This window comes from Chitinophaga sp. 01L420, assembly GCF_056399985.1.
Window position 1 is genome coordinate 1 of record NZ_JBFTSK010000035.1, and the last position, 93920, is coordinate 93920.

At 47.0% G+C, this 93920-nt stretch carries 54 protein-coding genes; 38 read left to right on the forward strand and 16 right to left on the reverse strand.

What is annotated here, in order from left to right; genetic code table 11:
• The 5 genes from AC1DP6_RS26060 to AC1DP6_RS26080 form a co-directional block, all read left to right on the forward strand.
• On the forward strand, positions 1 to 6869 hold a 6869-nt coding region (locus AC1DP6_RS26060), incomplete at its 5' end, for an amino acid adenylation domain-containing protein (RefSeq protein WP_477057468.1).
• A gap of 37 nt (positions 6870 to 6906) precedes the next feature.
• On the forward strand, positions 6907 to 25092 hold the full coding sequence (locus tag AC1DP6_RS26065; RefSeq protein ID WP_477057469.1) for a non-ribosomal peptide synthase/polyketide synthase: 18186 nt from the start codon (positions 6907 to 6909) through the stop codon (positions 25090 to 25092).
• A 124-nt stretch (positions 25093 to 25216) separates the two neighbouring features.
• Positions 25217 to 26185 (forward strand): pyridoxal-phosphate dependent enzyme, encoded by a 969-nt coding sequence (locus AC1DP6_RS26070; RefSeq protein ID WP_477057470.1) that lies wholly within the window; start codon positions 25217 to 25219, stop codon positions 26183 to 26185.
• A 25-nt stretch (positions 26186 to 26210) separates the two neighbouring features.
• A complete protein-coding gene (locus AC1DP6_RS26075; RefSeq protein WP_441578488.1) occupies positions 26211 to 27179 on the forward strand; it encodes a 2,3-diaminopropionate biosynthesis protein SbnB in 969 nt (322 codons plus the stop codon).
• Positions 27180 to 27316: 137 nt separating this feature from the next.
• Positions 27317 to 28855, forward strand: coding sequence for a S8 family peptidase (locus tag AC1DP6_RS26080; protein ID WP_477057471.1), 1539 nt, complete (start codon positions 27317 to 27319; stop codon positions 28853 to 28855).
• Between the two features lie 147 nt (positions 28856 to 29002).
• Here the strand turns inward: AC1DP6_RS26080 and AC1DP6_RS26085 are convergent, their stop codons facing one another.
• The gene (locus tag AC1DP6_RS26085) at positions 29003 to 30757 is read right to left on the reverse strand and encodes a hypothetical protein (protein ID WP_477057472.1); all 1755 of its coding nucleotides are present in this window, start codon (positions 30755 to 30757) and stop codon (positions 29003 to 29005) included.
• Positions 30758 to 31308: 551 nt separating this feature from the next.
• On the opposite strand from AC1DP6_RS26085, the gene AC1DP6_RS26090 reads away from it, so the two are divergent.
• The 15 genes from AC1DP6_RS26090 (at position 31309) to hisD (ending at position 51767) form a co-directional block, all read left to right on the forward strand.
• On the forward strand, positions 31309 to 31908 hold the full coding sequence (locus AC1DP6_RS26090) for an RNA polymerase sigma factor (protein ID WP_477057473.1): 600 nt from the start codon (positions 31309 to 31311) through the stop codon (positions 31906 to 31908).
• A gap of 95 nt (positions 31909 to 32003) precedes the next feature.
• Positions 32004 to 32444: a MauE/DoxX family redox-associated membrane protein gene (locus tag AC1DP6_RS26095; protein WP_477057474.1), complete on the forward strand. Its 441-nt coding sequence runs from the start codon at positions 32004 to 32006 to the stop codon at positions 32442 to 32444.
• Complete coding sequence (locus AC1DP6_RS26100) at positions 32441 to 32740, forward strand: hypothetical protein (protein ID WP_477057475.1); 300 nt, start codon at positions 32441 to 32443, stop codon at positions 32738 to 32740. Before AC1DP6_RS26095 ends, AC1DP6_RS26100 begins: the two co-directional genes overlap by 4 nt.
• Positions 32741 to 32820: 80 nt before the next feature.
• Positions 32821 to 34011, forward strand: a complete 1191-nt coding sequence (locus AC1DP6_RS26105) for a FecR family protein (protein WP_477057476.1) — start codon at positions 32821 to 32823, stop codon at positions 34009 to 34011.
• Positions 34012 to 34215: 204 nt separating this feature from the next.
• Positions 34216 to 37533 (forward strand): TonB-dependent receptor, encoded by a 3318-nt coding sequence (locus tag AC1DP6_RS26110; RefSeq protein ID WP_477057477.1) that lies wholly within the window; start codon positions 34216 to 34218, stop codon positions 37531 to 37533.
• Positions 37534 to 37552: 19 nt separating this feature from the next.
• A complete protein-coding gene (locus tag AC1DP6_RS26115; protein WP_477057478.1) occupies positions 37553 to 39358 on the forward strand; it encodes a RagB/SusD family nutrient uptake outer membrane protein in 1806 nt (601 codons plus the stop codon).
• Between the two features lie 13 nt (positions 39359 to 39371).
• Positions 39372 to 40556, forward strand: a complete 1185-nt coding sequence (locus AC1DP6_RS26120) for a glycoside hydrolase family 172 protein (protein ID WP_477057479.1) — start codon at positions 39372 to 39374, stop codon at positions 40554 to 40556.
• A 28-nt stretch (positions 40557 to 40584) separates the two neighbouring features.
• Positions 40585 to 42447, forward strand: a complete 1863-nt coding sequence (locus AC1DP6_RS26125) for a sodium:solute symporter family transporter (protein WP_477057480.1) — start codon at positions 40585 to 40587, stop codon at positions 42445 to 42447.
• Positions 42448 to 42449: 2 nt separating this feature from the next.
• Positions 42450 to 43262 (forward strand): glutamine amidotransferase, encoded by an 813-nt coding sequence (locus AC1DP6_RS26130; RefSeq protein WP_477057481.1) that lies wholly within the window; start codon positions 42450 to 42452, stop codon positions 43260 to 43262.
• Positions 43263 to 43337: 75 nt separating this feature from the next.
• Positions 43338 to 44645: a neutral/alkaline non-lysosomal ceramidase N-terminal domain-containing protein gene (locus AC1DP6_RS26135; RefSeq protein ID WP_477057482.1), complete on the forward strand. Its 1308-nt coding sequence runs from the start codon at positions 43338 to 43340 to the stop codon at positions 44643 to 44645.
• A complete protein-coding gene (locus tag AC1DP6_RS26140; protein ID WP_477057483.1) occupies positions 44642 to 46780 on the forward strand; it encodes a hypothetical protein in 2139 nt (712 codons plus the stop codon). The genes AC1DP6_RS26135 and AC1DP6_RS26140 overlap by 4 nt, the downstream gene beginning before the upstream one ends.
• Positions 46781 to 46793: 13 nt before the next feature.
• On the forward strand, positions 46794 to 48239 hold the full coding sequence (locus tag AC1DP6_RS26145) for a sialate O-acetylesterase (RefSeq protein WP_477057484.1): 1446 nt from the start codon (positions 46794 to 46796) through the stop codon (positions 48237 to 48239).
• 5 nt (positions 48240 to 48244) lie between these two features.
• Complete coding sequence (locus AC1DP6_RS26150) at positions 48245 to 49399, forward strand: glycoside hydrolase family 172 protein (protein WP_477057485.1); 1155 nt, start codon at positions 48245 to 48247, stop codon at positions 49397 to 49399.
• 24 nt (positions 49400 to 49423) lie between these two features.
• A complete protein-coding gene (locus AC1DP6_RS26155; protein WP_477057486.1) occupies positions 49424 to 50479 on the forward strand; it encodes a glycoside hydrolase family 43 protein in 1056 nt (351 codons plus the stop codon).
• Between the two features lie 4 nt (positions 50480 to 50483).
• Positions 50484 to 51767: a histidinol dehydrogenase gene (hisD, locus tag AC1DP6_RS26160; RefSeq protein ID WP_477057487.1), complete on the forward strand. Its 1284-nt coding sequence runs from the start codon at positions 50484 to 50486 to the stop codon at positions 51765 to 51767.
• A 97-nt stretch (positions 51768 to 51864) separates the two neighbouring features.
• Here the strand turns inward: hisD and AC1DP6_RS26165 are convergent, their stop codons facing one another.
• Positions 51865 to 52743, reverse strand: a complete 879-nt coding sequence (locus AC1DP6_RS26165) for an AraC family transcriptional regulator (RefSeq protein ID WP_477057488.1) — start codon at positions 52741 to 52743, stop codon at positions 51865 to 51867.
• 186 nt (positions 52744 to 52929) lie between these two features.
• Here AC1DP6_RS26165 and AC1DP6_RS26170 point away from each other — a divergent pair, with 186 nt between their 5' ends.
• The 3 genes from AC1DP6_RS26170 to AC1DP6_RS26180 all read left to right on the forward strand — a co-directional run bounded on the left by AC1DP6_RS26170 (position 52930) and on the right by AC1DP6_RS26180 (position 56259).
• On the forward strand, positions 52930 to 55152 hold the full coding sequence (locus AC1DP6_RS26170; protein WP_477057489.1) for a DUF2961 domain-containing protein: 2223 nt from the start codon (positions 52930 to 52932) through the stop codon (positions 55150 to 55152).
• 206 nt (positions 55153 to 55358) lie between these two features.
• Entirely contained in the window at positions 55359 to 55766 is a 408-nt protein-coding gene (locus AC1DP6_RS26175) for an EthD family reductase (RefSeq protein WP_477057490.1), read from the forward strand.
• A gap of 139 nt (positions 55767 to 55905) precedes the next feature.
• The gene (locus AC1DP6_RS26180) at positions 55906 to 56259 is read left to right on the forward strand and encodes a hypothetical protein (protein WP_477057491.1); all 354 of its coding nucleotides are present in this window, start codon (positions 55906 to 55908) and stop codon (positions 56257 to 56259) included.
• A gap of 228 nt (positions 56260 to 56487) precedes the next feature.
• Here the strand turns inward: AC1DP6_RS26180 and AC1DP6_RS26185 are convergent, their stop codons facing one another.
• A complete protein-coding gene (locus tag AC1DP6_RS26185; protein ID WP_477057492.1) occupies positions 56488 to 56946 on the reverse strand; it encodes a hypothetical protein in 459 nt (152 codons plus the stop codon).
• A gap of 366 nt (positions 56947 to 57312) precedes the next feature.
• Between AC1DP6_RS26185 and AC1DP6_RS26190 the strand changes: the two genes are divergently transcribed.
• The 10 genes from AC1DP6_RS26190 to AC1DP6_RS26235 all read left to right on the forward strand — a co-directional run bounded on the left by AC1DP6_RS26190 (position 57313) and on the right by AC1DP6_RS26235 (position 70098).
• A complete protein-coding gene (locus tag AC1DP6_RS26190) occupies positions 57313 to 58221 on the forward strand; it encodes a helix-turn-helix transcriptional regulator (RefSeq protein ID WP_477057493.1) in 909 nt (302 codons plus the stop codon).
• Between the two features lie 59 nt (positions 58222 to 58280).
• A complete protein-coding gene (locus AC1DP6_RS26195) occupies positions 58281 to 59663 on the forward strand; it encodes an MBL fold metallo-hydrolase (protein ID WP_477057494.1) in 1383 nt (460 codons plus the stop codon).
• Between the two features lie 242 nt (positions 59664 to 59905).
• Positions 59906 to 60589 carry a glucosaminidase domain-containing protein gene (locus AC1DP6_RS26200; protein WP_477057495.1) on the forward strand — a complete coding sequence of 228 codons (684 nt, stop codon included), beginning with the start codon at positions 59906 to 59908 and terminating at the stop codon, positions 60587 to 60589.
• A gap of 2 nt (positions 60590 to 60591) precedes the next feature.
• The gene (locus tag AC1DP6_RS26205; RefSeq protein ID WP_477057496.1) at positions 60592 to 61305 is read left to right on the forward strand and encodes a hypothetical protein; all 714 of its coding nucleotides are present in this window, start codon (positions 60592 to 60594) and stop codon (positions 61303 to 61305) included.
• Between the two features lie 103 nt (positions 61306 to 61408).
• Positions 61409 to 61981, forward strand: coding sequence for an RNA polymerase sigma factor (locus AC1DP6_RS26210; RefSeq protein WP_477057497.1), 573 nt, complete (start codon positions 61409 to 61411; stop codon positions 61979 to 61981).
• 65 nt (positions 61982 to 62046) lie between these two features.
• Complete coding sequence (locus AC1DP6_RS26215) at positions 62047 to 63009, forward strand: FecR family protein (RefSeq protein ID WP_477057498.1); 963 nt, start codon at positions 62047 to 62049, stop codon at positions 63007 to 63009.
• Positions 63010 to 63131: 122 nt separating this feature from the next.
• On the forward strand, positions 63132 to 66401 hold the full coding sequence (locus AC1DP6_RS26220) for a TonB-dependent receptor (protein WP_477057499.1): 3270 nt from the start codon (positions 63132 to 63134) through the stop codon (positions 66399 to 66401).
• A gap of 24 nt (positions 66402 to 66425) precedes the next feature.
• The gene (locus tag AC1DP6_RS26225) at positions 66426 to 68147 is read left to right on the forward strand and encodes an NHL repeat-containing protein (protein ID WP_477057500.1); all 1722 of its coding nucleotides are present in this window, start codon (positions 66426 to 66428) and stop codon (positions 68145 to 68147) included.
• A 33-nt stretch (positions 68148 to 68180) separates the two neighbouring features.
• Positions 68181 to 68915 (forward strand): DUF4397 domain-containing protein, encoded by a 735-nt coding sequence (locus AC1DP6_RS26230; RefSeq protein WP_477057501.1) that lies wholly within the window; start codon positions 68181 to 68183, stop codon positions 68913 to 68915.
• 10 nt (positions 68916 to 68925) lie between these two features.
• Positions 68926 to 70098: an IPT/TIG domain-containing protein gene (locus AC1DP6_RS26235; protein WP_477057502.1), complete on the forward strand. Its 1173-nt coding sequence runs from the start codon at positions 68926 to 68928 to the stop codon at positions 70096 to 70098.
• An 83-nt stretch (positions 70099 to 70181) separates the two neighbouring features.
• Here the strand turns inward: AC1DP6_RS26235 and AC1DP6_RS26240 are convergent, their stop codons facing one another.
• The 7 genes from AC1DP6_RS26240 to AC1DP6_RS26270 form a co-directional block, all read right to left on the reverse strand.
• A complete protein-coding gene (locus AC1DP6_RS26240) occupies positions 70182 to 70640 on the reverse strand; it encodes a hypothetical protein (RefSeq protein WP_477057503.1) in 459 nt (152 codons plus the stop codon).
• A 38-nt stretch (positions 70641 to 70678) separates the two neighbouring features.
• Positions 70679 to 71428, reverse strand: a complete 750-nt coding sequence (locus tag AC1DP6_RS26245; RefSeq protein WP_477057504.1) for an SDR family NAD(P)-dependent oxidoreductase — start codon at positions 71426 to 71428, stop codon at positions 70679 to 70681.
• 29 nt (positions 71429 to 71457) lie between these two features.
• Complete coding sequence (locus AC1DP6_RS26250) at positions 71458 to 72162, reverse strand: hypothetical protein (RefSeq protein ID WP_477057505.1); 705 nt, start codon at positions 72160 to 72162, stop codon at positions 71458 to 71460.
• A gap of 207 nt (positions 72163 to 72369) precedes the next feature.
• Entirely contained in the window at positions 72370 to 72654 is a 285-nt protein-coding gene (locus tag AC1DP6_RS26255; protein ID WP_441578528.1) for a winged helix-turn-helix domain-containing protein, read from the reverse strand.
• A gap of 13 nt (positions 72655 to 72667) precedes the next feature.
• The gene (locus AC1DP6_RS26260; protein WP_441578529.1) at positions 72668 to 73240 is read right to left on the reverse strand and encodes a hypothetical protein; all 573 of its coding nucleotides are present in this window, start codon (positions 73238 to 73240) and stop codon (positions 72668 to 72670) included.
• 200 nt (positions 73241 to 73440) lie between these two features.
• Complete coding sequence (locus AC1DP6_RS26265; protein WP_477057506.1) at positions 73441 to 73596, reverse strand: hypothetical protein; 156 nt, start codon at positions 73594 to 73596, stop codon at positions 73441 to 73443.
• A 160-nt stretch (positions 73597 to 73756) separates the two neighbouring features.
• Entirely contained in the window at positions 73757 to 78562 is a 4806-nt protein-coding gene (locus tag AC1DP6_RS26270; RefSeq protein WP_477057507.1) for a PKD domain-containing protein, read from the reverse strand.
• Between the two features lie 220 nt (positions 78563 to 78782).
• Between AC1DP6_RS26270 and pxpB the strand changes: the two genes are divergently transcribed.
• The 5 genes from pxpB (at position 78783) to AC1DP6_RS26295 (ending at position 83535) form a co-directional block, all read left to right on the forward strand.
• A complete protein-coding gene (pxpB, locus tag AC1DP6_RS26275) occupies positions 78783 to 79493 on the forward strand; it encodes a 5-oxoprolinase subunit PxpB (protein WP_477057508.1) in 711 nt (236 codons plus the stop codon).
• Positions 79490 to 80509 (forward strand): 5-oxoprolinase subunit C family protein, encoded by a 1020-nt coding sequence (locus tag AC1DP6_RS26280; RefSeq protein ID WP_477057509.1) that lies wholly within the window; start codon positions 79490 to 79492, stop codon positions 80507 to 80509. Before pxpB ends, AC1DP6_RS26280 begins: the two co-directional genes overlap by 4 nt.
• An 11-nt stretch (positions 80510 to 80520) precedes the next feature.
• Positions 80521 to 81261 (forward strand): 5-oxoprolinase subunit PxpA, encoded by a 741-nt coding sequence (locus AC1DP6_RS26285; protein WP_477057510.1) that lies wholly within the window; start codon positions 80521 to 80523, stop codon positions 81259 to 81261.
• Positions 81258 to 82433, forward strand: coding sequence for an NRAMP family divalent metal transporter (locus AC1DP6_RS26290; RefSeq protein WP_477057511.1), 1176 nt, complete (start codon positions 81258 to 81260; stop codon positions 82431 to 82433). The genes AC1DP6_RS26285 and AC1DP6_RS26290 overlap by 4 nt, the downstream gene beginning before the upstream one ends.
• A gap of 187 nt (positions 82434 to 82620) precedes the next feature.
• Positions 82621 to 83535, forward strand: coding sequence for a hypothetical protein (locus AC1DP6_RS26295; protein WP_477057512.1), 915 nt, complete (start codon positions 82621 to 82623; stop codon positions 83533 to 83535).
• Positions 83536 to 83698: 163 nt separating this feature from the next.
• Here the strand turns inward: AC1DP6_RS26295 and AC1DP6_RS26300 are convergent, their stop codons facing one another.
• From AC1DP6_RS26300 to AC1DP6_RS26325, 6 genes are read right to left on the reverse strand one after another with little or no spacing between them, the layout of a single operon-like run.
• Positions 83699 to 87973, reverse strand: coding sequence for a discoidin domain-containing protein (locus AC1DP6_RS26300; protein WP_477057513.1), 4275 nt, complete (start codon positions 87971 to 87973; stop codon positions 83699 to 83701).
• A 53-nt stretch (positions 87974 to 88026) separates the two neighbouring features.
• Positions 88027 to 88533, reverse strand: a complete 507-nt coding sequence (locus AC1DP6_RS26305; RefSeq protein WP_441577267.1) for a hypothetical protein — start codon at positions 88531 to 88533, stop codon at positions 88027 to 88029.
• A 45-nt stretch (positions 88534 to 88578) separates the two neighbouring features.
• Entirely contained in the window at positions 88579 to 89352 is a 774-nt protein-coding gene (locus AC1DP6_RS26310) for a heme ABC transporter ATP-binding protein (protein WP_477057514.1), read from the reverse strand.
• Positions 89352 to 90383, reverse strand: coding sequence for a FecCD family ABC transporter permease (locus AC1DP6_RS26315; RefSeq protein ID WP_477057515.1), 1032 nt, complete (start codon positions 90381 to 90383; stop codon positions 89352 to 89354). The genes AC1DP6_RS26310 and AC1DP6_RS26315 overlap by 1 nt, the downstream gene beginning before the upstream one ends.
• Positions 90370 to 91239 carry a heme/hemin ABC transporter substrate-binding protein gene (locus AC1DP6_RS26320; RefSeq protein ID WP_477057516.1) on the reverse strand — a complete coding sequence of 290 codons (870 nt, stop codon included), beginning with the start codon at positions 91237 to 91239 and terminating at the stop codon, positions 90370 to 90372. Before AC1DP6_RS26320 ends, AC1DP6_RS26315 begins: the two co-directional genes overlap by 14 nt.
• Before the next feature lie 27 nt (positions 91240 to 91266).
• On the reverse strand, positions 91267 to 93588 hold the full coding sequence (locus AC1DP6_RS26325) for a TonB-dependent receptor (RefSeq protein ID WP_477057517.1): 2322 nt from the start codon (positions 93586 to 93588) through the stop codon (positions 91267 to 91269).
• Positions 93589 to 93920 lie beyond the last annotated feature (332 nt).

Here is a 93920-nt window from a genome sequence, read left to right on the forward strand (position 1 = left end):
GTTATCGCGTAGAGCCAGGAGAGATCAGCCGTGTGCTGTCGTCCTGTGCAGGTGTGAGCCAGGGTGTTGTGATTGCCCGCGAAGATAAAACCGGCAGCAAACGACTGATCGGTTATGTAGTGGCCGCAGACTTTGACCGGGACAGTATCMTSGAATACCTGCGCAGCCGYCTGCCKGAATACATGGTGCCTGCGGCAYTGATAYCRCTGGAAYATTTYCCTTTATTACCCAATGGAAAGATCGAYCGGAARGGATTACCTGATCCGGAAATAGTAGTMRCSACAGAAAAGGTGTTGCCTGTTACTGCGTTGGAAAAAACACTGGCGGCCATCTGGTCCAACCTGCTGGAGATAGAAGAGATCGGGTTGCACGATGACTTCTTTGCACTGGGAGGACACTCCCTGCTGGCTATCCGTGTGATCTCTGCGATCAGAAAACAACTGGGCCTGGTAATATCTATCGGTGATGTATTTGATTTCCCTACCATCGCCGGCCTTGCTGCACAGCTGTTGCAACAAACAGCACCCGCAGCAACACCGGAACTGCAACGTGCCGAAAGACCTGCACATATTCCATTATCGTATAGCCAGGAACGTTTGTGGTTTATTGACCAGCTGGAAGGTAGTTTAACTTATCATATTCCTACCGTATTGCGGTTGAAGGGCCACCTCAACAGGGAAGCACTGGCTGCCGCATTTCAGGCTATTGTGAACCGGCATGAAGTGCTGCGTACCGTAATAGCAGAAGAAGACGGTCTGGCTTATCAACAGGTACTGGAAAAAGATCAATGGCAGTTGCAGGTAACAGATGAATCCCTGTACCGGGAAAATGAAGCAGCCCTGCAACAGTATCTGCAGCAGCTCATCAATATGCCGTTTGATCTGCGCAGCGCGCATATGCTCCGTGTACAACTGGTGGTAACAGGTCCGGCAGAACATATCCTGTTGGTGGTATTACATCATATAGCCTCTGATGGATGGTCCACTGGTATTATGGTCCGTGAACTTGCGGAACTGTACCGTGCCTTTGCAGCAGGACACACTCCTGTATTGCCTGCACTGGATATACAATATGCGGACTATGCGATCTGGCAGCGTAATTATTTGTCAGGCGCCGTAATGGATGAAAAGATCTCTTATTGGAAAGATAAACTGACAAATGTACCAGCATTGAACCTGCCCACAGATTTTCCGCGGCCACCGGTGCAAAGTACAAAGGGAGCTATCAGTACCTTCCATCTCGACAGGGAGTTGACGGCAGCACTACAGGCCTTGTCCCGCGAGGAAGGCGTCACCTTGTTTATGACGTTGCTGGCAACCTACAAAGTGTTGCTGTACCGTTATACCGGCCAGCAGGACATTTGTGTAGGCACTTCCATTGCAGGCAGAACGCGGCAGGAAATAGAAGGGCTGATCGGCTTCTTCATCAATACGCTCGCCCTGCGCAGTGACCTCGGAAATAACATTTCATTTACAGCGCTGCTGCAGCAAATAAAACAAACAACACTCGGTGCCTATGAACACCAGGAAGTACCTTTTGAAAAGGTAGTGGAAACAGTGGTGAAAGACCGTGATGTAAGCAGAACACCTTTATTCCAGGTAGCTTTCGCCTTACAGAGTATTCCTGATATTCCGGAACTGCAACTGGGAGATATTGTACTGGATAAAGACCGCTTTGTTTATACAACCGCCAAGTTTGATCTCACTTTTACGGTGCAGGAAACAGCAGAAGGAATGACGGTCTTCATAGAATATGTAACAGACTTGTTTACTCCTGCAACCATCAGCAGGATGGCAGGACATTACGAACAGTTGTTGCGCGCTGTTACAGCAAACCGGCAACAGCCGGCCGGCCAGCTGCGTATGTTGTTGCCGGAAGAAGAACAACAGCTGCTGTTTACATTTAATGATAACAAAGCAGATTATCCGCAGGATAAAACGATCATCGACCTGTTTGAGGCACATGTACTACAAACACCGGAAGCGCCGGTATTGATATGGAAGAATGCGGTGCTCACTTACCGCGAACTGGATGAACAGGCCTCCCGGCTTGCACATTACCTGGCAACACAGGGCGTTACCGCGGAAATGCTGGTGCCGGTATGTATGGAACGTTCCTTTGATATGGTTATTGCCATATTCGGTATCCTGAAGGCCGGCGCCGCATATGTGCCGGTGGACCCTGATTATCCGCAGCAGCGCATGGAGTTTATGCTGACAGATACCGGTGCTGTGCTGTTGCTGACAGATAAAGCCTCTTTATCCCGTTTGCCACAGCTGCCGGGTATCCGTACCATCGTGATGGAGGATATCCATGAGGTGTTGCGCAGCGATGTGGCTGCAACATCTGTTGTAAAACCGTTACCGGAGCACCTGGCTTACGTGATCTATACTTCCGGTTCCACTGGTAAACCCAAGGGAGTCATGATAGAACACCATAGCGTGGTGAATCTGGCACTGGGCCATGCAGTTGCCTTGCGTATATCAGCGGCAACACGTACCCTGCAGTTTGCATCCTTTGGTTTTGATGCTTCCTGTTATGAAATATTCAACACCATACTGAATGGTGGTCTGATTGTATTGCCGCAACAGGAAGACCTATTGTCTTCTGAAAAATTTGCAGCACTGGTATCAGCACAAGCGGTAACAATGGTGGTATTACCGCCTTCCTACCTGCATATGGTCAAAGAGGTATTGGGGCCTGTAAAAACGGTGTTGTCCGTAGGAGAAGCCCTGAACCGTGAAGATGCAGCTTATGTACAGGCTGAGGGGAGAAGACTGCTGAATGCTTATGGTCCTACAGAGAATACGGTGTGCACGACTATCACTGACCATCCGCTGCGTGATCATGGCGTAACTGTTATAGGAGGCCCCATCACTAACGTACAGGTATATATCCTGTCGCCGGATCTTGCACTGTGCCCTGTTGGTGTAGCTGGTGAGATATGTGCGGGTGGTGCCGGTTTATCAAGAGGGTATTTAAACCGCCCTGCACTTACCGCAGAAAGGTTCATCACCAATCCTTTCAGCACTGCATGGGGCGGACGTTTGTACCGTACCGGAGATCTGGGCCGGTGGCTGCCGGATGGCACGATCGAATATCTGGGCCGTATAGATGACCAGGTAAAGATCCGCGGGTATAGGATAGAGTTGGGAGAAATAGAAAAAGTATTACAGGACTGTGGACTGGTAGCGCAGGCAGTGATGCTGGCGAAGGAGGGCGCACAGGGAGATAAGGCGGTTAAAAGACTTGTCGCCTATATAGTACCTCAAGGCTCATTTGATAGGGAAGGAATCCTAACTTATTTACGGCAGCAATTACCGGAATACATGGTCCCATCGGTGTTGATAGCTATGACCGCATTTCCGCTGACACCCAGCGGAAAATATGACCGGAAGGCATTGCCGGAGCCAGAAGGAAATGCTGACGGGCAGGAATATGTAGCACCACGTACTGCAACAGAATACGCCGTAGCGGCTATCTGGCAAGACCTGTTACAGGTACCGCAGGTAGGTATCTATGATAATTTCTTTGGATTGGGTGGACATTCACTGATGGCGATGCGCCTCATGTCTGCTCTGCGTAATAAACTGCATGTAGAGTTGTCCATGAAAGTACTGTTMCTGCATCCTACGCTTGCGGCTTTTGCGGCAAAGGTAGCAGCGGGCAACACGAAAGCTTTATTGCCGGCTATTGAAGCCACCGTAAGGCCGGACAATATACCATTATCGTATAGCCAGGAACGTTTGTGGTTCATTGATCAGCTGGAAGGCAGCGTACATTACCATATACCAACTGTTCTCCGGTTAAAGGGCACACTGAACACCGCGGCCCTCACACAGGCGCTTGCGGCAGTTGTAAACCGGCACGAAGTGCTGCGTACTGTATTTGAAGAACAGGAGGGTAATATATACCAGGTGGTGATGGACAAAGACGGCTGGCAGCTGGAAATACGCCAGCATTATGGTGATGCTGGTCTGGAAGAAGAGATACGCACACTGGTTAATCAGCCATTTGATCTTGCAAAAGATTATATGCTTCGCGCGCACCTGCTGGTATTGGACGTTACAGAACACGTGCTGGTGCTCACCGTACATCATATCGCGGCAGACGGCTGGTCGGCCGGTATTATCATCCGGGAGCTGATGGCCGGCTACCATGCGGCATTAGAACACAAGGTGGCTACTTTGCCTGCACTGGATATCCAATATGCTGACTATGCCATCTGGGAAAGAACTTACCTCTCCGGCGCTGTGTTGGAACAGCAACTGCAATACTGGAAAAATAAATTGACAGATACAGCTATCCTGAACCTGTCGCTGGATCATGCCCGCCCTGCGATACAGAGCACCCGTGGCGGATTGCATTCATTCCTGTTTGATCAGCAGCTGCTGGCGAAACTGCAGTCATTGTCAAAACAGGAGGGCGTTACGCTTTACATGACATTGCTATCGGCATTCAAGGTATTGCTGTACCGCTACAGCAACCAGCATGATATCTGTGTTGGTACCTCCATCGCCAGCAGAACAAGACAGGAAACAGAAGGACTGGTTGGTTTCTTTATTAATACACTCGCACTACGCAGCAACCTGGAGGGAAATCCTTCTTTTACCACCCTGTTACAGCAGGTAAAGGAAACCATGCTGAGTGCCTATGAACACCAGGAAGTACCATTTGAAAAAGTAGTAGAACAGGTAGTAACGGAAAGAGATGTAAGCAGAACACCGCTTTTCCAGGTAATGTTTGAAATGCAGAATACGCCCGATACTCCCGAACTGCAGCTGGGTAAAGTAACGTTGCTGCCGGAAGGTAATGCGGTACACCATGCCAAGTTTGACCTTAACCTGTCGCTGCAGGAAGTGCCGGATGGGCTGCAGCTCACAGCAGGCTATTGTGCTGATCTGTTTGAAGACGCTACCATCGACCGGATGATTGGTCACTATGAACAACTCCTGAAAGCTTTGGCAGATATGCCTTCACAAAAAATAGATCACCTGCCGCTGCTCACCACAAAAGAAGAAGACCAATTGCTGCACGGCTTCAATCATAAAACAGTTGCATACCCGCATACAGAAACATTGGTCACCCTGTTTGCCCGGCAGGCGAAAGCTACGCCGGCGGCTACTGCACTCATACTGGGAGAATCAGTCATGAGTTATGAAGAACTTGATCAGCGCAGTACGCTGCTGGCGCAGTTCCTCGTTGCCCGTGGCGTAATTGCTGATACCCTGGTGCCGGTATGTGTAACACGGTCCATGGAAATGGTCATAGCCCTGCTGGGTATTATGAAAGCCGGAGGTGCTTATGTACCTGTTGACCCCGAATACCCGGAAGAAAGGATCCGGTATATGTTGAAGGACAGCAGCGCCAAATTGGTAGTGACAGACAGCTACGGCAAAGAGAAGCTTCCTGCATTGCCAGACGTGGACATCATAACAACAGATGCTTACCAGGGAACCTTCCCGGATGCCACAAGTATGCAGACGGTAACACCTGCTCCGCATGATCTCTCCTATGTAATCTATACCTCTGGTTCTACGGGTTTACCCAAAGGGGTGATGGTAGAACATGGCGGTATGCTCAATCATTTGTTTGCCAAAATAAATGACCTGCAGATCAGTGATAAAAGTATAGTGGCATTCAACGCTGCCTATACTTTTGATATTTCGGTATGGCAGATATTTGCGGCCCTGCTCTGCGGCGGTACTACCATTATTTACCCGGAAGAGGTAATACTGCATCCCGCAGCCATGATGGAAGCGGTAGACAGGCAACAGGTTACCATCCTGGAGTTGGTACCTTCCTATCTGGCTGCTGTATTGGATGAAAATATTCCTGTTAACCTCTCTGGTCTGAAATACCTGCTGGTAACCGGGGAAGCCATCAGCCGGCATACACTTGAACAATGGTTCAGCAGGTATAAACATATTCCTGTGGTCAATGCTTATGGTCCCACAGAAGCATCGGATGATATCTGTCATTATATTATGCATAACGTACCCGGCTATACGAATGTGCCGCTCGGTGCGCCCGTACAGAACCTGCACATTTATATCCTGGATAAGGAAAAGCAACTATGCCCGGTAGGCGTACCCGGAGAAATTTGTGTGTCAGGAGTTGGTGTGACAAGAGGATATCTCAACCGTCCGGACCTCACTGCCCGGCAGTTTATCAACGATCCTTTCGTGGCATCGCGTGGCAGAATGTATCGTACCGGTGACCTGGGCAGATGGCTGCCCGACGGTAATGTGGAATACCTGGGACGCATGGATGAACAGGTGAAAATCCGCGGTTACCGTATTGAACTGGGTGAAATAGAAAGTGTGTTGCTGCAATCGGGATGGGTAACAGAAGCCGTAGTGATTGCACATGCAGGCATGAACCATATTAAACGCCTCGTAGCTTATATAGTACCTAAAGGAGCCTTTGATAAAACAGCTATCCTCAATTATCTGAAAGAAAAAATGCCGGAATACATGGTGCCGTCACTGCTGGTGGAGCTGGACCGGATACCACTCACCGCTAATGGTAAAACGGATAGGAAAGCATTGCCGGATCCCGGTGACAATGCCCAGCTGCTCAATGAATATGTGGCGCCACGTAATGAAACAGAACAGGCGCTCGTCGTCATCTGGTGTGAACTATTGGGCCTGGAACGTATAGGCGTTCACGATAATTTCTTCGAACTGGGCGGCCACTCCCTGCAGGTAATGCGATTGATAGCGATGATCAGGAAAACACTCCAGGTAAAGGTGTCCGTAAGGGATTTCTTTATGCTGGCCACTATAGAATCGCTTGCTAAATATATCCGTGTAAACCAGTCACAGGCAGCTATCGCGGCAGAGGATCTGCAAACAATCAGACTCTGATACATGCCGCTGATTCTTTCATGTTAAAAATTGTAAAATGACCAGCTTTAACTTAACTGATATAGTAGATTTACTGGAAAAAGCAAATGATATAGGTATTCAGATTTCATTTGATGACAATGAGCTGATTGTGCAAACGCATAGGGAACATATTATTGACGCCACCTTTCTCCATGAGCTGAAAAATAACAAGGAATACCTGATAGAATATTTCAGGAAGCATCATAATGCTCCGGAAGCTGCCACGGCGAAAACGATAAGCGCTGTGGACCGCAACGGGATGACCCATATCCCCCTTTCCTTCAGCCAGGAAAGGTTATGGTTCATTGACCAGCTGGAAGGCAGTGTGCAATACCATCAGCCTATGGTCATGCGGGTAAAGGGAGTACTCAGTCGCCCCGCCCTTGTATATGCACTGCAGCAGATCGTAAATCGCCATGAAATTTTACGTACCGTTATCACGCAGGAGAATGGAAAAGCTTTCCAGCAGGTAGGTGAAAAAAACCGCTGGCAGCTGGAGTTGATAGATGAACTACTTTACAAGGACGATGCCGCCGCTCTCCAATCCCATATCAGGGCATTGATAGCACAGCCTTTTGATCTCTCCCGTGATCATATGTTGCGGGCATACCTGATCGCACAACATCATGATGAATATGTACTGGTGATCAACGTTCATCATATTGCGTCTGATGGCTGGTCAACCGGTATTATCATCCGGGAACTGATGGAACTCTACAGTGCTTCCGTGGAAGCACGTCCCGTTAACCTGCCGCTATTGCCCCTGCAATATGCAGACTATGCCATCTGGCAGCGTCAGCACCTGTCTGGAGATGCTTTGAAAAATGAACTGGATTACTGGAAAAATAAACTAAGCGGCACAGGAGTACTCAACCTGCCATTGGATTATCCGCGTCCTGCTATCCACAGTGCCCGCGGGGCAACCTGTCCCATACGTTTCAATGCTGCACTCACGGCCGGTTTACAGGCGCTGTCAAGACAACAGGATACCACCTTGTTCATGACTTTACTGGCTGTCTTTAAGGTATTGTTATATCGCTATAGTGCCCAGGATGATATTTGTGTGGGCAGTCCTACTGCCGGCCGTACCCGGCAGGAGCTGGAAGGGCTGATTGGTTTCTTCGTCAATACCCTGGCATTGCGTAGTGACCTGAGTGATAATCCCACTTTTACTGCATTACTGCAACAGGTGAAAGATACTACACTCAGTGCCTATGACCACCAGGAAGTACCTTTTGAGAGGATAGTGGAAGCAGTCGTGAAACAACGTGACCTGAGCGTGAATCCCCTGTTCCAGGTGATGTTCATGTTGCAGAATATGCCCGCTGATGCTAATGAAGGACTGGATGCTGTTTCCTTTTCCCAGGAAAAGGTAGATAATACTACTACGATGTTTGACCTGGTTTTCTCCCTGGAGGAATCCGGTGGCGCGCTGGCAGGATCTGTATCCTATTGCACCGACCTGTTTGACGAAAGCACCGTACAACGGATGATAGCACATTATGAAAGACTGCTACAGGCCGTGGTGGCATCACCTGCTACACAAATAGATGCATTGCCCATCCTCGGTGAGGCAGAAGCAAAGCAACTGTTGCTTACTTTTAATAAAGCCGGTTTAGCGCCACTGGAACATAAAACGGCGATAGACCTCATTGCTACGCAGGCGGCACTTACCCCGGATGCCATCGCGCTGGTGGCGGATGATGTTTCGCTGAGTTTCCGGGAAGTAGACGAACGCTCTAACCAGCTGGCGCACTACCTCGCCACCAAAGGTATTGTAAAGGAATCGCTGGTACCGGTGTGTATAGAGCGTTGTCCTGAGATGATCATTGCTATGTTGGGTATCCTGAAAGCCGGCGGCGCCTATGTGCCGGTAGACCCGGAATATCCGCAGGAAAGGATCCGCTATATGATAACGGATACGGATGCACGAATTATTATCAGCAGTAGTACTGCCAGGCAACAGTTGACATTCACAGAACAGCATGCGGAGGTGATATCGCTGGATGAAGATGCTGCAGTTATCAGCAATTACCCGGTTACACCATTGGCTACGTTACCTGCGCCGGAACAGCTGGCCTATGTGATCTATACTTCAGGATCTACCGGTAAGCCCAAAGGGGTAATGATAGAACACCGCAATATGTTTGCTTTCCTGACCTGGTGCCGGGATGAGTTTGTACATAATCGTTTTGAAACGGTGTATGCCACCACTTCCATATGTTTCGACCTGTCTGTATTTGAGATCTTCTACCCGTTAAGTATTGGTCGCCGTATCAGGATATTGCAGAATGGCCTGGCGATAGAAAAATACCTGCCATTGGATGAAGCAGTACTGGTGAACACGGTGCCCAGTGTGATGAGGGCATTGCTGAATAATCAAACTGACCTGTCGCGGGTTACCGTATTGAATATGGCCGGGGAGCCCATCCCGGCGGAAGTACAGCGTAGCAATGCACTGGCGCATATGGTGGTGCGTAACCTGTATGGCCCTACGGAAGATACCACCTACAGCACCGTGTATACATTAACGCCGGGGCAGGCTTCTGCTTCCATTGGCCGCCCTATAGATTATTCGCATATCTATATCCTGGGTCGTGGAGATCAGCTGCTGCCTGTGGGCGTTGCCGGAGAGATCTGTATTGGCGGCGCCGGTGTAACGCGCGGGTATCATAACCGTCCTGAACTGACATCAGAAAGGTATGTAGCAGATCCTTTCAGTCCGCAACCGGGCAGCAGAATGTACCGCACTGGTGATCTCGGCCGCTGGCTGAGTGATGGCACCATTGAGTACATGGGCCGTATTGATGCACAGGTGAAAGTGCGGGGCTACCGCATAGAACCTGGTGAAATAGAAAATGTGCTGCGTAGTTGTCCGCTGGTGAAGGAAGCAGCCGTGCTCGCAAAAGATGATAATAGTGGTCTCCATAAACGGCTGGTGGGATATATAGTACCTGCCGGCCTTTTCGACAGGGAGGGCATTACGTCCTTTCTGAAACAGCAACTGCCGGACTATATGGTGCCTGCATTGTTGTTGTCATTAGATAAACTACCGCTCACGGCTAATGGTAAAATAGACAGGAAAGCATTACCGGATCCGGATGCAGAAGCTTTGCTGACGCATGAATATATCGCACCACGTAATGAGGCAGAACAGGTACTGGCCGACATCTGGCAGGAATTGCTGGGTGTATCACGGGTAGGCATATACGATAATTTCTTTGAACTGGGAGGTGACTCTATTGTTACCATCCAGGTGGTGAGCCGTGCTAAACGCAGCGGTTATGAACTGCAGCCGCGCGACCTGTTCCTGCATCAAACAGTGGCATCGCTGGCAGCATGGCTGGCTTCCCGCAAAAGCAGCGAAGTCACCGGAGAGCAGGGATTGCTTACCGGTAGTAGCGGCCTGTTGCCTATCCAGCAATGGTACTTTACCACCGCCGGCGAGGTAACCATTCCTTTCAACCAGAGTATTTTATTAGCCGTTGATAAAAGTATCAGTGCACAGGTCCTGTCCTCCGCTGTAGAGCGGCTGGTGGAATACCATGACGCCCTGCGCTTTACCTATCAGTGTTCCGGCAATAGCTGGGAACAGGCATACGGCGGTATGGCAGGAAAACTGGAAATAATAGACCTCAGCAATATCACTACGCAAGCTCTTGCAGGCGAAATTACCCGCCATGCTGGTGATTTCCAGCAAAGTCTGCAAATAGAGAAGGGGCAGGTGATCAGGACGGTATTATTCCGTACACCTGGTACAGAAAAACATCACCGCCTCTTGATCATTATCCATCACCTGGCCGTGGATGGTGTTTCCTGGCGCATACTACTGGAAGATCTTGACTTGTTGCTGAAAGGTGATCCTGTTGCTGATGTAACTACTATACTTGGACACAAAAGCAGTTCCTACCGCCAGTGGTATACAGCCCTGGAGCAGTATGGCCGCCGCCGCAGGGTGCTTGGCCAGCAGGAATACTGGCAGCAGGTTGTAGCCGGTTATGAGCCGTTGCGCACAGATAAAAAGTATGATGGTCAACTGACCGTGACAGATACTGCCTCCTGTGCGGTGAAGCTGGACAAGGCGCAAACACAACGGCTGTTGCAGGAAGTGCCGCGTGCATACCATACCGTTATTAACGATGTGCTGTTATGTGCGCTGGCGCGTACCCTTGCTGCCTGGAGCAGTGCAGAGGGAGTAGTGGTTGGCCTGGAAGGTCACGGCCGTGAAGATATCATCTCTGGTATTGACACCAGCCGTACGGTGGGCTGGTTTACAGCTTTATATCCTGTATGGCTACACGTAAATGCCGGCAGTACGCCTGGCGCATCTCTCAAAACCATAAAGGAACAATTGCGGCAGGTGCCGGACAAGGGGCTGGGTTACGGTGTACTGAAATATATCAATCAAGTGGAATCCTTGCAGGGCAAGGATCCCTGGGATATCATCTTTAACTACCTGGGACAGTCAGACAATGCTGTAAAACAGGATGGCATTATCACCGGCGCCCCGGAATCATCGGGGGCTGATACCGGTGCTGCCTATCCGTTGCTGCACAAGCTGGCGCTCACCGGCATGGTACAGAATGGCGAACTACTGTTGCAATGGGAATACAGCACCCGTCACTATGACGAAGCTGGTATTACACAACTGGCCGCTACCTATCTCGCACAACTGGAGCTGGTGATAGATCATTGTGTGGAACAGGCATTCAGGGAGCCGGTATTCACGCCCGCAGATTATGGGTTGAGTACAGAAATAACAAATGAAGAACTCGACGAATTCCTGGATAGCTCCCGTAATGGTTTGCCCCTGCGAAGCCAGATCAGTGGCCTGTACCGGCTTACCGGTCTCCAGGAAGGCATGTTGTTTCATACGCTGTATGATATGCAGGGCGGCACCTATGTAGAGCAGTTCAGCTGTGAAGTGAGCGGTTTACAGGAAGACCTTTTCCACCAAAGCTGGGAATATCTGCTCAGCCAGCATAGCATCCTGAGAAGCGGTTTTTACCATGATGTATTCAGCGTGCCGGTACAATGCGTATACAGGCAGGTAACAGTACCTATGCAGGTAACCGATTTTCGTGGGATGGATAAGGCAGCACAGGCTGCTGCAGTAAAGGCATTTGAAACAGCAGACAATCTGCAGGGCTTTGACCTGAAAGCAGCGCCGCTGATGCGTATCAGTTTACTCCGGCTCAGTGAGGATACTTACAAGATGGTATGGACCTCTCATCATATTCTTTTTGACGGTTGGTCATTACCGGTAATGGTAGAAGAACTGCTCAGCACCTACGAAGCACTGGTAACAGGTAAGCAGGTTCCTGCTGTAACGGAAGACCGCTTCGAAGATTATATCCGCTACCAGGAAAGACTGGATAAGGAAGCAGAAGAACATTACTGGCGTAATTACCTGCAGGGGCTGGAAGAAGGGAGTCTCCTGGCTTTTACTGCCACTACCACCAGGCTTACAAAAGGTGGTGGTAATTTCAGAGAGCGGGTATTCCGACTGGATGCCGCTACTACTACGCGTCTTACACAGTTTGCACAACAACACCATATAACGCAGAATACGCTGATGCAAGGCGTGTGGGCGTACCTGTTATACCGTTATTCCGGTCACCGTGATGTTGCTTACGGTATCACCGTTTCCGGCCGTCCGCAGGACCTGCCGGGCATGGAAAGCAAAGTAGGTCTCTTTATCAACACGCTGCCTTTATATACCGTTATTGATCCTGCAAGTGACATAACCGGCTGGCTGCAAACAATACAAAACAGCCAGTTGCAGAGCCGTGAATACCAATACACCGGCCTCAATTCCATCCAGAGATGGATCAATGTGGCAGGCGAATTGTTCGACAGCACCATCACTTTCCAGAACTACCCGGTAAGTGAAGTTGTAAATGCACAAACCTGGCGTCTGCAGGTGAGCGAAGTGGAAACACATCCGCACACCAACTACCCGCTGACCATCATCATGGGCGTAGCAGCAGAAACACATCTGATCTTTACATTTAACAATGACCTGTTATCTGATTATTTTATAGAGATGATAGCCGGGCATTTTGAGCAGGTGATCTGGCAGATCATTCATCAGAAGGCTGTCTTGATCGGAGACATCGAACTGCTTTCTCCGGCAGAACAACAACAACTGGAAAATCGTACAGGCGTTGATGTTACCGGTCATTATTTCCTGGAGATGTTTGAACGGCAGGCGAAGGAAAATCCGAACGCGGTTGCACTTGTTTTTGAAGAAGAAAAACTTTCTTATACCGCGCTTAATAAACGGGCATCCCGCCTGGCAGGATATCTGCAGCAGAGGGGCGTTACCACCGGCACCCTGGTACCGCTTTGTATGGAACGTGGCCCCGATATGATCATTGGTATGTTGGGTATACTGAAGGCTGGCGGCGCTTATGTGCCTATTGAACCAGACTTCCCGGCAGAACGTATAAAGTACATGCTGGAAGATACGGCAGCTACTGTTATTGTTAGTAGCAGCAGCTGCCGCGATCTGCTCCCTGCAACAGGCTTAACGGTTGTTTCACTGGATGATGACCGTGATGAGATCAACCGCAGCACAGCAGTGGTTTCCCTGCCGGTAACACCGGAGCAGTTGTTGTATGTGATTTATACCTCCGGTAGTACGGGTACACCTAAAGGTGTGATGGTGACGCATCACAATATGGCCGATTATATGGCAGGACTGCAGGCACATCTGCCTTTGCAGCAATGCCGTTCCTATGGTTTGTTATCCAGCATCGCTACAGATCTGGGTAATACCGTGTTATTCCCGGCACTGGCCACGGGTGCTACTTTACATTTGTTTTCCAAAAATGCGATCAATGATGCAGATACGCTGCATCATTACTTTGAACAGCATGCGGTGGACTGCATTAAGATTGTGCCCTCTCACTGGAAGGCATTGTCTGATCCGGACCGTTTACTGTTGCCTGGTAAATTGCTGATTTTTGGTGGAGAAGCGCTGGAAGCTGCTGTAATAGACAGTATCCGGGCATCAGGCAGTACCTGCACGGTAGTAAATCACTATGGTCCCACAGAAACAACAGTCGGTAAGTTATTGCACGTGGTATCACGTGAACGAATATACGATAGTGTGGTGCCGGTAGGAAAGCCATTTTCCAATACCCGTATTTATGTGTTGAATGATGCCGGGCAACGTTGCCCGGTGGGCGTTCCCGGTGAACTATATATAGGTGGTGAAGGAGTAGCGGCRGGTTATCTGAACAATGCAGACCTGACAGCAGGTCGCTTTATCAACGATCCTTATTTTCCGTCAGATGGTGTAACACTGTACCGCACGGGGGATCTCGTAAAATATCTGCCCGATGGCAACATCGTATTTATGGGTCGTGTGGATGACCAGGTGAAGATCCGTGGTTATCGCGTAGAGCCRGGAGAGATCAGCCGTGTGCTGTCGTCCTGTGCAGGTGTGAGCCAGGGTGTTGTGATTGCCCGCGAAGATAAAACCGGCAGCAAACGACTGATCGGTTATGTAGTGGCCGCAGACTTTGACCGGGACAGTATCATCGACCGGAAGGGATTACCTGATCCGGAAATAGTAGTAGCGACAGAAAAGGCGTTGCCTGTTACTGCATTGGAAAAAACACTGGCCGCTATCTGGTCCAACCTGCTCGAGATAGAAGAGATCGGGTTGCACGATGACTTCTTTGCGCTGGGAGGACACTCCCTGCTGGCTATCCGCGTGATCTCTGCGGTGAGGAAACAGATGGGAGTGGAGGTAACTATCGGTGATGTTTTTGATTATCCTACCATCGCTGCGCTGTCCCGGCAACTGGAACAGCATACGGCGCCTGCCGGCACACCGCCGCTGGTAAAGGCAAACAGACCATCACGCATTCCGTTATCGTATAGCCAGGAACGTTTGTGGTTCATTGATCAGCTGGAAGGCAGCCTGCACTATCACATTCCTACGGTATTACGACTGAAGGGCCATCTGAATACAGCCGCACTGTCGTATGCATTGCAGACGATTGTGAACAGGCACGAATCACTACGTACCGTGATTGTGGAGGAAGAGGGTGTATCCTACCAGCGTATCCTGGAGCAGGACAGCTGGCAGATGGACATCAGTGAACATCCCGGATACCTGCATGATGATATCGCTTTGCAACATCATATAGGAGCGCTGACCTCCGCACCATTTGATCTGACACAGGATCATATGTTGCGCGTACACCTGCTCCGGTTGGCGGAAGACAATGCAGTACTGGTGGCAACACTTCACCACATTGCATCAGATGGTTGGTCCAGCGGTATATTGGTTCGCGAGCTGGCGGCACTGTACAAGGCCTTTGAAACAGGCAGCGAGGCTGCACTACCGGCCATGGGAATCCAGTATGCCGACTATGCGGTCTGGCAGCGAAGTTACCTGTCCGGAAAAGTGCTGGAAGACAAACTGGCTTACTGGAAAGAAAAACTGACCGGTGTGCCGGTGTTGAACTTACCGGTGGATTTCCCCCGTCCGGCTATACAAAGTACCCGCGGTGCTGTCAGTGTATTCCGTCTCAACCCTGTTTTGTCTGCACATCTGCAGGCTTTATCACAGCAGCAGGGCAGTACCCTTTTCATGACGTTACTGGCCGCCTTCAAGGTATTGTTGTATCGCTATACCGGCCAGGAAGATATTTGCGTGGGTAGTTCTATTGCCGGCAGAACACAACAGGAAACAGAAGGGCTAATCGGCTTCTTTGTAAATACACTGGCGCTGCGCAGTGATCTCAGCCAGTTGCCTTCGTTCATACAGGTATTGCAACAGGTGAGGAAAGACACTTTAAAAGCATATGAACACCAGGATGTGCCATTTGAAAAAGTAGTGGAAGCCGTGGTAAAGGAAAGAGATATCAGCAGAACACCGCTTTTCCAGGTGATGTTTGAACTACAGAACACCCCGGATGTTCCTGATTTCCGCCTGGGTGAAATTTTACTGGATACCGCTGATACCGGGCATACCGCCGCCAAGTTTGACCTCAACATCTCACTGCAGGAAAGTGCTTCCGGATTGTCAGGGTACGTGGAATACTGTGCAGATCTTTTCCACCCCGAAACCATTACAAGACTGGTCGAAAACTATGAGCAGCTACTATGGTCGGTGATAAAAGATCCTGCTGAATCCATACGTACCCTGCCTCTATTGACAACATCCGCACAACAGCAGCTGTTACAGTCATTCAATGAAACAACCGTTGCCTATCCGGCAGATAAAACACTGGTAGCGTTATTTGACGAGCAGGCGATCCGTACTCCGCATCATACGGCACTGAAGTTTGGTGAAAGGATAATGACCTATGCAGCGCTGGCAGCCGACACTACACAGCTGGCGCATTACCTGCGCAGCAAAGGGGTAGGGGAAGATATGCTGGTGCCTGTGTGTATAGAACGTTCGCCGGAAATGGTGATCGCCATACTTGGTATCCTGAAGGCCGGTGCGGCCTATGTGCCCATTGATCCGGAATACCCGGCAGAGCGCATACAGTATATGCTGGATGATTGCAGTGCTACCCTGGTGGTTGGCAGTAGTTATACACGGACACGCATACCCGAAGGGATCCCGGTGATAGCACTGGATACAGCATGGCAACCGACCGGTATCCCGGTGGCAGCCTTGCCTTTACCGGCGCCACACCACTTATCGTACGTGATCTATACTTCTGGTTCTACCGGCAAACCCAAAGGGGTAATGGTAGAACACCGTGGCATGCTCAACCACCTGTATGCCAAGATCAATGATCTCAAAATGAATGAACACACTGTACTGGCCTTCACTGCTGCCTATACCTTCGATATCTCGGTATGGCAGATGTTTGCGGCTCTCTTGTGCGGTGGCAGCACTATCATATATCCTGATGAAATATTACTGGAGCCGGGAGCCCTGATCTCCGCTGTGGAACAGGACCAGGTGACCATACTTGAGCTGGTGCCTTCCTACCTGTCTGCCCTATTACAGGAGCACACGGAAGTAACACTGGACGCCCTGCAATTCCTGCTGGTAACGGGAGAAGCGGTTACAAGGCAGGTGTTGAAATTATGGTTTGAACATCCCCGTTTTGGTGGCATCCCTGTGGTGAATGCCTATGGCCCTACAGAAGCGTCGGATGATATCTGCCATTACTTTATGTATAACGTTCCCGGCACAACGAATATCCCCCTGGGTACACCGGTACAAAACCTGCGTATTTATATACTGGATACTGCAGGACAGCTTTGTCCCATCGGTGTTCCCGGTGAAATATGTGTAGCCGGTGTTGGTGTGGCACGTGGTTATCTCAACCGCCCGGACCTCACCGCTGGCCGGTTTGTTGCTGACCCGTTCAGCAGCGTCGCCGACAGGATGTATCGCACAGGTGACCTGGGCAGATGGTTACCGGACGGGAATGTGCTGTATGAAGGCAGGATAGATGAACAAGTAAAGATCCGCGGTTACCGTATAGAACCAGGTGAAATAGAAAGTGTACTGGAACAGCATGACGGCATAAGTCAGGCAGTTGTACTGGCGAAAGCCATAAAGGATGACGCAGCCGGTATTCGGCGGTTGATAGCCTACATAGTGCCGCAGGGAGACTTTGATAAAGAAGAAGTCATCATTTGGTTGAAAAGCAGGCTGCCGGAGTATATGGTGCCAGCCATATTTGTGGTACTGGAACACCTGCCACTGACAGGTAATGGTAAGATCGACCGCAAGGCGCTACCAGATCCTGATGCCGCATTGCTGGTGAGTGAATATGTGGCGCCGCGCAATACTACGGAAGCTACGCTGGTGTATATCTGGCAGGAACTACTGGGTATACAACGGATAGGGATATACGATAATTTCTTTGAGCTGGGTGGTCACTCTTTATTGGTGATGCGCCTGGTGGCAGCCGTCCGCAAAAAGCTGGAAGTAGCACTGCCGGTAAAAGCCATCTTTGCACACCCGGTAATTGCTTCACTGGCCACTCATATCCGGGAAGAGAAACAAACAGATACGTTGTTGCCGGGTATAGAAAAACAGGAACGTCCGGCGCGCATTCCACTTTCATTTAACCAGGAACGCCTGTGGTTTGTAGATCAGCTGGAAGGCAGTTTGCATTATCACATCCCGGTGGTGTTAAGACTGGAAGGCTCCCTGGATGCCGCTGTGATGGAGGCTTCATTGCGCAATATTATAAACCGGCATGAAGTGTTACGTACCGTGATAGAACAGGAAGAAGGAAAGCCCTATCAGTGCATCCTGCCGGAAAACAGTTTTGTATTAACACAGATCGATGAACCGGTATGCCGTGAAGATGAAGCGGCCCTGCACAAGCTGATTGCCGCGTTGGTGGCTGTACCATTTAATCTCGCAGCAGACCACAAGTTACGCGGGCATCTCATCAGACTGTCACCGGCAACACATGTGCTGGTGCTGACTACGCATCACATTGCCTCTGATGGATTATCTACCGGTATTATGGCGCGGGAGTTTGTAGAAGGATATAATGCAGGCATTGCCGGCAGTGACTATCAACCCACCCCATTGTTATTGCAATATGCTGATTTTGCTATCTGGCAACGTGCATGGTTATCGGGCGATACACTTGACAACAAGCTGGCATACTGGAAACAGCAGCTTGCCGATGTGCAGCCATTGAACCTGCCGACAGACTTTAAACAACCTGCTGTGTCAAGTATGCGCGGTGGTCGTGTGAATACTGATATGGATGCAGGCGTGCTGCAAGCATTGCAGCAACTGAGCCGGCAACAGGAGGTTACCTTGTATATGACACTGCTGGCTGCCTACAAGGTATTATTGTACCGCTACAGCGGACAAACAGATATTGTAGTCGGCTCATCTTCCGCAGGCCGTCAGCAACCTGAGATAGAAGGACTGATTGGGTTCTTTGTGAATATGCTCACCCTGCGCACAGATATCGGCAATAATCCCACCTTTATCAGCTTGTTGCAACAAGTGAAACAAACCACCCTGGATGCTTTTGAACACCAGGATGTACCGTTTGAAAAAATTGTAGAGGCCGTGATGAAAGATCGTGACAACAGCAGGCGTCCTCTTTTCCAGGTAATGTTTGTGATGCCGGAAAAAGCGGGCAACAGCTCCTTCGACCTGGAGGGTATTACCATCTCCACCGAGCCGGTTCATCATACTACGGCCAGGTTCAACCTGATGTTCTCTGTGCAGGAAACATCCAATGGCCTGAATATAGAAGCAGAATACAGCAAGGACCTTTTCCGGGAAGATACGGTAATACGTATGATGGCGCACTTCAAACAGTTGCTGGTGGCTATTGCTGCAGCACCTGATACACAGATAGATGTATTGCCGTTGTATGATGAAAGCGAATACCAACAACTGCAGGTATATGGGAAAGCGTTGGTGCCTTACAACCGTGACGTAACTTTTATAGACCAGTTTATTGCGCAGGCTGCCCGTAATCCGGAAGCTGTTGCACTGGCATTTGAAGGGCGGCAGCTGACTTACCGGGAGCTGGATGAACAGTCGGCCTGTCTGGCTAATTATCTGCGCCGCAAAGGTGTTATTACGGGCACATTAGTGCCGTTGTGTATTCCCCGTTCACCGGAGATGATCATCGGTATGCTGGGCATCTTAAAAGCCGGCGGCGCCTATGTACCGCTGGAACCTGATTTCCCTGCAGAGCGGATCAGATATATGCTGGAAGATACAGCTGCTACGCTGATTGTAAGCAACAGCGCCGGCAGCAGTACGCTGGACGATGTTACCACTGCCACCATCATCTCACTGGATGATGATGCCACCGCTATTGCCGCTGCGGGCAGTACTTTGCCGGGCATATTCCATGAACCATCGTCGCTGGCATATGTGATCTATACATCGGGTAGTACCGGCACTCCCAAGGGAGTGATGATTACCCACCAAAACCTGGCAGATTATATTGCCGGTTTGCAGGCACACCTGCCGCTTGACCGTTGCCGTTCTTTCGGTCTGCTGTCCAGTATTGCTACTGACCTGGGTAACACGGTGCTGTTCCCTGCATTGGCCGGTGGTGGTGAGTTACACCTGTTCTCCAAAACAGCCATCAATGATGCTGCTGCCATGCTTGATTATTTCGGCTGGCATCGCATTGATTGTATAAAAATAGTCGCCTCGCACTGGAAAGCATTGTCAGACCAGGATCAACTGTTGCTGCCGGAGAAACTGCTCATCTTTGGAGGAGAGGCGCTGGAAGCGGCTGTCATAGAAAACATCCGGGCTGCAAATGCACGCTGTATGGTAGTGAACCACTATGGTCCAACGGAAACGACGATAGGAAAATTACTACACGTAGTCAATCCTCAGCATATTTACCAGGGCGTGATTCCTATAGGTAAAGTATTCTCCAATACACAGGTATACGTTGTCAGTCAGGCCGGACAGCTTTGTCCTGTGGGCATTCCGGGAGAACTGTACATTGGCGGTGAAGGCGTGGCTGCCGGTTATCTCCACAACCCGGAACTTACGAAGGAACGTTTCATAGATAATTTCTTCGCGCTGCAGGCGCCGGGAAAACTATACCGTACCGGCGACCTGGTTAAATATCTGCCTGATGGTAACATTGTATTCCTCGGCCGTGTGGATGACCAGGTAAAGATCCGCGGATATCGCATAGAGCCGGGAGAGGTCAGCCGTGTGCTCGAGCAGGCACCGGGAGTAGGCCAGGGCGTTGTAATAGCACGGGAAGACCATAGCGGCGGTAAACGCCTGATAGGTTATGTGATACCACATGATACATTCGACAAAACCGCGATACTGGCATACCTCAAAGAACAATTGCCGGAATACATGGTGCCTGTTGCCATCGTGGAAATGGAACAGTTCCCGATGTTGCCCAATGGTAAGATCAACCGCAAAGCATTGCCGGACCCGGATCATGCAGATACGGTTACCACCGGTTATACTGCGCCGGTAAACCCCACGCAGGAAAAGTTGTGTGCCATCTGGGCGGTTCTGCTGGAAGTAGACCAGGTAGGCATACATGACGATTTCTTTGCACTCGGAGGCCATTCTCTGCTGGCAATACGTGTGATCTCCGCCATCAGGAAACAACTGGGTGCAGAGGTAGCCATCGGGGATATCTTTGATTATCCAACGGTAGCTGCCCTGTCAACACTACTGGAGAATCGCTTTGTACCTGCTGTTACGCCTGCACTGATCCGTCGCGAAAGACCCGCACACATCCCTCTTTCGTATAGCCAGGAACGTTTGTGGTTTATTGATCAGCTGGAAGGTAGCGTACATTATCACCTGCCTACGGTATTGAGATTGAAGGGACAGTTGGATCGTGCCGCGCTGTCGCATGCCTGGACAACAATCGTAAACCGCCACGAAATACTCCGCACCGTTATTGCCGAGGAAGAAGGAGTGGCCAGCCAGGTGGTGAAGGCACCGGATCAGTGGCAGTTTCATGTGGTGACGAACCACACGCTGCAACATGATTCCGCAGTACTGCAACAATATATTCAATCGTTGATAGAAACACCATTTAACCTCCGGCAGGATGATGTACTGCGCGTATACCTGATAGAGATAGGTGCAGATAATCATATACTGGTGGTGGTACTACACCATATTGCCTCTGATGGCTGGTCTACCGGTATTATAGTAAAGGAACTTGTTGAGTTGTACAGCGCCTATACAACCGGCCGTAGTGCCCAGCTGCCCGTAATGGATATACAATATGCTGATTACGCCGTATGGCAGCGTCAGCACCTGTCTGGTGAGGTGTTGGAAGAAAAACTGGCATACTGGAAAAAGAAACTGGAAGATACAGCGCCATTGGAACTGCCTACAGACTTTACACGGCCAGCCATACAAAGTACCCGCGGGGCTATCAGCAGGTTCCACCTGGGACCTCAGCTGCATGCCGATATACAACAGCTGTGCAAACAGGAAGGTACCACTTTGTTCATGACGTTACTGGCAGCATTTAATGTGTTGCTGCACCGTTACAGTGGCCAGGATGATATCTGTGTAGGTACGCCTGTTGCCGGCAGAACACAGCAGGAAATGGAAAACCTGATCGGCTTCTTTATCAATACCCTGGCGCTCCGCAATGACCTCAGCAACAACCCGTCGTTCACAGCCTTGTTACAGCAGRTAAAACAAACTACGCTGGAAGCCTATGAACATCAGGATCTGCCATTTGAAAAGATCGTGGAAACGGTGGTGAAACAGCGTGATATGAGCCGCAGCCCGCTGTTCCAGGTTTCGTTTGTATTGCAGAACACACCGGATGTTCCTGATCTCGGATTGGGTGGCCTGGAACTGCTGGAGGAGAAAACAGCACATACCACCGCCAAATGGGATCTCATCTTTACCCTGGAAGAAACCACGCGCGGCCTGCGTGGCAGTGTGGAATATGGGGTCGACCTTTTCAGAGAAGAAACGGTGTTACAGCTGATTCGTCATTTTGAACAGCTGCTGCAGGCGATCGTAAAATCGCCTTCTACCGGAATAGATCATCTCTCTTTCCTGCAACCGGAAGAACTACAGCAGCTGTTATATACTTTCAACGATAACGCTACAGACTATCCGCGCCATAAAACAGTGGCAGCCCTCTTTGAAGAGCAGGCAGCACTTACGCCGTCAGCTATTGCACTTACCTGCAACGGCCGGTCATATACCTATGCTGCGCTCGATGAACGTGCAGACAAGCTGGCACACTTTCTCCGTAGCAAGGGGGTTGACACCGGAGTATTGGTGCCGCTCTGCGCAGAACGTTCAACAGAACTGATTGTGGGCATCCTTGGCATCCTGAAGGCGGGTGGGGCATATGTTCCTATTGATGCTGCCTACCCGGCCGAGAGGATCAGGTATATGCTGGCAGACATCAGTGCCACCCTGCTGGTAACCACTTCCACTTCCATGCAACAGTTGGCAGCGGAATGGTACGACAGGGATCTTATACTGCTCGACGCCCTCGGTGAACTGTTTGCTGCTCCTCACCACGGTCGTGTACCAACAACGGCAAACGCCACCGACCTGGCCTATGTAATGTATACTTCAGGTTCTACCGGCACACCCAAAGGAGTAATGGTCACACATGAAAATGTGGTGAGCCTGGTAAAAGAAGTAAGCTACGTGTCCTTCAGTGCAGCTGATGTGATTTTGTCCACCGGTTCTCCTTCTTTTGATGYCACCACCTTTGAATACTGGGGTGTATTGCTTAATGGTGGCAGGCTGGTACTCTGTGATGAGCAAACACTGTTGGACAGCACCTTGCTGAAACAAGCCATCCGCGATCAGGGCGTTACAAAAATGTGGTTCACTGCCGGTTGGTTGAATCAACTGGTAGATACTGATATCAGTGTGTTTGAAGGACTAACCACTATCCTGGCCGGCGGCGAGAAACTATCTGAAGAACACATCACAAAGATCAGACTTGCCTGGCCGTTAATAGAAGTAATTAACGGTTACGGACCTACGGAGAATACCACTTTCTCTCTAACCTATACCATCCCGGCAACAAACAATCATACTTCTACGCCTATAGGGCAACCGCTTAACAACCGGCAGGCCTATGTGCTGGATACACACCTGCAACCTGTACCGGTTGGGGTGAGAGGAGAGCTGTTCCTCAGTGGCAGCGGCCTTTCCAACGGATACCTCCACCAGCCTGCCCTTACTGCAGAGAAGTTTATACCACATCCATTTGCAACTGTTCCGGATGCCCGCTTATACCGCACCGGTGATATCGGACGCTGGCTGCCAGACGGTACTATCGAATACCTCGGCCGTGTTGATGACCAGGTAAAGATCCGCGGTTTCCGCATAGAACCTGGTGAAATTGAACATATCCTGCAACAATGCCCACTGGTAACACAAGCGGTAGTATTGGTCAGAACAGAAGCTACCGGTAAAAGACTGGCCGCCTATATTGTGCCGGCCGGCCACTTTGACTGGGAAGGCATACTGGCATATCTGAAAAATAAATTGCCTGATTACATGATACCGGGTATCCTGGTAGAGATAAACAAACTGCCGGTAAATGCCAATGGTAAAACAGACCGGAAGGCCTTGTTGAAAATGGACACCGGCGGTCAACCTATTGCCACATATGTAGCTCCACGCACGAAAATCGAAACCGCATTAACAGCTATCTGGGAAATGCTGCTGGAAATACCACGGGTAGGGATATACGATAACTTCTTTGAGCTGGGAGGACACTCCCTGCTGACTATCCGTCTCACAGCATCCATCAGGAAAGAGTTTGGATTGGAAATACTGATCCGGGAATTGTACAGTTATCCGACTATTGCGACCCTTGCCTTGAAACTGGAGCAGCAGCAGGAAGAAGCCGGACTGGGGAAATTTGGGGAAGGACGCTTGTTGCTGCAGGAAGCGTTGCCGGACAATGGTCACATTGTACGGTTGAATAAGATAGCAGCGGCGCCGCCACTGTTCTTCCTGCCAGGAGCAGGAGGGCTTTGTGATGCCTACATGGAACTGGGCAGGGCTTTTAACGGGGCATATTCATTTTACAGCTTCCAGATGCAAGGTGTATTTGAGGGAGAACATGCACTGGATAACATGGAGGCAATGGCTGCCTTGTGCATCAACTGGATGAAACAGATCCAGCCTGCAGGGCCTTATCGCCTTGGTGGACACTCCTTTGGAGCACGCCTCGCCTTCGAGATGACCAAACAACTGGAAGCCGCCGGCGATACGGTAGAAGCGGTGTTCATCCTTGACATGCAGGCCGTGTCACAGCCGCACCCGATGGACCTTGAGTATATCAACAACAGCATGTTCACCTTCTTTGAACAGTATCACCTGATTTCACAGCCTTATCCCGCATGGACAGCAACCCTGAAAGCCAATATCGCCAAGCTGCCTTTTGATGGTATTGTACCATATATCACGGCTTTTGTACAGGAACAAATCGGTGGAAAGAAAAAACAGACCGCGTTTGTATTGAGGATGCTCGCTCTCTCCTGGTACGACCTGGTGGCACATAACAAGTACAAGGTGGCTGGTGTCGTACAGGCGCCACTGATAGTACTGAAGGCACAGGACAACCCTTCCGTAAAACCCGACCTATACATGGGATGGCGTGACCACGGTGTTACCGTGCAAACCGTTATGGTGCCGGGAGACCACCTTTCCATGGTAGATGGCGATAACGCTACGGTAATGGCTGACAAGGTTATAAAAATATTACAAGAGAAATGATACCCTAACGATAGAACAGGCTCCGTTGCATAATTCCCGAAGCCGGCAACGGAGCCAGGATTTCACACGACTAACCCGGACCACTCAAACACACTTACAATCTTCATTTTTAAAAACATTCATTATGTTAAAAGAGCTTGAAAAGTTATCCGCTTTTATTGGCAACACCCCGCTGATGCAGTTGAAAAACCATGATACCCATTTATTTGCCAAACTGGAGTACAACAATTTTTCCGGCAGCTCAAAAGACCGTGCCGGTTTCAGTATCATTTATAACGGCGTGAAATCCGGCCGTATCAATGAGAACACGACTATCATTGCGTCCAGTTCCGGTAACCTGGCCATAGCAGTGGCTTCTATCTGTAAAAGACTCGGCCTGAAGTTTATCCCCGTGATAGACCCCAATATCAACGGTGCCTACGAGCAACTGCTAAACCTGTTGTCTTACAGGGTGGTAAAGGTGACCGACCGTGATAAAACCGGAGGGTATCTGCTGACCCGTATTGATACGGTTAATAACATGCATGCTACCATTGAAAATTCATTTATCGCAGACCAGTATGGTGACCCTAATAATTATAAGGGCTATTATGGTTTAACAGAAGAGATCCTGCATTCTTTTGAACGGCTCGATTATATTTTTGTGGCTGTGAGCTCCAGTGGAGCTATCACCGGCATCTCCAAAAGTATTAAGGAAAAACGTCCGGATGTAAAGATTATTGGAGTAGATGTGGAAGGTTCTGTAATCTTTAATGCACCACCTGTAAAACGATATATTTCCGGTATTGGCGCCAGCCAGGTACCGCCGATTATAAAAAATGCCGTGATAGATGATGTAGTTATTGTATCACAAACAGATATCATCAAAGGCTGCTTTGATCTGCTCAATGAGCAAGTGATTTTTGCAGGCGCTTCTTCCGGTGCAGTTTATCTTGCTGCTAAAAATTATTTCAAAGACAATCCGCACAAGGATACTCCGGTTTCGCTGATGATCTTTCCGGACAAGGGCTTCACCTACCTGGACAACATCTACAACAAGGAATGGGGCGAACAACTGGCAGCCAAGCTTCAATCTGTACCTGTAGCAAATTAAAATTACCACCCTTAAATAGTAACGTATGTTATATCTCAATGCAGAGAATATCCAGGACATCGGAATTGACTGGAAAGAATTGACCGGCGTCATCAGAGCGGCAACAGATGCACTCCATGAAAATGATTATTCTCAACCCATTAAACCTTACTTAAGGTATGGAGATCCCAAAAACAGGATCATTGCCATGCCTGCCTATGTAGGCGGAGGCTCCCCACTTGCCGGAATAAAATGGATTGCCAGCTTCCCTGATAATATCCATAAGAACAAGCTGCGCGCAAATTCTGTCACCATTCTCAATGAGCATGATTCAGGTGTGCCTATTTGCGTAATCAACACATCTATGATCAGTGCTGTTCGTACAGCTGCAGTATCCGGTGTGCTGGTGGAAAAATATCTGGCACTGAAGAAAGCGGATGAGCGCTTTACGGTAGGCATTATCGGTTTTGGACCTATCGGCAGAATGCACCTCAGCATGGTCAGTGCTCTTTTGGGTAACCGCCTGGAAAAAGTGCTGCTCTATGATGTGAAAGGAGTGGACCTCAGCGCAGTGGATGCTTCGCTGCGGGAAAAAGTAACAATAGGTGACTCGTGGGAAGCCTGTTACACTGATGCGGATATTTTCATCACCTGCACAGTATCTACCAGTCCGTATGTGGATAAGGCGCCGTTAAAGGGTTCTCTGCAACTGAATGTGTCGCTGCGCGACTATAAGGTAGAGATGGTATCTCATATGGATGTGGTAATTGTAGATGACTGGGAAGAAGTATGCCGTCAGAATACAGACATTGAAAATATGCATAAGGTAATGGGGCTTGAAAAACAAGACACGCTTTCTATTGCTGATATCGTTTGTAAGGATGCGCTCAGCGGTAAGGATGATGCCGTAATTATGTTCAATCCTATGGGTATGGCCATCTTTGATATTGCTGTAGGCGGATATTACTATCAACAGGCCATCCGTAAAAATATAGGGGCAGTAATGCCTGATTAATTAGCTGACCGGCACAGGAAACTGGTGCCGGTTTTTCCTTTCTCCCTGTACTCCACCTTAAAGCTGTCTGACGGGATTCTACCCCACACTTTGTTACCATATTCATTTCAATTTCCAATAACCTCTAAACTTTACACATGAAAAATTTGAATTTATTTATTGCGTTTATCCTGTTAGCCACTATTGTATCCTGCCAGAAGGGAGAAAACAGGCTGAACGCCTCCGGCCCTGTTGTTCAAAATCCTGAAAGTGTTGTTCCAAAAACCAAGATCAATGCCTTTATTTACGATCAGTTGGCGAAAACGCAACATTTTGAATGGAAAGCCGCCAACGACAGTCTCTTATGGAGTGCACTGGTACAGGGAGACAGCGTACTGGCTGTTGGGTACCAGCCTGCAGGCTTTACCAACCTCGCCGATAAGATGCATACGGTGAATGTAGCTGACGAAAGCTGGAAATCTGCCAGGAACCAGTTGATGGACCTGGTACTGAGAAATGAAAGGAAAACCGGCAAGACAGATAAGGATTTGCTGGTATTCAAGGAAAACCGCTTGCCTTACTTTACTGTTAAGGTGAGTAACATTGCTACCATCAAGGCACTGAGGGCTTCCAACCTGGTACGTTATACAGAACCTATTGGTTACGGCAAATTTATGAATCAAGGTGCGACCAAATCAGGTCTTGGCACAGAATCAAGTGTGCTCACTTTTGGTTGCGGTACCAACATACCCACTCCGGGTCTCGTGGCTGGTGTAGATTATACCAATATCACTCCTGGCGCAAAACAATCGTGGAACTACACATATCATAAGATACCTCAGGCATGGGCCAGGTCTACTGGTCAGGGTGTAAAGGTAATGATCATCGATACCGGCGTTAGCGCTGACCAGGATAACCTGGGTGCTAACTTCAATCAGGGTGCTTCCACCGGAAGGTCCATTGAAAAACTGGTCACTTTCCCTGGTGGCACACCGGCAGACCTTTGTGGTCATGGTACCGCCATGTCCGGTGCACTGGCTGGTCCTAGAGGCACCGATGGAGCTTCTACCGGCATTGCCTACAACAGTAACCTGATTGTAGTACATGCTGCCGAAAACGTGGTGATCCTCTCTTCCGAGTCTGTACAGGGCGTGGCCGATGCATATGTACTTGGCGGCGATCGTGCAGACGTAAAGATCATCAGCATGAGTATGGGCAGTATCATTGCTTTCAATCCAATCAATGATGCTATTATCTACGCTTATAACAAAGGTAAACTGATGTTCTGTGCCGCAGGTACTTCCAACAGCAGCATTCCTAACTGGATCGGTGTGATTTATCCTGCAGACAGGCCACAGGTAGTTGCTGTAACCGGTATTAAAGACAACCTCACAGAACGTTGTGTGGATTGTCACGTAGGCCGTGAAGTAGCTTTCACCATCGTAATGGAAAAGACTTCCACCGCTACTACTGCACTTTCTCTTGCTATGACAGGTGATGCGCCTTCTACAGTAGGTGGTTCTTCTGTAGCTACCGCCAGTTGTTCTGCCATTGCTGCCCTGGTATGGAGCAAATACCCTACTTATCCAAAAGATAGTATCATCGCCAGGATGAAAAGAGCTTCCAGTTTAGCCAACAACAAAAGCACCACATTTGGCTGGGGTATTCCCGATGCTGATGTTGCTGTAGGACAATAAAAATATTTTGAATAATTGAAATGAATGAAAAAGATGACGGCGAAGATGATATGCGTTACAGCAATATCGTCTTCGCCGTCATCTTTTATACGGCTGTGAGGGCAGCCGTTCCGGTGTGACCGGCAATTAAGTCTCTGCGTTTTACATTTATAAAAACAAATCCAACTCTATTTCCGCGAAGTTTACAGGTTTATCTTTTAGGGAGAGGATAGAGCCGGCGCGTACTTTCAGCGGCAGGAGATACATAGCGGGTATACGCAGCCAGCCGGGCATGCTGTAGTAGTTGATGTTGAAAAGGGAGCCGAGATGGATACCTACGGAAGGTATAAATACCAGGTCTGGTTGACGGTGCTGGAAGCGGACGCCTGTTTCCAGGTAGGTGTACATGCCAAGGAATCTTTTTTCACTCAGCCAGTAATCGAAGTTGCTTCTGATGCCGGCAGCGACCTGGTAACTTTTTTCTTTTTCGGGGTCGTTGTTGTACTTCATATAATCATACGAAGCCGTATAGCCGTGCCAGTAATCAAGCATTCCTTTTTTGCCACCCTTGGAGTTGTACTTATATCGTTTGCTGAAGTTGAAGGCATTGACTCTTATTTCAAAACCACGGAAGGATTCAGTGTTGGTGACTTCATTTTGCGTACCGATCACAATAGAATTGCCGACCCTGCTCCGGATGAAATTGCGGTAGTAAAGCAACTGGTTAGCCTTTCTGATGGGTACCGTAATAGTAACACCTTTTGCCATGAGTCCGTCCAGCTTGGAGTTATAGGGTATGGGCACATAAGAAAGGGCAGGGATGTTGCGGATGAGATACATGGCCTGATCCGGTTTATTCTGTGGTATACGATCAAGGAAACCCACGTAGCGGGTGCTGCCGGAGGCTTCATTAAATGCCGTAAAAAGATCTTGTATGGAAAGGGTTACTGCAGCGATGGCTCTTTCACCTGCAGTTGTATTTTCATCAAACTTTCCATCGCCATAAGTATACCATATTTCTCCTTTCCTGTTTACCACACTAGTTCCATTTTCACAATAAAAATCATGCAATGCTTTGTTGTTCGTAAATGATTCCGCAATGGTACGGTTCACAATAAGGTGACCGGCAGAGAAGGCATCTTCCAGGAAGTGATCAGCAAAGGCATTGATGAAGATGGCGCTCTGCAGCAGGGCATGTGCATCGGCATCATCCTGACGGGCTTTCCTGCCGCTCATCTCAGCAAGTGTAAGGGCTACCAGGTGAAGGCTTACATACATCCGGATGGCATTGGTATGTCCGAGGCTTTTCGTTAAGGCGGCGAGGTTAGACCAGGTGGTGGCTTCCCGTATCTTATCGGCGTCAAAGTTTTTCAGATGGTCAGGAAACGTTTTACCGTAGGCATAAAAATGCGACAGGTTGCCGGTGGCTGCCAGGGCATAGTTAAGGTCTAACGATACCAGCTCTCCGTCGGGGGCAGCTTTCATGCCTTTGTCCAGGTATTTTTGATGCAGGGCGATGATCTTCTGGATGATGGAGCCGGAATCCCTCAGCTGCGATTCCAGTAAAACGGGGTCGCTCTGGTGGTCACCGGCAAGACCGTTGATGGTGCCATAGGTTACCGCAGAGGCGCCCGATGAAGAAAGGCCGGTCAGATTGTAATAGTTGCCCTGCAGGCTGGTCAGGTTTTCCAGGTATTGCAACAGCTTTGCGCTGCCGGGTTCGTTTTTTATGGATTGCATTATCCTGAAAAAGGCTTTGTCTCCAATGAGCTTGTGTTCTCCATACACATACCCCGATGCGGTATTAGACAGCAGACATAGGCAARCGGTTAAGGCCGTCATGCCAAGTGCCGCAATAACAGGTCTGACATTGCATAATATACGCTTCCCAAAACCGGTGGTGGTAATAGTTGATGAGGGCAAATTTTTTTTTGCTTGCTTCGGATAGTTTTGCATAACGGAACAAATGGGGCTTATACTCAAAAATAGGCGATACTGACTGTCGGGCAACGGCATTGGATAATACTCATATCTACCTTCAGCTCAGCGCTATTCCTGCTGTATGCAGCGTTCTATAGTTTTTTTAATAGATGTGACCAAAAAATGTTTACTGCTATGATAGCAGTGATACTATTGCTTCCTATAACTTCCTGGTTATAACAGTGTTTTAAATTGGTGGTGTCTTGTTATTTTATAATAGACGTTTGTGCAATAGGGATACCCCTAATGTGTATTTTTATTTTTTTCGGGAGATGGATTTGCCAGGATTTTTTTACCGGTGTCTGCCAGGGAGAATATGAAAACGAGGGGAAACACTGATAATAAGGTTCGGGTACATGACATTTCCCAAAGCCAATATTGTATCAGAATTTGCTAATTGTTTTGGAGTATCCCCTTTGAGAATCGCTTAATTTGATCGATCAACCTGTAAGTTGCCACGTGAATATTAAGCAGGCCCAAAGTGCTGTAATTCAATGAAGATAACTGGTACTATTAACGAAGATATATATGCCATCCGCCTCCAACAGGGCGATGAAATGGCTTTCCGTTATGTGATGGAGCGTTACTTTCCCATTATCACCGTTTTTGCCAGGAGATTCATTACGAATCATGCGGTAGCGGAAGATGTGGCGGAAGAAACGTTTATTAAGCTATGGCGGTATCATGAAAAGGTCACCACTTTTCAGTCGTTGAAGGCATTCCTCTATATTACCGCTAAAAATAGTTGCTTAAATGAATTGAGAAAGGAAAAGAACCAGCAATACCGCCACAAAGTATACGAAGCCAGCATCGATAGAGAAGAAGATTTTGTTGCCAACGAAATAATCCGGGCAGAAGTGAAAGCCGAAATTATCAGGACAGTGAACAGCCTGCCTGGCAAAATGAAACGTGTTTTTGAATTAAGTTATTTAGACGGTCTCCCCAATCGTGAAATAGCCAAACAACTCAATGTATCGGTTAATACCGTGAAAGGCCAGAAAGCCAGGGCCCTGGAGCTGGTAAAAGAAAAATTACAGGGCCGCGATATACTGCCTTTTGCTTTACTATTACTGGCCGCCATGCAGAAAGATTGATCAATTCCCATTTCCCCCCTGATTTTAAAAAAAATTCCCCCACTAACCCAAAATGATTTCGGCGGTGTATCTATTACATCAACCACCGATTCCACATGAAAAAAACGTCGATTGTTCTGGAAGTGCTGATATGCTTACTCATTTTGTTATTTGTTTATGCAAGTCTCAGTAAGGTACTGGACAGCTACGAATACCGGAAACAGCTGTACAACCAGGCTTTCCCTGCAGTATTTAAACCCATACTGTTATGGATGATACCGGGAAGTGAATTGCTATTGACGGTGTTGCTCATCTTTCCTTCTTCCAGGATGCCGGGGTTGTATGGCAGCCTGGTTATACTGACCTTATTTACCGGGTATATTATACTGGTGAAGCTGCAGTTTTTTCACAGGGTACCCTGTTCCTGCGGCGGCGTGTTGCGCTCGTTGAACTGGACGCAGCACCTGGTATTTAATATCGTTTTTATGCTCATCAATATAGCAGCGATCCTGCTGCAGAGAAAGTCATTTCATCACCTGAAAATAGTAAACGCATGAAACATTTAAAATTGTTTATGATAGCTACTGCACTGGTGTCGGGCACCGTAGGTGCAATCTTTACAGCACAGGCGTCACGATCGCACAGGGTAGGACCTTCGTTGCTGAAGACTGTTGGTCCCAAAGAAATCTACACCGGTTCTTTCGTACATGCAGCCGACCAGGACCTGTCGCATTACACTTACATCCCGGCGCCTAATGAAGGTGAATGCACCGCCAGTGATTATGTATGTACCTACGAACTATTTGGTACGGAAATCCGCACTTTCAACCAGGGAAACCGTTTTGGGCAATAACCATTTAACCAGCAATACGGTGTGCTGCCGATGAAACGGCATATCAAAAGGTAGTGCACTGTATTTGCTATTGTTTTTCTATGGAAGAAAAAGATGTACATCGGTTATTATATATCGCGGAACTGATTCACCGGCAAAGGGAAGGTGTATTAACTACCGCAGAACAGGAAACCATGGATGCCTGGCTGGCGGACAGTGAACGGAACCGGCAGTTGTTCCGGGAATTATCCGGTGAAGCGGCAGAGGAGGGAATTGCAGAGGAGATAGAGCTGATGAACTGGCAGGATTCTTTTGATCGGGTATATAACGCTATCGGACAAACGAAAAAGTCAGGGAGCTTCTGGTCGCATACATGGAGCCGCGCCGCCGCTATATTATTATTGGTCATTGGGGGCGCGCTTACCTGGTTTATATTAAAAAAAGAGCAGCCACCCAACATTGCCAGGGTAATGCATAAATCAGATGTAACACCTGGTAGCCGCAAAGCTTTGCTGACGTTATCTAACGGGTCTGTGATTGTATTGGATGACGCGCCCGAAGGGGTGGTGGCCAGTCAGGGTAAAACCCTGATCAGGARAGCGGGCAACGGACAATTGCTGTATGATGCTTCCCATGCTACTGCCGGTGTCAATGCGTATAATAGCATTACTACGCCTAACGGCGGCGAATACCAGGTGGTACTGCCGGACGGTTCGCAGGTATGGCTTAATGCTGCTTCTTCGATTCGTTTCCCCGCCACGTTTGCGCATGACGCCCGCAAGGTGGAAATCACCGGTGAAGCCTATTTTGAGGTAGTTAAAAATGGAAACGTACCATTTTATGTGACTACCGGTCATCACCGTATAGAAGTATTGGGGACAGGCTTTAACATACAGTCGTATCGCAATGACGCCAATATTACCACCACCTTGCTGCGGGGCAGCATTCGTGTCTCTGCCGGTGCAAATACACGGATACTGAAACCCGGACAGCAAACGAAAGTTAATCGCGAAACCGCTGCCAGCATACAACTTATTGAAGACGCGGATACAGAAGAGGCGCTCGCCTGGAGAAATGGGAAATTTATTTTCAACGATACAGAATTACAAACAGTAGTCAGACAGCTGGAACGCTGGTATGATGTCAGTATAGATTATACAGGCCTTACCGGCTATCGCTTTAACGGAGAAATACCTAGATCAGCCAATCTCTCCAAAGTATTAAAAATGATGGAACTCACCAGTAATATTCATTATAGAATAAATGACAGGAATATCTACTTGACTAAATAAGAGAAACAGAAAAGCCCAAAAAAACCGGTAGCGCTGGTACGCTGCCGGTGAATGTCAGGCTAAACGGGACTTCGTATCATTAAAATCCTTCAACCTTAACATCGCAAATGTATGAATTTTAACATTCATGGCAAGGATCCTCTGCGCCTGTACAAATTGATAGCGGGGAACTGCTTTATCAACCATTCCAAAGCTCTTCTGGTTATGAAACTTACTGCTTTATTACTCACGGGTATTTGCCTGCAAACCAGCGCCACTGGATACTCTCAGCAGGTGACATTGTCGGAGCGAAATGTGCCGCTCAAAAAGGTGCTGCAGCAAATCAGCAAACAAAGCGGCTACACTTTTTTTTATGATGCACGTTATCTCGATGATGCAAAGCGTGTAAACCTGGAGGTGACCAACACTCCGGTGGAAAAAGTGCTGGCAGAATGTTTCAGCGGACAGCCCTTTACCTATGAAGTATTGGATCGCACTATTATCGTCAAAAGAAAACAGGCTGCGGAGAATGTTGGCGAATCCACGTCCGCCCGCAGCTGGGTACTGTCGGGAAAAGTCACCAATGAGAAAGATGAGGTGCTCCCCGGTGCTACTATCAAAGTATTAGGTACCTCAAAAGGCGTGGTCACAGATGTATTCGGGAAATTCCTGATTGAAGTAGGCAGCGAAAATGATTCCCTGTCTGTTACCTTCATCGGCTACCTCACACAGGTAATCCACCCCGGCAACGCAAAAAGTATCACAGTTAAATTATTACCTGATCTGGAAAACCAGAAACTGAACGATGTAGTGATCGTAGGATTTGGTAAACAAAAGAAAGTGTCTGTTACCGGCGCTGTTGCGACCGTAAAAATCAGTGAGGTGCAGCAATCGGCTACGGCCTCTTTATCAAATGCTATCGGTGGCCGGTTACCGGGTATCATTACGCGGCAGTCTTCCGGGGAACCCGGCTACGACGCAGCCAGCGTATTTATCCGAGGTTTCAGTACCATTAACGGAAACAGGGCGCCGTTAATTCTGGTAGATGGGATTGAACGCGATATGAATAACCTGAATGTACAGGAAATAGAAAGTTTCTCTGTGCTCAAAGACGCATCCGCTACCGCGGTGTATGGTATACGCGGCGCTAATGGCGTAATCCTCATCAATACCAAAAGAGGTGTGGAAGGACGACCTAAAGTATCTTTCCGCACAGAAACTGCCAGGTTAACTGCATTGCGTTTACCCAAGTATATCGACAGCTACGAGTATGGAATCCTTTGTAATGAAGCGATGGCCAACGTAGGAAAGCCCGCTTTTTTTTCACAGACAGAATTGCAGAAATTTAAAGATCAGTCCGACCCATACCTTTATCCTAATGTAGACTGGATCAGTACTACTTTAAAAAAGAATACACTTCAAACGATCAACAACCTGAGCCTGGTAGGGGGGAATCAAACTTTCCGCTATTTTACCAATGTTGGATTTACCCTGGTAGATGGTATTTATAAGGAAGACCCTACGGTTCCCTATAAAACCAATAGCAGCATGAAACGCTACAATTTCAGGTCTAATGTGGATGTAAACATCAGCAAAAACCTGAAAATGGATCTGAGTTTAGGAGGGATCATTCAAAATTCCAACTATCCCGGGGCCTCTGCTGGCGCCATCTTCGAATACCTTCGCTGGACGCCTAATAACGCCTTCCCTATAAAAAATCCCAACGGATCCGTGCCCGCAAAAAATGGCTTCCTGAATAGAAGTCCATATGTAGTGAGTACACAAACGGGCTATGAAAAACAATTCCGGAACAACATCCAGAGTTCCCTCGGCGCCACCTGGGATCTTTCTTCCCTGGTGACACAAGGGTTATCCGTAAGAGGATTGTATGCATTTGACTTTTACAACTTCATGCGTAATACCCGTTTTAAAGTACCCGCTACTTTCCAGTACCTGGGTAAAGACGCAAACGGAGAAGACAAGTATGTTCCGATTGGCGGAGAACAGGCATTGAGTTATAGTACCGGGTATGATGCCAATCGTGCTTCCTACCTGGAACTGTCGGCCAATTACGACCGCGCATTTGGAAAGCACCGCATTGGGGGATTGATCCTCGGAAACAGAAGGGAATATGTAAATCTCTCTGCAGGTAATTCTATCGGTAATATTCCTTTCAGAAGACAAGGGCTGGCCAGCCGTGTAACCTATGATTACGACAGCAGGTATTTAGTGGAATTTAACGGAGGGTATAACGGATCAGAAAATTTCCCTAAAGGGAAAAGATACGGCTTCTTTCCCTCCGGTGCATTAGGCTGGGTAGTATCCAACGAACAATTCTGGAATAAAGCAGTCATCAGCTCTCTGAAGATAAGAGGTTCCTATGGAAAAGTAGGAAATGATCAGATCGGGGGAGACCGGTTCCTGTTCCAGAGCACCATTAATAAGAATGCTCCTGGCAGTTATTTGTTTGGCGATAACCAGACTTATCAGACGGGTTCCTTCCAGGAAAACCTGATAGGCAATCCGAATGTAAGCTGGGAAGTAGCTACCAAAGCGAATGTGGGAATAGACCTGGAAATGCTGAACGGAAAGATTACCCTGACAGTAGATGCCTTTAAAGAACRTAGAAGTGGCATCCTGATCCGGCGTGGACAAATTCCGATATCGGCCGGTTATCCCGGTGATATAATTCCATATGCCAACCTTGGCATTGTCAACAACAAAGGAATTGATGGCAGTCTGGAAATAAAGAACCGGACAAAGTCAGGGTTCTACTATTCCTTCCAGGGCAATTTCACCTTTGCGCATAACCTTATCATAGAAGATGATTCGCCGGTAAGACCATTGTCGTATCAGAACAGCCGGGGGCAGAGTATTGACCGGCCTTACGGTTATGAAGCCATCGGCCTTTTTAAAGACCAGGCAGATATAGATAAAAGTCCTTCACAAACAACATTGCAGGCGATTATCCATCCCGGCGATATTAAATACAAAGATCTGAATGGCGATGGTGTTATCAACGCCAATGATCAAACCTATTTTGGCTTTCCCCGGAATCCTGAACTGATGTTTGGATTTGGAGGCACCATAGCCTGGAAAGGCGTTGACATGAGCATATTTTTTACCGGTGCTGCCAGAACAAATTTATTCCTGCAGGGCCGCTCCACTTTTGCATTCCTGGACGGAGTAGATACCTACAATGTGATGCGGGAATATTATGATAACCGCTGGACACCGGGAGCCGACAATACCGATGCAAAGTATCCTTCTGTTATTGATGTGAAGAGCACCAATAACTATATCACCAACACGCTGTATATGAAAAACGGGAACTACCTGCGGTTGAAATCTGCAGAAATAGGATACTCGTTCAACCAGGCATTGATGAAGCGGATGGGTATTGCGGGCGTTCGTGCATTTGTGAATGGTACCAACCTCGCGATCTGGGATCATATTAAAGTGGTGAACCCTGAAAATGATAATGGAGAAGGTACTTACCCATTGCAGAGCAGTATCAATATTGGTGCACAGGTAAATTTTTAAAAGCAGTAAAATGAATCGCATGAAAGCAATGATCAATTCGTTGATATTCCTGTTCCTGTTAATGGCTGGGGTATCCTGTAAAAAAGATTTTCTGGATAAGGCGCCGGATGATGACCTCACCATTGAGCAGGTATTTGCCAATAGAGATTATGCCAGTAATTTTCTGACAAATGTATACGCCCAGTTGCCCCAGGAAGCAATATGGCCGGACAATGCACAAAATCCATATCATGGTGCTGCCGATGAGCTGAAACAATATTATCCGAATTCATTTTGTAACAGCATGACCTCCGGCGCCTGGGACGCCAACTCTACAGTGATTAATCCATGGGCGAGGAACTATGGTGGTTTACGTAAGGCTAATATATTTATTGAACATATTGATAAGGTACCGCTGGATCAACTCTATACATCCGCTATGAGAGACCGGCAAAAGGGCGAAGCGATATTTCTGCGTGCTTTTTTTCATTTCCTGCTGGTAAGAGTATATGGTCCTGTGCCTATTGCAGATAGCACGCTTACGCTGGATGCCGATTTCAAAGCATTGCGCCGGCAGCCGCTGGAAAAGTGTGTGGCCTACATTGTATCACAATGTGATCAGGCAGCAGCGTTATTGCCTGCACGCATTACAGAAGGAACGGAATATGGGCGTGTGCCAAAATCTGCTGCCCTGGCGCTGAAAGCAAGAGTACTGCTCTACCTGGCCAGCCCGTTGTTCAACGGCAACCCGGATTATATCAATTTTAAAGATAATGAAGGCAACCGGTTATTTCCCGACTACCAGGTTTCCAGGTGGCAGGTAGCAGCAGATGCTGCAAAGAATTGTATTGACCAGACGGAATCGGCCGGATATGCATTGTATACTGCTGCTGGTAATAACCCTGTAAAAAACTACCAGGAACTATTCTATATCAACAATAACAAAGAAGTGTTTTTTGCCAATAACGAAGGCAACTACGATGGACTGGATGTATATAGTGAGCCGCTGAGCCTTTCCGGATTTACACTGAATGCCCCCACACAGGATATTGTAGACCAATATGAAATGGCCAACGGATTACGTCCTATTACCGGCTACACGGCGGATCATTCTCCGATTATCAATCCGCTTTCGGGGTATAAGGAAACAGGATTTTCCGATATGGCAGGACCTGATAACCTGTATGTGGCCGGCACCAGTAATATGTATGTAAACCGGGAACCCCGGTTTTATGCCAGTATTCACTATTCCGGCGCGGTTTGGAAAACCAGGACAGGTGGATTGGAGTTTTGGTTCAAAGGGGCCGATGGCAAACAGGCAGCAGGTGGTGGTAATTATGCCGCTACCGGTTACCTGTTGAAGAAATTATCAGATCCCAATTTTGTATGGAGGCCCGTGGAGAAAACTACCCTACGTACCTGGATCTATTTCCGCCTGGGAGAGCAATACCTGAATTACGCAGAAGCCCTGAATGAAGCACAGGGACCGGTAGCAGATGTATATAAATATATTAACCTCATAAGAGCACGCGCCGGACTACCCGGATTACCTGCGGGATTAAGTAAAGATGAAATGCGGGAAAGGGTGCATCACGAAAGACAAATAGAGCTGGCATTTGAATCGCACCGGTATTTCGATAATCATCGCTGGAAAATGTCGGAGACCATTGATAATACCAACATCTATGGCATGAGCATTTTCGAGGGGCAGTCAAAAACAGATCCTGCCTTTTTTAAAAGAGCGGTGGTAGAGCGCCGGGTTTTTCAGAAGAAGCATTACCTGTGGCCGATGCTGAAAACAGAAACAGACAAGAACCCTAACCTGGTACAAAATCCTGGGTGGTAATAAAAATAAACAGATGATGAAACGATGGCTATTATTGATCCTGCTCCCATTGAGTGCAAGAGGGCAGGAGCTGTATCACTTTCCCACGGATACGGATACACGCTGGATCAGTTTTGAGAACCGTAACGGCGACAAAGGTAAAGGCGGTATGGAAAACAAAGGCGCCAAAGGGCATGCCTGCGATACGCTGAAAGCCGGCAGCAGTGTTACTTTAATGGACTATGAAGGCGCCGGTGTTATTAATCGTATCTGGCTTACCACTTCGCAGGAAGCGGTAATACTGCGTTCCGTTCACATAGATATGTATTGGGATGAGGCTACCAAACCCGCCGTGTCTGTACCCCTGGGCGATTTCTTTGGTATAGGGCTGGGGCGTACAACACCTTTTCAGTGTACCCTGTTTTCCGATCCGGAAGGAAGATCGTTCAACTGCTATATTCCTATGCCGTTTAGAAAACACGCCAGGATTGTCCTGGTGAATGAATCAGCCACCTCGCATTTATTGTTTTATGACATCAACCTCACCCGCCTGAAAAAGCAGCCTGCCGACCTGTTATATTTTCATGCATACTGGAGCAGTAATAAACGTACGGCTTTGGGAGATGATTTTGAATTGTTGCCTGCTGTCATCGGCAGGGGCAGGTACCTGGGCAGCAATATGAGTGTGATTGCAGATAAAGTGTATGGCAATAGTTGGTTTGGAGAAGGGGAAGTAAAAGTATACCTCGATGGCGACAAAGATTTTGCGTCGCTGGTAGGTACCGGCACGGAAGACTATATCGGTACGGGCTGGGGGCAGAGTGCTTTTGCGCATCTCTACCAGGGTTGCCCGATAGCAGATGATAAGAAGAAGCAATGGGCTTTCTACCGGTATCATATTCCTGACCCTATCTGGTTCCATACCGGTTGCAGGGTGAGTATTCAGCAGATAGGCGGCACCGGGAGGGATGAACTCCGGGCTATTTCCAAAGCAGGCGCCCGCCAGAAACCGGTTACGGTTACTACGCCGGCAACGGTGGTAAAAATACTGGAGGACCCGGCTTATCCGGATTTATTTGACGAACGTTTTCCCAATGGCTGGGTGAATTTTTACCGGTTAGATAATTATACGGCAACGGCTTATTTCTACCTGGACAAACCAGCAAATAACTTACCTGCGCTGGCGCCATTGGCGGAACGGCTGGCAGGCATTCTTTAACAACGCTTAGGGCTATACGCTATTCAATATGAACTGGAATCAACCGGATATCTGGATTGTGATCGGCTATTTATTACTGATGCTGGGGATGTCGTTCTGGCACCGCCGTTTTTCGGGCAGCAACCTGGAAAACTTTTTCCTGGGCGGCCGTAAGGTGCCCGGCTGGCTGAATGGCATCTCTTATACGGCGGCATTGGTAAGCCCGGATGCGGCTACCGGTTATGGTGGTTTAGGTGTGGTAACAGGTGCATTTATTTCCTGGTGGTATCTGAGCCGTTTCGGGCTGGCCCTGTTTTTTGGCGGCGTACTCTTTGCCGTATTCTGGCGCCGGCTAAATCTCTTTACCTCGCTGGAATTTTATGATCTGCGTTTTCAGCCCCGTGCGGCGGCTGCCATGCGTTTATGGATTGCCCTCCGTACTTCGACGATTGCCATGCCTGCATGGACCGGAATTACGTTGTTGGCGGCATTTAAAATCATGGGTCCTGCTTTTGGGCTAACGAAACTGGAAACGCTGTACCTGATTGTGCCGGTTTCTTTTCTCTTTGTTTTCTTTTCCGGTTATAAAGGTGTGGTGATTTCCAACCTGGTGCAGATGATTATTTTCTTTGCAGGTACCCTCACGCTGGCAGCGCTCACACTGGCACACTTCGGCGGCGCAACGGCCATGACCGATGCTTTGAGTCATGCTTTCGGCAGTACCCATACGGAAGTGCTGCAGATCATGCCGCCTGCACAGCATAATGTATTTCCGCTGGCGGCTGCCATGGCCTGGATGCTGGGGCAAAGTATCGGCTACGGCGGGGATGCGACCCCGATGGGCGGCGCCATGGAAGGGCAACGTATTTTATCTACCCGTACCCCGGCGGAAGCACTCACCATGTACGTGGTCACCGCGCTCAGTATGTTCCTGTTATTACTACTGGTGACGTTGCCCAGTATATCCGCTGCCGTTATATGGCCGGAATTACGGGAGGCGGGTGCCGACAGGGAACTGGTATATGGTAAGCTGATGAAAGTGATGCTGCCCACCGGCGCCATGGGGCTGCTGGTAGCAGCGATGATGGCAGCTACCATGTCTACTGTAGGAGACAACCTGAACTTTGGCAGCCAGGTGCTGGTCAGTGATGTTTACCGGAGATGGTTTGTGAAGAAGGCCAGCGAAAAACACTATCTGCTGATAGGTAAGCTGGGGATGGCACTGATCCTTTCGCTGGCGGTAGCAGTGGTATTCAATGTCAGCATCATCACAGACGTGGCCATTTTTATGCTGCAACTCAGCGCAGCGGAATTGCCGGCTAACTGGGCGCAGTGGTGGTGGTGGCGGTTTAACGGACCCGCCAGGATGGCTGCTTCTTTTGGAGGCGCCGGCATTTTCTGTATCGTGGTACTGGGACCAAAACTACTACTATACCTGGGCGTCCCGGGAGCTGCGGCACTCGTGCTTCCCTGGTGGTGGCAAACACTGCTGGTAATGGGTATCACTACGGTGCTATGGATCGCGGTGGCATTGCTTACGCCGCCGGAACCACGGGAATTGCTGACATCATTTTATCAGCGTGCCCGCCCGTTGGGTTGGTGGAAAGGATATCAGCCGCTGAACGGACAGCCCGCAAAAGTGTATCCTATAAAACCTATTCTTCGCGGTATAGGCATTGCCGTTATAGGATTTGCAGCTACCTCGCTATTGATTACAGGATTAACACAGTTATGGTTTGCCCGTTATGGTCAGGGCATTGCCATGCTAACGGTATCGGCTATCCTGTTTTTTATTTTCCGGAAGATGGCGAACGCCTACCTGGACTTTCTTTCTTCGAGAATCAGTGAGAACAACTCACTCATAGAAAAACAGCCCTTTCAACAATTACGTCAACATCCTTTAAAAAAATAATTATGGGAACTAAAAAAGAAGTCCGGACAAAAGAGGAACATGTACTGTATTTAGGTGACTGGGTATTTCACCTGGGACCTACTTTTATTGAAACACCTTTTGGTACAGAAACCAAAGATGCAGACCTGCACTTTTATGGAGAGCGGCTAACGGAAGCGCTGGAACATGTGGCAGATGTAACTACACTCGCCAACTGGGAGCTGTACCGGCTTGCGCCCGGTAAACTCGAAGCATTCCTGGCCGAATCGGTGAGTCTTATTATCAGTGATGTGGAAGCAAAATGTTTTCATTTATACCCGAGTTTTTTTGATCGTTCCCGCCGGGAAAACAAAGTGGTTACTTTCCCCGACAGGCTTACTTTAATCAAAGACTGGATCAGTGATGGARGTGGTTTAATGATGCTGGGTGGCTGGTTGTCGTTCAGCGGCGTTCAGGGTAAATCAGGCTGGGGAAGGTGCATGCTCACATCCGCATTGCCGGTGGATTGTCTCGTAACAGAAGACCTGGTAGAGTCCTCCGGAGGCTTCACCGCTGAAGTCCTGGTGCCGGATCATCCCGCTGTAAAAGGTCTGCCCTGGGAACTGTTTCCGCCGATATTCGGATACAATGAAGTGAGTGCCAATGCCGCCGGGGAAGTGTTGGTACGAGTAAAGGAAACCGGTCATCCACTCGTAGTAGCCGGTACTTACGGCAAGGGGAGGATATTAACGTATATGTCTGATCCTGCTCCTCACTGGGGAATCAATTTTGAGTTATGGGAAGGCTATGATGCTTTCTGGCAACAATCATTGAACTGGGTGAAGAAAAAACATTAATGCGGTCAATGCACGTGCACATCACACACCGTTAAATGCGCATGCATCAATACCGCATGGGTAACAACAGCAATCATGGAAAATAACTTATTACAGGCAGGTACTGCCATTACAGATATCACCCCACCACTGGAAGTAGGGCTGCTGACTTCTTCTGTGGCCGGCACCTATGCGCCTTTTACTTCGATAAGGCTCCCGTTGAAAGCGAGGATATTGGTACTGGTATCCGGCAGTGAAAAAGTAGCGCTGGTATCATTGGATCTGCTGGCGCTCAACGATACTTCGGTAGATGGCTGGGAAGGTTTCAAAGCGGCATTGTCAGACGACATTGCTCCCGATAATATCATACTGACGTGTACGCATACACATACTGCACCGGAATCGGTAGCATTGTCGGGTCTGTATCTGACAGATGTATACCGTCAATGGCTGCACGAAATTAAGTTGCGTATTAAAAAGGCCATCCGACAGGCATTACAGTCGATGAAACCATGTAGCATCAGCATTGGCAGCAGCCGGCTGGAAGGCTACAGTCTGCAGCGCCGGGTACCTACCGCCGCAGGCATTACCATGTCTGACGCCCTTCAACCCGTTTCACCCGAGATGATGGAGCGGGAACCCATTGATCGACGTGTGCATGCGATCCGTTTCCAGGATAGTAATGGCGCGGCTATCGGGACCATTGTTCATGCTGTTTGTCACCCGGTGCATGAAATGTGCCTGCCGCATATTTCGCCGGACTTTCCGGGGGAGTTGTGCATAGCGCTGGAAGAAGGTGCGACATTGGAACGGGGATCCCTCACTGCATCCGCCAATGGAGGCGGGGTACACTCCGCAGCCTACGCTAATAATACGCCGCTGGATTGTGGCGTAGTCGTCTTTCTCAATGGCGCCGCAGGCGACATCAACCCGCCCACTGTTTCTGGTGGTGCAGATGATGCCCGCCGTCATGGACAAGCCCTGGCCAATGCTGTGCAGGAAGCAGTATGGATTACACCGGCTGCAGGCGGGTTGGCATTTGAACACCTGGAAATGGATTTTCCCGTTCGTAGTACCGTGAACGTTAGTAACCCGCTCGATGCCCTGGCACGCATGAATGCAGTGGCCATTGGTCCGCTGGCGATCGTTTTTTTGCCGGGTGAACCTTTTACAGCTACTGCATTGGAAATAGAATACCGGTCGCCATTTGCTTACACGCTGGTAGCTGCGTATGCCGAAAATTCTATCGGCTATATTCCAACGGCTGAAGCTTACGAAGCAGGCGGCTATGAAGCCGGACCAGGGAAGTGGTCATTCCTCACACCGGTAACGGCGCAGTTGATGGAGGAAGCTGCCCAGCATTTACTGGATCAGTTAAATAATAAAACCAGGAAGCGCTTATGAAAAAGAATGTATTGACCGGTATCATTATTTGCCTGCTTTTTAGCAGCGTGCAGGTATTTGCAAAAGCAAAACCCCTGTTTTTTTGCGGCAGCATAAAAAATGATCTGTACCGGCTTTTGATCACCGAAGGCTTTGYGGTGAAACAGTTTACTACCCCGGAAGCTACTATTCATGCGGCCTCTGAAGGCGCGGGTGTGTTTGTAGTAGCAGATAAATATCCGGTGGTAGATCCGGGTATCCGGCTCACACCTGCTTTGTTGCAGGAGGTAAAACAAAAACACCTGCAACTCTACATCGAGTATCCGGCGGCATTTCCGGGACTGGACATAGCAAAACCCCTGGAAACAAGACTGGAAAGGGGAGTGGTGACCAGTAATGTATTTGGCGCCGCCTTACCATCCATGAGCGTGCTCGGTATTCATAACTGTTATGTGCTGCCGGTAACAGAAGAAAATCCGCTGCTGGTACTCGCTAAGGTGGTAGGATTTGATAAAGCAGAATATGGATTGAAAGACACGAAAGTGTACCCGCTGTTATTTGAAAAGGACCAGGTATTGGTGGCCACTACCGCACTGAGTAATTTTGAAAGAGGACGTTACGGACCCGCAGCTGCCATGAAACAGGTGTTTACGTATATTCTTTCCCGTATCTGCGGGAATCCGGATGTTGTTATTAAACACTGGCCGATGGATGTACATCCGATGTTTGACCGGCAGACGCCATTGACAGCCACTGCCCGGTTGAACAGTATCCGTAAGGGAGTGGACTGGTTTTATAAAGGACGTTTTTTTGTGAACCGCGACCTGAAAAGCGACTGGATAAAATTTGGCACCATAGATCCTCCGGTAGGGCCTCCGGTGCCTGCTGGTGTGCAGGATGGCAACGGTTCAGAAGGGATCATTGAAGGACATACTTCTACTATTAACTATAATGGTACACAACAGTACCGCTACTGGTTGCGCGCCGATGTTCAGGGAGAAGTAAGTATGGCTTTATCTGCCGCAGGCAGTTTACTGCACAACAAAGACTATCAGCAACGCGCCCGCAACCTGATCCACTTTTTACTGGAAACCTCCAATATGCGCTCAGGTGAAAAAAGAGACATTAACAGTGCAGCTTACGGATTAATAGCCTGGGCAACTACTAACCCTTCCGTATATACGTTTTATGGCGATGATAATTCCAGGGCTATATTAGGCGTACTGGGCGCTGCCGCCTATCAGCATACCAGTGAATGGGATAAAGAGATGGCCGCCGCCATCCTGGCTAATTTCCGGACTACCGGTAAAGAGGGCTTCCGGGGCGAACGCCTGGAAGAACCGGATATTATAAAGAATGGCTGGCGGTTTTATCAGAACAGATCATTGATTTATACTTCACCACATTTTGAATCCTGGATGTGGGCGCTCTACTTATGGCTTTACGATAAAACAAAGTATGAACCTTTGCTGGCTAAAACAAAAAATGCCATCAGGATAACTATGGAAGCGTATCCCGATAACTGGCGTTGGGGTAGCAGCATGCAAACACAACGTGCCCGCATGATTTTACCGCTGGCCTGGCTGGTACGTGTAGAAGATACGCCGGAACACCGGCAATGGCTGGACAAAATGGTCAATGAAATTATAAAGTACCAGGATGAAAGCGGAGCTATCCGCGAAGAGCTGGGTACAAAAGGTAAAGGACAGTTCAATGCACTCAACGCCAACAAAGACTATGGGACGGATGAAGGTTCCCTGATTTATAAGAACGGGGAGAAAGTATCCTGTATGCTTTACACCTGCAACTTCGCCTTATTTAGTTTGAATGAAGCTGCACAGGCTACGGGCGATAAAAAGTACAAAGCTGCCGTGGATAAACTATCTGCCTTCCTGACCCGCATACAGGTACAAAGCAAACAACATCCGGATGTTGACGGTGCCTGGTTCCGCGCTTTTGACTATGGACGTTGGGACTACTGGGCATCTAATTCCGATGCCGGCTGGGGCGCCTGGTGTACACTCAGCGGCTGGATTCAGAGCTGGATAGTTACCTCGCAGATCCAGATACAACAAAAGCAGAGTTATTGGGAAGTGACTAAAAAATCTAATATCAATGATCCGGCGCAACTACTTATTGGCAGCATGCTTAAATAGGCATATCACCGTAATGATGATCCGTGGCATTCGTTTATCCGTTGCCGGTATCCGTCTGCCTAAGATCATTATTATATTCATATGGCTGATCAACGGCTGTACATTTCCTGCTGTAGCCAATATCCGGCTTCCTGCTGTCATAGGCAACAATATGGTACTGCAGCAAAAAGGTACGGTAAAGTTATGGGGCTGGGCCGATCCGATGGAGAAAATCAGTATTACTACCTCCTGGGATCAACAAACCTACGCTACCACAGCCTCCGGAGATGCCGGTTGGGAAATGGCGGTTCCCACACCGGCGGCCGGTGGGCCTTTTACCATTACTTTCAAAGGTAAAAACCAGCTGACCTTAACCAATATCCTGATCGGTGAGGTATGGATCTGCAGCGGACAAAGTAATATGGAAATGTGTGGAGCATGGGGACTGGCAGATATAAAGGCCATACTGCCCAAGGCGGCAAACGCGAATATCCGGTTCTTTCATATTCCCAAAACCACGGCCACCACGCCGCAACGTGATGTAGCCGCCAACTGGACCATGTGCGACAGCAATACATTGAATACGTTCAGTGCAGTAGCTTATTTTTTCGCGAAGCGATTACAGGAAACGCTGCATGTACCGGTAGGATTGGTGGAAGCCAGCTGGGGTGGTACTTCGGCAGAAGTATGGACGCCCGATAGTATCATCTCCCGGGATGCTGTTTTAAGGGTTGCCGCCAAAGACATACTACCCAGTGGTATGTGTCCCAATGAACCTGGGGTAGCCTGGAATGGCATGCTGTCGCCCATCACCAGCTATGCCGTTGCAGGAGTTATCTGGTACCAGGGAGAAAATAACACCGGTACATCGGGCACGTATACACGCTTATTTACCGCCATGATAGAAGGTTGGCGACATGCATGGCGGCAGGCATTACCGTTTTATTTTGTACAGATCGCTCCATATCATTACAGGGAGCAAAATGTAGGTGCGTTGTTAAGAGAAGCGCAATGGCAAAGCAGCCGGCATCCTAACACCGGTATGGTAGTGACTACCGACCTGGTGAATAACGTATATGACGTACACCCTGCCAATAAACATGATGTAGGTGCACGCCTGGCAAATTGGGCGCTGGGAGAAACCTATCAACAACCGGCAGCGCCGTATAAAAATCCATCTTACCAATCACATTTCATCCATCAGCATAAAATGGTGCTCTCCTTTGCCCAGGCAACGGAAGGCCTGACCATACACGGAAAAACGGTCACGGAACTATTCATTGCGGGCAACGATAAAGTTTTTTATCCTGCTAAAAGCAGCATAAAAAAGAATACACTTCTTGTCTGGAATGAAGCCGTGGAAGATCCGGTGGCTGTACGGTATGGATTCAGCAACGCCGCTATAGGCAATCTTTTCAGCAACAATGGTTTACCGGTAATACCTTTTCGTACAGATAACTGGCCGGTACCCACAAATTAATCATCATGAAATACCTGATCATCTTCCTGTTATTATCTGCTGCCGCCAACCTTTTGCAGGCACAGGATCTGGGGAGTCTTGCACAAATAAAGGACCACGTAAAAACCCGGCGTATCAGCAGCTACGATAAGGCCGGCGGCCCTAATGATAATCTGCAGCATATTGAAAACGGTGGCAAACGTACACTGATAGATATTAAAGGCGCGGGCATCATTAATCATATCTGGATTACCATGTGGCCGGCGCCGGATAAGTTAAGTCGCAATGATGTAATTATCCGCATGTACTGGGATGGTAAACCCTACGCATCGGTAGCGTCTCCAATAGGTCCGTTTTTTGGACAGGGCTGGAATGAATCCTATTCTTTTACTTCCCTTCCATTAGCCGCCGCGCCGATGGAAGGTACCAGCCTGGTCAGTTATTTCGCGATGCCATTTGCCAGCGGCGCCAGGATTGAAATTGAGAACCAGTCCGGTGGAGAAATACAACCATTTTATTATTGTGTAGATTATGTAGAAATGGACAAGCTACCGCCCAACACCGGCCGCTTTCATGCCTGGTATAACAAACAACTGATGGGTTCACAGGACAGCATAGAAAATGAACACTGGATGTTTGGCCCCGAAGGAAATAATCGCGATGGAAAAAATAATTACGTGGTGGCTGATATCAAAGGCGAAGGTCAGTTCATTGGATTGAACTATTACGTGCAATCGCCTACGCCATTGTGGTACGGGGAAGGCGACGATATGATTTTTATTGACGGCGAAGAAAAGCCACTCAACGGTACCGGCACAGAAGATTATTTTAATACCGCCTGGGGTCCGAAAGTATTGTACGCACATCCTTACTTTGGATATGCCCGGGTAAACAATGATATCGGTACATTAGGACGTACGCACCTGTACCGTTTTCATATCACCGATCCCCTGTATTTCAGCAAGTCGCTCAAGTTCACCATTGAGCACGGCCACAATAATGAAATGACGTTGGACCTGGCCAGTGTTGCCTACTGGTACGCGAGGGAAGCTGCCGCCGTACCCGCTATTCCCGATGCAGCAGGCAGGAAACCGATGCCGCCGGTGAATTCCTATGATATTCACCGATGGCGGAATGAGTGGCGCAAAAGCCAGGGGAAAGATCCTAAACTATGGAAGTAGTATTCATCTCTTAAAAATTATCAAATGGGAAAATTATCCTTGTTGTTAATCTTTTTGATCAACCTTTCCTGTGGCGGGAAAGATAACAATACCACTATAACTATAACGCCACCGGTAGTACGAAAAGATACCATCTTCACCAATCCTTTACTGGATGGCGGTGCGGACCCCTGGGTGTTTCAGAAAGACGGCGTTTATTATTACATGAGTACCGCCGGATCCGGCATCTTTATCCGCAAAACAAGCGCCATGTCGGACCTGAAAAAATCAACAGCGGTAAGGGTATGGACGGCTCCCGCTACGGGTCCTAATTCAAAGAATATCTGGGCGCCGGAACTGCATTACCTGCAGGGTAAATGGTACCTGTATTATACGGCCGGAGCTTCAGGAGATCTGGCTACGCAGCGCACTTTTGTGTTGGAGAATAGCGGCGCGGATCCGCTCCAGGGATTATGGGTAGATAAAGGAAAGATAGGCGATCCCAATGGCAATTTCTTTTCTATAGATGGTACTGTTTTGCAATACAACAACAAAAATTATTTTATCTGGAGCGGGCARATTTCCGGTACGGACATCACCCAGCGTTTGTATATCGCAGAGATGGAAAATCCCTGGACGCTCAAAACCGGCAGGGTACAGATTTCTATGCCGCAATACAAATGGGAGAAAAACGGTCAGCCGGTAAACGAAGGTCCGGAAATTTTAAGAAATCCCGCCGGCAAAGTATTCCTCATTTTTTCTGCCAGCAGCTGTGGTACGGATGATTATGCACTGGGCATGTTAAGCCTGAAAGAAAACGGCGACCCCTTGAATCCTGCCGACTGGACCAAATCACCGGAGCCGGTATTTGTAAAACAGGTAACCAACAATGTATATGCGCCCGGGCATAATGGTTTCTTTATATCAAAAGATGGTAAGGAAAATTGGATCATCTATCATGCCAATGCCCAGAAGGGGCAAGGCTGTGGCGGTGCCCGCAGTCCGCGTATGCAACGCTTCACCTGGAATACAGATGGCACACCGGATTTTGGCGTACCGCTGAATCCTTATTATCCATTACTTAAACCTTCAGGAGAATAACGCCATGACTATTTATTTAAAAAGAGGACAGTCCGAAGCTGCCATCAGGCAAACAGATACCAGTATAAAAACAACCGTAGAAAAAATGATCAGTGAAGTGGAGCTGAGGGGAGATGCCGCCGTCAGGGAATATTCCGCCTCGCTGGATAACTGGTCGCCGGCGGCTTTCCGGCTCACCGACACGGAAATTGCAGACATCATTGCCCAAACGTCCGCATCGGTGATACAGGATATTCAGTTTGCGCAGCAGCAGATCCGCTTTTTCGCAGAACAACAACGCGCCTCGCTGCTCGACATAGAAATAGAAACATTACCGGGCATTTTCCTGGGGCATAAAAATATTCCGGTCAACAGTGCCGGGTGTTATATTCCCGGCGGGAGATACCCTATGGTAGCTTCTTCGCATATGAGTATACTTACGGCAAAAGTAGCGGGCGTGAAACGCGTGATAGCCTGTACACCACCGATTAATGGGAAGATACCATTGGCGACTGTTTGCGCCATGCACTTTGCCGGAGCAGATGAAATTTATATACTGGGCGGGGTACAGGCGCTTTGTGCTATGGCCATCGGTACCGATACCATCCAGGCGGTAGACATGATTGCTGGACCAGGCAATGCATATGTAGCAGAAGCCAAGCGGCAATTGTACGGCAGGGTAGGGATCGATCTTTTTGCAGGCCCCACTGAAATCCTGGTGATCGCCGATGAAACCGCCGATGCGGAAATGGTAGCCTGTGATCTGCTGGGACAGGCAGAGCATGGACCAGGATCTCCAGGTGTGCTGATTACCACTTCTATGGTATTGGCAGCCGAAACGTTACAGGAGATAGAAAAGCAATTGAAGGTATTATCTACCGCAGACATAGCCAGGGTAGCCTGGGAAAATAATGGCGCCGTTCTGCTGGTAGCAGATGAAGCAGAAGCCATCCGGGAGGCTGATGCGCTGGCATATGAGCATGTAGAAGTACTTACCCGCAACCCGCAGGTATTCCTCGATAATATGACCAATTACGGGGCACTGTTTCTGGGGCCGGAAACCAACGTAGCCTATGGCGATAAAGTGATAGGCACCAATCATACCCTGCCCACACGGCAAGCGGCGAAGTATACTGGTGGATTGTGGGTAGGGAAGTTCCTGAAAAACTGTACCTACCAGCGTTGTACGCCGGAAGCCAGCGCGATGATCGGTGAGTATGCGATGCGTTTATGCGACCTGGAAGGATTTGCAGGGCACCGGGAACAGGCGGCACTGAGAGTAAGGCGTTATGGTAAAACGCCAGGGTAAATACGGTTATATGGCTAAAGTCAATCCATCAGGACACCCCGCGTCCTGATGGCAGCAATACTACCGGCCATCGGAGAGGGAGGGCGGAGATCCTCCTTCACCCGGTCTTAGCCTGCACATAAGCTTTCATGTATTGCAATGGTGTTTTTTTAGTAATGATTTTAAACTGCCGGTTAAAGTTCGATAAGTTATTAAACCCACAGGTATAACCGATCTGTGATACGCTGAGATTATTTTCTATCAGCAGCCGGCAGGCATAACCGATCCTGATTTCCAGTAAAAACTGCCAGTAGGTTTTGAGTGTACGTGATTTGAAATACCTGCAGAAAGAATTGGGGCTTACGTTCGCCGCTGTGGCCACATCTTTCAGCGTAATTTTCTGCTGGAAATTATTAAAGGTGTAGGTATAAATCTGGTTGATATTATCGGTGTTGCTGATATTATAGGTATTAGCAAACCCCATGCTGGACAGCAAAGTATATTCTTCAGACAGCGCAATCATATGCAGCATGCTCAACAAGTATTCAATTCTTTGTACCTGGCTGGCATGCAGGATCGCTTCCATTTTCAGACTCACCATTTCCCGGGTGCGGCCATGTATTTTAAGGCCGTTTTTAGCTTTTTTCAGTAAGTCTTTTACTCCTTTCATCTCCGGTAATTCCAGGAAAGCACTGCCCCAGAAATCCGCTTTGAAATGTATCGCAACGGCTTCAATCTGTAAGTCCGGCAGTTCCTTGAAATATATTTCATCACTCCGCCACATATGTGGTAAATCGGCTCCCAACAGAATGAGATCTCCGTCATTAAATCGTTCCATACTGTCGCCTACCAACCGCATGCCACTGCCTTTCCGGATGAGCGTGAGCTCCGTTTCCGGATGGTAATGCCAGTGATTGTAGAGGTAAGGATAAATGTCTTCGCGTATACTGAAAGAATAATTATGACCTGTATCAACCTTGCGCAGAATTGGTTTCATAAAGAAGAATTCATGAATGAATCTAACAACAATTTATCAGGCAAAAAAATGCGATTGCCAATATAGTATAGTAATTAGCCAACGAACGACTTTTTTCAGCCTGCTTAAAGCTGTTACTTTGTAAGCATCATCGCTACCACTGCTCTGAGTTAACAAATTAGTTATCATCATTTCCGTCTTTTTAATATGAATAAAATCCTTACCAGCGTAGCTTTTTGTGCGCTGCTGCCATTGCTCCTGTCTGCCCAGCGTTTACAGAAGTTACCAGTCATCCCTGTAGGAGCGGATGCATACCTGATGTGGGATAAATGGCCTATGCAAAGGTTAGGTGTCAGAACATATATGAGGAGTACTTATGACCGTGCCGGCAGCAATGAACATGCCGACGCAGGGCATTTCCTGTTTATGAATGATGAAAATGAAAATGTGACCCTGGATGTAAGCGGGAAAGGCATTCTCTATTTTTTCCGTACTAACCACTGGCATGGCAGTCCTTGGCATTTTATTACAGATGGCAATGATCATCTTGTACAGGAAACAGGCACGGCAGATCCGGTGCATGCAAAACGGGACATCCCTTCCAGCGTATTTATACCGGCAATACCTTTCACAAAGCCATTGGCCTGGACCTGGGCAGATACCAAAGGCGCCGATCTTATATGGACACCGATTCCTTTTGAACGATCGCTACGACTCGCTTATTCCCGCACCCACTACGGCACCGGTTATTATATTTATCAGTTGTTTGCAGACACTGCGAATGTTTCCCGGCGGATACGCAGCTGGGATGTACAACAGGCGCCTGATCCGGCTGTTGTGGCATTGCTGAACCGGTCCGGTACCGACATTGCTCCCTTGCACATACAACAGCAACAGGGGCATGTTTCATTGAATAAATCCAGGATATTACTGGCGGATATCCGCCAGCGTAATACCACCATAAGAGCTTTTAAACTGCAATTACCCATGGGAAAAGCGGAAAGCCTGGAAAGATTGCGCCTGCTCATTACCTGGGACAATGCCTCACAACCTTCTGTAGATGCTCCACTATGCCTGTTCTTTGGCGCAGGTACGCTGCATAACCGGGATGGCCGGGAATTCCTTGTAAAAGGCTTTCCGATCAATATCAGGTTTGATAGTATACATCAGCAGGTAACGCTGGCATGTTATTATCCGATGCCCTTTTTCCGCTCGGCCAGGTTTGAACTGGCAGGAATAATGCCGGATGACAATACCACCCTCGATTATGAAATCCGGTATGAGCGCAGCACTTTATCCCAGCAGTGGAGCAGTTATTTCCATGCCGGTTACCAGGATTTCCCCACCGCCCAACCAGGTGAAGACCTAACACTACTGGATACACGTGGTGCAGAAGGACAGCCTGACTGGTCCGGAAGTTTTGCCGGCACTTCCTTTATTTTTACACATAAAGGTGAACTGGGCACGTTGGAGGGTGATCCCCGTTTCTTTTTCGATGATAGTCAAACACCACAGGCGCAAGGTACCGGCACAGAAGAGTGGGGTGGAGGCGGCGACTACTGGGGTGGAGAAAATATGACCTTGCCGTTTGCAGGACATCCCTGCGGCATAGCAAAAAAAGAACAGGCAAAGGATCCGAAAGATCTGATCCATTCCGCCTACCGTTTCCTGTTGGCAGACCTCATGCCCTTTGGGCGAAATGCGCAGATTAAACTGGAGCATGGTGGCGATAATATGTCTGTGGAGCATTACGAGAGTGTTACTTACTGGTATGGATTACCAGCAGCTTCACTCATAAAAACTGATGAGCTGAACGTAGGCAATGCCGCTAGTGAAAATAACCATGCCTGGTATTCTCCACAGGCTACTGCGGTTGAAAATATTGTTTCCCGTTATGAGCTGGGGGTAGATTCTTTCGTAGTGCGTGGTTCCAATCCCCGGATAAAACAGGAAGTATATCCTGCCCATACAGAAGATGGCCGTTATACGCAAGGCAGTTCTGAATTTACGGTAAAACTGGATCCTGCCAACCAGGGCGCTCTGTTGCGCCGTACATTGGATTACAGTCATCCGAATCAGAAAGCAGAGGTATATATCGCAGATGGACAAGCGGACACCACACGCCTGAAATGGACTTATGCCGGGGACTGGTATCTGGCGGGCGCTAATACATGCGTTTTCAGTAATGTGCCTAAGGAACTGGATCTCCGCGTGCATAACGTCATCACGAGTAATCGTCGTTTCCGCGACGATGAATGGCTGGTACCGCCGGCATTGACAAAAGGACGTAGTAGCATCCGTGTGCGGCTGGTATTTATACCGGTAGCGCAGCAGTTATATCCGGGTGTTGCGTTTCCGGGTGTTAATGCCTGGAGTGAAATACGGTATACCGTGTATAGTTATGTAACACCGGCGTTGAAGGTGAAATAGTGGTAAGGAGCTGTGGAACAGCTTTTCTGGGAGATAAATACCTGTTTCCGGGTATTTATTATAGCCCGGTTTATGTTTACTTTTAGATATAACGAGGAATGCTTTCCCCAAGCGATAGGCTTAGCCACTGTTTTCAGCGTCAGCTAAGAAAGAAAAATATGCAACGAGGTACTGCCTGTAGTTTTAACTATAAAAAACATATAAAAATGAAAACAAGAACTATTCTATTACTCTTATTTTTCGGACTTTCTTTTAGTTGCATAAATGCTCAAACAACAAGTTCTTTCAAAGCAAAAAAAGGAATGATTAAAGTAACAGTCCTATATCCAAACGGAGATGGGAAGACATTTGACATGGACTACTATACAAATAAACATATGCCGCTGATGGCTACTTTATTTGGCGATGCAGTGAAATGTATAGCCATTGATAAAGGGGTATCAAGTGGAACACCGAATACGCCCGTGCCATTTCTGGCCATAGGTTATTTGTATTTCGACAAGCTCGCTGATTACGAAAAGGCCTTAGAACCGAATGTAGAAAGAATCAGAAATGATTTTCCAAAATACACAAATATTCAACCGCTTATTCAAATCAGTGAAGTACTTCAATGAAATGCAGGAAAGTGGGAGGGCAATAACCGCTAACGCCCGGAGTCTTTAACAACACAACGTAATCATTCATATGATTCTCTTCTCCTGGTTTTGATTAATGTATTAAGTAGTTGTTTCAAAACAAACAAAATCAAATAATATGAAAAGACTAGCACTGTTCATTGCCTTTCTGGCCTTTGGCATTACCTCCTTCGCCAGAACCGGCGACCCTATCGTTATTGAGGCGGTCACCAAATATACGACCATAGATAAGGCCCTGGACGCGGCAAAGGATGTACTGCTTTCAAAGAAGTTCATCACGCAGGAAATGCAGCCAACAAGATTTACAGCTACCCGCACTACCGGAGCGAAAGCAGACTATTACACTGCAGATGTTGCTGCTACCCAGGCCGACGGTAAAGTAACACTGAAGATCACTTTCATTAAGTCGGGTACCGGCTTGCTGAGCCTGAAGAAAGTAGCAGCAGAGGTAAAGGAAAAGCTGGAGGAATAATACTGTTATAAACCAACGCTTCCTTCCGCCCAATAGCCTTGTAGTCTGATGTTCCTGGAACTGTGGATAAGCCTGTACTATTCGCGGTAAAAGGAAAGTAGACAATCCTTTCTGAAAAAGGGTTGTCTACTTTCCTTTTTAGTTYAATGCCCCTTGTGATGGCAGATGCCATTAATAATAATGAAAGCTGAGCGACACTTGAAAATAAATACCTATTACAGGTACCTGTTATTTTTGCAGGTGCTGATTATTAGTAAATCCTATACTTAGCTCTACCGCTCCGTTATTTATATCTTCCTGAGTAATGATGTAATAACCGCTTCTGGCGGGATCACCATGGCCGCCGGAAAGTGGTTTGTATCTCAGCTCTATCTTATCTCCCACCGAAACAACTACATTCGTACTGGATGAAGGACAACTTATATAATTGTATGTGTTCGTGTTCTGATTAATAACATACGCCTTAGCCGTAGAGAGGATGCTACATAGAGGGCTTATTGTTTCATAATCGCCATCACGGTAGATATAGATGCCGCTAACAACAATAGAAGCAGAACGACGGCCATGTACATCAGTGGAAACAGCAGTCTTCTTTACGCCGGAATTTTTCGTTGTGCGTGGGTTGGCAGCTGCAGTCATGAGTTGTACAGTAAGCAGCATGGCAATAAACAATGTTAACTTTTTCATGTTTAGATTTTTTATGAAGGTGAATAGAATACAGGAGTGATATGGGCTACTGGTAAAGAATATGGCTTCATCAGGTTGTTTTAGGTCTGTGATACGGTCAACCGGTGGTAAGAATCGGTTCCTGAAAATTAGCAGATATTACTGCGGTATTATCTCATAGAAGGCTACTTTCCGATCATGACAAATTTGCTTTTGAAGCAAACAGATAAGTACGCCACTAAAGTTGAGTATCGTATCTTGATAATTTAAAAGTTTTGATATCTTTATATATATTTCGATATTTAGCCAACAACATTCTTGAAAATACTATTTTATCGGAAGAGGTTTTAAGAAAATTGGATTCCTAACAGGCATAATTTAAAAGGTATGTATTTTAAAACGCTTCCGGATCATACAGTACCTGGCTTCGATAAACAATTGCATTTTAGTAAATTCAGTAAGCATAATATTATCTTTAACGCAACTGTTAGTAAAAGCTATTGTGAAGATCATGTAGGTTGCTTTTCTCTTAAAGCAGTTTTGAGCGGAGAGGAGTGGTATCGTGTGAATAATATCGACATTGCAGTGAGGCCCACGCAATTTTTGATGCTGAATGAAGATCAATCTTATTCCAGCAGCATAAATAGTTATGAAAAAGTTAAAAGTCTTGCTGTCTTTTTTAAAAGAGAATTTGCCGCGGAGGTGTTTTACGATAGTATAAACACGGAAGAAAAGTTACTGGACGGTCCGGCCGCCACAAGTATACTCCCGGAATTTCATCAAACCCTTTACACCGCAGATCTGCTGTTTCAGCAAAGGATAAGTCAGCTAATAAATCATCTGGATGAATGCGGATATAATAAAAGCAGCGCAGATGAACAACTCACCTACTTACTGCGTCATCTGATTGCCCAACAGACAAACGAAAAAATACGGACGAAAAGGGTGGACGCTGTTAGGTCAGGTACAAGAACTGAAATTTATAAGCGTCTTTGTGTGGCGAAGGATGTGCTGCATTCAACTTTTAAAGAAGATATAGATCTGGACATATTGAGTAGCCTGTCCTGTTTGTCTGCCCCGCAACTGATCCGCCAGTTCAGAAACGTATTTCAGACTACACCGCATCAGTATTTAACCCGGATCCGACTGGAACATGCGGTTGCATTATTGAAGGATAGCACACTTTCCATTCAGCAAATAACATGGATGTGCGGTTTTGAAAATGCCAGTGCTTTTTGCCGTGTATTCAAAAAGTGGTATGGTATCTCTCCTGATACCTCCAGGAACAAGAAATGATAATTTCTGCACATGGCAGCCGGCTCTTATATTTTAGCTTTGCCGGTAAGAAATTATTTATGAAATACTATCTCCTTATTTTAGTGCTTTTTCCTATTGTTTCAATAGCGCAGCAACCCACTGAATTTATACGGCGGGCAATGGCTTCCAATGGGCAATGGGAGGCAGTCAAAGCATTTAAGTACGCTACAAACCGGAATATCCACAATCCCTTCCAAAGCTATGACTACAATCATCCAAAGGAGGAAAAGGATATATATGAAATCAGTGTGGACCTGGTGAACAAGCGCTATATACATCATTCGGTCAGTCATTATCCTGGAGGTTATACTTTTAATACTATACGTATTGGCCGGGATTCGATATTCTATGTATATGATGTAGTCGGATCACGAACCGGTAAATCGCTTTTTAAACTGAATAGTTCCTTCTACAACAGTAATTACCGGAATGCACTTGCCAATATCCCTTATTATATTTTGGAAGAGACTTTAAATAGTCAAGATTCACTGCAATTGGAGCGTATTGGCCAGGAGGTGGTTATTCGCCGGGCTTTAAAATCGGGATCGCAGGAGTTATGGCTGGATGCGCAAACAGGGCAGCTGCATAAAAACAGCAGCATAGCTGGTAATAATATCAGCACGCAGTACTTTGATGAATACACCCGTGTTAATGGTTATTGGGTTCCTCAAAAAGTAAGGCAACTATTAAATGACAAACCCGTTTTCACAGATCATTTAACAACTTTCAGTATCAATGATGCGGTTAGGCCGGAGGCATTTAATTTACCGGTAGGTTATCATGTGGAAGAAGAAATAAATAAGCCGCTCATAGCAAAGGAAATTGCGCAAGACATTTTTTTAATAGAAAAAGTGGATGATGACAGGAACGTAATCTTCATCAATATGGAAGATTATGTAGTGGTCACAGAAGCACCGGTTTCAGCAGAGGTTACCGGATCGGTGATAGCATTGATTCATCAGACGCTGCCTGGTAAGCCCATCAAATATGTACATCTTTCACATTTTCATAAGGACCATATTGCCGGCATTCGTAAATTGACAGCCGAAGGCGCCGGCATTATTTGCACACCATCTATGGAAAAGCCTATACGGGACCTGTTAGCCGGAGCAACCCCCACGTTTGTTTTTTTTAAAGATCACAAAATTATCAGTGACAGTAAACACCGCATCGATTTATTTGAAGTGCCTAATAGTCACGCACAGGGCTTATCTTTTATGTACTTACCAAAGGAATCCATCATTTTTGAAGGAGACCTGCTATCTCTTCCAGAGGATGCTACACAGACTCCTGCTATACCCGTTTCAAGGGAATTTTATCAGTATCTGAAAAAAAATAAATTATCGTATAAGCGTATAATAGGCCACCATGGATTATCAGATATTACCTCCCGGATGTTTGATGAGATCATTGCTAAATGATAGGTAAAGCCATCGGGTTAATTGATACTATGACCTGCGCTATCGAACGGCATGAAGTTACCTGCTACTGATGAATTAAATGATTTCTGATTAACGTTTAGTTGCAGGGAACTGATTTTCCGCGCGTTTAAGCGTATCCATGTGTTGTTGATGTATTTTTTATACCTTTATGCCAGAGGTTTTATAAACTCAACCCCCTGTATTAAGTCGTTTTCTTACTTCGTGACCCCAAAATCAGAGATATGAAACAAATCCTATTGTTGGCATTCAGTACTTTTGTCGTGTTTACTGTTTCCGCGCAGACTGTTAAATTTCCTCCTACACCCAATGAAGATGCTGTGAATGGTAGAAATGATAATTGCTATCTCAGCGCCATTAATCATCCTCTTGCCATCGAAAAGGTGCAATTTATCGAATCCATCAGCGGCTTTATTGATTCAGTATGTAATAAAGAAAAACTACCTGCAAAGACTATTTTAGCCATGGCTATTGCGGAAAGTGGATATGGGTTTACCAGGACCGCTTATTATGCGAACAATCTGTTTGGAATAAAAGTATTTACCAGGGATACCATTACATCCTATGTATTAAAGGGGCAACCAAGTGAAGGCGTGAATAATAAAGCTTTAAAAAGTTTTGGCGAAAACAGGGTTGTTTTCAATGAATCAATTCGGGTAGACAACAGGTATCGTGTTTTTACAGATAGACCAGCATGTATTCAATACCTGGTATATAAAATTCTATTAGGTAAAAGGTATATTGGTGCAGCGGAGAAATACCGGGAAAATATCCGTAATAATATCTTATCAGAAAGAGAAGCCTCGCTGCAATATGCTTTTGACATCGCAGAAAAGGGATACAATCATCTTGGCGGAAAACATTATCGCAAGGGCATTGAGAAAATATTTAACACCCTAAATTTATAAGTATGAAAACAATCATATTGGCGATTGCTTTTTTGAACGCCGCCCTCACTTGTTATTCACAGGAGAATGTCGCTCTGGATACCTATTTAAGAGATAGTCTGAACGTTATTTCCGGACGGGTAGAAAAACAGATTATTAAGACCAGGTATATGGAGCAGCATCTGATCGGTACAACCGATACATTAAAGGGATGGGAAGGCGTGAATGTTTCTCTGTACAAATATGCTGTCAAAGATAAAATCAAAGGAACATTAACGGCTGAAGTTTATATGCTGAATCCGGATTCAAAAAAACTGGCTTCCTGGGTTATTTCAACCTGTGTAATCACCACCGGTAAGTTGGAGAAAAAGAATACGGACCTTATTATTCAATCTGTCAGATCAGCCTCTGGAGGACAATTTCCGGTTCTTGGCATTGTGTATGAAGATATGGACGGAAAGGGTTTTAAGGCCTATTTCTTTAAAGACGGTGTTACGGCATTCCTAAAGAAGAATGACGTCATTGACATTAGCCAGATTAATGAGGAGAATATCAAAGGCACGGGTAAATTTGCAAGAATAATTAGTACAACGCGGGAGCAATACAAAGAAAAGTATGGCTCCGCTGATCTGGCGGGTACTAATTGGCTGACAGTTGTAAACCAGGCATATAAACAGGCCATGAATTCAAATATTAATCCTTTGTTTGTCGCCTGGGCAAATGGCAAGCTTCACTAAGTGAGTAAATCGGCTCCTGCCAGAAATATCCCTTAGCCAGCCTCTTAACATTGAAATAACATGGATGGACTATTTTCGTGGCCCAAACTGTCTTGCTTTCAACATGTACACGGAGCTAACGGATATAGAGTTATTGGAACGCATTAAATGCGATGACATAAACGCATTTGAAGCGTTGTACCTCCGCATGTGGGAAAAGCTATTCCTGTTTGCACAAAGCCGGCTTAAGAGTAAGGCAGATGCGGAAGATGTGGTGCAGCAGGTTTTTATGAATATCTGGGAACGGCGGGCCACCAAAAATATTGTAGGTTCATTTTCCAACTATCTGTTTACTGCTGTTCGTTACGAAGTAATAGACCATCTGACGGCCATGATGAAGGATCATCAGAAACTGGGGCATGTGGAAGAACATATTTTGCCGGTATTTAATGAAACGCTGGAAAATCTACTGGCCAAAGAAATGGACAAAGAAATTGCCGGTCATATTCAAAATATGCCGGAGCAAATGCAACGAATCTTCCGGTTGAGCCGCGAAGAACAGTTAAGCCCTAAGGAAATAGCTAAAACCCTCGCTATCACTGAGAAAACAGTCAGGAACCAGCTCAGTATTGCTATCAGCAATTTGCGGCCCCTGGTAAAAGAAAGCCTTGTTTTACTGCTGATTCTCCACTCATAACAATTTGGTAATACAAACGACCGGGATAAAATGCCAGTTTATCGGGCATGTATAAAACGGTTGTCATGGAGTTACACGAACTACAGCAAATCTTACATAAATACCGGCAAGGAACCGCTACCATGGAAGAAATTCGGCTGGTGGAAGCCTGGTTACTGCAACCAGACAGTGAAGCTGCCTGGTCGTCGCCAACAGAAAGGGTTGCTACAGAAGCTCGTATTTTAAGTAAACTAAGAACCGGCATCGGAATCACTCCGACCGTACGCCGTTCAATATGGCAATACCCGCTTATCCGCATTGCAGCTATGTTTATACTGGTTGCCGGAACCGGTTATATGGGTTATCAATACCGGTATAATTTACTGGACTATGTAGATCCCGTCCCAAGATTAACAGTAAGTACTGGCATTTATGATATCAAACAGGTGGTGCTCCCCGATAGCACCATGATCACCCTTGCACCTCAAAGCAGTCTTACCTACCCCGGGAAATACCGGGGGCGGCTAAGAGAAGTGGTACTCCATGGTAAAGGATATTTCAGCATTACCAGGAATCCGGCACAACCATTTTGGGTGCATACAAAAAGTATAGATGTACAGGTACTCGGAACCTCTTTTGTAGTCAATGATCAGCCGCAAGACAGCGCCGCAGGCGTAAGCGTACTGACAGGAAAGGTAAATGTCAGCCATCGGCAACAATTATTGGCGATACTCACACCAAACAAGGCAGTCAGTTTTAATAAGACAAACGGAAAATCCAGTATCGGGGAAATTGATGCCGCAGGACAGATTGGATGGATAGACAAGCGCCTGGTATTTGAAACAACAGCACTCTCAGAAGTACTGAAAACATTAGAGGAACAATATCACCTGGTCATTCAGTCGCCAACAGATGTTGGGAAGGGAAAAGTATTTACGGGCGAGTTTACGGCGAAGGATTCACTCACCGATATGCTGGATATTATTACTATTTCAACAGGGTTAAGGTATCAACCATTAAATGCTAATACAATAAAAATATATCGATAAAAAACCGGAAGCGTCTCGCGAACGCCCCGGTTTATATTTTAAAATACCCATTTGGTCATGGGATATTTCATTGACGTCAATGAAACAGGGACATCTTTTTTCAAAAATAAACTAAAAACGGAATGAAAAGATTTTTATGTAATGGTAAAGAACGGGTACTAAAACAATGGAGAAGTATTATTACCTGTTTCTTTACAATTGCTTGTATGGCTTATTCAGCCAGTGGACAGGAAATTGGACAGCAGAAAATCACTATCGCTTTTAAAGAACAAAGCCTGGCAGGTTGCTTAGAGAAGATAACCGCCCAAACAAGTATTCGTTTTTACTATGAGGGCAACGAACTTAAACAGATCAATAAAAAACATACCGCTACTTATACCAACCAACCCTTATCTGTTATATTAAAAACATTATTGGAGGGAACCGGATTTGTATGGCAGGAAGTAAATCAAAAGATCGTTATAAAAAAGATACCTACAAACGAACAAAAAAAGGGAGAAGCTCCTTACCCTCAAAAAGCATCCGGCAAGATAACCGGTAGAGTGGTGGATTTTGAAAACGGTGATCCGCTTGCCCGTGCCACGGTTAGTATTGATGGAAAACCATATAATACCACCACAGATGAAAAAGGTAATTTCAGCTTACCAGGTATCACGGCAGGTAATTATACCTTATTGGTATCTTATGTGGGATATAAAAAGGGTCGGGTAGAGAATATAAAGGTGGCTGACGACAAAAGCCTGGTAATCGATGTGAAAATGCAGGTGGGCAATGAAGATGTGGTTAACATAAAGGGAGTGGTGATTACAGCAAGAAAAAGTAAACGAGTGGCTAATACCACGGATGCACAACTGGTAAATGAAATTTATTCGGCACAAACGGTAATATCCGGTATCTCCAACGAGCAGATATCCCGTACCCTTGACCGGGATGCCGCTGAAGTGGTAAAACGGGTATCAGGCGTAAATATATCCCCCGACAACTTTGTAATTGTGCGTGGGCTTGGTAAACGGTACAACCTTACCTTTTTAAATGATGCCATGGCGCCCGCCACTGATGCCGACAGCAGGTCCTTTTCGTATGATGTGCTTAGTAGCAATGCCATTGACCGCATGGTGGTGTACAAATCGCCTTCGGCCGATTTACCCGGCGAGTTTTCCGGTGGACTTGTAAAAATTTATACAAAGAAAAGTCAGTTAACCCGGCAGGTGGATATACAGCTTTCCACCCAATACCGGCCCGGTTCCACATTTAATGATGTGTGGTCGTACACTGGTGGTAAATACGATTTTTTAGGCTTTGATGATGGCACCCGTAAGTTGCCCGAAGGCATACCAAGAGCAGAAAAATTTAACCACCTTGCGCCGGCAGAAAATGCATTGTATTCACGCCAGTTCAAAAACATTTATACGCTTAATAAATCTTACCACGCCATACCCGATCTGCGGTTTAACATAAATTATTATGATGCATGGAAAATAGGTGTGCGAAGCCTGAAAAACCTGACCACCATTGCCTACACCAATACGCATGAGCAGCGCGAAACGGAGCAGAACTCTCTGTACAAATACCACGATAGTAAAATAACGCAGGGCATCCATGCAGCCCGCCTTTCTTTGTTGCAGAGCAACGAAATACAGCTGAGCAACAAGCTAATCCTTGAGCTTCGCAATTTTTTTAATGTAAATAACCAGCGTATTGCAATGGAAGATTACCTGCAGCTGGAAGACTATCCTGGTAATGAGTACAGGCATACCAATCTGTATTATGTAGAAAATCGCTTGTATTCCGGCCAACTGGCGGGCACCTATTTATTAGGTGCCAATAAAAGAAATACAATAAAAGCCAATGTGAGTTTTTCCAGTATACAGAAACAGGAACCAGATAACAGAGATTATACCCTAAGCAGAAATATGCAGCAGCAACCCCCCTGGATACTGGGTACTGAGGTGGTTTCTTATTATATGCTGTCGAGAGTATATAACGACGTAAAGGAAAAAAGCTATCAGGGGAATGTCGACTTTAATTACCACATTAATAATACCTGGGGATTTAAAACGGGTGTTTATCACGAAACCCGAGCCCGTGACTTTAGTAACCGAACCTTTATATTGCTCAATGGCGTCAATTTATATGATCCCAACCTGGCTATTAATGGCTCCAAGCTTTCCGGTGAAAATGGGAATGTTTTGGCCAATCACAGTATAGAAGAAAAATACCTGCAGCATTATTTTAATACCGACATGTTCAGAGAAGATGGTACCGGCTACAGATGGGTGGAAAAAACAACACCCAACAACCAATACTATGCTGATAATGTTATATCAGCCGGCTACCTGAGTACAGATATAAACCTGTTGGATAATCGTCTGAATGTGCTGGGCGGTGTAAGGGTAGAGCATAATCGTTTCCGGATATTGGGCAGTTACGAGAATGGCCTGGCCGCCTACCCACTGGTGGTTAATCAGCCTATCACTTCCGTTTTGCCTTCTATCAATATTTCTTATAAGGCAGATAGCAACTTCATTATCCGTGTCGGCTATGGCAAAACATTAAACAGACCTGAATTCCGGGAAGCGGCTCCTGTACAATATACCAGCTATGTAGATAAAGAAACCTACACCGGTAATCCCAACCTGACTACGGTGAACATACACAATACAGAACTGCGACTGGAGTGGTATCCTAATAGCAGCCGCAGGAACGAGATGATGAACATTGGCTTCTTTTATAAAAGCCTCGACAAACCCATTGAACGTTTCCGGCAAATATTTTCCGAAGGATTTGACCAGCTGGTATATACCAATACCGGCAGAGCAACGGTATATGGTATAGAAGCCGAAGTAAGAAAAGATTTCGATTTTATACCCGGCGGATTTTTCCGCAAAGTATCTACTGTTTTAAACGGCAGCTGGTTTAAGAGTAACGTGGATGTGCCACCATTGCCTCAGTTCATAGGCTATAGTGGTGCCCGTTCCCGGCCCATGCAGGGACAATCGCCTTACCTGCTGAATGCTTCGCTTAACTACGAAGATGCAGCAAAAGGTACCAAAGTATCATTTACCTATAACCGGGCAGGCGATTACATTTATGCCGTTGGCGCCAACAAGGGCGAACGATTGGACGCCGATATTATGCTAAAAGGGCGGGATCAATTGGATATTACCTGGAGACAACGTATCAGTAAAGTTTTCAGTATTAATGCAGGCGTGCAGAATATACTGAACGCTCCTGTATTGTTTTACCAGGACTGGAAAAACAATTACCACTATGATAAGCAGACCAGACCGATTCCTGAACAGGGTGCTGGCTTGTATGAGGCTTCAGATCTTATTTTCCGCAAATACTACCAACGCCCTTATTACTCGTTTGCGGTGAACATGATTTTTTAAATGATAATTAAACAGAAACATTTTATGGATATAAAAGCAGGCGGAAAAATATTGTCATTGCTATTCAGCAGCATGGTTCTATTCTTTTTTTCGTGTACCAAATTTGATGAAAGGTTGGATACCATGAATAAAGAATCAGGTATTATAAAGATTGTAAAGAATGCAAAGAATATTGAAGAGGCGCAGATAGATGAAACCATTACAGTATACGCTAAAATAGGTCAGCCAGATGCTACCATCAAACTATATGTATCAGGCGTAGAAGCCCCTGTAATAAGCCATGGTCATCGTATGGGAGCTGTGCCGGGAAGGAATGACAACCTCAGCGTTCCCATGGATACTTTTGATATATCAGTGCCTAAGGCGGCTAAAATAGGCCCCGGCAGTATTTACTTCAGCGTAAACGATGCGGTACAACCCGCACTGAATTTTAATGTAAAGCGTCCCGATATACTGATACCCAATAAAGTGCTGGTAGTCCCTTATTTAATCGCGTACTCTGATAGTACGAAGCGGGACGATGGGACCTTTGACTATACTTTCCCGGAAGTGCTGAGAGATGGGCCATTTGGCGCCGCTGTGGTGAATACGGCCGCAAAACTTACTTACGACAAAGAACGGGAGTGTTTTTATTTTCTCGACTATCAGCGGAGTGATGGTTCCTATCGCATACGCAGGCTGAAAGATGGTATGGTAACCACTCTTGCAGGAGGAGGGAATAATTACTTTGCTGCTACCGGGGCTGCCTTGAAACTTAGTGCAGAAACGACTAATAGCATTGGTGTAACAGGACTGGATATGAAACCCGGGCCTGATGGAAAACTGTATTTTACCAACTCATTTACAATAGAAGCTGATCCCATTACCGGGTTGCGTAGCTTATATTCTCTTATTCAATCTATAGATCCAACAACGGGCAAGGTGGAAATCTTAGCTGGGAATAATGGCCGGTCGGTGGATTATTATTATTCCAATTATCAAAAGAGCTTCAGAGGGCTGGAGGACGGGGTGAAAGATTCCGCCATGATCGGGATGCCACGCGCATTGACTTTTGACAAACAAGGTAACCTCTATTTTATAGATGGGGGAACCTATTCAGGTACCCTGCTTCGCAAGCTGGCAAAAGATGGAAGCGTGGAAACCGTGCTTGGAAAGATCAATAGAGAGTATTACGAATTTGTTGATACAGATGATAAGACCTATTCAGTGATACTTTACTCAGAGATTGCGGAACACAGTGATGGATTTGGGGATGAAGTGCGCTTGTATGGCRCTCTCAGCATGGTACAGGCAGGCAATGGCAAATTTTATATAGTGGGCGAGGGCGCCGGATGGGGAACCAATATTGTAGAAGTAAACATGGATACCAAAGAGGCATCTACGGTGGTGGGCTTGCCGGAAGGTCAACGGACAGATTATACGACTGGTACATTTAAAGAAGTGGGGCTTTCTATTGTTAGCACATTTGATGTTGATTACGATGGGAATATACTCTATGGTCGTAACGCCATCTATAAAATGGATTTACAGTCCGAAACTATTTCTCAAATGACAAAATTCACTGCCTTTCCTCCGGAATTCACTTCAGACCGGGAGTTTATGAAATATACACAGCCAGGTACCAACTGTATTCTTGGCACCTTAAGTAGTATTGTATTTGATCAGTTTGGCAACCTGTATGCCGGCTACGAGAATGTATCCGCCGGTGTAGATGTAAGGATGGTAAAAGTGGTGATAGAAAGATAAGTCACAATCTTTATTCAAGAACAAAACAGTCAAATGAAAAGATACCTTATAATAATTTTATGTTCCGCCATTTTAATAGCTGGCTGTAGTAAAGATGCTGAAATGCCGGTGTCTCCTGCACTTTCGTACCTGATGGTGTACAATGGCTCACCTGATTTTTATGGTGCCAGCAGTATGGTACTTGTAAATAATTCCCTGTACGGTACCCGTGGTTATAATGAGAATGGGGCAGGATTGGTAGGTGCTTTCAACTTCTCCAGGTATTCGTTTATTGATACGGGGCTTTATCGTATGGCCTTTACCGATTCGACTACTAAACCGGCAAATGCAGCTAAAATCTCCGAAACGTTGTTACCCTTTGAAAATCAAAAACATTATACGGTTTACCTGCTGGATAGTCTTGGCTTTTTTAACATTATGTATACACAGGATGATGTAGGCCGCGATGCTACTAAAGCTAAAATAAGACTGCTACACCTTAGTCCTGATGCGGGAACGGTATACCTCAGAATAGATACCGCTCTTATCGGTGCTATTAAGGACGTTGGCTTCAGAAAGGTAACGGACTATACCGCCGTAACACCGGACATAAAGCCTGGTATTCGCATTATGTATAAAGATGAAGCCGGTGAGGAAAGAACCCTTGTGCGCAAATCGTTTCCGCTGGAAGCGGGCAAGTGCTATACGATGATATTGCGTGGCTATCGTGTTCCGGCAGATGGCAATGTAAATAAAACCATCAACTTAAGTACCATCACCAATTTTTAGTTTAAATACCATGAGAAGCATACATATATTTCCCTGCATTTTCGGGTTGGTTTTAACAACCATCATTGCCTGTAAGAAAGACAATACTACCAGCGAAGGTGTGGTTATTGACGCTGTGAAAGTTGAAAAAATAAGTACCGGTTTTGTACAGGCTGGTGATGAACTTACTTTATACGGCAGTAACCTCGTTCAAAAAGATATCATTACAGAAGTATTTATAGCAGGACGCCCATCGGAGATGCTACGCTCATCTGTAGATAGCATCACTATCAGGGTACCCGCAAAGGTGCAAAACGGCAAAGTAATGGTTATCCTTAGCAAGGGTACAAAGTTTAGCAGCGTGTATGGCCCGGACATAGTGGTACTACCTACACCGCTCATAAAAAGCTATGCCCCGCTTGTAGCCTATGGTGGTGATACCATTGAATTGTACACAGAGAATTTTAGTGATACAGAAACTAACAATGCCATCTTTATTGGAACCAAAAAGGTACAGATTGTATCAAGAAAAGGAAAAGATACTATTCTTGTAAAATTACCGGCAGACGCAGTTAGCGACTTCTTTTACTGGCAAACGTATAGTGGCCCTATATTTAAAACGGAGACGCCCTTTCCGGTAAGACAAACCAACTATACTGCCAGCACAGTGGCTCAATGGTTACAGCAGGATCCGGGCTTTTCATACATGGATACGCTGGTGCGTGGTTACCCGGAGCTTGCCGGAGGCAATTATCTGAGTACACACAAAACGGTTTATGATACGGTATTACAGTATATTAATTCTCCTGATAGGAAGTACACCATTTTCTTACCAGGCAATGCGGCTTACGAGAAGAATACCAGTAAAGCTGCCTTCCTTGAAAAAGTGAAGAATAAGCCCTATAACTATAACAGCATGCTGGCAAATACTATTGTGCCAGGGCAAAATATGCGGCTCTCTGCTATGCAGGACGGCGACAAAGAGAAGACAGCCTATACAATGAAGTTGGCTTTCTGGCAGTATGATGTTCCTGTAAATGATTACAATTTTATAAAAATTATCATTGAAGATGGCGTAAAATATGCGCAGGTGTGGGGGCCATATGATCAAACTCAACCCAGGGTAAAAATATTGCGCGAGCACCAGGTAGGCAATGTCACAATTATAGAAACAGATGGAGAACCTGGCGTTGTATATTACTAGCGAAGTGCTGACGCATTACCACCAAAAAGGCTTGTAATCAGCGATTACAAGCCTTTTTGGTGATAGTGCACGTTCCCGATTTATCATTGCGTTTTAGTTAGCGCAATAATCAGCAGTCCAAGCGAAACAGCCTGCAATACATTTCTTGCCGTGGTCCATTTCAACCATTGCGCGGCTCTTTTTTCAAGCGCTGGTGTGAGGGGAGTGGTAGCAGGCATTTTAGCAAAAGCCAGTATCTCTCTTACAAAATAACCACCGGTTAAACCGGCAACTACCGCAAAGCAGGCAAATGCGGAGATCAGGTACCACCGAACTTCAGGATATTTCCAGTTGGTGATGATCGCGGTAATTAATGAGATAATGAACAGCAGCTGCGCCGGGATCCAGAAAACGGTTGACTTTTTAGCTTGTGGTGTAATCAACCCAAATGATTCCGGTGGATGAGCGAACCATTTAGGCATGCGATAAATCCGCTCATAAGCGCCAACGATAAAGATCAGGATGGCACAGCAGGTAGCAGTTAATAATGGGATGATATTCATGATGTGTATTTTAAAGTGAAGGATTCATAGCCTGATTGTTAGCCGGCTGTTATGCCACCATCAATGGCTAAGGCTGCACCAGTGATGAATTTAGACTGATCAGAAGCCAGGAACGTAATAAAAGGTATGATGTCTTCCACGGTGGCTATTTTACCATTGGGCATGCCCGCAGCAATTTTTTCATACATGCCGGGTGTTTTGTTTATTCCTGCCAGCCATTTTTCTGTCGCCATGGCGCTAATAACTAATGCATTTATCCTGATCTGGTTACGGGCCTGTTCCAGGGCGGCTGCTTTGGTCAGGCCGATTACACCATGTTTGGCTGCTACATAAGCAGAGATACCTTGTGCCGCACCCTTTATGCCTGCGGTACTCGCGGTATTGATGATACTTCCGCCAGTTTGTTTCATCGCTACTATCTCATATTTCAGCGCGTGGAATATACCAGTGAGATTGAGTTGCATATTGTTCACGAATTGTTCACTGCTCATATTTTCGAGTGGTCCGAAATATAAGTTTGCACCGGCATTATTAAATGCAACGTCCGGGGTGCCGTATAAGCGTACTGTCTCAGCTACGAGGTGCGCCACCTGTCCTTCGTTGGTAACATCCGTTTGTATAAATGTGGCATCACCACCTTTTCTACGGATGTCTGCTTCAATAGCCAATCCTTCTTTGGTTCGTCTTCCACAGAAAACAACTTTGGCGCCCTGGACCGCGAAAGTCTTTGCGGCGGCCGCGCCCAACCCAGAGGTAGCACCTGTAATTAATACGACTCTATCTTTCATGTTTTATCCGTTAATGATGATTAATTAAATCATAAAGCAGTATTTAGCTGCCTGTGCTTTGTTAAGGTAAATCCTGTACTGATCAGCCAGATGTAAGATCCGAAGCGGGCAAGGGGAAGCAGATACCCTGCCGCCGGAATAACCAGGCTTAACGTAGATAATTCGGCAATTCCTGCCAGCACCAGCCCGGACCAGGCCACCCATTTGGGTGTGTATCCTCCCAGCAGGCAGGGAACAGATATACCTGCCATTAGTAAACCAAGTGCCACAATATGAGCAATACCGCCGCTGGCAAAGCTCAAAAGTTGAACGGCATGAAGGATATGCACCTCATCTGCTATACCCGGTTGTGCCATTATCCAGCCACAAAGGCTGGAAATAGTAATAAAAACGGATGCAGTTATACCACCAAACATCGCAATGCTGACACCGGAAGCATTTACTCCCAGGAAACTTAGCCGGCTCGTCACCGTTGCGGTAAAAAGCCCAAGCGGTATCGCTGCGCCAAACTGAGAAAGGGCATTGAATTTAATCGCATCCGGAAACCGGAGAAACACCTGTTGTGCATCCACCAGAGAACCGTTCGGCCGGGGAAAGGCAGCACCATGTGACAACACTCCGAAAATGACGAGGCTTGATATAAATAGCGTGGTATATACAATAGCGATCGCTCCCGGATTGGGACCTCTGTGCTGCTCGTAAGGAAAATGATGTACCTGATTTGCGGTAGACATAGTGACTGTTTTTATGATGATAAAAAAGTTATTCAAAGTCTTTCATCGGGATGTTTACTGTGAGTAAGCATTTTATTGTTAATGTAGTTTGTATTGCAAACTAAAAAGGCAAAAAAATATCCTCCTGAAACTACCTTGAAAAAAAAATCAATGCAGGCACATGGCTAACCAGAGTACCTGTTCTATCATGTGTGTATGGCCTGTTTCTCATAAATGCAGATATTTTTTGATATCGTCTACATATTTCTCAAAGGCTTTCTTGCCTTTGGTGGTCAATTTGCAAATAGTATGAGGATAGTTTCCTTTAAAAGTTTTTATCACTTCTATATATTCTGCCTCACTTAATTTCCTTATCTGATGACTCAGGTTTCCCTGGGTTGTTTTCGTGATTTCCATCAGGTAACTGAAGTCAGCCTGTTTCATTTTAATCAATGCAGATACAATTGCCAGTCTTACCGGAGTACTTAGAACAGGATCTAATTCATTATACATTTCAGCGGTAAATTTAAGTCCTGGAATATTTCAGCAAATACCCGGGTACAAGGTAACCTGTAATCACTGCAATGCCTTGCAGCAACGGTTTATAGTAATCAGGTGTAAATACACTGATAACCGAGAAAAGCAGGAATAAGACACCGCCTGATACCAGTGGTTTAAAACGAAGTACCAATCCGGAAACCAGTGTACCGATACCGCCAATCAGTAAAGTATATGTAAACGGTGTGGCCGTTTCAACAACATTGATAAAGATCACCAATGCAAAGCTGATACCCAGCACCAGCCACAGTTTTTTAAGATAGCTGGCAATATAAGTCTCGGACTGGTGACGCATTGTACTATGCCGCCACAGGGAAATAACAATGCCGGTGACAGCGAGTAACGGAAAAGGAAGGAAAAAGTATTTAAAGGAAGTATAATGATGTAAGAAGAAAAAAGAGAAGCTGGCTATCGCAATCAGCCAACCCCAAAGCAGGTATAGAAAACTATACCCCTTTATGTTTTCTTTCGTCTGTGCAATCACTGCCGCGATCACTTCCAGACTCTGGGCCGGATCTAAATGATGCTCTCTGGTGTCCATCTCTTTGATATTTTCTAAAAACAAATGTAAATATAGTTTGCGATATAAACCAAATTTAATCCTGGGTTTTATTTTTGATGGTGCTGTATTCATCCGCTTCCGGCCAAAAGTAAGGCCAGCATAAAACAACGGTGTTTTATGCTGGCCTTATATTTAAGTACCTGGCAGCAATAGCTGTGATTCGCCCGGGGGCGGAGTCATCAGCAATGAATCCTGGACCAGGTAGGACAACTGGTGTCATCAATGGAAGTCAGACAGATTTTGCCTGCCCCTTTTCCTTTTTCCTGGTTTACGCTGTTAAGATCTGCGATTTTGATCTTGCCTAATTGGAGCTTTTTTTGCTTGGGTGATTTCATAAAACGTGATTTAGGTTAAGACGAAAGATGATGTAACAATCCTGAACAATGAAAGTAAGTATGCGTTGATAGTAATTCATTATCCGGAAAAAATAAAATTAACGGAATCTGCTGCGACTTTACAGCACCGACAGGGCTGCACGAAAATTAAATACCATGCTTATTTCACCAGGAGAATGCTTCCTTTGAACTCAAATTTTTCACCGTTTTCGCAGATAGTTTGCATGTAATAAATATAGCTTCCCAGAGGAGCTTCCTGGTTGTTTCTTCGCCCATCCCAGCCAGCAGCAGGCACATTGATCTGGAAGTGTGTATTTTCAAATACGAGGTTGCCCCAGCGATCATAAATACGCAGGTACCCGATTTCTTTCACGCCTTTTCCCTTGGGATATACGCGGTCGTTTTGTCCATCCTGGTTAGGCGTAAATGCGTTAGGCATAAAAATAGCGGCCTGATTGCACAGGATATGTATGGTAACCTCATCTTTTGTTTTACAGCCATAACGGTTTTCCACTTCTACCGAGTAGGTGGTAGTAAGATTGGGAATCACCTGTATAGATGCACAGGTCGGGCAACGGAGGGCCTCGGGAGGAGACCATTTGTAGCTGACAACGTCATTGCTGGCGGCAGCGGTGAGCTGCAACGTCATGCCAGCCGGGGCGTTCTGGTCCGGCCCTGCATTTACTAACGGGTAGGGGGCTACGATTACCTGCAGGGATGTTTTATCAGAGAAACACCCTTTGTTATCGTAGCCCGTCACCGCGTAGGTATAGTTACCTGTATTCGCTAAAGTAGCCGTGGTATTACCTGCATTTGGATTTGCCAACCCCATGCCTTCCCATTTGTAATAATCTGCTCCGGAAGCAGATAGTGGTAGTACTGCACCCAAACAAAGAGAGGTATCGGGTGTTGCTGTTATTTTAAAAGGTTGAAGTACCTGTAATGTTAACTGATCTGTATTGATGCACCCGTTACTGTCCGTTACTTTCACGTGGTAGGTGGTATTAGTATCCGGGCTCGCCGCCGGCGTTGCGCTTAGTGGGTTATCCAGCCCGATAGCAGGCGTCCATTCATAACTACTGCCTCCGGTGGCCTGCAGCCCGGTAGTGTTGTGCAGACAAATAAATTCACTCAGTGAAGTGGCTTTTGCATTGGGCAGCGGGTTTACGGTCAACAGGTGCCTGGCCGTATCAATACATCCATCAGTATTGGTAACAATAAGCGATATGGCTACGGGGCCGGGCAGGGAGAAGGTTTGCGCTGGCGGTTTGCTGACAGCCGAGGTTTGTCCGTTACCAAAATTCCAGTTCCAGGTGAGTCCATTGTCGTTGGTGGCGCTGCCGTTGAAACTGGCGGGCGATTGCACGCACACTTTGTCCGGGCCGGCAATACTGGCTTCCGGCTTAGTATATACGTTCACGTTAGTAGTGACTGTTTGCTTGCAACCATAGGCGGTAGTGGTAGTAAGACTGAAATCATATTTGCCTGGTGCAGGAATATAAAAAGATGGGGTAGCAGTTGTTTCGTTGGAGGGTGTCAGTGAAGGATTAAAGTCCCATTTATAGATGGCCGGTTTGCCTAACTGATCAATAGAAAAGCTGTTGAATACCGGGTGGAAGGACACGGTTCCTTTACCACAAAGAATAGCTGGTGTTGGCGTTAACTGCACATCCAGTTTATCTATAACAATAGGACTGCGCAACAGGGCACTGCCTCTGCATCCGGACGCATCAGACAGCAGCAACCGGGGCTGATAGATACCAGGTGTTTTGAAAACATGCTTCACCACTGAATCGGTGGTATGAAGGATAATACCGTCTGTAAAATCCCAGCTGAAATCCTGCGCACCATTGTTTTTAACATTAAATTGAATTTCCTTTTCCAGGCAGCCACCATCAGAACTGGCTATTATGGCGGCATAGGGGCCTTTTACTTCTATGGTATCAATGTATTTATCTTCTACACCGGCTTCTCCTTTAGCAGTTAGTACCACCGCATAGCGTCCCGGTGCTGTATAGGTATGTATGGGATTTGTTTCTGTGGAACTGGTACCATCTCCAAAACTCCAGTTGCTGGAAACATAGCTGAGAGAAGTATTGGTAAAGAAGAAGATCATGGGGGCACAGCTACCACCATTAGCAAAGATGGAACTATAGGTAAAGTCCGCGCCAACCGCAGATACTCTTACCTGTTTTTCTGCGTGGTCTTCACAACCATTGTTATCCTTCACCTGCAATACTACCTGGTGGGTACCAGACGCGGTGTAATTGTTTATGACCGTTCCGGTGCCGGTGGAGGTATGACCATCTCCAAAGCTCCAGTTTACACTGGTGATAGTGCCATCGGTTTCGATAGAGTGGTTGTAGAAGTATACATCTGTACCTGGTTTAACAAGATAGCTGCTGGCATCAAATACGGCGTGGGGGCCTTTTACCTGCAGGGTATTATCATAGCCATAGCTGATACAACCTTCTTTGTCCGTTACCTTCAGCATAGGGTTATAACTCCCTGGTTGTTTATAGGTATGCAGGAAAGGACCTTTTGTGAACGTGGCAACAGGGGTACCATCGCCGAAATCCCATTGCCATTGGCTAATGCCAGCACTATGAGTGATATTGGTTATGTCGGTGAACACAAGTTCGCTGCCTGCACATTTTGCCGCGGGTAGCTTAAACGCAGCAACGGGGCCCCGTACGTTTACGGGTATAATGTTACTGAGATCTATACAGCCTTGCAGATTTTCTACAGATAATTGTATTAGTTCTTTGCCGGGAGGGAGATTTTTGTAAATGAATGTTTGCTGATCATCAGTGATGCTTTGGTCTACACCATTGGCCAGCCATTTGTAGCCGGCAGATTTATAGATAGCAGCCTTGTAGCTGGTGATAGCTGCATTCAGCGAATCATTGCTGCATAAAGTAGTTTTATCTGTAGTGATCACCACCGGAGAAGGTGCAATCACCGTTACCTTAAGTCCTTCATGTGTGGTACAGTGGCTGTCTTTGGTAGTAAGTGCCACCTCGTAAATACCACTGCCGGGAAAAACGTGGGTTAAGGTAGCTGTGGCGACAGTATAGGCCGTATCGGTACCATCGCCCCAATCCCATTGCCAGGATTCAGCGCCAATGGAATGATCTTCGAAAACGATGGTGGTGCGTTTGTTACAGTCAACCGGCCGGATAGCATATCGTGGGAACGGGTTGGTGGCAGTGATGTATTCTTTTTTAACAATGGTATCATAGCAGGTATGATTACCCACAATCATTTGTACCGTATACGTTCCGGGCAGTTGGTAGCTATGCGTGGTGTTTTTGCCGGTACCGGTGCCGCCATCTCCAAAATCCCATTGCCAGTTGTCGCCAATATCCGATTGATCCTTGAAAGTAGCCGGATTATTACCACAGATTTTTGGGGCATCCGGTGAAAAGAAAGCAGGCACCGGTTTCTTATATACGGCTACATTATTGACAGTTTGTACTTTTCCCGTACAGCCGTTGACGGTAGTATAGGTCAGGTAAACGGTGTAGATGCCTGCATGATTATAGGTATGGGTAGGCGTTGCCAACGCAGCTGCCGGGCTACCGTCACCAAAGTCCCATTCGTAGGTTTTAATCACGTCTTCATTATTAGTGACGGCACTGAAAGTAGTCACCAGTCCTTCACAACCGGTTCTGTTTTTTGCATCTGCTGTTATTTTTACCGGAGATATATTGAAGCTGCTGTTGGTGGTAGCTATGCAGCCGTCTTTGCTGGTAGTTATCAGTGTGGCAGTATAATTTCCTGCTGTGGTATAGGTATGTGCAGGTTGTGGTGTGGCGGAAGTCTGACCATCGCCAAAGTCCCATTTCCAGGCAACGGCAGCAGGGGCCTTGTCAGTAAACCTGGCGGTAGCGGGCATGTTACAGAAAGGTGGTACCACTACGCCGATGCTGGCAACAGGAGATGGCTTTACGTCCAGCTTTTTTTCTACCACATCTACACATTTGCCATAAGTAGCGGTTAGCTTAACATTTAGTGGCCCCGCAGCAGGAGGGGTGTAGGTAGTAGTATTATCTGTATTGTTCAATGCCGGTTGTCCGTTTATTTCCCAGGCCACCTGGAGCTGATCGGTAGTGGCAAATACACCGCCATAAGTGCCTGGCGTATTGGAACAAACCGGAGCCGGAAAGGTGAAGTTGGTCGTATATGCGGCTACGTTAATATCAGCTATTTTTTTAGTGGCGGTACAGTGCTGTTCATTTGTTACGGTGAGGGAAACCCCGTGGAGGCCCTTGCTGGTAAAGGTATGCGTACCTGGATCTTTTAGAGAAGAGGTACTTCCATCATCAAAAGACCAGTTGTACACCAGGTTACCAGGTCCGGTGGAGGTATTGGTAAGTTGTATGGTGGCAGGTGCTTTACAGAATATTTTATCGGCAACGCTGAAGCCAGCCACAATAGGAGGAGCTACCTTCACCAGGGTATCCACTAATTTAAAACTGGTGCATTGATAGCTGTTGGTAACAATGAGTGTTACAGGGTATTTCCCTGCCTGTTGATAGGAGTGCGTACTGTTTTTTCCGCTGCCGGTAGTTCCATCTCCGTAATCCCAGGTATAGGTAAGTAATGTACCGCTTACCGGGTCTGATTGATCTGTAAAAATAGTTTGTAGCGGTGCACAGCCACTTGTGTTTGTTGCTGTAAAATCCACTTTAGGCCTGGATCTTACGGTGATAAATCCTGTTTTGGTGATAGTGGCAGATTGTCCGGCGGCATCTTTTACTGTCAGGGATACTGTATAAACGCCGGGTTTGACATAGGTCGCCCCGGGGTGCTGTTCGGTAGAGGTATACCCGTTACCGAAGTCCCATTGCCAGGATATTGGCTGGCCTGTCGACTTATCACTAAATGTTGTTAGCAGCAGTTCGCAATCACTGGTTGATGTAGCATTAAAGTCTGCTCTGAGTTGTTGTGCCTTTGCTCCCAAGGAAATAAAACAGCCTGCTAATAGAGAGGCAAGTAGTGATGGACCCAATTTAAGCTTTGCCAGGCTAAAAAGGTTCATTCATGGATACGTTGTGTTACCTGAATTTACGCTATTAATGGCAATGTACAATCATCTTTTATAAAAGTGTTCAGAAGACAGTCGGTTCATTCCATATGATTATAACCAGGTGTATCAAAAGTTATTTTATCTTCATAAGTACATGCGTACAAACTACCGTATATTTCCATTGGGTGACCGGGCTGTTATTATTGAATGGGAACAACAGATCGGACAGACTGTTCATCAGCAGGTAATGCAGGCGTTCCGGCAGCTGCAACAGTTGCATAAACCCTACATACTCGATCTTATTCCGGCCTATGCTTCTTTAACAGTTATATACGATGCGGTGTTACTGTACCGGGATCTGCGGGGTTATGCCGGTGAGGGAATCAGGGATCTGATTATAGCAACACTGAATGAAACGGCCGTCACTGCTGTTACCCAACCCCGTTTGTTACAGATACCGGTATGCTATCATGCTTCCATGGGACCAGATCTGTCTGCCATGGCGGAAGGTAAAAATATTTCCGTGGAGCATATTATCGAACTGCATACGGAGCAAACTTATACCGTATATATGCTGGGTTTTCTACCAGGCTTTCCATATATGGGCAAAGTGCATGACTTGCTGGTAACACCCCGGCTAAAGCAACCCCGGTTCAGGATACCGGCGGGGAGTGTAGGTATTGCCGGTGCACAAACAGGTATATATCCGCAGGAGTCACCGGGTGGCTGGAATATTATCGGCCGCACACCCCTGCAATTATTTGATGCACGTAAGGAAACTCCCTGCTATTGCGAACCTGGTGACCAGGTGAGGTTTATACCGATATCACTTGCGGATTTACAGGAGATGACACATGATATTTGAACACGTTAAGATCAACAACATTGATACAGGTAATACAACAAGGATTGCTGGATACTATTCAGGATGCAGGACGATACGGATTCCAACACCTGGGCATTAATCCCGGTGGGGCTATGGATAGGATTGCACTAGCCGTAGCTAACAGCCTGGTAGGGAATGACATGACAGAAGCAGCGATTGAACTGCATTTTCCTGCATCTGCTTTTCTGTTTGATAGAATGGCCATGATTGCTTTATCCGGCGCTGATTTTGGAGCTACCATCAACGGCATCCCCCTGGAAGTTAACAGACCGGTGCTCGTAGATACGCAAACAGTACTGCGTTTTTCGAAGCCTGTTTCCGGTGCACGATGCTATCTTGCAATACAGGGTGGGCTTGCACTCAAGCCCTGGCTGGGGAGCTACAGTACCCATTTAAAGGCCGGCGCCGGCGGTTTTGGGGGCCGGGCATTGAAAAAAAATGATTGCCTCCATCTCCGGTCGGGCAATATTTATTCTTCTCTGCTCCATGGAAGGGAGGTGATAATGCTGCCATGGACCGCCGATATAAGTCACCTGTACGCTGCAGAAGGACCCATACATACGCTTCCGGGTAGCCAATGGAGCCGGTTACCGGAGCAAGCCCGCCAACATTTTACCAACGAGACATTCGCTTTAACGGAACAAAGCGATCGAATGGGGTTTCGCCTGAGCGGTCCGCCACTGTTCACTCAGCCAGGTGAGGAGCAGCTATCTGCAGGTATCAGTAGGGGAACCATACAGCTTTTACCCAATGGGCAACTCATTATTTTGATGGCAGATCACCAAACAACCGGTGGGTATGCCCGGCTGGCACATGTTATTACCGCTGATATGCCTTCTCTTTCGCAACGCATGCCCTATCAGACGCTCCATTTTAGCATGACAGACGAAAAAACTGCGTCAGCTTTGTTGTGGCGACAGGAACAAGGCTTGCTCTTTCTCCAAAATGCCTGTAAATTACGATGGGAGGAATGGCTGCAACAGCAGCCTGTTTAATCATTATCATTATGAATTATATAGATCTTAATTGCGACATGGGAGAAGGCCTGGATAATGATGCCGTTATTATGCCTTTTATCAGCAGCGCCAATATTGCCTGTGGCTTCCATGCCGGCGATCCCGACATCATGCTCCGCACGGCAACACTGGCGCTCGAAAATAAGGTGGCCATTGGTGCCCACCCCGGTTTTGCAGATAAAAGTAGTTTCGGTAGAACAGAGCAGGCACTTTCAGATGCAGCATTATACGAGCTCATTACTACCCAGCTATATGCTATGCAACGGGTATGTGAGTCGCTGCATACCACGATGGCACATGTGAAGCCCCATGGTGCGCTGTACAACATGGCAGCCAAATCTCCATCCATGGCCCGCGTGATTGTCAAAGCGGTGAAAGATGTAGATCCCCGGCTTTGTTTTTTCGGACTTAGCAACAGCTGGCTTATCAAAGCGGCGAGGGAAGCCGGACTTAAAACGGCCAGCGAAGTATTTGCTGACAGGACTTACCAGGATGACGGTTCTCTTACACCCCGCACACAGCCGACAGCGCTGATTGAAAAAGAGGAAAATGCAATAGCACAGGTACTGATGATGGTTACGGAACAAAAGGTAACTACCGTTAATGGTTATACGATTCCGATGGCGGCGGAAACCATCTGCATTCATGGCGATGGCGCGCATGCTGTCACATTTGCGCGAACTGTGAATGCTGCATTACATCATCACCAATTAATAATACAACGGCCTTGAGCAAACAAAAAACTTCCGTACTGCTGGGCGCAGCTTTCCTCATGGCTACTTCCGCCATCGGTCCTGGTTTTCTTACACAGACAACAGTATTCACGCAGCAACTGGCCGCGTCTTTTGGTTTTGTAATACTAATATCCGTATTGCTGGATATTGGGGCACAATTGAATATCTGGCGTGTACTCACCGTTTCCGGGTACCGTGCACAGGATCTCGCCAACGCGTTGTTACCGGGCCTGGGTTACTTACTGGCGGCTTTGGTGGTATTGGGTGGCCTGGCCTTCAATATTGCCAATATAGGTGGCTGTGGGCTGGGAATACAGGTGCTTACGGGAATGGACACTGCTTACGGCGCGTTATTGAGTTGTGGTATTGCACTGTTTATTTTCTGGATGAAAGAGGCAGGTAATGTGCTGGATCAGTTTACGCGCTGGTTGGGCATACTTATGGTCCTGCTTACCTTGTACGTTGCTATCAGTTCTCATCCGCCGGTAATGGAAGCAGTACACCGAAGCGTATGGCCAGCGGTGATTAGTACTAAAGCCATTATTACGCTTGTGGGTGGAACAGTAGGAGGTTACATTAGTTTTGCCGGCGCACACCGGCTGCTGGACGCCGGCATCAGCGGAACAACGCAGATACGGTCTGTCAACCGCAGTGCGGTAAGCGGCATTGTTATTACCGCTATCATGCGCGTCTTGTTGTTTCTCGCAGCATTAGGCATTATCACACAAGGGGCATTACTCGACAGCGGTAACCCGCCGGCATCAGTATTCCGTATAGCAGCGGGGGAAATTGGTTACCGTTTCTTTGGTATTGTAATGTGGAGTGCCGCTATCACTTCCGTAGTAGGTGCAGCTTATACCTCTGTTTCCTTCCTGAAAACGTTTCATCCTTTTATCGCTGCCAATGAGCGTTGGTTTATAAGTGGCTTTATACTTTTTTCCACAGTTGTTTTTATTATAGCAGGAAATCCCGTACAGCTGTTGCTGATGGCGGGCGCATTCAACGGCCTCATACTGCCGGTAGCCCTGGCGGTAGTGTTGGTGGCAGCCGGCAAGACACGACTGTTGCATCATTACCGGCATCCGGTATGGATGCAGCTGGCAGGATGGTTAGTGGTACTTATTATGGGATACCTTGGAGGGGTTACCATAGCGGATTGGTTAAAGTGATAAACTTTCCGACACGTTTTAGCGAATAATAGACTGATCGTAAAACAGGAACATACCTATCAAGTAAATATTTTCCCCCTTTTATAAGTAGATAATTTATCTAATATTTAAAGTAATATCCTAGCTTTGAATCCTGTTTTTGTATCGAGATACTATTTCCTGTAGAAACAATGCCCTTACTACATCTATGAAAACTTTCCTGAGTACTTTGCTGCTGATTTTTGTTTGTAATTCATTATTTAGCCAAACAGTTTACCAGATCCGCGCAGACAGTGTCCGCATCTATAACACTTGTGACACTGCGGAGTTAATCCTCGAAAACAGGACCCAGAAGGTGCCTGGCTTTCTCTTTAATAAAGGACAGGGACGAACAGAGTTCCGGCAGTTACAGTTAAACATGTCCGGCAACGCGCTCTCTATTCCAGGCCAGGATACAGTAGATCTGGGTTCATGGGGAGATAACAGGTATGATCTGGCTGGCAGCAATTATAAAGCTGTTCCCAACGGTACTGCTATTCCGTTTGCACAGTGGCCCATGAATAAAGTGGTAGGATATGGTATTTATTCTGGCATCGATATGCCCACACTGTCCGACCAGGCTTTTCAATCAAAAGGAACAACACTTTACTACAATGGCCTGATGGTGGGCAACGGGACTACCGGTTTTGATATGGCGGTTAACTGGGACGGAGAACTGCTGGGTCCTAACGGTGTTTTCTTCAGAATTAAAGACGACACAAAAACGACGTGGAGTAACTGGCGGGAGCTGTTGTTTAAAGATTATGCAGAAACGCATTTCCAATCAAAAGAAGTAATTAAGATAAAGGAAGGTGTAAGTGATGCAAGAATGGGGGTAATTGACCTTGCAGACGGCGAATACACTGCCACCGTTAATACTACTGCGCTTACTGCCAATAGCCGTATATTTTTGACGCCTCAAAGCGGGCAGGGTGCCATTGGGTCTGGGCCTGCGAGCCTTTATATATTAATTGTCAATGTGAGCTCCACTACGCCGGGTGAATCTTTTACAATTACTTCCAACAGGAACAGGACTGGTTTAGGCCCCGCGAAAATAGCCTGGATGATCGTAGAAGCTATGTAATGGGGAGATTCAACTCCGCTGGCTATTTTATAAACATCCCGACAAGGTGGCCATAGCAAATTGGGTAGAGTGATTTTCCCCGGATACACCTTTTAGATGTAATTACAATAAAAAGAGCTGCTTCAAATTTTGAAGCAGCTCTTTTTATATCATTTAGTTTCAATTAGTTCGCTATCACAATTTTTCCACTCGTTACCTGTTTCACAGTACTTATCTTGCTATTGAAAATATTGTAGATGTACACACCTGCAGGCAGGTCGCTGGTATTAATTTTGCCGCTGCCTGTAATACGCTGTGTCTTTATCATTCTGCCATTCATATCATACAACTTCACGACCAGGTTGCCAGCCGCTTTATCCCGGATGTTGATGCTTTGACCGCGTTGTAACATCGTTGGGTATACGTTAATTCCGGCAGCCATTGTTGTTTTCAGTATCATCGGCGCAATGGTGGTATCAGGGCAACCGGTGAAGGCCAGTTCTCCAACGGAAGTCCATGCATTACCATTTACTTCTGACGTAGCTACCAGTTTTACATATTTAGCTTTTACTGTAGGGCTGAATACCACATCCTGTGAAGCGGTGCTGTTCACAAAGTTGCCGGTAGCCACCTGTGTCCAGTTAATGCTATCGGTACTTACATGTACCTGGTAGGCATTGATGCGGCCATTAACGGCTGCCTGCCTTGGTACATAGGTCAGCTTACTGAGATTGTATGCACCACCCAGGTAAACAGCTACATAATGTGGCATAGGAGCGGTGCTGTTATACCATTGTGTATGCCAGAAGGTAGTGTTGTTGCCGTCGATCACATTGGTAACAGGGGCGCTTTCACCGACCGTTTCCTGGCTGTCGAACTGATAGATCCTCAGTTGCGTGCGCGGAATAGGGGTGTTGCAGGCAGACGAAGCTGGCGGCGTACCAGGCATACCAACACCCAGACCACCCAGGCCAGTATTAAACGTAGCCGTTACATAGTAAATGGTAGCGCCTTTTTTACTGCTGGTATCTCTGCCCACCTCAATGGTACCCGGACCATCCGGGGATGGCGTGGCGGGTGTTACATTACTGATGTTGCTTTTAACTTTCACCAGTTGTATGCTGTCCCATGATTTGCCGGTAGCAGTTTCCCATCCTGATTTTTCAGCCTGGCTATAGTACAAGGTTACGCTTACTTTGCCTGCCGCGTTATTGTTGGCCGGTGTTATTTTCACGGTTTTGGACGCGAGATAATGTGCAGGGGTAGCGTCCCAGAATTGGGTGGCGCTGGTGCCGGCACGGTCTACTTTTACTGAGGTGCAGCCATAATCAAAGCTGCTTTGGTTTTGCACCTTTGCAATGATTTTGCCGCTGGTGTCTGCAAAGTATACGGTGGCATTGGGCCCGAGATATTGGGTGGTAGTGGTATTCAATGTGCTGGCTACCGGTGTTACAGCCGGCCTGGTATTGATGATCAGGTTAGGTCTTGTAGAGCCGTATCCAGGTGCATTAAATGAACAACCGGCACCACTGGTCTGCCGCTGGAAGGCGGTAGGATTCGCACCGCTTACGGATACAGAAGCAACAAGGTTGTCTCCCTGGTCATTGCCATCCGTATTATTGTAGCAGGACTGTATCAGGAGGTTGGAGTAGCCATCCCAGTAGTAGGGCTGGGAGAATGGTATCTGTATCCAACCGGTATCGGTAACACTGATGCTGCCGGAGTATACGCCAGTAAGTGGACTGGCATCGAACAGGGTTTCCGTGAAAGCTGTTTGTGGCGTTGCACCTATCGCTACATTGAAATTCTGGAAGGTGCTGGTAGTTGTCACTGTCCTGGAAGTTACATGATAGGACACCGCGTAGATGTATCCTTTCTGTATACCGCCGGCCCTTAATTCATCTGCAGGATAAATGGTCTGGGCCTTCTTATCAGATTGGGTACCATTGAACGGACTGGACGCACTTCCTCCAGTGGTGCCATTGCCATACGTCAGATTTACCAAAGCCGTATCTCCTACAGGAGAGGCATCCGGATAGGTAATATTTATGCGGGCAGTTTGCGCGGATGGATTGGCCATAGCATTTGTAGTGCCGGTTACGTTGAAAGTAAGAAGAGCAAACTTACTGATGGGATCCGTTTTACTACCATATACCCTGATGGTAACAGGACGTACAGCTGCCTGACCAGATGTGAAAATGAGGGTATCACCTGGTGTGGTAAAGCTGCTATTAGTGGTGATATCATAATCAATACCACGTATAGCCGAAGACGTAGGCCCCACCACCAGTTGTACATTGGCATTGCCGGCAGGTGCGGGACTGACTGACAGGTTGAGCGTATAATCGGTGTAAGGCTTACATCCGGAGACGCTGGTGCCGGCAGCAGTAGTACCTACATTAATAGAGGCAAAAGAGATTAATGGTGTAATCTGGTTATTGAATTTGGTGCCGAATACACCTCTTCCGTAAAAGCTTACACGCAATTCACTACTATCGGCTACGCCGTTATTATAGGCAAATAGATCTGTAATATCTGCTACTGTAGGTAGTCCTATGGAGTAGAGTGACCAATCCGTCATGTTTTTATTCCGATAATAAACGCCTCTTGCCGTAGCGAGATATACAGATTCGTTAGTGGCGTAGCGGTCTTCCAGTAGTCTTATCACATTCACGGGAGGGAGAGAGCCACTGATATCGGTGTAAGTATTTCCCTGGTCAGCAGACCTGTACACTTTACTTCCGCAGGCGAGGTACACGATATTGGTATCGCTGGCGATGGTAGTAACGCTGGCGGCTATACTGGTAGCTACGGGAGCGGCTACGCTGGTGAATGTAGGTGTGGCAGCAGTAGCATTGCGGGAACGATATACTTTTTGATTGGTGGTTACATAGTATACCACATTTGCACTCGCATTACTTACCTGCAGGGCATTGATCTTTTCCGTATTATTTACCAGTTTGGTCCAGGCAGGAGAAGCCGCGGTGATGTTGGCACTTCTCCACAGGCCGGTATCAGCAGCAAAAGCAATGGCTACATTTTGTGGAGTGAATTCCAGCTGCATATTGTTGGTGCCGGTAAAAGGCAGGTTGTAGGTAGCATCGCCACCGGTCACTGCTCTTCTTTTTCCATTGAAATAGTACACCTGGTTATTGGTATTGTAATCAAAGTTAGATCTGGCACCCCAGTCGCCACCTCTGTTAGTGAACCAGGGATTGCCGGCGTATTTATAATACAGTTCTCCGTTATCCTGGGTGCCAATACTGATCATATCTCTACGGATAGGACTGTTGGACGCGTGATACACTTCAGAAGTGGCCAGGCCGCTGCATTTGGGTACCCAGGTAGTACCTCCGTCGGTGCTGAGCCATACGCCGCCATCGTTGTAATTAAACAGTTTGGAGGTATTGTACGGGTTTACTTTGATGCCATGCATGTCGGTATGGATCATGGAGGCCCAGTTAGCTTCCATTTGGGTCCAGGTGCTGCCGCCGTTGGTACTTTTCCATACCAGGTGTCCTACTATATACACCGTATTGGCATTGGTGGGATCGGCGCACATGCCATAGTTATAATTTCCCTGACCAGTGCTGGTACTCGTATATCCGTTGAGGTTAGGAGATACATCTCCCTTTACCTGCGTAAAAGAAGTGCCGGCATTTGTAGATTGATATACAACGCCACCTGCGGCGCCGTTATTGGAGCCTACCATGGTAACATACACCCGGTTGGAGTCTGCCGGTGTTACCGCTACCCTGGTGCCATTGGCGCCATTGGCAGGCAGCACGAGGACAGTCGGAGTCCAGGTATCTCCCATATCCGGTGAGGTATAGAAAGCACCATCTCTTGTTACGGCATAGATAGTTTTGGTGTTGGCAACCGCCTTGAATACCATGTCGGTAAACTGCCCGCCAGCCAGTTGCTGATTCCAGGAAATACCGCCATTGGTGCTTTTCCAGATACCATCATTGGTAGCTGCTACCAGCACATTATGATCCAACGGGGACATCAGCATCTCCAGGGCCATACGGTTGCCGATGCTGCTGTTGGCGGGCAACCATGATTGTCCGCCGTCAGTGGATTTATAAATGCCGAGAGACGTGCCGTAATAGTTGGGATCACCGGTGCCCAGGTACAGCACCTGGTCGTTGGTATAATCGATACATACGGATGCACAAGCAGCTTTCGGTAATTCATCAGTACCCATTAGTTGCCAGGTATTGCTGGTGTCGGTACTTTTCCAGAGCCCCCATACACTGGTAGCGTAGATGGTGCTGGCACTGGAGGGATGGAATTTCATTTGTGTGACGCGGCCAATGCCATTGATCTGGCCGGAAGAATTAATGGGAAACAGCACCGGGCCAATGTTTCGCCAGTTACCGTAGTTCTGGGCAAACGCAGCTGACGAAAGCAGCAGGAAGGCCGGTAAAATCAGTGATAGATATTTACGTATATACATATCAGTTATTACAGATTGAGGTGGGGAATATTTTTCAGATAGAGGGCCTGTTGCTAATTGGTCCTGCTGCTGTCTTTTTCTTTCCTGTCTTTGGCCTGTTTAGCGTTAATATTTGTTTTCAGCTCCTTCTGCTGCCGCCAGATCTGGATCTGCTGGTCTTTATTGAGGATAGTGCCATCCGGCTGTACATAGGGCAACATCTGCCGGCGCCACCACTGGTATTTCTTGTACTCAAATGCATATTGTTCCCCTTCTTTTTTCGCTTCAGATTCTTTTCTTTTAAATAGTCCGAGAAAACGTCGTTTTCTTTCAGAATTATTTTTTACATCCAGTACTTCATCTTCTTCCACCGGAAGTTCTTTGCCTTTCCAGTAGTCGTTAAAAGATTTCTCAATAACGAAGAAGTTAACATTAGGATCATCCATCATTTTGATCCATTCAGGAGCGGGTTTCTGACTCGACCGGGCATTTTGTTGTGCCCCTGCAGAGATGGCGGTAAGCAACAGTGCTACCAGCAAAACAGAGCGCCATAGCGGCATGCTGACTGATTTTTTTTTCATTGTGGCTGTTGGTTTAAATTGGTTCAGTATTCTGGCTAGTCTTTTTTAGAATAAAAGGAAATACCTGTCTGCTGATTCATAGATTTCAGGCTCCATCCGGTATACTTTTCGTATATGTGATGACGTTAATACTTCCTCCCTTGAGCCACTGCATACCAGCTTTCCCTGGTGCAGGAGGAGGAGGTTGTCGGCAAATTTTGCCGCTATATTGAGATCATGTACTACACCTATCACCACCAGGTCCTGCTGTTGTATTAATGTTTTCAACAACTGCATAAACTGGTACTGATAATGTACATCCAGGAAAGTAAGCGGTTCATCCAGCAACAGGTAGCGGCAGCAGCGCGGCACCGGCTCCCATATCTGGGCCATGATGCGCGCAAAGTGAACCCGTTGTTTTTCTCCGCCAGATAGACTCATATAATCACGCGCTGCCAGCTGTTCGAGATCAAAAAGCTGTAATGCTTCCCGGCAGTACTGTAGGTCTTTGCTGCTGTAGTCGCCGCCCATATGAGGGTATCGGCCCATCATAACTATTTCCGCTACTTTTAACGGAAAGGATAATTCCATATGTTGAGAAAGCGATGCACGTATACGTGCCAGTGCTTTGCAGGAAAAGGTGGCTACAGGTTTGTCCTCGTACTGAACAATGCCCTCATCGGGAGCCAGCTGTCCACCTGCTACTTTCAGCAGCGTGGATTTGCCGGCGCCATTGGGTCCAATCACCAGGTGCAGTTTGCCTGGTGCGAAATCAGTACTGATCTCCTGCAGTAAAATTTTACTGTCTGCTTTACAGGTAATATTGGATAGCCGGATCATCAGAAATAGTAATTTTTTTTCCGCAGTAAAAAGATGAAAACAGGGACGCCGGCGATGGAAGTCACGATCCCGATAGGCAGTTCTGCCGGCCTTAAAAGGAGTCTTGCTGCCACATCGGCGAGACTGAGCAACACGGCGCCGGCGAGTGCGCTGCCAATTACCAGGTACCTGTTATCGGCACCTTTCCATATCCGCAGAAAGTGTGGCACTACCAGTCCCACAAAACTGATCACGCCGGTGAAGGCAGTCACTACTGCAATCATGACCACATTGATGATTAATACTTCCCTTTTTAAACGTTGTACCGAAACGCCGGCCAGCATCGCTTCCTCTTCTCCCAGTATCAGCAGGTTTAACTGGCTGGTATAGGATAAGGCACGCCAGAAGCAAATGGCCAGTACGATACCTGTAATGGTAACGGCATGCCAGTTAGCGCCCGACAAGGTGCCAAGGTTCCAGAAAGTAATAGAACGCGCCTGCGGGTCGCGGGCAATATAGGAGAGAAAGCCGGTGCCACTCAGGAATAATGCGTTGATGGCAATGCCTGTCAGCAACAGTGTTACAATCGCTGTTTTCCCCGTTTGCTTTTTCTCTGAAAACCCAAGCACCAGGAAGGTGGCCAGTATGGCACCTGCGCATGCTGCCAGGGGGAGTGTCCATTCGCCGGCATTGAAATGTAACGTTGACCCCAGTACGAAATAAAGGGCCGCGCCAAAAGCAGCCCCACTGGAAGTACCTATTAATCCGGGTTCCACTATGGGATTCCTGAAAAGCGCCTGCAGCAATACGCCGCCAACAGCCAGCGCGGCACCCGCCAGCAGACAGAAGATGGTCCGCGGTAAACGTATTTCCATAAAAATACGTTCGTGCAGGGAGAGGTCTCCGCTACCGGCAAAGGTTTTGCTCAAGGCACCGGCAATTTCTGCGGTGCTGATGTTTACCGCACCATAGCAGGCCGACAGGAGCACTGTCACTATCAGCAAGGCAGTGAGCAGGGGATATACCCCCCGGTACTGTTTACTTAACGGCATGTATCAGTTTTTGAAAGGCGAGTACATTAGCACCAGTTCTGGGCCCCAGGTATACGATGTCATGCTCTTCTATCCTGTAAATCCGGTTGCTTTGTGCCGCCCTGGTACCGGCAACTCCAGGCAGTTCCTTTATCTTTTCAATGCTGCCTAACCTGTCATAACCAAAGTCTGTCAGTAAAATAACATCCGGGTCTGCCTGTGCAATCATTTCAGCTGAAACCTGCTGCATGCCTTTGTCTCCGCCAATAGGAATAATGCCGCCGGCCCAGCTGATCATTTTTGCGGCAGTGCTTTTTTGCGTAATGGCCAGGTAAATATTCATGGCGCGACCAAAATGAATAATCACTACTTTAGGCGTGTCCATATATTGGTGTACGTTAGTAAGCGCTTGTTTTATCTCTGCATCTAATTGCTTACAAAGACTATCGGCCTGCGGTTCTTTCTTAAAATAGCTGCCCAACTGCCGTATCATGGCTTTATCCTGCTCAATGGTATAAACACTGTCTGTAAAGGTTTTCATCGGGATCTTCATTTTCTCCAGCTGCCGCATCACGGGTTCGGGCCCTATATTATTATCGTGTATCACCAGGGTGGGGTTCTGCGCAATAATTCCTTCAGCACTTAGTGCCCGGTGATAACCTACTGTGGGTAGCGATTTAATCGCCGGTGGATAAGTGCTCGACAGGTCTACTGCTACCAGGTTTTTTTCAGCGCCTAACGCATAAATTACTTCGTTGTATTGCTTGGATAAACAAACAATGCGGGTATCAGTGGTATCGCTTTTAGGGTTGCCAAATCTGCCGCAGGAAGTAAGTGTAACGACAAGGATTACAGGTAATACATATTTTGGTTTCATGACGTAGTATGCAGGTTTAAAGAAAGATTAAAATTTATAGTGCAGGTTAAATCCTCCATACCAGGTAGCCTTGTAAGGTCCTGGCAGGTATATATTAGGCGTTGCTCCGCTGAAGCTGGCGTTCAGGAATACCATAGTGTAGTACCTGCTGCCGGTAAGATTATTGCCACCGGCAAATACATCCAAACCTATATGTTTGCCAATACGGTGTTTATAACCCAGTTTAGCCTGCAACAACGTATAGGCATCTGCGTAATGTCTGTTATCATATGTGATAGGCATTTTATCTACATACTGTAAAGTGGTATTCAGGTAAACACCCCATTTAGTGATAACATCTGCTCCGCTGTTGAAGAGATGCGGCGCTATACCGGAAGCTTTATTTCCGCTGTAGTTAATAGTTTTAGGGTTATTGTTATTGTCGCTTTTGAAATCATTGTAGGTGAAATCGGAGTAGGTATAGCTGATAAAGGGACGTATCAGCGAGAAAGCAGCCGATTTGGTAAAGGAGATGCTATACGCCAGGTCTGCTTCTATGCCACGGTTTTGCTGGCCGCCGGCGTTAGTGGTAACGCTGTATAACACCGTTCCGTTGTTGTCGGTTATCGCCTGTGAAGTAAGTTTATCTTTTATCTCCATATCAAATACTGCCACCTGGAAAGTGAGTTTTTCATTCAGTAAACTGCCTTTGGTGCCCAGCTCATATTGTGTTGATTTTTCCGGCTGCAGGCCGGTGTTTACCTGGCTGATCTGCGGAATCACTACCTGGCCGGAGGTGGGAGGGGAATAGCCTTTGCTGACGCCGGCATATACAGCGATCGTTTTGGTCAGTGTTTTTAATAGAGAAAGCTGCGGCGTTACTACCGGTGTAAATGTTTTATGACCCGACTGGTCTTTGTGGGAAGGATTACCGGAATTGGTTAACCGGTCTGTTATGCCGTATTCAATATAGTTATTGCTTATGCCGGCAGTAACCGCAAAGCCCTGAGGCAATTTTATTTCCCATTGCGTGAAGATGCTGTATTGCATAGTGGCCAGTTCCAGGTCACCGCTAAGTGGCCCTTGTACATTATCTGCAAGGCCATAACTTTTTTTGAAGGAGTTTGTCTTCTGGTATTCTGCGCCAATAGTACCATTCCAGGTAATGGTGCTGCCAGTGAAGTGCAGCCCAAATGCTGTACGGGCCCCGAAATTCTGTGCTGTATTGGAAGACAGCCCTACAGCAAAGGCCTGTGATTGCTTGTATCCGCTGAAGTAAGCACTGGTAAGATTACTGACATGAGATGAAAACGCATAGTTATGGGAAAGTCCTGCGCGATAAGTTTCAAAAGCCACGTAGCCATGATTTTTCAGATAAGGTACTTCCCCGGTATCTTTTTTCTGTGCAAACTGTATGCTGTCCAGTTGCCCTGCAAGCTGATCGTTGGAGCTGTTATAGGCTGCATACACGGAAAACGTTTGCTTTTCATTGCCATAAAAATCACCGATGAATGAAACGAAATCTTTTTTTGATGCGCTGTTGATACGGTAGCTATCGTAGTTCTGATGGCCATAATTCAGCATCACAGCGGATTTCTGGTCAGCATATTCCAGGCGGGTATTGGTCCGGAACAGGCCATTGCTTCCCGCAAGCGCTTCCTGTGTAATATGTGTACCAGGGGACGATGGTTTCAGCGTAAACATTTTCAGTACGCCTCCTATGCCGCTGCCGTATAAACTGGAAGACGGTCCTTTAATCACCTCCACACGGCCCAGGATAGAAAAGTCAATATCATCCAGGATAGTGGTTCCTTCTGCATCGGTTACAGGAATGCCGTTGAGGTAGGCTTTGTATCCTGTACCATTAAAGTTGGTATTGTTACCGTATCCCCGGATGGTAATACGCTGTCCGCCCGACATGGTTCTTTTCTCCATCCGCACGCCAGGAACGAGGTTCAGCGTATTTTCAAGAAACAATCCATCATTTCGTTGCAGATCCTGCCTGGTAAGCATGGCCACTGATCTGGATTCGGAGAGATTAGGTGAGGTGCCGGCATGTACGGTGACGGCATCCAGGGGGTAGATAACAGCGGTAAGACCTATCATCAACTGCTTGCTGCCGTTGCTGCCATGAATACTTTGCGTCCCATAACCAACTGCTGTTACAATAAGATCATCACTGCTGTTATAATCAATTCTGAAATTACCGGTGGCATCTGTTGTTGTCAGGACTTTACCGGCGGCAGATATCTCCGCTCCTTTAACAGGCGCTTGTGTATAGATATCATATACTTTTCCTTGTAAAGATTGTTGTGCATAGCATTGTAGAGATATGGCCGTTATCAGCAGCCATGTAGCTAACGTTTTCATTGTTCTTTTAAGTTATGGGTTTAGGATGTGCTACTATCATGTTGGTACCATGCATACTTGCAGCAGGCAAATGAAAGGCATGCAACACATAGCAGCGCTATTGGCGATAATGAATTTTTTTAAAAAGAAATTGGATCTAAGCGGTGCAGATCTTGTTCACAATAAAGTCAGGTTCATCAGTGGCGGTCGTCTATGCAATTACACAACACACGCTGGATTTTGGTTGAGTCTCTTAACTGTTGGTTAGTTTATCCCTTCTTACTCATCTGGTTTGGCTGATCAGTTGGAATGCCGGATAATGCTCACAACAGGTGCTTTCATTGTTCATTGAC

Coding starts and splice junctions, on each gene's coding strand:
- AC1DP6_RS26070 (WP_477057470.1), top strand. CDS start 25,217: ATGTTAAAAGAGCTTGAAAAGTTATCCGCTTTTATTGGCAACACCCCG.
- AC1DP6_RS26075 (WP_441578488.1), top strand. CDS start 26,211: ATGTTATATCTCAATGCAGAGAATATCCAGGACATCGGAATTGACTGG.
- AC1DP6_RS26080 (WP_477057471.1), top strand. CDS start 27,317: ATGAAAAATTTGAATTTATTTATTGCGTTTATCCTGTTAGCCACTATT.
- AC1DP6_RS26090 (WP_477057473.1), top strand. CDS start 31,309: ATGAAGATAACTGGTACTATTAACGAAGATATATATGCCATCCGCCTC.
- AC1DP6_RS26095 (WP_477057474.1), top strand. CDS start 32,004: ATGAAAAAAACGTCGATTGTTCTGGAAGTGCTGATATGCTTACTCATT.
- AC1DP6_RS26100 (WP_477057475.1), top strand. CDS start 32,441: ATGAAACATTTAAAATTGTTTATGATAGCTACTGCACTGGTGTCGGGC.
- AC1DP6_RS26115 (WP_477057478.1), top strand. CDS start 37,553: ATGAAAGCAATGATCAATTCGTTGATATTCCTGTTCCTGTTAATGGCT.
- AC1DP6_RS26120 (WP_477057479.1), top strand. CDS start 39,372: ATGATGAAACGATGGCTATTATTGATCCTGCTCCCATTGAGTGCAAGA.
- AC1DP6_RS26125 (WP_477057480.1), top strand. CDS start 40,585: ATGAACTGGAATCAACCGGATATCTGGATTGTGATCGGCTATTTATTA.
- AC1DP6_RS26135 (WP_477057482.1), top strand. CDS start 43,338: ATGGAAAATAACTTATTACAGGCAGGTACTGCCATTACAGATATCACC.
- AC1DP6_RS26145 (WP_477057484.1), top strand. CDS start 46,794: ATGATGATCCGTGGCATTCGTTTATCCGTTGCCGGTATCCGTCTGCCT.
- AC1DP6_RS26150 (WP_477057485.1), top strand. CDS start 48,245: ATGAAATACCTGATCATCTTCCTGTTATTATCTGCTGCCGCCAACCTT.
- hisD (WP_477057487.1), top strand. CDS start 50,484: ATGACTATTTATTTAAAAAGAGGACAGTCCGAAGCTGCCATCAGGCAA.
- AC1DP6_RS26165 (WP_477057488.1), bottom strand. CDS start 52,743: ATGAAACCAATTCTGCGCAAGGTTGATACAGGTCATAATTATTCTTTC.
- AC1DP6_RS26170 (WP_477057489.1), top strand. CDS start 52,930: ATGAATAAAATCCTTACCAGCGTAGCTTTTTGTGCGCTGCTGCCATTG.
- AC1DP6_RS26175 (WP_477057490.1), top strand. CDS start 55,359: ATGAAAACAAGAACTATTCTATTACTCTTATTTTTCGGACTTTCTTTT.
- AC1DP6_RS26180 (WP_477057491.1), top strand. CDS start 55,906: ATGAAAAGACTAGCACTGTTCATTGCCTTTCTGGCCTTTGGCATTACC.
- AC1DP6_RS26185 (WP_477057492.1), bottom strand. CDS start 56,946: ATGAAAAAGTTAACATTGTTTATTGCCATGCTGCTTACTGTACAACTC.
- AC1DP6_RS26190 (WP_477057493.1), top strand. CDS start 57,313: ATGTATTTTAAAACGCTTCCGGATCATACAGTACCTGGCTTCGATAAA.
- AC1DP6_RS26195 (WP_477057494.1), top strand. CDS start 58,281: ATGAAATACTATCTCCTTATTTTAGTGCTTTTTCCTATTGTTTCAATA.
- AC1DP6_RS26200 (WP_477057495.1), top strand. CDS start 59,906: ATGAAACAAATCCTATTGTTGGCATTCAGTACTTTTGTCGTGTTTACT.
- AC1DP6_RS26205 (WP_477057496.1), top strand. CDS start 60,592: ATGAAAACAATCATATTGGCGATTGCTTTTTTGAACGCCGCCCTCACT.
- AC1DP6_RS26210 (WP_477057497.1), top strand. CDS start 61,409: ATGTACACGGAGCTAACGGATATAGAGTTATTGGAACGCATTAAATGC.
- AC1DP6_RS26215 (WP_477057498.1), top strand. CDS start 62,047: ATGGAGTTACACGAACTACAGCAAATCTTACATAAATACCGGCAAGGA.
- AC1DP6_RS26220 (WP_477057499.1), top strand. CDS start 63,132: ATGAAAAGATTTTTATGTAATGGTAAAGAACGGGTACTAAAACAATGG.
- AC1DP6_RS26230 (WP_477057501.1), top strand. CDS start 68,181: ATGAAAAGATACCTTATAATAATTTTATGTTCCGCCATTTTAATAGCT.
- AC1DP6_RS26235 (WP_477057502.1), top strand. CDS start 68,926: ATGAGAAGCATACATATATTTCCCTGCATTTTCGGGTTGGTTTTAACA.
- AC1DP6_RS26240 (WP_477057503.1), bottom strand. CDS start 70,640: ATGAATATCATCCCATTATTAACTGCTACCTGCTGTGCCATCCTGATC.
- AC1DP6_RS26245 (WP_477057504.1), bottom strand. CDS start 71,428: ATGAAAGATAGAGTCGTATTAATTACAGGTGCTACCTCTGGGTTGGGC.
- AC1DP6_RS26250 (WP_477057505.1), bottom strand. CDS start 72,162: ATGTCTACCGCAAATCAGGTACATCATTTTCCTTACGAGCAGCACAGA.
- AC1DP6_RS26255 (WP_441578528.1), bottom strand. CDS start 72,654: ATGTATAATGAATTAGATCCTGTTCTAAGTACTCCGGTAAGACTGGCA.
- AC1DP6_RS26260 (WP_441578529.1), bottom strand. CDS start 73,240: ATGGACACCAGAGAGCATCATTTAGATCCGGCCCAGAGTCTGGAAGTG.
- AC1DP6_RS26265 (WP_477057506.1), bottom strand. CDS start 73,596: ATGAAATCACCCAAGCAAAAAAAGCTCCAATTAGGCAAGATCAAAATC.
- pxpB (WP_477057508.1), top strand. CDS start 78,783: ATGCGTACAAACTACCGTATATTTCCATTGGGTGACCGGGCTGTTATT.
- AC1DP6_RS26285 (WP_477057510.1), top strand. CDS start 80,521: ATGAATTATATAGATCTTAATTGCGACATGGGAGAAGGCCTGGATAAT.
- AC1DP6_RS26295 (WP_477057512.1), top strand. CDS start 82,621: ATGAAAACTTTCCTGAGTACTTTGCTGCTGATTTTTGTTTGTAATTCA.
- AC1DP6_RS26300 (WP_477057513.1), bottom strand. CDS start 87,973: ATGTATATACGTAAATATCTATCACTGATTTTACCGGCCTTCCTGCTG.
- AC1DP6_RS26305 (WP_441577267.1), bottom strand. CDS start 88,533: ATGAAAAAAAAATCAGTCAGCATGCCGCTATGGCGCTCTGTTTTGCTG.
- AC1DP6_RS26310 (WP_477057514.1), bottom strand. CDS start 89,352: ATGATCCGGCTATCCAATATTACCTGTAAAGCAGACAGTAAAATTTTA.
- AC1DP6_RS26315 (WP_477057515.1), bottom strand. CDS start 90,383: ATGCCGTTAAGTAAACAGTACCGGGGGGTATATCCCCTGCTCACTGCC.
- AC1DP6_RS26320 (WP_477057516.1), bottom strand. CDS start 91,239: ATGAAACCAAAATATGTATTACCTGTAATCCTTGTCGTTACACTTACT.
- AC1DP6_RS26325 (WP_477057517.1), bottom strand. CDS start 93,588: ATGAAAACGTTAGCTACATGGCTGCTGATAACGGCCATATCTCTACAA.